The organism is Streptomyces sp. NK08204 (assembly GCF_020400585.1).
In the GTDB taxonomy this organism is placed as follows: Bacteria; Actinomycetota; Actinomycetes; order Streptomycetales; family Streptomycetaceae; genus Streptomyces.
Map to the genome: position 1 here is coordinate 1 of NZ_JAINVF010000029.1, position 95,021 is coordinate 95,021.

At 70.7% G+C, this 95,021-nt stretch carries 74 protein-coding genes and 3 pseudogenes; 49 read left to right on the forward strand and 28 right to left on the reverse strand.

Features of this window, described 5'->3' with window-relative positions; all coding sequences use genetic code 11:
- Positions 1-190: 190 nt before the first annotated feature.
- The 4 genes from K7G59_RS29870 to K7G59_RS29885 form a co-directional block, all read right to left on the reverse strand.
- Positions 191-433, reverse strand: coding sequence for an acyl-CoA carboxylase epsilon subunit (locus tag K7G59_RS29870; protein ID WP_225839679.1), 243 nt, complete (start codon positions 431-433; stop codon positions 191-193).
- 75 nt (positions 434-508) lie between these two features.
- Positions 509-1,144, reverse strand: coding sequence for a ScbR family autoregulator-binding transcription factor (locus tag K7G59_RS29875; protein WP_225839681.1), 636 nt, complete (start codon positions 1,142-1,144; stop codon positions 509-511).
- Positions 1,145-1,420: 276 nt separating this feature from the next.
- A complete protein-coding gene (locus K7G59_RS29880; protein ID WP_225839684.1) occupies positions 1,421-2,659 on the reverse strand; it encodes a cytochrome P450 in 1,239 nt (412 codons plus the stop codon).
- Between the two features lie 162 nt (positions 2,660-2,821).
- Complete coding sequence (locus K7G59_RS29885; protein WP_225839808.1) at positions 2,822-3,532, reverse strand: ScbR family autoregulator-binding transcription factor; 711 nt, start codon at positions 3,530-3,532, stop codon at positions 2,822-2,824.
- Between the two features lie 513 nt (positions 3,533-4,045).
- Here K7G59_RS29885 and K7G59_RS29890 point away from each other — a divergent pair.
- Positions 4,046-5,881: an acyl-CoA dehydrogenase gene (locus K7G59_RS29890; RefSeq protein WP_225839686.1), complete on the forward strand. Its 1,836-nt coding sequence runs from the start codon at positions 4,046-4,048 to the stop codon at positions 5,879-5,881.
- A 140-nt stretch (positions 5,882-6,021) separates the two neighbouring features.
- On the opposite strand, the gene K7G59_RS29895 is transcribed toward K7G59_RS29890, so the two are convergent.
- The 3 genes from K7G59_RS29895 to K7G59_RS29905 are packed head-to-tail and all read right to left on the reverse strand — an operon-like array spanning position 6,022 to position 9,085.
- Complete coding sequence (locus tag K7G59_RS29895; protein ID WP_225839688.1) at positions 6,022-6,417, reverse strand: DUF6009 family protein; 396 nt, start codon at positions 6,415-6,417, stop codon at positions 6,022-6,024.
- On the reverse strand, positions 6,414-7,979 hold the full coding sequence (locus tag K7G59_RS29900; protein WP_225839693.1) for a phage/plasmid primase, P4 family: 1,566 nt from the start codon (positions 7,977-7,979) through the stop codon (positions 6,414-6,416). Before K7G59_RS29900 ends, K7G59_RS29895 begins: the two co-directional genes overlap by 4 nt.
- Positions 7,976-9,085: a bifunctional DNA primase/polymerase gene (locus K7G59_RS29905; RefSeq protein WP_225839694.1), complete on the reverse strand. Its 1,110-nt coding sequence runs from the start codon at positions 9,083-9,085 to the stop codon at positions 7,976-7,978. The genes K7G59_RS29900 and K7G59_RS29905 overlap by 4 nt, the downstream gene beginning before the upstream one ends.
- Positions 9,086-9,688: 603 nt before the next feature.
- Here K7G59_RS29905 and K7G59_RS29910 point away from each other — a divergent pair.
- From K7G59_RS29910 to K7G59_RS29935, 6 genes are all read left to right on the forward strand, one after another.
- On the forward strand, positions 9,689-10,951 hold the full coding sequence (locus tag K7G59_RS29910) for an AAA family ATPase (RefSeq protein WP_225839698.1): 1,263 nt from the start codon (positions 9,689-9,691) through the stop codon (positions 10,949-10,951).
- On the forward strand, positions 10,948-12,102 hold the full coding sequence (locus K7G59_RS29915; protein WP_225839701.1) for a ParB/RepB/Spo0J family partition protein: 1,155 nt from the start codon (positions 10,948-10,950) through the stop codon (positions 12,100-12,102). The genes K7G59_RS29910 and K7G59_RS29915 overlap by 4 nt, the downstream gene beginning before the upstream one ends.
- 638 nt (positions 12,103-12,740) lie before the next feature.
- Entirely contained in the window at positions 12,741-13,193 is a 453-nt protein-coding gene (locus tag K7G59_RS29920; protein ID WP_225839704.1) for a MarR family transcriptional regulator, read from the forward strand.
- Positions 13,194-13,207: 14 nt separating this feature from the next.
- Positions 13,208-13,498 (forward strand): replication initiation protein, RepL2, encoded by a 291-nt coding sequence (locus K7G59_RS29925; RefSeq protein WP_225839810.1) that lies wholly within the window; start codon positions 13,208-13,210, stop codon positions 13,496-13,498.
- 264 nt (positions 13,499-13,762) lie between these two features.
- Entirely contained in the window at positions 13,763-14,146 is a 384-nt protein-coding gene (locus tag K7G59_RS29930; protein WP_225839707.1) for a DUF6009 family protein, read from the forward strand.
- Between the two features lie 268 nt (positions 14,147-14,414).
- On the forward strand, positions 14,415-15,575 hold the full coding sequence (locus tag K7G59_RS29935; protein ID WP_225839709.1) for a tyrosine-protein phosphatase: 1,161 nt from the start codon (positions 14,415-14,417) through the stop codon (positions 15,573-15,575).
- Between the two features lie 188 nt (positions 15,576-15,763).
- Here the strand turns inward: K7G59_RS29935 and K7G59_RS29940 are convergent, their stop codons facing one another.
- Positions 15,764-16,732 (reverse strand): proline dehydrogenase family protein, encoded by a 969-nt coding sequence (locus tag K7G59_RS29940; protein WP_225839710.1) that lies wholly within the window; start codon positions 16,730-16,732, stop codon positions 15,764-15,766.
- A gap of 132 nt (positions 16,733-16,864) precedes the next feature.
- On the opposite strand from K7G59_RS29940, the gene K7G59_RS29945 reads away from it, so the two are divergent.
- On the forward strand, positions 16,865-17,833 hold the full coding sequence (locus K7G59_RS29945; RefSeq protein ID WP_225839711.1) for a GlxA family transcriptional regulator: 969 nt from the start codon (positions 16,865-16,867) through the stop codon (positions 17,831-17,833).
- Here K7G59_RS29945 and K7G59_RS29950 read toward each other — a convergent pair.
- From K7G59_RS29950 to K7G59_RS29975, 6 genes are all read right to left on the reverse strand, one after another.
- Positions 17,799-18,086 carry a hypothetical protein gene (locus K7G59_RS29950; RefSeq protein WP_225839712.1) on the reverse strand — a complete coding sequence of 96 codons (288 nt, stop codon included), beginning with the start codon at positions 18,084-18,086 and terminating at the stop codon, positions 17,799-17,801. The genes K7G59_RS29945 and K7G59_RS29950 overlap by 35 nt on opposite strands.
- 183 nt (positions 18,087-18,269) lie before the next feature.
- Complete coding sequence (locus tag K7G59_RS29955) at positions 18,270-19,109, reverse strand: SAM-dependent methyltransferase (protein WP_225839812.1); 840 nt, start codon at positions 19,107-19,109, stop codon at positions 18,270-18,272.
- Positions 19,109-19,762, reverse strand: coding sequence for a response regulator transcription factor (locus K7G59_RS29960; RefSeq protein WP_225839713.1), 654 nt, complete (start codon positions 19,760-19,762; stop codon positions 19,109-19,111). Before K7G59_RS29960 ends, K7G59_RS29955 begins: the two co-directional genes overlap by 1 nt.
- Positions 19,759-20,376: a sensor histidine kinase gene (locus K7G59_RS29965; RefSeq protein WP_225839714.1), complete on the reverse strand. Its 618-nt coding sequence runs from the start codon at positions 20,374-20,376 to the stop codon at positions 19,759-19,761. The genes K7G59_RS29960 and K7G59_RS29965 overlap by 4 nt, the downstream gene beginning before the upstream one ends.
- Positions 20,373-21,074 (reverse strand): methyltransferase, encoded by a 702-nt coding sequence (locus K7G59_RS29970; protein WP_225839715.1) that lies wholly within the window; start codon positions 21,072-21,074, stop codon positions 20,373-20,375. Before K7G59_RS29970 ends, K7G59_RS29965 begins: the two co-directional genes overlap by 4 nt.
- Positions 21,075-21,089: 15 nt before the next feature.
- Positions 21,090-21,935: an SAM-dependent methyltransferase gene (locus K7G59_RS29975; RefSeq protein WP_225839716.1), complete on the reverse strand. Its 846-nt coding sequence runs from the start codon at positions 21,933-21,935 to the stop codon at positions 21,090-21,092.
- A 249-nt stretch (positions 21,936-22,184) separates the two neighbouring features.
- On the opposite strand from K7G59_RS29975, the gene K7G59_RS29980 reads away from it, so the two are divergent.
- The 14 genes and pseudogenes from K7G59_RS29980 (at position 22,185) to K7G59_RS30045 (ending at position 47,009) form a co-directional block, all read left to right on the forward strand.
- Complete coding sequence (locus tag K7G59_RS29980; protein ID WP_225839720.1) at positions 22,185-22,406, forward strand: acyl carrier protein; 222 nt, start codon at positions 22,185-22,187, stop codon at positions 22,404-22,406.
- Positions 22,403-23,668 carry a beta-ketoacyl synthase gene (locus tag K7G59_RS29985; RefSeq protein WP_225839722.1) on the forward strand — a complete coding sequence of 422 codons (1,266 nt, stop codon included), beginning with the start codon at positions 22,403-22,405 and terminating at the stop codon, positions 23,666-23,668. Before K7G59_RS29980 ends, K7G59_RS29985 begins: the two co-directional genes overlap by 4 nt.
- Positions 23,668-24,891 (forward strand): beta-ketoacyl synthase N-terminal-like domain-containing protein, encoded by a 1,224-nt coding sequence (locus tag K7G59_RS29990; RefSeq protein ID WP_225839724.1) that lies wholly within the window; start codon positions 23,668-23,670, stop codon positions 24,889-24,891. Before K7G59_RS29985 ends, K7G59_RS29990 begins: the two co-directional genes overlap by 1 nt.
- A 610-nt stretch (positions 24,892-25,501) precedes the next feature.
- The gene (locus K7G59_RS29995) at positions 25,502-26,185 is read left to right on the forward strand and encodes a response regulator transcription factor (RefSeq protein ID WP_225839728.1); all 684 of its coding nucleotides are present in this window, start codon (positions 25,502-25,504) and stop codon (positions 26,183-26,185) included.
- A gap of 117 nt (positions 26,186-26,302) precedes the next feature.
- Positions 26,303-27,016, forward strand: coding sequence for a cupin domain-containing protein (locus K7G59_RS30000; RefSeq protein ID WP_225839733.1), 714 nt, complete (start codon positions 26,303-26,305; stop codon positions 27,014-27,016).
- Positions 27,013-27,351 (forward strand): antibiotic biosynthesis monooxygenase, encoded by a 339-nt coding sequence (locus K7G59_RS30005; RefSeq protein WP_225839734.1) that lies wholly within the window; start codon positions 27,013-27,015, stop codon positions 27,349-27,351. Before K7G59_RS30000 ends, K7G59_RS30005 begins: the two co-directional genes overlap by 4 nt.
- Entirely contained in the window at positions 27,348-27,737 is a 390-nt protein-coding gene (locus K7G59_RS30010; RefSeq protein ID WP_225839735.1) for a nuclear transport factor 2 family protein, read from the forward strand. Before K7G59_RS30005 ends, K7G59_RS30010 begins: the two co-directional genes overlap by 4 nt.
- Before the next feature lie 5 nt (positions 27,738-27,742).
- Complete coding sequence (locus K7G59_RS30015) at positions 27,743-28,612, forward strand: MBL fold metallo-hydrolase (protein WP_225839736.1); 870 nt, start codon at positions 27,743-27,745, stop codon at positions 28,610-28,612.
- On the forward strand, positions 28,605-29,051 hold the full coding sequence (locus tag K7G59_RS30020) for an ester cyclase (RefSeq protein ID WP_225839737.1): 447 nt from the start codon (positions 28,605-28,607) through the stop codon (positions 29,049-29,051). The genes K7G59_RS30015 and K7G59_RS30020 overlap by 8 nt, the downstream gene beginning before the upstream one ends.
- 46 nt (positions 29,052-29,097) lie before the next feature.
- Complete coding sequence (locus K7G59_RS30025; protein WP_225839738.1) at positions 29,098-41,280, forward strand: type I polyketide synthase; 12,183 nt, start codon at positions 29,098-29,100, stop codon at positions 41,278-41,280.
- Positions 41,281-41,572: 292 nt separating this feature from the next.
- Positions 41,573-43,579, forward strand: a pseudogene (locus tag K7G59_RS30030) (beta-ketoacyl synthase N-terminal-like domain-containing protein); the annotation flags it as partial.
- A complete protein-coding gene (locus tag K7G59_RS30035) occupies positions 43,576-44,505 on the forward strand; it encodes an AfsA-related hotdog domain-containing protein (protein ID WP_225839740.1) in 930 nt (309 codons plus the stop codon). The pseudogene K7G59_RS30030 and the gene K7G59_RS30035, both read left to right, overlap by 4 nt.
- A gap of 113 nt (positions 44,506-44,618) precedes the next feature.
- Complete coding sequence (locus K7G59_RS30040; protein WP_225839741.1) at positions 44,619-46,247, forward strand: isocitrate lyase/phosphoenolpyruvate mutase family protein; 1,629 nt, start codon at positions 44,619-44,621, stop codon at positions 46,245-46,247.
- Positions 46,248-46,364: 117 nt separating this feature from the next.
- On the forward strand, positions 46,365-47,009 hold the full coding sequence (locus K7G59_RS30045; RefSeq protein ID WP_225839743.1) for a dihydrofolate reductase family protein: 645 nt from the start codon (positions 46,365-46,367) through the stop codon (positions 47,007-47,009).
- 134 nt (positions 47,010-47,143) lie between these two features.
- Here the strand turns inward: K7G59_RS30045 and K7G59_RS30050 are convergent, their stop codons facing one another.
- A complete protein-coding gene (locus K7G59_RS30050) occupies positions 47,144-48,202 on the reverse strand; it encodes a ketoacyl-ACP synthase III family protein (RefSeq protein WP_225839745.1) in 1,059 nt (352 codons plus the stop codon).
- A 404-nt stretch (positions 48,203-48,606) separates the two neighbouring features.
- Between K7G59_RS30050 and K7G59_RS34820 the strand changes: the two genes are divergently transcribed.
- From K7G59_RS34820 to K7G59_RS30065, 4 genes are all read left to right on the forward strand, one after another.
- Positions 48,607-48,738 carry a hypothetical protein gene (locus K7G59_RS34820; RefSeq protein ID WP_263976954.1) on the forward strand — a complete coding sequence of 44 codons (132 nt, stop codon included), beginning with the start codon at positions 48,607-48,609 and terminating at the stop codon, positions 48,736-48,738.
- 100 nt (positions 48,739-48,838) lie between these two features.
- On the forward strand, positions 48,839-49,882 hold the full coding sequence (locus K7G59_RS30055) for a 3-oxoacyl-[acyl-carrier-protein] synthase III C-terminal domain-containing protein (protein ID WP_225839747.1): 1,044 nt from the start codon (positions 48,839-48,841) through the stop codon (positions 49,880-49,882).
- A 201-nt stretch (positions 49,883-50,083) separates the two neighbouring features.
- A complete protein-coding gene (locus tag K7G59_RS30060; protein ID WP_225839749.1) occupies positions 50,084-51,304 on the forward strand; it encodes an NAD(P)/FAD-dependent oxidoreductase in 1,221 nt (406 codons plus the stop codon).
- 21 nt (positions 51,305-51,325) lie between these two features.
- Positions 51,326-52,279 carry a sigma-70 family RNA polymerase sigma factor gene (locus tag K7G59_RS30065; protein ID WP_225839751.1) on the forward strand — a complete coding sequence of 318 codons (954 nt, stop codon included), beginning with the start codon at positions 51,326-51,328 and terminating at the stop codon, positions 52,277-52,279.
- Between the two features lie 308 nt (positions 52,280-52,587).
- On the opposite strand, the gene K7G59_RS30070 is transcribed toward K7G59_RS30065, so the two are convergent.
- The 3 genes from K7G59_RS30070 to K7G59_RS30080 form a co-directional block, all read right to left on the reverse strand.
- Complete coding sequence (locus K7G59_RS30070) at positions 52,588-53,400, reverse strand: LLM class F420-dependent oxidoreductase (protein ID WP_225839752.1); 813 nt, start codon at positions 53,398-53,400, stop codon at positions 52,588-52,590.
- An 18-nt stretch (positions 53,401-53,418) separates the two neighbouring features.
- Positions 53,419-54,597, reverse strand: coding sequence for a cytochrome P450 (locus tag K7G59_RS35125; RefSeq protein WP_225839753.1), 1,179 nt, complete (start codon positions 54,595-54,597; stop codon positions 53,419-53,421).
- Positions 54,598-55,103: 506 nt separating this feature from the next.
- Complete coding sequence (locus K7G59_RS30080) at positions 55,104-55,247, reverse strand: hypothetical protein (protein WP_225839754.1); 144 nt, start codon at positions 55,245-55,247, stop codon at positions 55,104-55,106.
- Positions 55,248-55,495: 248 nt separating this feature from the next.
- Here K7G59_RS30080 and sigJ point away from each other — a divergent pair, with 248 nt between their 5' ends.
- On the forward strand, positions 55,496-56,428 hold the full coding sequence (gene sigJ, locus K7G59_RS30085; RefSeq protein ID WP_225839755.1) for an RNA polymerase sigma factor SigJ: 933 nt from the start codon (positions 55,496-55,498) through the stop codon (positions 56,426-56,428).
- A 675-nt stretch (positions 56,429-57,103) separates the two neighbouring features.
- On the opposite strand, the gene K7G59_RS30090 is transcribed toward sigJ, so the two are convergent.
- A complete protein-coding gene (locus K7G59_RS30090) occupies positions 57,104-58,603 on the reverse strand; it encodes an FAD-dependent monooxygenase (protein WP_225839756.1) in 1,500 nt (499 codons plus the stop codon).
- Between the two features lie 660 nt (positions 58,604-59,263).
- Between K7G59_RS30090 and K7G59_RS30095 the strand changes: the two genes are divergently transcribed.
- The 13 genes from K7G59_RS30095 to K7G59_RS30155 all read left to right on the forward strand — a co-directional run bounded on the left by K7G59_RS30095 (position 59,264) and on the right by K7G59_RS30155 (position 71,780).
- Positions 59,264-59,893, forward strand: a complete 630-nt coding sequence (locus K7G59_RS30095) for an LUD domain-containing protein (protein ID WP_225839757.1) — start codon at positions 59,264-59,266, stop codon at positions 59,891-59,893.
- A 474-nt stretch (positions 59,894-60,367) separates the two neighbouring features.
- Positions 60,368-60,784 carry a hypothetical protein gene (locus K7G59_RS30100; protein ID WP_225839816.1) on the forward strand — a complete coding sequence of 139 codons (417 nt, stop codon included), beginning with the start codon at positions 60,368-60,370 and terminating at the stop codon, positions 60,782-60,784.
- A gap of 153 nt (positions 60,785-60,937) precedes the next feature.
- Positions 60,938-61,714 (forward strand): glucose 1-dehydrogenase, encoded by a 777-nt coding sequence (locus K7G59_RS30105; protein WP_225839758.1) that lies wholly within the window; start codon positions 60,938-60,940, stop codon positions 61,712-61,714.
- A gap of 537 nt (positions 61,715-62,251) precedes the next feature.
- A complete protein-coding gene (locus K7G59_RS30110; RefSeq protein WP_225839759.1) occupies positions 62,252-63,442 on the forward strand; it encodes a ScyD/ScyE family protein in 1,191 nt (396 codons plus the stop codon).
- A 110-nt stretch (positions 63,443-63,552) separates the two neighbouring features.
- On the forward strand, positions 63,553-64,695 hold the full coding sequence (locus K7G59_RS30115; protein WP_225839760.1) for an inositol-3-phosphate synthase: 1,143 nt from the start codon (positions 63,553-63,555) through the stop codon (positions 64,693-64,695).
- Positions 64,692-65,546 (forward strand): SCO3242 family prenyltransferase, encoded by an 855-nt coding sequence (locus K7G59_RS30120; protein WP_225839761.1) that lies wholly within the window; start codon positions 64,692-64,694, stop codon positions 65,544-65,546. The genes K7G59_RS30115 and K7G59_RS30120 overlap by 4 nt, the downstream gene beginning before the upstream one ends.
- Positions 65,543-66,439, forward strand: coding sequence for a sugar phosphate isomerase/epimerase (locus K7G59_RS30125; RefSeq protein ID WP_225839763.1), 897 nt, complete (start codon positions 65,543-65,545; stop codon positions 66,437-66,439). The genes K7G59_RS30120 and K7G59_RS30125 overlap by 4 nt, the downstream gene beginning before the upstream one ends.
- Positions 66,436-67,092: an EboA domain-containing protein gene (locus K7G59_RS30130; protein WP_308295105.1), complete on the forward strand. Its 657-nt coding sequence runs from the start codon at positions 66,436-66,438 to the stop codon at positions 67,090-67,092. The genes K7G59_RS30125 and K7G59_RS30130 overlap by 4 nt, the downstream gene beginning before the upstream one ends.
- Positions 67,092-67,958: a TatD family hydrolase gene (locus K7G59_RS30135; RefSeq protein ID WP_225839765.1), complete on the forward strand. Its 867-nt coding sequence runs from the start codon at positions 67,092-67,094 to the stop codon at positions 67,956-67,958. The genes K7G59_RS30130 and K7G59_RS30135 overlap by 1 nt, the downstream gene beginning before the upstream one ends.
- Positions 67,958-69,127 (forward strand): metabolite traffic protein EboE, encoded by a 1,170-nt coding sequence (eboE, locus tag K7G59_RS30140; RefSeq protein WP_225839766.1) that lies wholly within the window; start codon positions 67,958-67,960, stop codon positions 69,125-69,127. Before K7G59_RS30135 ends, eboE begins: the two co-directional genes overlap by 1 nt.
- The gene (locus tag K7G59_RS30145; protein WP_225839768.1) at positions 69,124-70,527 is read left to right on the forward strand and encodes an alkaline phosphatase family protein; all 1,404 of its coding nucleotides are present in this window, start codon (positions 69,124-69,126) and stop codon (positions 70,525-70,527) included. Before eboE ends, K7G59_RS30145 begins: the two co-directional genes overlap by 4 nt.
- Positions 70,528-70,854: 327 nt before the next feature.
- On the forward strand, positions 70,855-71,064 hold the full coding sequence (locus tag K7G59_RS30150) for a hypothetical protein (protein WP_225839770.1): 210 nt from the start codon (positions 70,855-70,857) through the stop codon (positions 71,062-71,064).
- Positions 71,065-71,111: 47 nt separating this feature from the next.
- Positions 71,112-71,780 (forward strand): restriction endonuclease, encoded by a 669-nt coding sequence (locus tag K7G59_RS30155; protein ID WP_225839772.1) that lies wholly within the window; start codon positions 71,112-71,114, stop codon positions 71,778-71,780.
- A gap of 605 nt (positions 71,781-72,385) precedes the next feature.
- On the opposite strand, the gene K7G59_RS30160 is transcribed toward K7G59_RS30155, so the two are convergent.
- Positions 72,386-72,790 carry a cupin domain-containing protein gene (locus K7G59_RS30160; RefSeq protein ID WP_225839774.1) on the reverse strand — a complete coding sequence of 135 codons (405 nt, stop codon included), beginning with the start codon at positions 72,788-72,790 and terminating at the stop codon, positions 72,386-72,388.
- The gene (locus K7G59_RS30165) at positions 72,787-74,235 is read right to left on the reverse strand and encodes an MFS transporter (RefSeq protein ID WP_225839776.1); all 1,449 of its coding nucleotides are present in this window, start codon (positions 74,233-74,235) and stop codon (positions 72,787-72,789) included. The genes K7G59_RS30160 and K7G59_RS30165 overlap by 4 nt, the downstream gene beginning before the upstream one ends.
- A 58-nt stretch (positions 74,236-74,293) precedes the next feature.
- On the opposite strand from K7G59_RS30165, the gene K7G59_RS30170 reads away from it, so the two are divergent.
- From K7G59_RS30170 to K7G59_RS30200, 7 genes and pseudogenes are all read left to right on the forward strand, one after another.
- Positions 74,294-74,962: a TetR/AcrR family transcriptional regulator gene (locus K7G59_RS30170; protein ID WP_225839778.1), complete on the forward strand. Its 669-nt coding sequence runs from the start codon at positions 74,294-74,296 to the stop codon at positions 74,960-74,962.
- 619 nt (positions 74,963-75,581) lie between these two features.
- A complete protein-coding gene (locus K7G59_RS30175; protein WP_225839780.1) occupies positions 75,582-77,990 on the forward strand; it encodes a beta-N-acetylglucosaminidase domain-containing protein in 2,409 nt (802 codons plus the stop codon).
- A 286-nt stretch (positions 77,991-78,276) separates the two neighbouring features.
- Positions 78,277-81,402: a GH92 family glycosyl hydrolase gene (locus tag K7G59_RS30180; RefSeq protein WP_225839782.1), complete on the forward strand. Its 3,126-nt coding sequence runs from the start codon at positions 78,277-78,279 to the stop codon at positions 81,400-81,402.
- On the forward strand, positions 81,399-81,641 hold the full coding sequence (locus tag K7G59_RS30185; RefSeq protein ID WP_225839784.1) for a hypothetical protein: 243 nt from the start codon (positions 81,399-81,401) through the stop codon (positions 81,639-81,641). Before K7G59_RS30180 ends, K7G59_RS30185 begins: the two co-directional genes overlap by 4 nt.
- 225 nt (positions 81,642-81,866) lie before the next feature.
- Complete coding sequence (locus K7G59_RS30190) at positions 81,867-82,589, forward strand: alpha/beta hydrolase (RefSeq protein WP_225839786.1); 723 nt, start codon at positions 81,867-81,869, stop codon at positions 82,587-82,589.
- 384 nt (positions 82,590-82,973) lie between these two features.
- A pseudogene (locus tag K7G59_RS30195) lies at positions 82,974-83,563 on the forward strand (alpha/beta hydrolase); the annotation flags it as partial.
- A gap of 357 nt (positions 83,564-83,920) precedes the next feature.
- Positions 83,921-85,174 (forward strand): cytochrome P450, encoded by a 1,254-nt coding sequence (locus K7G59_RS30200; RefSeq protein WP_225839789.1) that lies wholly within the window; start codon positions 83,921-83,923, stop codon positions 85,172-85,174.
- Positions 85,175-85,815: 641 nt separating this feature from the next.
- Here K7G59_RS30200 and K7G59_RS30205 read toward each other — a convergent pair.
- Together K7G59_RS30205 and K7G59_RS30210 are read right to left on the reverse strand one after the other, a co-directional pair.
- Positions 85,816-86,124 (reverse strand): hypothetical protein, encoded by a 309-nt coding sequence (locus K7G59_RS30205; protein WP_225839792.1) that lies wholly within the window; start codon positions 86,122-86,124, stop codon positions 85,816-85,818.
- A 28-nt stretch (positions 86,125-86,152) separates the two neighbouring features.
- Positions 86,153-86,488 (reverse strand): hypothetical protein, encoded by a 336-nt coding sequence (locus K7G59_RS30210; RefSeq protein ID WP_308295106.1) that lies wholly within the window; start codon positions 86,486-86,488, stop codon positions 86,153-86,155.
- 564 nt (positions 86,489-87,052) lie between these two features.
- Here K7G59_RS30210 and K7G59_RS30215 point away from each other — a divergent pair.
- Entirely contained in the window at positions 87,053-87,955 is a 903-nt protein-coding gene (locus K7G59_RS30215; protein ID WP_225839795.1) for a hypothetical protein, read from the forward strand.
- Positions 87,956-88,090: 135 nt separating this feature from the next.
- Here K7G59_RS30215 and K7G59_RS30220 read toward each other — a convergent pair whose 3' ends face one another.
- From K7G59_RS30220 to K7G59_RS30235, 4 genes are all read right to left on the reverse strand, one after another.
- Positions 88,091-88,270 carry a DUF6191 domain-containing protein gene (locus K7G59_RS30220; protein ID WP_225839797.1) on the reverse strand — a complete coding sequence of 60 codons (180 nt, stop codon included), beginning with the start codon at positions 88,268-88,270 and terminating at the stop codon, positions 88,091-88,093.
- Positions 88,271-88,459: 189 nt separating this feature from the next.
- Positions 88,460-90,697, reverse strand: a complete 2,238-nt coding sequence (locus tag K7G59_RS30225; protein ID WP_225839799.1) for an FtsX-like permease family protein — start codon at positions 90,695-90,697, stop codon at positions 88,460-88,462.
- Positions 90,694-91,380, reverse strand: coding sequence for an ABC transporter ATP-binding protein (locus K7G59_RS30230; RefSeq protein ID WP_225839801.1), 687 nt, complete (start codon positions 91,378-91,380; stop codon positions 90,694-90,696). Before K7G59_RS30230 ends, K7G59_RS30225 begins: the two co-directional genes overlap by 4 nt.
- Entirely contained in the window at positions 91,377-91,901 is a 525-nt protein-coding gene (locus K7G59_RS30235; RefSeq protein ID WP_225839803.1) for a PadR family transcriptional regulator, read from the reverse strand. The genes K7G59_RS30230 and K7G59_RS30235 overlap by 4 nt, the downstream gene beginning before the upstream one ends.
- A gap of 1,366 nt (positions 91,902-93,267) precedes the next feature.
- Between K7G59_RS30235 and K7G59_RS35450 the strand changes: the two genes are divergently transcribed.
- Positions 93,268-93,453 carry a DUF6193 family natural product biosynthesis protein gene (locus K7G59_RS35450; RefSeq protein WP_225839805.1) on the forward strand — a complete coding sequence of 62 codons (186 nt, stop codon included), beginning with the start codon at positions 93,268-93,270 and terminating at the stop codon, positions 93,451-93,453.
- Positions 93,454-93,511: 58 nt separating this feature from the next.
- Here the strand turns inward: K7G59_RS35450 and K7G59_RS30245 are convergent.
- A pseudogene (locus K7G59_RS30245) lies at positions 93,512-94,186 on the reverse strand (DEAD/DEAH box helicase family protein); the annotation flags it as partial.
- Between the last annotated feature and the right edge of the window lie 835 nt (positions 94,187-95,021).

The window sequence follows — 95,021 nt, forward strand, 5'->3', positions numbered from 1 at the left end:
GCGTACGCGGCTGGCTCCCACCTCCCCCGGAGCCTGGGGTACGGAAAGGTCGTTCACTGTGGTCACGGCGTGTCCCTCCCTCGTGGTCGGCCCGGAGAATCGATACGCCACGCACGAGAAACCGCCTGGGCGGTTCGCGCACGCGGGAGTACGGGCCGTACACAAATCAGTGCCATGGACGCTGGCGGCTCTACCGCCAGTTGTACGGGGAGCGGTAGGCGGCACGCGCCCGCTCAGGGCGCCACTGCGGGACGGCGGGGGTCGGCCCCGCGCCCGCGGCTTCGCCCTGGGCGGCCAGCAACGAGAGCAGCACAAGGGTGACAGCGGCCAGTTCCTCGTTCGTGGCCCGGCCCCGGTCGACCCGGATCACAGCGTGCGCACTGCTCGTCGGGCCGGCTCCCCCGCCGTCGAACCTTCGGTCCGTATCCCCCATGCCGCCTCCTCCATTCGGCAACCGTCCGGCATGGCGCTCAAGAGGAGCTTTCGGCCCGCTGGAAGAGCGCTGGGTTCAGTGCACGCCCTCATGCTGCCGGGCCCCGTGCGTCACCGCCGCCAGGACACGGTCGGGGTACGCCGCCAGCCAGGGCAGGACGAGGGACCAGAACCGCGCCACGCGGTCCACCGAGGGCCACTCCGCGTCCACCATGGAGATCACCTCGAACCCGACCGTGGCCGCGACGATCGCCGTGGTCGCGTCGTCGGCCGAGACGTCCTGCGCCAACTCCCCCGCTTCCTGGGCCTGCAGGACCAGTTCGTGCACGAAGGCGCGCCACCAGCGCAGCATCTCCGCGTCGCTCTTACGGGACGGGTCGCCGCTCAGCTTGAACCCGGCCCGGACCACCGGGTCTTCGGCAGCGGCGACCAGCAGGCCGAACACCGTACGGACCAGCGACTGCAGGGGTGATCCAGCGGTCCTGCGGTTTCCCTCGGCCATCTGCTGCACGGAGTCCGCCGCCGCGGACTCCACCTCCCTGGCCAGGTCGTCCTTGCCTGCGAAGTGGAAGTGCAGGGCACCGGCACTCACCCCGGCCCGTTGGCTGATCACGGAGAGCGAGGCCAGGGCATACCCATCGGCGGCGAACACCTCGGCGGCAGCGCGGATCAGAGTCTGACGCGTCCGCACCGCCCGCTCTTGCTTGGCCATCACGCCTCCTTTACGTGGCCCCGGATCTTAGCAAACCGCACGCTTGGTATGTTTATCAGATCAGAGGCGCCCTTCGGCATGCGTCGCGCGCTCCTCCACCAGACCTCCGCACACACCGGACAACGCCTCAACCTGCCGGAACACGAAAGGACTCCGCCGCCCGGGCCAGGACGGCGGAGTCACGTCGGTCGGTTTGGCCCAGGTGCAACCGGCACGACGGTCTGACTCCGCGGAGGAGCCGCCGGACGGCGGCCTGCACGAGCCGGTCCGGCGGCGTCAGTCCGCCGGGGTCAGGATCACCGGCAGCTCGCGGTGGCTGTTCATCAGGAAGGTCGGCATGGGCTGCAGTTCCTCCGGGGAGCAGGCCAGCCGCATCCGCGGGAAGCGCGCGAACAGCGCGTCGAGGGCCTCGGTCGCCTCCACCTCGGCGAGCGGGGCGCCCATGCAGCGGTGCGTGCCGTACCCGAAGCCGATGCTGCTCTTCTCACGGTCCGTGCGCAGCAGGTCGAAGCGGTCGGCGTGCTCGCCGTAGCGTTCGGGGTCCAGGCCGCTGGCGGAGAAGTTGACGATGATCGGGTCGCCCTTGCGGATCGCCACGCCGTCCAGGTCGATGTCCTCCACGGCGAACCGCATCGGCGCGTAGGCGACGGGGGTGTGCGCCCGCATGGTCTCGGCGCACACGTCCAGCCAGGTCGCCCGGCCCGCTCGGACGTGCTCCAGCTGGTCGGGATGGCGCAGCAGTTCCGCGAGGGCGTTGGTGATCAGGGCCGCGGTGGTGTCCTGCCCACCGGCGACCATGAGGAAGAGGGTGCCGAACAGCTCCTCCTCGCTCAGCCGGTCTCCCTGGTCGCGTGCCTCGATCAGCGAGGAGGTCAGGTCGTCACCGGGCTCGGCCCGTCGCAACGCCACGTGCTCGGCCAGCAGCATGAACGCCTGCATCCGCGCGGCCTCCACCTCCTGGGCGGGGATGCTGGTACTGAAGACCTTGCTCAGCGCCTCGCACAGGGCTTTCGTCTTCTCCCCCTGCGGGATGCCGAACAGTTCGCAGATGACCCGCATGGGCAGCAGCTCGGCGAACAAGGACCGCAGATCGACCGGCGTGCCGGCCGGGGTGGCGGCGAGCTTGCCCACGAGCTCGGCCGTGATCTCGGCGACCCGGGGACGCATTTCCGCGGCCCGGCGCGCGGTGAACGCCCCGTTGACCAGCCGGCGCAGCCGGGCGTGGCTGTCGCCGTAGGCGAACAGCATGTTCTCGTTGGCCACCCACGGATACAGCGGCCAGTCCTCGGTGATCTTCCCCTCGATGAAGGCGGGCCAGTGCCGGCGAGCGTCTCTGGAGACCCTCGGATCGGTCAGCAGCTGCTCGATGTGGCCCTGCTTGAGAACAGCCCAGGCGATGACGCCTCCCGGCAACTCGACCTGCACGGCAGGGCCCCGGGCCCGCAGCATCGCCGATTCGCCCGGCAGGTCGCGCCCCATCGCGTCCAGGGCGTAAGGGCATGAAGTCGTATCCATTGTCGTTCTCCTGGGTCTTGGTCCTGCACACATTGCGTTGCACTGCGCCCAGGGGAGGGGTCCCCCGCCCTCCCCTCCTGGGGCGTGCGGAACACACGCCCCCAACGACTGTTCACTTGTCGTGCTGTGCCATCGTCCCTACGGCCCGGTGCGGCCAGGACGTCAGCCGGTGGTGCCGGCCGCTTCGACAGCCTCGCCGCTCTCGTCGGACTCACTGTCCGCGCGCAGCTTCAGCGCGGCCTCGTACACCCGAGCCCCCCGGTCGGCGGCCGTGTCGAGCTGCATGAGCACCCCCGGGACCGCGACGCTGGCCATCAGGTGCCGGTAGAGGTCCGACACACGCTGCGGCAGGTCGGCATGATTCGTCATGATCTTCGACAGCATTTGTACGCCGGTGAACGCCCCGACGAACATCCGGGCCGCGGCCGTCACATCGACATGGGGCAGCAGCTCCCCGTTCTCCTTGGCCATGCTGAGGAGGTCGATGTCGCGCTGGATCCAGCCGCTCATCGGCACCTGCCGGTCCAGGCCGTCGTTCGGCGCCCCCTGATCCACCGTCAGGCGGATACTGCCCTGCACCACCGGGTCACCCATGGCCAGCATATGGGCGAGCATGAACGCCTCGTCCATGCCGTACTGGAGTATCAGCTCCTGCTCGGGCACGGCGGGAATCGCGGCGAGCTGACCGGACAGGACTGCCTGGGCCAGCTCCTCCTTCGAGGCGAAATGGAAGTACAGGGCACCTTTGGTGACATCGGCGCGGTGGAGGATCTCAGAGATCGTCGCCGCCTCGTATCCCACCTCGGCAAAGACCGCGGCGGCTGCGACAAGGATGGCCCGCCTCGTCCTGATGGCCCGTTCTTGCAACGCCACGGCCCACACACCTCCGCGCCTATCTCCTGTAGAAAAAAAATAAACCGTCAGGTTTGTATTCTGCCACCCCTCCGTCACGCCCTCAACCATCGCCGTGACATTTGTCCCTATATGTCTCCTTTGGTGGTTATAGGCGAGCAATGAAGAGTTGAATTCTGCTTGAAGAAAACCACATGCTCGGTATTTTTTCGCTAGAGCGGCAATATATCCTTCGGGAAGGCCTGGAGCGGCGGGGGACGGAATTGGATATTCCGCTCGTGACCCGCTCGGAACTACTTCGAGAATGAATCGTTTGAGGCTTGCGCTTTGCCCTCTTTTTACTTGATAAGAAAACCGGTAGGTCCGTATCTTTTGGGCTGCACATCTTCGGATCTGCGACAACGGGGAGAGAGGGTCATGGCCCTTCTGACAGTCCGGCCCGGCACGCGTACCGCCGCGCCTGACGACGCGGACGACGGGCCGGGCCCCCGGTCACAGACTTCGCACACGACAGCGCGAGGGATACCGGGGGGAGTGGAAGCGGAAGACGCAGCACCCGCCGGGGAACTGGCACGGCTCCTCTTCGGTCAGGGCGTCGAACGCGAGGAGATCCACGGCAGATGGCGCCGGCTGATCGCCCATGAGACCTTCCGGCACACCCCGGACCGCTCCCCCGCCCAGCAGGCGGCCCAGGCCTACGACTGGCTGCGGCTGCTGAACGACAACCTCGCGGACCCCCTGAGCCTCGCCGGGGACCCTGAGTTGCTGGCGAGCCTGCACGAGTGGGCAGCCATCGTGGACGGCGGCGGGAGCCTGTGCACGGTGGCGAGCATCCACTACAACCTGTTCCTCGGCAGCCTGCTCGACCATGAGGCCGATGCCCGCCGGGACCTGTCCGAGTTCACCTCACTGCGCCGCATCGGCACGTTCCTGTGCACCGAGGTGGACCACGGCAACGACAGTTCGACGCTGGAGACCACCGCCGAGCTGGACCGGGAGACCGGGGAGTTCATCCTCCACACGCCGCATCCGGGCGCGCAGAAGTTCATGCCCAACACCAGCACCACCGGCGGCCCCAAGACCGCCGTGGTCGCCGCCCGGCTCGTCGTGGACGGCCAGGACCAGGGCGTGTTCCTGTTCCTGACCCCGCTGAGCGATGAACGGGGGCTGTTGCCCGGCGTCAAGGTGCGCAGGCTGCCCCTGCGGCAGGGCGCGCCCGTCGACCACTGCGTCACCGCTTTCGACCGGGTACGGCTGCCCCGCGAGGCCCTGCTGGAGGCGGAACACGGCCGGCTCGGCCGCGATGGCACCCTCGCCAGCAACGTGGGCAATCGCCGCAAGCGGTTCCTGCAGTCCATCGGCCGGGTCACCATGGGCAAGCTGTGCATGAGCGGCGCGGCCGTCGGCGCCTCCCGGGCCGCGCTGGCCATCGCCGTCCGCTACGGCCAGCACCGCGAGGTGGGCGGGCCGAAGGCGGGCGAGCGCATCCCGGTCAACAGCCACCGGACCCACCACAGCCGACTGCTCAAGTCCCTGGCCATGGCGTACGCCACGACGTTCCTGCACCGCTCGGCCGTCACCGCCTGGGCCCAGCACACCGAGGAGAACCGCTCGGACGTGGAGCGCCTGGTGGCCGTCACCAAGGGGTGGATCACCTGGCAGGCCCGCTCCATCACCGCCGAGGCCCGCGAACGCTGCGGCGCCCAGGGCCTGTTCGCGGTCAACGCGCTGATCGGGTTCCCCGAGTACGTCGAGGGGACCATCACCGCCGAGGGTGACAACCTGCTGATCTGGTCCAAGGCGGCAGCGGAGCTGCTGTTCGGCCACGAGGCCGCTTCCGGTACGGCCGAGCCGGCCGGGCCGGAAGCGCTGGCCGACCCCAGGTATCTACGCGGGTTGCTCTCCAGGGTCGAGGCCGTCTGGCAGGCACGGGCCCGGGTCGCCCTGCGCCGCGGCCCCTCCAAGGACCCGGTGGCCCGCTGGAACAAGTCGTCCACGGCGGCCATGGAGATGGTCGCCGTGCACGCCCCGCTGCGGGCGGCGGAGGTCTTCATCGAGGCGGCCGAGCGGGCGACGCACCCGGAGGCCCGGAGTCTGCTGGAGAAGCTGTGCGCGCTCTTCCTTCTGGACCAGCTGGCCGGGCGCACCGGTGACCTGCTGGCCGAGGGGCACATGAGCGCCGAGCAGGTCCGCGAGCTGCCGTTCGTCCTGGACGACCTCATGGACGATCTGGCCCCGCACATGACGACCCTGGTCGCCGCCTTCGACCTGCCCGACGAGTACCTGTCGGCCATACCGATCGCCAACAGCGGCAGCGTCAGCCTGGCCGACTACGCGGGCGCCACCGAGTACACGGGCTTCGCGTACTGAGCGCCCTTCCCTCACGGGGCCTCTCCATTACGGCGTAATAGCTCGGACAGCTCGCGGCCCGTCGGCCGCTCCCGGGGGCTATTACGCCGTAATGGCCCCCGCCGGCGCCGGCCGCGTCCTGCGCACGGGGACCGCTTCGCCTACAGCCGCAGGGGCAGTTCCTGCGCCGACGAGGAGCACGTCCCGCCCTCGGAACGTTCCGTCTTGCGTCCTTTGCTGCCCGGGGCGAGCGTCCGCGGGTCGACTGCCTCGGCCGGCGCGCCGGTCGCGTACAGCCCGCCGGGCGCGGTGTCGCGGTCGTGCGGCAGCAGCCAGAACACGCGGCGGCGGAACGTACCGGAGGACCGGGACGGCTTGGCGTGCGGTCCGAGCTGGGCGTAGCCGACCATCCGGCCGTCGCGGTGATAGGCGGGCTTGCCCCGGCGCGTGGGCAGCCGGTCCAGGCTCTGCCGTACGTAGTCCAGCCGGCCGACGTCCTCGAGCCAGACGATCTCGGCCTCGTGGGCGATCTCGGCCTCTTCTATGAGGGCGCTCATGATGTCTCCTCGTCGGCAACCAGTCCGATGCCCGGGTAGTACTTACGCTGGTTGGACAGGATCATGTCCTTCGGAGACGCCAGCCCCACCACTTCACGCACCCGCGCCGCGAAGGCCCGGGACGAGACCGCCGGAGCCCCTTCCTCATTCTGACACCACGTCTTGTAGGCCGCGTAGAGCTGTGTCTGCTCCGCGCGGAAGTCGGGCCCGATCTGGCATGACTCGGAGAGGAATCTGCCGGTGTGGTCCTCGGTCTCCGCGTATGCCGTGGTGGCGATCCGTACCCGCTCCGGTCCGGTGAGGTCCTTGTCCCCTCTCAGGTAGCGGCGGGCGCCCTGGATCAGCCAGTTGAGGATGCCGGGGCCCTCCTCGGTGACGAGGATGTCCGCCAGGTTGTCGATCTTGCGGTCGTCGGAGACCACCCGCTCGAACGGGATGAGCCGCATCCGGCGCCAGAACGCGAAGCCTCCGGTGCCCACTTCGGGCCGGTGGTTGCCCAGCAGCCACAGTTTGTGCGTGGGCTGGAAGCTGAAGAAGTCCTGCCGCATCCGGCGCGCCTTGATACGGTCGCCGCCGGTCAGCAGCTTCACCCTGGCCTCGTCGAACCGGTCCCCCGGCTTGACCTCACTGCACACGATGACCCGCCGCCCGTGCAGCTCGGCCAGGTCGGTGGGGTGGCCTTCGTACGAGCGCGCCATCAGGAAGCCGGGCGGGGCCGCGTCGGCGTAGTCGCCGACGAGCTTCATCAACACGTCCAGCAGCACCGACTTGCCGTTCTTGCCGGATCCGAACAGGAACGGCATCACCTGTCCGCCGACGTCGCCGGTGATGGAGTAGCCCAGCAGCAGCTGCAGAAAGCCGATCATCTCGGCGCCCTCGGGCCCCTCGCCGAAGGTGTCCGTCAAGAACCGGTCCCACAGCGGTGTGGGCACCGGCTCGGGGGCGGCGGTGGTGGAACGCGAATGGAAGTCCTTGTCCGGGTCGGGGCTGCGCACCAGCCCGGTCCGCAGGTCCACGATGCCCGCCGGCGTGCACAGCGCGTACGGGTCGGCGTCCAGCCGTGCCGCGTTGAGGACCATGCCGGGGGCCGCTTTGGCCTGCACGAGCAGGGCGTTGAGGCCGCTGGTGCTCAGCGTGCGGCGCCGGTGCTGCTGGAGGGCCACGGAGGTGTGCACGCCGTTCGGATCCCTGGTGGCGATCGACTCCGCCATGTCGCCCGCGGCCCACAGCACGGTGTCGTCCTCGTCCATCTGCCAGCGGGTGCCGTCCCAGCGGTACCAGCCGAGCCCCGGCACATGCCGGTAGTCGTTGGCGTACAGCTTCACGAACAGCTTGGCGTTGCCGCGGTCGCTGAGGGTGTCGGGCACCAGCCCGTCGGCGGTGGCCTGCCCGTCCCCGCCGTTCGGATCCGACGCACGCACGACGTCGTCCGCCCGCGGCCCGCAGGCCTGCTGGGGCAGCTGGGCCTGCTGCTCGGCCAGGATCCGGGCGGCGATCGCCCGGGGGTCGAAAAGTGTGTCGCCGTCGGTGACTTCCTCGGGCACCTCGTCGTCGGGCGTCATACGGCCCCTCCCGGTCTGAAGGGGCGTGTCCGCCCGGCACTGAGCCCGCTGCGGATGATGGCGCCGCAGCGCCGCTGCTGCCCCGGCCGGGCGTGCTCGGCGGCCTCGGTCAGCACCTGCTCGGCCTCGGCCTCGCTCAACTGCCCGGCGGCGACCAGCCCTCCGGCGGTGTAGGCGGCCCGGTTGAGCTTCTCCGAGAAGGCGGCTCCTTCGGGTACGGCGGCACAGGCGGTCACCTCCACCAGTACGGCGTTCAGGGCACGCCTGGCGGCGGAACCGGCACCCCTGGCCTCGAGGACGGCCTGCCGGGCGCGGGGCGGCACCGGCCGGGGCCGGGGCAGCGCGGCGGGCAGATGCCCGGTGCGTTCGAGCTCGCCGGCCAGCCAGGGGGGCAGCGGAGCGGGTTCACGTCCGGCCTCGAGGGGCTCGTACATGCCCGCCTCGGTGACGGTGCCGGGCGCGACGATGTAGCCGCCGTGTGCCCGTACGTCGACCTGCCAGGCCAGCGAACGGCCGCCGCCCGAGCCGGTGGAGCACTGCCAGCGCTGCCCGCGGGGGGCCCGGTACCAGACGTGCAGCCCGCCCGACGGCGTACGCACGCGCAGGGTGCCCTCGTCGTCCGCGGGGCTGTCCGCGCCGCGCAGAGCGGCCAGTACGGCGATCGTGTGGAAGCCGTTGGCGAGCCCGGTCAGATCGACGGCGGCGGGGATGCTGATGCCCGGCAGCAGCCGGTCCCGTTCGGGCAGTTGGTCCGTGTGGGCGTCGATGTCGATGACGACCAGCCCAGCCGGGCCGCAGGCGACGCCGACGCCGAAGCCGGGGTTGGCGCCCCACCACTGCTCGATCCTGACCGGGTCGAGGGTGGCGGCCCGAAACCCGTGGCACCAGCGCCCGGCGGACGGGCACGCGCACTCCCGGTAACTGTGCCCCGGCTCCCGGCACTCCTCGCAGTTACCCGCGGGCGTCTTGCGCCCGGGCGCCAGCGGGTGCACCGGCCATCCCTGCCCGGCACACCACCGCGCGGTGGCCAGGGCCCGCCCGGGGACGTGCCGCGCGGGATGCGGCTGCCGTGAGTCGCTGCGCGAAACCCACAGCTCACGCACCATGCGCATTCCCCCACCAGCGACCGAAGCGACTCAACGTTTGGGACAGGCTAGCGAACCAGAGGAACTGAAGGGGACACGAGGCGAAGCAAATCAGCTGTGTGTCTCCAGCGATCCACGAGCTACTGAAGCGACCTGACCCCAGCGACTGGAGAAGTTTCAGTCGCTGTCTGAGTAGCTCAACGAACCTGCAGGTCAAAGGGTACGCGCAAGCTGAAACAGCGACTGAAGCGACTCAAGGCCCCTATATATGACGCGCGCACGCGCACGCGCACACGCGCGCTAATGTCTTCATATACCCGAACCTTGAGTCGCTTCGGTCGCTAATCGACCCTCATACCCCGTCTGACCTGTGGTTTTCCTCAGCGACCCAAAGCGACCCACGGAACCTTCGGTCGCTGTTTCTCGGTAGCTGTTCAGTCGCTGCGGCCCGTGAGCCCCCTCCGCGGGCTCACGGAGGTCCCTTCCGAGCGACTCAGACGCAGCGACTGAAGCAACCCTCGGCCGATGCCCGAACGGCCCCTGGAGGGCAGGCCGCTCCCCACAACTTTCCCTAACTAACGTGTCTTGGAAGATTTTGATGACCCGCGTTAGTAAGGTAGCCACATGAGTTCTCCAGCCACCTCCAGCGACCGCGAGAAGGTCGTCTCCAAGCTGCCGGGTCGGCTCCGGCAGGACCTCAAGGTCAGAGCCGCCCAGCACGGGCTCGACATCCAGAGCGCAGTCGAGCAGGGCATCACCGCTTGGTGTGCCCTCGCCTCCGTCCGTGAGGCCGTCGACACCTCGGGCGCCGACTCCTTCTCCACCTTCCTCCCTCACGGCCAGTGGGACGAGTTCAAACGCACCGCGGCCGACCGGGGTGTCTCCCTGATTCAGGGCCTGGCCCAGTCCGTGAAGCTCTGGCTCGACACCAACCCTGCCCCGGACGTCGTACGGCCCGCCGTCACCCGGCGCATCATCGTCTGCAACCAGAAGGGCGGGGTCGGAAAGACCGCCATCACCGCGGGGACCGGCGAGGCGATGGCCGAAGACCCCAACCGGCTCTACCCGGTCCGGGTCGCCAAGCAGCTCGTCGCCGCCCTGCGGGCCGGTGAACAGGCCGATGCCCCGGAACCAGCCGACAACCCGCTGGACATCGAGAACCTCCCCGGCCTCGGCATGCGCGTCCTGCTGGTCGATTTCGACCCGCAGTGCCACCTGACCAACCAACTGGGCGCCGCCCCTCTGCCGATGAACGGCGACAGCCTCACCAACCACATGGCGGGTGACCCGAAGGGCGACCTGCGAGACCTGGTCGTCCCCGTCGACGAGGAAACCTTCAGCGGGCGGTTGCACCTCCTGCCGGGCTGCAACGACGCCTTCCTCCTCGACGTACGCCTGTCCGCCGTGCGGGCCCGGGAAGCCGCGCTGGAGCGCGCCCTTGCCCCGCTCGAGCCCTATTACGACGTAATCATCGTCGACTGCCCTCCCAGCCTCGGCCTGAGCATGGACGCCGCCGCCTATTACGGCCGGCGCCGCAACGGCGAGAAGCCGGGCCAGTCCGGCGCCCTCATCGTCGTCCAGGCCGAGGACAGTTCGGCCGACGCCTACGAGCTGCTCACCACCCAGATCGAGGACCTGCGGGCCGACCTGTCCCTGGAGATCGACTACCTGGGCATCGTCGTCAACCTCTACGACGGCCGCCGTGGTTACATCGCCACCTCCTCCCTGCAGGGCTGGGTGGACATAAAGGATCCGCGTGTCGTGGGCCTCATCGGCGACCTGAAGGAACAAAAAGAAGCCGTTCGCATGAAGCAGCCCCTCCTCTCCTACGCCCCGAAGTCCCAGCAGGCCGTGAGCATGCGCGCCCTCGCCCGGGAGATCTCATGACGAAGAAGGCCGACCAGCTGGGCGCCGGCCGTTTCGGAGCCTCGGCCCGACCCGTCAGCGCCCGCCGCGCCGCCGTGGCAGCAGCCACCGGAGTCCCCACGGACGGAATCGCCCCGCCCACCGAACTCTCGCCCCACCGCATCAGTCCCAACCCCGACAACCCCCGTTCCTCGCTCGGTGACCTCACCGGCCTCGCGGGCAGCCTCGCCACCCATGGCCAGAAGCAGGCCATCACGGTCATGAACCGCGATGCCTACCTGAAGGCGAACCCCGGCCGCGAGGCCGACCTCGAACCGGACACCTATTACGTCGTAATCGACGGCAGCAGCCGTCTGGCCGCAGCCCGGGAAGCCGGACTCGCCACCGTCAAGATCATGGTCAGCGACGACCAGGGCAGCACCTCCGAGGAACTCCTCGAGTCCGCCCTGGTCGCCAACATCCACCGCCAGGACCTCGACGAGCTGGACGAGGCCAGGGCCCTCCAGCGTCTCCTCGCCATCCACGGCAGCCAGACCGCCCTCGCCAAACGCCTCCACCGCTCCCAGGGCTGGGTCTCCCAGCGTCTGGCCCTGCTCAACCTCACCCCGGAACTCCAGTCCCGCATCGGTACGGAGCCGATCGACCTCCTGCGCGCGGTGGGCAACAAGCCGGCCGAACAGCAGGCGAACGTCCTGGAGGACCTGAAGGCCGAACGTGCTCGCAAGGACGCCCAGAAGCAGGCGAGGCAACCCGAGCCCAAACAGGACCCTGAACTCAAGCAGGATCCCGAGCCGCACCGGGCATCCGAGGCCGAGCAGCAGTCGGCATCCGAGGCCGAGCACCATGACGAGTCCGAGCCCCATTACGACGTAATAGAGGAGACTCCCCCACAGCCCCTCTCTCCCCGCCAGGCACCACCTCCCCCGCAGGAGGCACCTGCGGCACACGAGGCCCCGGTTCCTCGAGAAAGCCCGGTCCCCGAACCCCGGTGTGTGGAGTCACCGTCCACCGGCAACCCTCCGAAACTCCCCTACGACGACGGTGCCTTCCTCGCCATGCACCTCATCCGCAAGATGACGGCCACCGAGTTCGACAAGATGCTCCGCATCCTCAACGAGCACCAGCAGCAACGTCTGATCCCCGTCTCCGCCCCTCCAGGCGCCGACAACTGAACACCCGGCACATGGGCCCCTGTCAGCAATGACAGGGGCCCATGTGCGTGGGTCTCCGTGCTTGCCAACCCTGCCCTACCGAGCTACGTGGCTGATGCCGTCCCTGGTTGCCGGAAACACACGCGCGCCTGATCGTCCGGCATCCCCGCCGTCGTGGCGGGCTTTCGTCGGCTGATGTCAAAGGGGGCCGGAACAGGGTGACTCCACGCTTGACGAAGCCCGGGCAGTGCCCAACTGCCCATGCCCAGCCGCCCCTTCCCCGCACCCAGCAACGGCGTGTTTCCACAGCAAGAGAGGGCGCCGCCCCCAAACCCCTTCTGACCTGCGAAAACGCTCCCTCCTGCCAAGATCTGAGGAACTGCCAGGCAGTTCCTCCAGCAGCACAGGGGGTTCCTGGGAACTGGGCACCACGACTACAGGAACGTGGTAAATGGACTTCACGTTCATCAAGGAGGTTCCCTTGAACCGCCTTTGTACGGGTTCACTCGAGCACTCCTCGAGGGCGGCTGGAGAGGTTCAGCGACACGGTTTGCCAGGCAGGGTTCATCGACTTCCTGTTCATGTACGTTAAGTTCATCAGGTCGGCCTGCGAGGGCCGTCTTCATGAACGCACCAGCAACCAGGCACGGAGGCCCCTGTTGGGAACAGCGCGCAGACTGCTGGACGCCGACACCGGTGAGCTGGTCCCTTATGCGCCGTACGCCTTCTCCGGAAGGCACACTCAGGTCGACAAGGCCCGTGTGGAGGCCATCACCGAGAGCAAGGCCTTCACACCCAGCCAGAAGTTCCTCGTTCTGTGGTGGATCGGCGTATCCCCGGAAGGTATGGAGCCACTCAAGGCCACCGGCGCGGACATCGCCAAGCGGGTCGGCATGTCCACCGACGCGGTAGGGAAGATCAACCGGAAGCTGGCCAAGCACCGCATCCTCATCGTGCGCGGCCGTATCGGTAACTACAACTTCTACCGGATCAGCCCTTACATTGCCTTCCACGGAACGGGAATCGAGCAACGGGAAGCCATCAAGACCTGCAACCCGCCGGACATCCCCGGATTCGACGAGACAACCCCGGCCAGGTGGGAGGCCAAGTGAACAACACCAAGGACATGACCCTCCGCCTGCTGGAGCACACGGCCGGTCTGCCCGCGAACCAGCGACTGATCGTGATGCTCTACGCCGCGCACCCCACCGACCGGGCCGGCACCGTCAGCAAGACGGCCGCCGAGCTGGCCGAGGTGCTCGGTATGTCGCCCACGGTGTTCTCCCGCACCCGCCGCCAGGTCGTCGAGGCCGGCTGGCTGGAGGAGTCCGAGCGCCTGGGCCACATCCGCTACTACCGCCTGAGCCCCAAGGCCACCGGTGAGGAGGTCGTCGTACCCCTGCGCCGAGCCACCTGAGCCGACCTGACGGTCCTGGCTGATGAACATCAGGTCAATCAGCCACGACCGTCAGGACGCCTCGTCTGCTCTCACGTCCATCGCTCCGCGCTGCCCCCTATTACGCCGTAATAGGGGGCAGCGCCGTCCCCGGAGCCATTACGGCGTAATAGGGGAGAGGCTGCCCGACGCCGCCGCACCGGTCTTCCGCATCACCAGCCCCCGCCGTACGGCTCGCGTACTATCCGGGCACGGGCTGCTGGGCGACGGCGACGAGGAATCGGCATGAGTTCTCTCATCACTGACGACGAGATCAGTCACGAAACCGAGCTGGTGTGGCTCGAGGACGTCAGCGAGTTCGACTACGTACGGCAGCGCCTGGACCGCCTTCCCACGCGTCGCGGCAAGCCGCCGTACCACGGCGCCGTCCGGGTCGTCGGGTACGCCCTCCTCGGTCCGCAAGCCAAGCCCTCACGCGCCTCGGGGACGTTCCGCCGCCGCGTCTTCTGGCTCCAGCCGCACGACCGCCCCCTCGACCCAGACGGGCTCTACGCCACCGGAGCCCCCGCGGAGGCGGTCGACCCGAGCACCCTCGCCCCCGGCAGCAGGGGCCGCAAGACCGAGCGTTCCGAGGGCGGCCCCCTGTCCTCGGTCAAACTCCCCGGCTGAACCTCCAGGAAGACATGAGGCCGCTTCGAGCCGCCGAGCCGAGCATGAGGCCAAGGGAACCCCGCGCCGCCGGCCCGGCCGGCCCGTCCATTACGCCGTAATGGACGGGCCGACGTACCGCGGCACGTGCGACGGCAGATGGGGGAGAGGGTGGGGGAGAGGGGAGCAGATTGCGATGCCGGATCTGCCGCGGAACGTCCCCGGAATTCCTCCCCTGTTGCGGGGAGGCCGCAACAGGACCCAGGCCTCCACGGACGGGTCACACGTCATGGCTGCCGCTGACACCACCGACCTGCCGCGCGTGGCGGGCACGGACAAGGGGAGGAATCGCATGGGAACGGTCGTGCTGGCGGTCGAGGTGGTCCGCGACGGTACCGGCGTCCTCGACGTGTCCTGGCAGTCGGCAGGCGCAGGCCCGGTGGAACTGGCGGTAGGGCCGACACCCGAGTCGATCGACCATGAGCATCCGGTGGCCCGCGTCGACGGCGCGACGCGGGTGTCGTTGCCCGAGCTGGGGCCCGGTCGGCACTACGTGTCCGTCGCGCCGGTCGACGGAGGAACCGCGGTGCTCGCCGCCGAGCGGGTGGTGCCGCTGGAGGGCGCGAGCAACTTCCGCGACCTGGGCGGTTATCGCACGAAGGACGGCGGCCGTGTCCGCTGGGGCCTGGTCTTCCGCGCGGACGCGCCCGACCAGTTGACCGCCGCCGACGTCGCCGCGGTCGGCCGGCTCGGCCTTCGGGTGGCGTACGACCTGCGCACCGACGACGAACGCGCCAAGGCGCCCTCCGCACTGCCCGCCGAGGTCCGGCGCGAACTGCTCGCCATCGGCGGCGACGCCTCACGCGCGAACCCGCTCGGCGACCTGTTCCGCAGCGGCCGGTTCGACGCCGTCCCGGACGACTTTCTGCACCGGGTCTACCTGGACATGGGGGAGCAGGACGCGCTCGTCTTCGGCCGGGTCCTCACCGGGCTCGCCGTGCCGGACGGCGCACCCGCGCTGATCCACTGCACCGCGGGCAAGGACCGCACCGGTCTGGCGGCTGCGCTGTTGCTGTCGGTGCTCGGCGTGGACGACGCGACGGTGCTGGACGACTACACGCTGAGCAGGCTCTACTTCACCGAACAGCGCATGGCCCGGCTGTTGCCCAGGCTCGCCGAGATGGGCCTGCCTCCCGAGCGCTACCACACGGTGTTCGGCGCGCCTCGTCATGCGATGGAGACCACGCTGGCCAAGTTGCGCGGGCGCTACGGATCGGTGGAGAACTATCTGATCGGACGCGCCGGCGTGGCGCCCCGGACGATCGCGGCGCTGCGGGCGCGGCTCGTGGTGCCGGCGAACGCGTCGGGGCGCGGCGAGTGCGCCGCGCCCCAAGACGATGGTCAGGCGACGACGCCCCGTCAGACGCGGGCCGCCCAGTCGATCCGGTAGTCAAGTCGTCGCTTCGTCGGGCAAGCCCGTGGCTCCTGCTTGATCTCGCCCCGGAGAACAGAAATGATCACGCCTTCGACAGCGAGGCAGCAGCGGCCCGGTCTGTCGTTGCGGTGGATCGGCTCTGGACGCCGGTCAGCTGACGCTTCGCAGGGCGGCGTGTCGAGGCGTGATGACGTGGGGCAGGATCAGGTGGTCAGGTCTGAGGCCGCGTCGACGAGGGCTTGGAGCAGCCGCTGGGGGTCTTCGGCGATGCGGTTGCAGACGTAGAGCCACCATTCCGTGCCGAAGACGATGTACTCCCGGGTGGGGTGACCGCGCTCGGCCATGGCGGTGAGGCGGTCGGGCCCCAGGCCGAGGAGGGTCTCGAACTCCCAAGGGGCCGAATCGTGGCCCTTCCCGCCGAGGTGCTGGTCAATGCGGTTGATCAGATCCCAGTCATGGGTGGCGAAGGAGCATGGATGGCCCGAATCGGCCAGCTGTTCCGCGTACGCAAGATAGGCGGCGGTCAGGGCCGGGGCCTCGCGCCGGTGGGCGATGGCATCAGGTTCGAGGAAGGCGCCCTTGACCAGGCGGATGCGGCCGGGACGGGAAAGCAGCTCCGGCAGGTCGTCTGCGGTGCGATACAGGCGTGCCTGGACGGTGATGCCCACATGGTCGAACTGCTTGCACAGCCTGCGGTGCAGGGCAAGCACCTCGTCGGTACGGTCGGAGCCTTCAGCCGAGATCACCATCTCCCGCCCGGTGTCGGCGGTGGCCTGGGCGATACGGGAGGCGTTGGCAAGGGCAAGCTCGGCGTCGACGGCGAGGCCGATGTGGGACAGGTCGAGGGAGATCGAGCACCCGGGTGGCAGCAGCCGGGCCGCGGAGAGGAACGTGTCGGTTTCCTCCGTGGCTCGCTGCGGGTCGCGGCAGCTCTCGCCCATGTACTCGACGTTCACACGGTGGCCGACGGCCAGGGTCTGCTGCGCCCGGTCCAGGGCGTCGGGCAGTGTTTCACCGGCCACGTACCGCCGCGCAACTTTGCGGGCCAGAGGGCCCAGGACCGGGTCACCTGGGATGCGCCACTTCAGCTCCTCGTCGAGCGCGAGCCCACGCAGGACTTGGGCAGCCTGTGACGAGAGGGCGGCGTTGGCGGCAGGGGTCTGCGTGATCATGCGCTGTGCCTAGCTTTTCGTGGGACGGAGGAACGCCTGCGAGCCTTCCAGACAGGTGTTACCACCTGGGAGTGGCGGAAATGACAGGTAAGCTGAAATTCCTGCCACCGTCGTAAGAGGGATCGGGAACCGATGCTTCATGACGTCGCCGTCCTGGCTCTCCAGGGTGCCCACGCCTTCGAGCTGGGCGTGTTCTGCGAGGTCTTCGGGATTGACCGCAGCGACGACGCGCTGCCCGTGTACGACTTCGCTCTGGTCTCGGCCACCGGCGACAGTGTGCCGACCCGCCACGGCTTCGAGGTGCGGGCCCGTCACGGCCTGGAGCGGCTGGCCTCGGCGGACCTCATCTGCGTCCCGGCCTACGACCCGCGCGTGAGCCAGCCGGACCGCCTGACCGAGGAACTGCGGGCGGCTGTGAAGCGTGGCGCTCGTGTCCTGAGCATCTGCACCGGGGCCTTCCTCCTGGGCGAGGCCGGGCTGCTCGACGAGCGACGCTGTACCACCCACTGGCGCTACACCGACGAACTCGCCCGCCGCCACCCGCGCGCCCACGTCGAGTCGGACGTGCTCTACGTCGACGAGGACCCGGTCATCACCGGCGCCGGGACCGCCGCCGGCGTCGACACCTGCCTGCACCTCATCCGCAAGGAGCACGGCAGCGCCGTCGCCAACGCGATCGCCCGCCGCATGGTCACACCCCCGCACCGCGACGGCGGCCAGCACCAGTACCGCCGACGCCCGCTCCCCCGGGAGGGGACCGGGTCTCTCGCCCCTGTTCTGGCCTGGGTGGAAGCCAACCTCGACCAGGACCTGACCGTCGACGCCATGGCCCACCGTGCCCACCTCTCGCCACGGACCTTCGCCCGACGCTTCAGGCAGGAGACGGGGACCACTCCGCTGCAATGGCTGACCGGACAGCGGGTCCTGCTCGCGCAGCACCACCTGGAGACCACGGACGACCCGGTAACCGCGATCGCCCACCGCACGGGCTTCGGCACCGTCGACAACCTCCGCCACCACTTCGCCCGACACCTCGGCACGACGCCCCAGGCGTACCGGCGCGCGTTCAGAGTCCTGCCCGCCGGCCGACGGTCCGCGTGAACGGAACCAGGCCGGCAAGGTCGTGCCACGCGTCCACCACGGAGACGAGTTCGCCGGTGTCGGTCGCGGGCGGCGTCGTCATCAGCACGTCGACCGCCACGGCGACCTTCTTCGCCGCCTTCCGCGGCTGGGGCAGTGCCTCGAGCTCGGCGTCGTTGCCCATCCCCTCGGCCCTCGCGAGCGGTTCGGTGGCCATCAGCGCGTGCAGCGGATCGAGCGCGTCGTCCACCGTGGCGGTCTCCAGGTGCCGCACGGCCGCCGGCAGCGTGGCGGTCTGCCGGGGGACCCCAGCCGTCTCAGTGTCGGTGCCTTCGGGGTCAGCCCGTATAGGGCCGGCCCGGTTCCGCGCGGCCGGGACCCGTCCGGCGTCGAGCGCGCCGACGGGTCCCAGGCCCCGCACCTCACGGGCGCGGTCCAGCGCGAGTGCATCGTTCGGCTAGTTCCTCTCCCGTCCGGTCGCGCGGGCATGCGCGATCCGTCCGCCGAACAGGTCGGGCAACGATGCGTCGAGCGCGTAGCGCTCCAGGCAGTCCCGCCAGCCGATGTCGGTGACGTTGTCGAACCCGGCCTCGGCCAGTTCGGCGGCGATCTCGGCCGGGGTGAAGAACGACTGCCATGGCTCGCCCATCCGGGCCATCGCCTCGGCCTGCGCGGCGCGCCCGGGCCTGCGGTGCGGCGGCAGCGCGGCGAGCGGCTGGTTGTAGTCGAATACCAGTTCGGCTGGAGCGGGCAACCCCGCCACGAAGCGTGCCGTGTCCAGCAGCGCTTCCCTGGGCAGATAGGGAACCACCCCCAGCAGCAGGAAGAACGCCGGTGCGTGCCGGTCGAATCCGGCCATGGCGAGCCCCGCTTCCGCGGTCTGCTCGGTGAAGTCGACCGGGCAGAACACGACCGTGTCCGGTACCTCGATGCCGGCCCCGGTGAGCTGCCGGCGTTTCCACGCCTGGGTGGCCGGGTGGTCGACCTCGAACACGCGCAGCGCCGGATTCCGGCTCCGGTAGGCGAAGGTGTCCAGGCCGGCGCCGAGGACGACCACCTGTCTGGTGTGCGCGGCGGCGCGCAGCGCGTCCTCGGCCACCCGGTGGCGCAACGCCATGAACAGCCGGACCTCGGCAGGCATGGCGGGCACGCCGGCCGGCTTCGGGGCGTCGTCGATGCCGCTGATGATGCGCGCGGCCAAGGGGTCGGTGAACACACGTGGTGTGTCCGCGACCTGGTGCACGGCGCGGGCGCGCGCCGAACTCAACGCGGTACGGCTGGGCCGGCCCGTCTGCATCACCTTTTGCCTCCTGTGGTCGTCAAGCGCAGCCGCCGGGCGCAGCTGATCAGCTCCGCCCGCCTGCTGACCCCGAGCTTGACCTTGATCGATGCCCGCTGCGCCTCGATGGTGCGTACCGACAGACCGAGTTCGTCGGCGATCTGCTGGTGGGTCAGGCCGTCGGCGATCAGCCCGAGCACCTCGCGTTCCCGTCTGCTGAGCGCGCCGTCCGGATCGGCGGCCCGGTCGAACAACGCCGCGCCGAGTGCCGGATGGAGGTACCGGCCGCCCGCGGCGAGCGCGTCGACCGCGGCGACGAGTTCCTCTGCGGCGGCGTCCTTGGGAAGAAACCCGTGCGCACCGGCGGCAAGCGAGTCCCGTGCGGAGTCCAGGTCGTTGTGCATGGTCAGGATCAGCACCCGGGTGGCCGGCGACACCGCCCGCACGGTGGGCAGGACGCCGAGACTGAGGGTGCCCAGAAAACTCAGGTCGAGCAGCAGCACCGTGGGGCGGTGCCGGTTCACCTGCTCGACAGTGCCGCGCAGGTCCGCCGCCTCGCCGACGATCCGGTAGCGGTCGTCGGCGAGCAGCGTGCGGATGCCGCAGCGCACCACAGGATGGTCGTCGCAGATCAGAATGGTCGGCCGGCACATCGGGTCTGGCGGCGTCATCGCGGGACTTCCCTCTCCGGTACCGGGTCCCTGGGCAGTACGAGGGTGACGAACGTGCCGGTGCGACCGGACCGGACGGCCAGGTGTCCGCCCGCTTTGCGTGCCTGCGCGTCCATGGCGGTCATCCCGAAGTGGGGGCTGGTGGTGGCCGGAGCGAAGCCGTGCCCGTCGTCGTACACCGAGCACACCAGCCGGTCCCGCCACGCGGCCACGTTCACCCAGGCATGCCGCGCGTCACTGTGTCTGGCCGTGTTGTGCAGCGCTTCCCGCACGATCCGGTAGGCCACCAGGTCGTTTCCCGCCCACCTGCCCGGCGGCGCGGTGCGGTTCTCGACGCACATGCGGATACCCGTGGCCGACTGGAGGTGTTCGGCGGTGGCGGCCAGCGCGCTGGGCAGGTCCGGTTGGGGCGGGGCGGGGAGGGCCGAGCCGCTGATCAGGTGGCGGAGGCCGGCGATCTCGTGGTCCAGCAACAGCTTCAGGTCCGCGCCCAGTTCGCGGGGCAGCGGGCCGTCCTCGGCGAGCGCCTTCTCCAGCCGGATCCGGGCGATGGCGAGGGCCTGCAGCACGCCGTCGTGCAGTTGCTGGGCCAGCGGAGGCAACTCGCCGCTCATCGCACCCCCGGAAAGCGTGCGGCGAACAGGCACACCGCACCGAACCGGACCGTCTCGACGTCGGTGAACCGGGCCTGCAGCTGCTCGTTCAGGTCCTCCAGCCGATCGTCGAGGTTGCTGAACACCTCGCTGCGGTTGAGCTTGGCCAGCAGCTTCGTGGAGCGCTTCGTGTGGTGGGGGCCGTCGCCCAGCACGGTGCTGCCGAAGACCCGCGCGCCGCCTCGCAGGAACGGCACGACGTGGTCGAACACCACCGACTTCTGCCGCATCGAACCGGGCAGGCAGTGCAGCAGGAAGTTCATGCCGACCGAGTCGAACCGCGCGGTGCCCAGGGCGAACGGCTTGTACGCGTCACCGACCAGGGTCTGGGGTCGATACCGTCTGATCCGGTGCGCCGCGGTGGCCAGCACCACCTCGTTCAGGTCCAGCAGGGTGATCGACGGGGATTCCGCCGGAAACCGGCAGTTGTCCAGAAACCAGCCGGTGCCGGGTCCGATATCCAGATGGGCCGCGCTGACCTGCCGGTTGTAATGCGTCAGCATTCGCTTGGGCGGACAACGCCACATGAACCGGCTCACCATGCCGAGTACGAATGTGTCGTAGGCGGCGAGCATCGGACGCCGATAGGGCTCGGCGGCGGCCTGAATACGCGCCTCCGTCGGGTTCGGAAGTTCGGTTTGCTCCTGGTTCGATTCCATGTCCCTCGTCCCGGGTCAGTCGCGGGTCGCGGTGATGAACTGGCCGCCGGTCAGCCGGCCGTCGGGCCGTCCGTACCGTGGCCCCAGTTCGCCGCGCTCGGTGATCTGGAGGGTCCAGCCCTGGCCGGCCACCCAGTCCCGCCCCTGCGGGCCGAGGCCGCCGCGGACCATGGTGCTGATCCGGTCCGCTCCGGGCGTGGTCAGCGCGGCGGCCTTGGCCCTCGGGTCCGGCCCCGGCTTGTCCGCATGCTCGAACACCAGCCTGCTGCCCGGCGCGGACAGCCGTCCGACATCGGTGATCACCTTCCGTGCCTGGTCGGCGGTCAGGTAGGGCAGCACGCCCTCGGCGACCCACGCGGTCGGCCTGCCCGGGTCGAAGGTGCTGCCGGCCAGGCGCGCGGCGAAGTCCTCGCGCAGATCGGCGTGGACGGCGGTGCGCGAGCGGGCGGTGGGCCGCGCACCGGCGTCGGCGAGCACCTTGTCCTTGAAGGCGAACACCGACGGCGTGTCCACCTCGAACACGTCCGCGTCCGGCAGCGGCAGCCGGAATGCGCGTGCGTCCAGACCTGCCCCGAGCAGCACCACCTGTGTGACGCCGTCTGCCGCCGCATCGCACACGAATTCGTCGATGAACCGGGTGCGCACCACCCCCCGGGAGTAGAACAGGTCGACCCAGGCGACCAGCGACGGCCACTCGTCCGCCTCGAGCACCGGCTTGGCCGCGTCGACGAACGCCTGGGCGTACGGGTCGTGGAACATCCGGTCCGCGCGGGAGGATTCCATGGCCCTGGCCATCGCCACCGCGACCGCGGTGATCCCGGCGCCGGCCGGTGCCTTTGCCGGTACTGCTGACGCGTCCATTCTCATCTCCTCGTGCCCGGGGAAATCAATTGAAATCAGTGAAGCATCGCGCCCGAAAAAGCGTCAATGGATTCTGTGGGTCGACGATAAACCCATTCGCGAGGATGGGTCGGCCTCATTCTCGGGTATGAGTCGATTTAGTTCTCTTGGCTGAAGATAATGCGGATGATTTCCGCGTAGCCTGAGCTGCGGGTTCGTTGCCTAAATGCGAAGGGAATGACCGTGTCGGCATTCACAATTAACGAGCTAATGGAGATCCTGGTCGTGAAGGCCGGGCTTCCCCGGTCCGCGGTCACCGACGATCCGAGCGCGACGCTGAGCGACGTCGACCTGGACTCGCTGGCGCACCTGCAGGTCAGGGCGGAGATCGAGGACCGCTACGGGATCGAGCTCGGCGAGGAGTACGCGAACGCGAACTTCGGTGAGCTGGTGAGGCTGGTCAACGAGGGACTGAGCGAGCACGCGCGATGAGCGACGAGCGACGCATCGCGGTCACCGGGATCGGTGTGGTCGCGCCCGGTGGCGCCACGCGAAAGGCGTTCTGGCAGCTGCTCACCGACGGGCGCACCGCGACCCGCCGGATCTCGCTGTTCGACCCGGCGCAGTTCCGCTCCCAACTGGCAGCCGAGGTCGACTTCGACCCGCTCGCCGCGGGCCTGACCCGGCAGGAGGTGTTTCGGAACGACCGGTTCGTCCAGTTCGCGTTGGTCGCCGCCGACGAGGCGATGGCCGACGCGGGCCTGGAGCCGGAGGGCGGACTCGACCATGACCGGATGGCGGTGTGCCTGGGCAGCGCGGTCGGCGCGAGCACCCGCCTCGAGGACGAGTACGTGGTGGTCAGCGACGGCGGCCGTGACTGGCTGGTCGACCCGGAGTTCGGCTCGGGCTTCCTCTACCAGGCGTGGGTGCCCAGCAGCCTGGCCGCCGAGGTCGCCTGCCGGTACGGCGCCAACGGCCCGGCCTCGGTGGTCTCCACCGGCTGCACCTCCGGCATCGACGCGATCGGGCAGGCGTACCAGCTGATCCAGGACGACATGGCCGACATCGTCATCGCCGGCGCGAGCGACGCGCCCATCACGCCGATCTCGATCGCCTGCTTCGACGCCATCGGCGCCACCAGCGCCCGCAACGACGACCCCGAACACGCCTCCCGGCCCTTCGACGCGACCCGCGACGGTTTCGTGATGGGCGAGGGATCGGCCGTGCTCATCCTGGAGGAGTACGAGCACGCCCGGCGGCGCGACGCGCACATCTACGCGGAGATCCTCGGCTACGCCAACCGGTGCAACGCCTTCCACATGACCGGGCTGCGTCCGGACGGCGCCGAGATGGCCGTCGCGATCGGCAGCGCGCTGGCCCAGGCACGGCTGGACCCCACCGCCCTGGACTACGTCAACGCGCACGGCTCGGGCACCAAGCAGAACGACCGGCACGAGACCGCCGCGTTCAAGCAGAGCCTCGGCGCACACGCCTACCGGGTGCCGGTCAGCTCGATCAAATCCATGGTCGGGCACTCGCTGGGTGCGATCGGCTCCATCGAGGTGGCCGCGACCGCCCTGGCCATCGAGCACAACGTGGTGCCGCCCACCGCCAACTACGCCCACCCCGACCCCCAGTGCGACCTGGACTACGTGCCCAACACCGCACGCGACCACCGAGTGGACGTCGCACTGTCGGTCGGCAGCGGGTTCGGCGGATTCCAGTCGGCCATCGTCCTGGCCGGGGTGCGCTGATGGCGGCCGTGATCACCGGTCTGGGCGTGGTCGCCCCGACCGGCATCGGCGCGGCCGAGCACTGGCGCGCGACCCTGGCCGGCGAGCTGGCCGTGCGGCCGATCGAGACGTTCGACACCAGCCGCTACGCCACCACACTGGCCGGCCAGGTGCCAGGATTCGACGTCACCGAGCACGTCCCGGACCGGCTGGCCGTCCAGACCGACCGGTGGACCTGGCTGGCGATAGCCGCCGCCCGCATGGCCCTCGACGACGCCGACTACGACCCCCGCGCCCATGATCCGTACGCCACCTCGGTGCTGCTGGGCAGCGGCTCGGGCGGCAACGAGTTCGGCCAACGCGAGATCCAGGCACTGTGGAGCCGGGGCCGCAAGGCGGTCGGCGCGTACCAGTCCATCGCCTGGTTCTACGCCGCGAGCACCGGGCAAGTGGCCATCCACCACGGCACCAAGGGACCGTGCGGGGTACTGGTCTCCGACGCGGCATCCGGCATCGACAGCCTCGGCTGGGCCGACCGGGCGATCCGGCGCGGCACCGGTGCCGTACTGGCCGGCGGCACCGAGGCCCCGATCGCGCCGTACGCGCTGACCTGCCAGATGGACGGTGGTCACCTGTCCACCGCGACCGACCCGAAGGCCGGCTACAAGCCGTTCGACCGGGCGGCCAACGGGCATCTGCCCGGCGAGGGCGGCGCGGTGCTGGTGGTGGAGGACGAAGCCGCGGCACAGGCCCGGTCCGCGCCCGCCGGCTACGGCGTGATCGCCGGCTATGCGGCCACCCAGGACGCGCACCACTACCGGACGGCCGCGCCGGACGGTCGGCAGTACGCACGGGCGATCGGGTTGGCCCTGCAGCGGGCCGGCGTGCACCCGGACGACGTGGACCTGGTGGTGGCCGACGGCGCCGGCCGCCCGGAGGCCGACGCCGCCGAGGCGAGGGCGCTGTGCTCGGTGTTCGGCCCGCACGCGGTGCCGGTCACCGCGCCGCAGGGCCTCGTCGGCCGGCTCCTGGCCGGCGGCTCGGCGCTCAACGTGGCCACGGCACTGCTCGCGATGCGGGCCGGCGTCATCCCGCCGGTGGGCAATCTCGACGACCCCGATCCGGCATACGGCCTCGACCTGGTGCGCGAACCGCGTGAACGCAGACTCGGCACGGTGCTGGTCACCGCGCGCGGACACGGCGGATTCAACAGTGCGTTGGTGCTGCGCACCTGCATCCGGTGACGCACAGCGCGTCTCGTCCGACGAGGACGCCGAACCGACCGGTCACGAGTTCTCGCGCCCCTGACCGGCGGCGGGACCGTGACACGGCGGTGGCCGCGCGGGTACTTCGGATGTGACCGGGAAGCGGGCTCGCGCGGCCTTGTCTCGTCCGGCCTTCCACGGCGCGAGGTGCCGGGCCCTTCGGTGAGTTGTCGGTGCGGGCGTGGCCGCCGCCCGCCGAAGGCCGGCTGCCCGGGGCGCCAGGCGTGGATCCCGCCGAGCACACGGACGCCGGGCTGCGGCAGTGCGCCCAGCCCGCACTCGTCCTTGGCCAGGATGCCGCCGACCGTTTACCCGGCAGCCAAACACCAGGCCAGCGAGCCCCGTTCCGGGCTGTATCGGAAGCACGGCCACTGCCGAAGCTTGCAGGAGTGGCCGTCTAGCACCACGGCGGACAGTGGCAGGGCGCGCCGATACGCGGCGTAGGTTGCTGCGAACCACAAGGGAGCGAGAAATGCCGGTTACGCCACTGTATAGCAGGGGAGCCGACTGCGAGGAATGCCGTCTGCCCGACAGATCCACGGCTGGCTTTATCACTCCCAGAGGTGTTTCGACGGATATTGTGCGTGGTTTGAACGACTTGCTGACGGTCGGAGTTTGCAGTGGCTCCGGTGTGTACCGGGCGGGCATGATGACGGTACTGCGCGGTGTCCCGGGGATCGATGTGGTGGTCGAATTCGACACTGCGGGCTACAGTCCCCGGTTGCTGCGGGACCGACGGCCACGCGTGCTGCTGATGGACCTGGACGGCTTCGACATCGATGATCTGCTGGCCCGGCAGGTGGTGAGCCGGACCACGGAGCAGGCGGTGAAGGTGCTCGCGCTCTCCTCCCACCTGGACCCGGACACCGCGATCAAGGTGCTCCGCGGAGGTGCGGAGGGTTTTCTGCACAAGGACACACCGGTGCGCGGTCTCGTGGACGCGATCCGGGCGGTCGACCGGGGCGGCGCGGCACTGGACCCGCAGGTGGCCGGCGAACTGGTCACCGCACTGCGCTACAGCGGCCCTTCGGAGGCCTCGGTCGGCCTGGGCAGCGGGGTGAAGCTCACCCCGCGGCAACGGCAGATCCTCGGCCTGATCGGCCACGGGCTGACCAATGTGGAGATCGCCGACCAGCTGCAGCTGGGCAGGCCCACGGTGAAGTCGCACATCTCCTCGTTGCTGCGCGCGCTCGACCTGCGTGACAGGACCCAGTTGGCGGTGTACGCGTGCACGCACGGTTTCCGGGCGCACGCTGCAGTGCCCGTAAATTGACGAGCCGTTGCGGATTTCCCGCAACCGGCTGCGGATATTCCGCCGATTTTTCACGGAAGACTTCTGATGCGAAGCGAGATGAGCGTCGAAGATGATTTCCTCATGAGGAATTCGAAGGTGAGCCGAATTCGCGCCGATGACATAGAGCCCTATCGGGCGCGCGGTGGCCAGTTGCGCATGGTGCTCCACCCGGGTTCGGTGGGCAGCCGCTCCGGATACATGGGCACGGCTGTTCTCCAGCCCGGCGAACACGTGGTGGAGCATTTCCACCCGTATTCCGAGGAGTTCCTGTTCGTCGTCAAGGGCGACCTGGTGCTCGAGGTCGAGGGCGAGGACTGGGCACTGGGAGCCGGCGACGGCATCTACGTGCCCATCGGCAAGCGACACCGGCTGCGCAATGCGGGCACGACCGAGTCGCTGACCGTGTACCACATCGGCCCGCTCGCGCCGGACCCGTCACTGGCGCACGTCGACACCGAGGTGCTCGGCGAGACGGACACGGAACAGACCGACGCCGCGGCCGGCACGGCCCGCATCCTGTTCGGCATGACGGTGGCCGAGGAGAAGCGGGAGGCCTTCCTGGCCGCCTACGAAAAGGTCCGGTTCAGCGTCGCCGCGACCCCCGGGCACATTCGCGACCAGATCTGCCAGTCGCCCGACAACCCGGAAAAGTGGCTGATCACCAGCGAATGGACCTCGGTCGCGGACTTCTTCGCCTGGGAGAGGTCCGAGGAGCACAAGGAACTGGTCAAGCCGATGCGGGAGTGCTACTCGGATCCTGAGTTCCGCAGCTTCACCGTGGTCGCCGAGACGAAGGCGGCACAGTCATGAGCACCATCTCCGCCGACGACCGTCTCATGACCTACATCAACGTCTTCCACTGCAAGCCGGAGAACCAGCAGGCGCTGTCCGCCGCGATCCGCAAGGAGACCGACGAGGTCGTCCGGCACATGCCCGGCTTCATCTCGGCCAACCTGCACTGCAGCGTCGACGGTACCCGGGTGACGAACTACGCCCAGTGGAGCGAGCTCTCGGCCTTTCAGGAACACATCCGCAGCGAGGCGGGCCGCGCGCTGATTCTCGAACTGCACAAATACGCCGACGACGTGGACGTGCACGTGTACCAGGTCGACTGGATCGTGTCCGGTGAAGGGGAGCGACCGTGAAAACCGCAAGGGAACTCTGGGAAGCCGTCTACGCGGTGGTCGACGCGGGCAACCCCGCCGGGGTGGACGAGATGTGCCACGCCGACGTGGAGATCCGCACCGCCAGCCAGCGCAAGAGGGGCGCGACCCAGCTCGCCGCGATGTTCGCGCAGCAGCGTGGGCTGTACGGCGAACTGGAAATCGACGTCGACGGGGTCATCGAGTCGGCGGACGGCTCCGCGCTGTCGGTCGAGTTGACGCTGTCCGGCGTGCCCAAGGGCACCGGACAGCGGTTGACCTGGAACGTCGTGGAGACGATCCGGGCCGACGCCGGCCGCATCGTGTCCTGGCACGCCATGCTCGACCGCACCGGCCTGGTCCAGCAGATCCGCGCGCTCCAGGGATGACCGCCATGCCGGTCGCAATACCCGCACGCCGGGAGGTGGAAGTCGCCGACGGCGTGGTCGCGGTGGTGAACGGCGACGGCAGCGCGGGCCTGTCGAACAGCGTGCTGCTGCTCGGCGAGCCGACCACGGTGATCGACACCATGCTGCTGCCGGAGATGGCGGCCGACATCGTGACCGCACTGACCCGCCGGGGCCGCGGCGCCGAACTGGTCGTCAACACGCACATCCACACCGACCACATCGGCGGGAACGTCCTGTTCGACAAGGTGCCGATCATCGCCCATCCGCGCACGGTGACCGGGATGCGCAGGATGATCGGCGAACCCGGCCTGCCCGTACTGCTCGCCAAGGTGATGCCGAGGTTCGCGACGCGCCTGGCGGACTGGGACAGCGTGGCCGCCGAACCGGTCCCACCCGCCGGCATCGAACGCGCGCTGCCCGACGGAGCGCGGGTGCTCGAGTTCACCGACACCCATTCGGCGGCCGACCTCGCGGTGTGGCTGCCTGCCGAACAGGTGCTGATCACCGGCGACCTGTGCTTCGCCGGAGTGACGCCGCTGGCCGTGCACGGCCGGGTCGGCCGCTGGCGGACGGCACTGGACCAGCTGATCGCGCTGCGCCCCAGGGTGGTCCTTCCCGGCCACGGCAGGCCGGCCGGGATCGAGGCGCTGCACGACCTGGCCGACTACTTCGACCGCGTGCTCGCCGCGGCCCGGCTGGCGCACGCCGAACAGCTGCCCGCGGAAACGGTGTGGGCCCGGTTCGATCCGGGCCCGGCGGCGGGCTGGCTCGAACCGGAACGAACTCTCGTGAACATCCAGGTGGCTCTCTGTGAGCTGACCGGAAAACCCTTCCAAGGAGAACATCGTGTCTAACAAGATCATGTGTCGTCGGATCCTGGACGAGGCCTTCTCCCAGGGCAAGACCGAGGTCCTCGACGAGCTGATGACCGAGGACTTCGTCAACCACAACGCGGCTCCCGGAATGGACACCGGCCGCGAGGGCGTCAAGTCGGTGATCCGGGTCGAGCGTGAAGGCTTCCCGGACATGAAGGTCGAGCTGATCCGCGACTTCGAGGACGGCGAGTTCGTCATCCAGCACGTCGAGGTGTCCGGCACGCACAAGGGCCATGTGTTCGGCGCGGCGCCGACCGGCCGCACCATCAGCTGGAACGAGATCCACATCGTGCGGGTCCGCGACGGCCGCGTGAGCGACCACTGGGCCTGCAACGACCTGCACGTCCTGCTGACGAAGCTGGGCAGGATGACGCCGCCCGACACGTCCGCCTTCTCCCAGGCGACCGCCGCTTCCTGACCGGCACCCTGCGTCGTCATTCGGGATTTCGTCGAGGAGATGCATCATGACAGACGGTTTCGCGATCATCGGCATGGCCGCCCGGCTGCCCCGGGCGAACGGACCGGCCGGGTTCTGGCGGCTGCTGCGTTCGGGCACCGACGCGGTCACCGACCCGCCCCCGGACCGGATGATCGCGCGCCGTGGCGCATTCCTCGACGACATCTCCGGATTCGACGCCGGCTTCTTCGGCATCTTCCCGCGGGAGGCCGCCGCCATGGACCCGCACCAGAGGCTGATTCTGGAGTTGGGCTGGGAGGCGCTGGAACACTCCCGGGTGACCGAGACCCGGCTGGCGGGCACGCGGACGGGCGTGTTCGTGTCCGCGCCGGGGGAGAGCACGCCGGCGTCCACGCCCGGCCCTTACACCTTCGCCGGACGACAACGGGCCATGGTGGCCAACCGGTTGTCCCACGCCCTGGGCCTGCAGGGACCGAGCCTCACCGTGGACACCGGGCAGTCCTCCTCGCTGGTCGCGGTGCACCTGGCGGTGCAGTCGCTGCGGACCGGTGAGTGCGACCTGGCCATCGCGGGCGGGGCCAGCCTGATGGTGACCCCGGACGCCCACAGCGGCCTGGCCGAGATGGGCGTGCTGTCCCCGGACGGCCGGTGTCACGTGTTCGACAGCCGGGCCAACGGCTTCGTGCCCGGCGAGGGCGGCGGCCTCGTCGTACTGAAGCGGCTGGCCGACGCGCTGGCCGACGGCGACCGCATCGCCGCGGTCGTCGTCGGCAGCGCGGTGAACAACGACGGCCGCACCGACGGGCTGACGGTGCCCAGCGCCACGGCACAGCAGGCGCTGCTCACGCGGGCGTACGACCAGGCCGGGGTCGACCCCGGTGCGGTCCAGTACGTCGAACTGCACGGAACCGGTACCGCCGTGGGCGACCCGGTCGAGGCGGCCGGCCTCGGTGCCGCGCTGGGCACCGTCCCGACCCGGACGGCACCGCTGCTGGTCGGGTCCGTCAAGACCAACATCGGCCATCTGGAGGCCGCGGCCGGGATCGCCGGCCTGCTCAAGACCGTGCTGAGCCTGCAGAACCGGCAGGTGCCCGCGAGTCTGCACTTCGCGGCGCCCCATCCGGCCATTGCGCTGGCGGAGTTGAACCTCCGGGTGAACACGCAGGCGCGGCCGTGGCCCGCCGGTCCGGCCGTGGCCGGCGTCAGTTCGTTCGGCCTCGGCGGCACGAACTGCCACGTGGTGCTCGCCGAGGCACCACCGCAGCCCCGTCCGCCAGCGCCGTCGGGCCTGCCGGTGGTGCCGTGGGTGCTGTCCGCGAAGACCGGAGACGCCCTGCGCGGGCAGGCCCGACGGCTGCTGGACCAGGCCGCCGGATCCGACCCGGTGGACGTCGGTCTCTCGCTGGCGGCCACCCGGACGCCGTTCCCGGTTCGCGCGGTCGTGTTCGGCCGCACCCAACTCGAACTGGAGTCCGGATTGCGGGAGCTGGCCGACGCGGTCGTACCGGCGGTGGTGGTCGGGTCGGCCGCGGAACCGTTGTCGGTGATGGCACGCGAGTTCGTGGCCGGTGCCGAGGTGGACTGGTCCGCCGTGTTCACCGGCGCCGGCGCGCGCCTGGTGGACCTGCCCACCTACGCGTTCGACCGGCCGGCCACAGATGTCGGCAGGCCGGCCAGCGCGGTGCCCGGGCCGGACGACGACCTGATCAGGGTCGTCCGGACCGAGATCGCCGCCCAGTTGGGTCACCACGATGCCGATGCCGTGCCGCACGAGCGCAGTTTCCAGGATCTCGGCTTCGGCTCGCTCAGCGCGATCGAACTGGCCGAGCGGCTGTCGGCGACGATCGGCAGGCGGGTCGATGCGACCGCGATCTTCGACTATCCGACCCCGGCCGCGCTGGCCGCACACCTGGCCGCACACCTGGGCGACCACGCCGCCGACCACCACGCCGCCGACCACCACCCGGCCGACGCGCTGCCGGCCTCCGGTCCGGCCGACGACCGCCCGCAGCCGGTCGGGACCACGCGGACCGCCGCCGACGCCGCCGCCGACGACGATGACCCGATCGCGATCGTGGGTGTCGGGTGCCGTTATCCCGGTGGTGTCGCGTCGGCGGCCGACCTGTGGGAGGTCGCGGCCGGTGGGCGTGATGTGATCTCTGCGTTTCCCACCGACCGTGGGTGGGATCTGGCGGCGCTCTACGATCCCGACCCGGACCGGGTGGGCACGACGTACGTCCGCGAGGGTGGATTCCTCTACGGCGCGGGGGAGTTCGACGCCGGTTTCTTCGGGGTGTCTCCGCGTGAGGCGTTGTCGATGGATCCGCAGCAGCGGTTGCTGCTGGAGGTGTCGTGGGAGGTGCTGGAGCGGGCGGGTATTGATCCTGGTTCGTTGAAGGGCAGCGCGACAGGCGTCTTCACCGGAGTCATGCACCACGACTACGGCTCCACCGGCGACCGCCCCGAGGAACTGGAGGGCTACGCCGTCACCAGCACGCAGGGCAGCGTCGCCTCCGGTCGCGTCTCGTACACCTTCGGGTTCGAGGGCCCGGCGATGACGGTGGACACGGCGTGCTCGTCGTCGCTGGTGGCGCTGCACCTGGCCGCGCAGGCACTGCGGTCGGGAGAGTGCTCGCTCGCCCTGGCCGGCGGCGTCACCGTCATGGCGACCCCCTGGGTCTTCGTGGAGTTCAGCCGGCAGCGCGGGATGGCGCCCGACGGCCGGAGCAAGGCGTTCTCCGCGGCGGCCGACGGGGCCGGGTGGGGGGAAGGCGTCGGCGTCCTGCTCCTGGAACGGCTCTCGGACGCCCGTCGTCACGGGCATCGGGTGCTGGCGGTGGTGCGTGGCTCGGCGGTCAACCAGGACGGTGCGTCGAACGGGCTGACCGCGCCCAACGGGCCGTCGCAGGAACGGGTGATCCGGGCCGCGCTGGCCAGCGCCGGTCTGACGGCCGCCGACGTCGACGCGGTCGAGGCACACGGCACGGGCACGACGCTGGGTGACCCGATCGAGGCGCAGGCACTGCTCGCGACCTACGGTCAGGAGCGGTCCGGGGAACGGCCGCTGTGGCTGGGGTCGCTGAAGTCGAACATCGGGCACACCCAGGCCGCGGCGGGTGTCGCGGGTGTGATCAAGATGGTGGCGGCGATGCAGCGGGGCGTTGTTCCCGCCACTTTGCACGTCGACGCACCGAGCCCGTACGTGGACTGGTCGTCGGGTGCGGTGGAGCTCGCCACGCGCCGGCGGGAGTGGCCGGAGACGGGAAGACCGCGCCGGGCGGGGGTGTCCTCGTTCGGCATCTCCGGGACCAACGCCCACGTCATCCTCGAACAGGCACCCGCCGATCCGATCGCACCCCAAGGACAGCCACGCTGGCCCGCCGTGCCCTGGGTGCTCTCGGCGAAGACCGAGGACGCGCTGCGCGGCCAGGCACGGCGGTTGCTCGCCCACGTCGCCGAGCACGACGCCACCGAGCACGCCGTTACTGAGCACGACGCCACCGAGCACGACGTCGCCGAGCACGACGCCACCGAGCACGACCTCGCCGGTATCGGCCGATCGCTGGCGACCACGCGCTCCCGGTTCGCGCACCGCGCGGTGGTGATCGGCACGGACTCGGCCGAACTGGCCGCCGGGCTGGAGGCGGTGGCGGCCGGCCGGCCCGCCGCGAACGTGATCCACGGCCAGGCGGAGGACAATCCGGGGAAGACCGTGTTCCTCTTTCCCGGGCACGGCATCCAGTGGCTGGGGATGGCCGCCGGACTGCTCGACTCCGCTCCGGTGTTCGCCGCGCGGATGGCCGACTGCGCGAGGATCATCGACCCGCTGGTGGACTGGTCGCTGCTGGACACGGTCCGGGAGACCACCGACGACTCCTGGCTGGCGCGCGTCGACATCGTGCAGCCCGCGCTGTTCGCGGTGCTGGTGTCGCTGGCCGAACTGTGGCGTTCGCTCGGCGTACGGCCCGACGCCGTGGTCGGTACGTCGCAGGGCGAGATAGCGGCTGCCTGCGTCGCCGGTGCCCTCTCGCTCGACGACGCATGCCGGCTCATCGTGGCCCGGTCGCGGCTGATCGCCGAGCAGCTCCCCGGCGCGATCGTCGCCGTCGGCGCACCGGAAGGCGTGGTGGCGGGGCGGCTGCTGCCCGGCCTGGAGATCGCGGGCGTCAACGGTCCGAACGGTACGACGGTGGCCGGGCCGACGGACACGCTGGCCGAGTTCGTCGCCGGGCTGCGCGAGACCGGAGTGCCGGCCCGGATCGTGACGCCGTTCGCCTCGCACTCCTCGCTCGTCGATCCGCTGGAGGACCGGTTCGCCGACCTGGCCTCGTTCGTCCGGCCCTCCCGCGCCTCCGTGCCGATCTACTCGACGGTGACCGGGGCTGCCGTCGCGGGCGAGGACCTGACAGCCGCGTACTGGTACCAGAACTGCCGGCAGCCGGTGGCCTTCCAGCGGTCCGTCGAGGCCCTGCTCGCCGACGGCTTCACCCACTTCGTCGAGTGCGCCCCGCATCCGGCGCTGGGCATCCACATCGAACAGACCGCCGAGCGGGACGGCCGCGCTGTCGTCGTGGTCGGCTCCCTGCGCCGCGACGAGGGCGGCCCGGCGCGGTTGCTGACCTCCGCCGCACAGCGGTACGTGCGCGGCGGCGAGGTGGTGTGGGACTCGGTGTTCGGCGGCGCCCGCCGCGTGCCGCTGCCCACGTATGCCTTCGACCGCAAGCGGTACTGGCTGGAACCGAAGCCGCACACGGACGTGACCGCGCTGGGCCTGGCCTCCGCGGATCATCCGCTGGTCGGCGCCGTGGCCGAGCTTCCGGACACCGACGCGGCGCTGCTGACCGGACGGCTCTCGCTCGCCACGCACGGCTGGCTGGCCGATCACACGGCCGCAGGCGCGACGCTGCTGCCGGCCACGGCATTCGTCGAACTGGCCCTGCGCGCGGGCGCCGAGGTCGGCCACGGTGTCCTGCGGGAACTGGTGATCCAGAGCCCGCTCGTGCTGCCCGAACAGGGCGGCGTGGCCGTCCGGGTGGTCGCGGACGGCGGCGAGGTCGCGATCCATTCCCGCACCGACGGCGAGTGGACGACGCACGCGCGTGGCGAGCTGGCCGCCGAGGAGACCGCCGACGAGGGGACCGCCGCCCAGGAAACGGCCGGGTCCGTCGAACTGGCTGCTTGGCCACCCGCCGAGGCGACCGCGGTCGACCTGAGCGACGCCTACCAGCGGCTGGCCGAGCGCGGTTACGCCTACGGCCCGGCATTCCGGGGCCTGCGCGCGGTGTGGCGCCGGGGCGACGAGGTGTTCGCCGAGGTCGCGCTTCCCGACGGCACGGATCCGGCCGGGTTCGGCCTGCACCCGGCGCTGCTCGACGCGGCGTTGCACGCGGCCCTGGTCACCGTGGCCGAGCGCGGCGTGGCGCTGCCGTTCTCCTGGACCGGCGTCCGGCTGTTCACGACCGGCGCCACCGCACTGCGGGTGGTGATCACACCGAGCGGGCCGGACGAGATCTCCCTGGCGGCATACGACGACGCCGGCAGGCCGGTGTGCACCGTCGGTTCGGTCGTGCTGCGGCACCTGTCGCGCGAGCAGCAGGCCGCGGTGTCCCGGGCAGGGCGGTCCGCCGCCCACCGTCTGCTGGAGCTGACCTGGCCGCCGCTGGAGCGGCCCCGGACGGCCCCGGTGTCGGTCGCGCACTGGTCCGCCCTGGACCGGACGGCGCCGATCCCGGACGTCGTAGTGCTCGATGGCCCGTTCGTCTCACGCACCCCGTCGGAGCGGTCCGGAGCGGACGTGGTCGCCGAGACACACGCCGCCACCCACCGGGTGCTCGACGTGCTGCAGGACTGGCTCGCCGACGAACGGTCGGCGCACAGCACCCTGCTGATCGTCACCCGCGGCGCGGTACGGCCGGCCGGCGAAGGCGCGCCCGATCCGGCCGCCGCCGCGGTGTGGGGTCTGGTGCGCGCGGCACAGGTCGAAGCTCCCGGCCGGTTCGTGCTGGTGGACACCGACGCGGACACCGACGCGGACGTCGACGTGGCCACCGTCGTGGCGTGCGGCGAACCGCAGGTGATGATCCGGTCCGGCGTGCTGCACGCGGCCCGCCTGGCCCCGGTGCCGCCGACGCCCCTGGGCACGTTCGACCCGACGACTCCCGGTGCGGTCTCCGGTGCGGTCTCCGGGCCGGCTCTCATCACAGGTGGCACGGGTGGACTCGGCTCGGCACTGGCCCGCCACCTGGTGACGCGGCACGGTGTGCGGCATCTGGTGCTCGCCTCGCGCCGGGGACCGGACGCGCCGGGCGCCGGTGAACTGGTCGCCGAGCTGGCCGAGCTGGGGGCGACCGCGCAGGTGGTGCGGTGCGACGTCACCGACCGGGCCGCGCTCGCCCGCCTGGTGACGCCCGAGCTGACCACGGTGATCCACGCGGCCGGGGTGCTCGACGACGGCGTACTCGACTCGCTGACCCCCCACCGGATGGATTCCGTGCTGCGGCCCAAGGCCGACGCCGCCTGGTACCTGCACGAGGCCACCGCCCGAACCGGCGCCACGCTCGTGCTGTTCTCCTCGGTGCTCGGCCTGTGCGGCGGGCCGGGGCAGGCCAACTACGCGGCGGCCAACGCCTTCCTCGACGCGCTGGCCGCCTACCGGCACGATCGCGGGCTGCCCACGCTCTCCATCGGCTGGGGGCTGTGGGACCGCGACACCGGCATGGCCGGTCAGCTGCGCGCGTCGGACATCGTCCGGCTGGAGCGGCGCGGCCTGACGGAACTGCCGGTCGACGCCGGGCTGGCCCTGTTCGACGCCACCCTCGCACAGCACCGGCCGTACGTCGTCGCGATGCCGGTCGACCGCGCGGTGCTCCAGGTCTCCGCCGACCTCGGCGAACTGCCCGCAGTGCTGAGGGACCTGGCGCCGACCCGGCATCAGGCGCCGCCCGCCGCCTCCACGCCCGCGGACCTGCTCACGCTGACCCGGAACGAGACCGCCATCGTCCTGGGGCGCGACGGCGGCGAGCGGATCGATCCGGACCGCAACTTCCGGGAACTGGGCTTCGACTCGCTGCTGGCCGTCGAGCTGCGCAACCGGCTCAGAACAGCCACCGGAATGACGCTGCCCGCGGCCGTGGTCTTCGACTACCCCACGCCTGCCGCACTGGCCGGGTACCTCAGCGACCGGACTACCGGACGCACCGAGCGCACGGACGAGCAGCCGGCGCGCGTGGCGGACGACACCGATCCGATCGTCGTGGTGGGCATGAGCTGCCGGTTCCCCGGCGGAATCGACTCGCCCGCGGACCTGTGGCAAGCCGTGGTCGACCGCAGGGACGCGATCGGTGACTTCCCGACCGACCGCGGCTGGCAGGTGAGCGGCCTCTCCATGCGGCAGGGCGGGTTCCTCGCCGACGCGGGGGCGTTCGACGCCGCGTTCTTCGGCATCAACCCGCACGAGGCCGCCGCGATGGACCCGCAACAGCGGCTGCTGCTCGAAGTGAGCTGGGAAGCGGTGGAGCGCGCCGGCATCGACCCGCAGTCGCTGGCAGGCAGCCGCACCGGTGTGTTCGCCGGAATCATGGCCCAGGAGTACGGCGCGGGCGCCGACGACGCCGCGGCCGGCGTGGAGGGCTACCGGCTGATCGGCAGCCAGGGCAGTGTCGCCTCCGGCCGGGTCGCCTACGCGCTCGGCCTGGAGGGGCCCGCGGTCACCGTGGATACGGCCTGCTCCTCCTCACTGGTCGCGGTGCACCTGGCCGCGCGGTCGCTGCGCTCCGGCGAGTGCGACCTGGCGCTGGTCGGCGCCGCCACCGTGATCGCCACGCCGAGGGTGTTCGTGGAGTTCGCCAAGCAGGGGGGACTGGCCGCCGACGGACGGTGCAAGCCGTTCTCCGCGGCGGCCGACGGAACCGGCTGGAGCGAGGGCGCGGGCGTGCTCGTACTGGAGCGCCTGTCACGGGCCCGGGAGCGCGGGCACCGGGTGCTCGCCGTGGTGCGCGGCAGCGCGGTGAACCAGGACGGCGCCTCCAACGGGCTGACCGCGCCCAACGGTCCGTCCCAGCAACGCGTGATCCGTGCCGCCCTCGCGGGAGCAGGCCTGTCCACCGCGGACGTCGACGTGCTCGAGGCGCACGGCACCGGCACGGTCCTGGGCGATCCCATCGAGGCGGAGGCGATCCTGGCGACCTACGGCCAGGGCCGGCCCGCCGACCGGCCGCTGCTGCTCGGCTCGGTCAAGTCCAACCTCGGGCACACCCAGGCAGCGGCAGGCATGGCCGGCATCATCAAGATGATCGGCGCGCTCACCCACGGCCTGGTGCCGCCGACACTGCACGCCGACCCGCCGACGTCCGCGGTGGACTGGTCGGGCGCAGCCGTCGCGCTGGCGACCGAGCCGGTCGACTGGCCGCACACCGGGCGACCCCGCCGGGCGGGCGTGTCGGCGTTCGGCATCTCCGGCACCAACGCCCACGTGATCCTCGAACAGGCACCCGACCAGCCGGAACCGGCTGCGGCGCAGCGGAACTGGCCGGTGCTGCCGTGGGTACTGTCCGCGCGCACCGGACCGGCGCTGCGCGGCCAGGCCGCCCGCCTGCTGGCCCACGTCCGGTCGAACGAGAACCTCGACCCGGCGGCTGTCGCCTCTGCACTGGTGGCGACCCGGTCGCGGTTCCCGCACCGGGCGGTCATCACCGGCGCGGACCGCGCCGAACTGCTCGACCGGCTGGCGGGGACCGCTCATGCCGGGGCCGCTCATGCCGGGGCCGCTCATGCCGGGTCGGCCGAGCAGACCGAGCCGGGGACCGGACCGGTCGTGTTCCTCTTCCCCGGACACGGCAGCCAGTACGCGACCATGGGCGCGACGCCGTACGCCGAGTTCCCGGAGTTCGCCGCCGCCCTCGACGAGGTGCTCGCCGAACTCGACGCGCACCTGGACCGGCCGATGGCCGACCTGCTCTTCGCCGAGAAGGGCTCGCCGGACGCGGCCGTCCTCCAGGACCAGACCGAGTACACCCAGCCCGCGCTGTTCGCCGTCGAGGTCGCGCTCTACCGGCTGGTCGAATCCTTCGGACTGCGACCGGACTACCTCCTCGGCCACTCCTTCGGCGAACTGGCCGCGGCGCACGTGGCCGGCATCCTGTCCCTGCCCGACGCCGCCAGGCTGATCACCGCGCGCGGCCGTGCCATGGCCGCCCTGCCGCCCGGCAGCATGGTGCAGATCCTGGCGGGCGCCGACGAGATCGAGCCCACCCTGGAGCCCGGTGTGTCGATCGCGGCCCTCAACGCGCCGGACGCCACGGTGATCTCCGGGACGCCGGACGCGGTCGAGCGGGTCGTCGAACGCTGGCGTGCGCGCGGGCGGCGATCGGTCAGGCTCCGTAACCGGTACGCCTTCCACTCGGCCGGACTGGACGGCCTGCTGGGCGAGTTCGCCAAGGTGGCCCGGGAGGTCACCTATCACCCGCCGACGATCCCGATCATGTCCAACGTCACCGGCCGGCCGGCCGCCGAAGGGGACCTGCGCTCGGCCGACTACTGGCTGCGGCACGCCAGGGGGACCGTGCGGTTCCTGCCCTGCGTGAACGCCCTGGCGGAGCTCGGCGCGAGCACCTTCGTCGAGATGGGGCCGGGGCGGGCACTGATCACGCTGGCGGCGCGGAGCTTTCCCACCGAGGTGCCCGCGCTGCCGCTGCTGCGCGGTGACCAGCCCGAACTGGCCACCCTGCTGTCCACGCTCGGCGAACTGTCCGCGCGGGGCCTGCCGGTCGACTGGCGGGCGGTGTTCGGCGAGCCGTCCGGCCCCTTCGCGGAGCTGCCCACCTACGCGTTCGACCGGAGGCACTACTGGCTGCAGCCGCAATCGCCGGTCGCCGCGACGGGCCTGGGATTCGTCGCGGCGGACCACCCCGTCCTGACCGCCCGCATGGAGCTGCCGGACGACGGCACGGTGATCCTGTCCGGCTCGGTCACCCGCAATTCGCCCGGCTGGCTGGCCGACCACGCGGTGGCCGGCACGGTGCTCGCCCCCGGCACCCTCTTTGCCGAACTGGCCCTGCGGGCCTGCACCGACACCCGGGCGAACACACTGCGCGAACTGGTGATCCAGACTCCGCTGGTGCTGCCCGAGCAGGGCCGGCTGACCGTCCAGGTGATCGCCCACCCGACCGGTGAGCTGGTGCTGTCCGCCCGCCCCGACGAGCCGGAGGCACCCTGGGTGGTACACGCCAGGGGTTCGGTGACCACGGCGGACCGGCAAGACCCTCCGCCGCTGACGGTCTGGCCGCCCGCAGGCGCCGTACCGATCGACCCGGACGGGGCCTACGACCGGCTGGCGCAGCAGGGATACGACTACGGCCCGGCCTTCCGCGGACTGCGCGCGATGTGGCGCGACGGCGAGGACGTGCTCGCCGAGATCGCGGCCGACGTCGACACCACCGGCTACGGCCTGCACCCGGCCCTGCTGGACGCGGCGCTGCAGGTGTGGCTGGTGGCCACCGACCGTGGCGGCACCGACGTCCCGTTCGCCTGGGAGAACCTGGTGCTGCACCGCACCGGGGCGGACAGCCTGCGCGTCCGGCTGTCCCCGGCGGGTCCGGACGGCGTGTCGGTCGCGGTGTACGACCGGGCGGGCCGGCCGGTGCTGACCGCCGAATCGGTGCGCCTGCGCCCGATGTCCGCGTCGGCCGGCCGCCTACGAGAACTGGCCTGGACCCCCCTGCCCCCCACACCCGCCGCTGCCGCTGCCTCCGTCTCTGTGCCGCACGACGATGTCACGGTCCTGGACGGCCTTCCCACCGGCGCGGACGTGGTCTCCTCGGTGCATGCGGCGACGCGGACGGTGCTGGGCGCGCTGACCGCGCCGACGACACAGCGGCTGGTGATCGTCACCCGCGGCGCGGTCGCGCTGCCTGGCGAGGACGTGCCGGACCTGGCCGGCGCAGCGGTGTGGGGCCTGGTCCGGTCCGCGCAGGCCGAACAGCCCGGCCGGTTCATCCTGGTGGACACCGACGGCGAACTCGACCTGCCGGCGGTCCTGGCGACGGAGCAGCCGCAACTGGTCATCCGGTCAGGGGTGCCGCACGCGGCCCACCTGGCCACGCTGGCGGAACCCTCGACGGGCGGCTCCCCGTTCGGCCCGGAAAGCAGGGTGCTGATCACCGGTGGCACCGGCGGTCTCGGCGCGCTGATCGCCCGTCACCTCGTGGTGGCGCACGGTGTTCGGCGACTGCTGCTGGTCAGCAGACGCGGTCCGGCCGCGCCCCAAGCACCCGCCCTGCGGGCGGAGCTGGCAGAACTGGGCGCGGCGGTCGAGATCGCCGCCTGCGACGTCAGCGACCGGGCCGCGGTGGCCGACCTGGTGACACCCGATGTGACCGCCGTGGTGCACACGGCCGGCGTACTCGACGACGGGGTGCTGGGATCGCTGACACCGCAGCGGCTGGCAGCGGTACTCGCGGCCAAGGCCGACGCCGCCTGGCACCTGCACGAGGCGACGCGCGGGCTGGACCTGACCGCGTTCGTGCTGTTCGCCTCGGTGGCCGGCACGCTCGGTTCGGCGGGACAGGCCAACTACGCCGCAGCGAACGCCTTCCTGGACGGGCTGGCCGCGCATCGCCAGGCCGGCGGCCTGCCCGCGGTGTCCATCGCCTGGGGACTGTGGGCGGGACAGCGCGGTATGACGGAGCACCTGAGCGAGGCGGATCTGGCGCGGCTGCGCGACCGAGGGCTGGCGGCGATCACCGAGTCCGACGGCCTGGCGATGTTCGACGCCGCCCTGACCGCGCCGCGCGCACAGGTCACCGCGGTGACCCTGCGCGCGCCGGCCCGGCAGAGCCACCAGGACGACGCGGTACGGCTGCGGCACGAACTGGCCGGCCTCGACCAGGACGAGCAGCGCACACGCGTGCTGGACCTGGTGAGCCGCAAGCTGGCGGCGGTGCTCGGCCACCGCGACGGACGGCCGCTCGACACGGACCGCACCTTCCGCGACCTGGGCGTCGACTCGCTCACCGCCATCGAACTGCGCAACGCCCTCGCACCGCTGACCGATGTGCCGCTGCCGGCCACGGCGGTGTTCGACCACCCCACTCCCGCGGCGCTCACCGACCACATACACCGAACCCTCGTCGCGCCGGTGCCGGACGCGCGGCCGAGCCGGAAGGAGCTGATAGACACGATGGACACCGAAGAACTGATCGCGGCAGCGCTGGGCGAGGGCGGCCCGCGATGACCGACCGGATTCCAACGGTACGGATTCCGGTCCCGCGGAACGCGGCCGCGGGCAGCCGGGCCCGGTCCGCGTCGGCCCGGTGGGACCGGGTTCTCATGGCGGCGCTCTGGCAGGGCCTCATCGGGCTGGGCATCTGGTGGATGTCGGTACCGGCCGTCGTGGTCGACGACCACTCGCATGACTGCGGGCGGAGTGACCTGCGATGAGCAAGGACACCGAAGCCAGGCTGGTGAAGGCACTGCGCGAGTCGCTCAAGGAGATCGAGCGACTGCGCCGGAACGGCCGCGGCCCCGCCGACGACGATGACCCGATCGCGATCGTGGGTGTCGGGTGCCGTTATCCCGGTGGTGTCGCGTCGGCGGCCGACCTGTGGGAGGTCGCGGCCGGTGGGCGTGATGTGATCTCTGCGTTTCCCACCGACCGTGGGTGGGATCTGGCGGCGCTCTACGATCCCGACCCGGACCGGGTGGGCACGACGTACGTCCGCGAGGGCGGATTCCTCGACGGTGCCACGGACTTCGACGCCGCCTTCTTCGGCATCGGTCCCGGCGAGGCGGTCGCGATGGATCCGCAGCAGCGGTTGCTGCTCGAAGTGACCTGGGAGGCGCTGGAGAACGCGGGCATCGACCCGCATTCCCTCGCCGGCAGTGCGACCGGAGTGTTCGTCGGCCACATGGCGCAGGAGTACGGGCGCGACATCGAGGAAGCCGGTACGGAGGGGTACCGGTTGACCGGCACGGCAGGCAGCCTGATCACCGGCCGGGTGGCGTACACGCTGGGCCTGGAGGGTCCGGCGGTGACCGTCGACACGGCGTGTTCGTCGTCGTTGGTCGCGGTGCATCTGGCGTGCCGGTCACTGCGGTCGGGGGAGTCGGACCTGGTCCTGGCCGGCGGCGCGACCGTCATGGCGACGCCGCGTGTCTTCCTCGAATTCGCCCGGCAGCGTGGTCTGTCGCCGGATGCGCGGTGCCGGTCGTTCGCGGCGGCGGCGGACGGTACGGCCTGGGCCGAGGGTGTGGGTGTGGTCGTGCTGGAGCGCTTGTCGGACGCGCGTCGGCGTGGGCATGCGGTGCTGGCGCTGGTGCGGGGCAGTGCGGTGAACCAGGACGGTGCGTCGAACGGGTTGACGGCGCCGAACGGTCCGTCGCAGCAGCGGGTGATCAGGTCGGCGCTGTCGGATGCCGGGCTGTCGCCCGGGGATGTGGATGTGGTGGAGGCGCATGGCACGGGGACGGTGCTGGGGGATCCGATCGAGGCGCAGGCGGTGCTGGCGACGTACGGGCAGGAGCGGTCCGGGGACCGGCCGGTGCTGCTGGGGTCGTTGAAGTCGAACATCGGTCATACCCAGGCGGCGGCGGGTGTCGCGGGGATGATCAAGATGGTGGCGGCGATGCAGCGGGGCGTTGTTCCCGCCACTTTGCACGTCGACGCACCGAGCCCGTACGTGGACTGGTCGTCGGGTGCGGTGGAGCTCGCCACGCGCCGGCGGGAGTGGCCGGAGACGGGAAGACCGCGCCGGGCGGGGGTGTCCTCGTTCGGCATCTCCGGGACCAACGCCCACGTCATCCTCGAACAGGCACCGCCGGCGCCCGACCCGCCCCGGCGCCCCATGCCCGCCGTGCCCTGGGTGCTGTCGGCGAAGACCGAGGACGCGCTGGCCGCACAGGCCGCTCGGCTGCTCGTGTGGCTGCAAGGTACGGACACCGACCCGGCGGACGTCGACCCGGCGGACGTCGGATTCACCCTGCTGTCCCGGGCACGGTTCGCCCACCGGGCCGTCGTGCTCGGCACGGACCGGGACGAACTGCTGACGGGGCTGCGCGCCCTCACCGACGCACCGAAGCCGGGCACCGTGACCGGCGTGGTCGGGCAGAGCGCACTACGTGACCTGGCCGACCGGTTCGTGACCGGCGCCGTGGTCGACTGGGCCGAGGTGTTCGCCGGTTCCGGCGCGCGGCGCGTCGACCTGCCCACCTACCCCTTCGCCCGGCAACGCTACTGGTCGGCACGGTCCACGGCGAACGCCGTGCCCGATGCCCCCACCACCGGGCACGCGAGCGACGTCACCGCCGCGGTCCGCACCGCCGTGGGCGACGTACTCGGCGAGCACGGCGCGGTCGGTGACGACGACGACATCGCCGCACACGGCCTGAACTCGCTGTCCGCTGTGGAACTGCGTGGTCGGCTGCAGGCGCTGACCGACACGCGGATCAGCATGGCCGACATCCTCGACAACCCGACGATCCGCTCGCTGGCCAAGCTCTTGGCCGAGCGCTGCCAGTCCCGGAGGCCCCGATGACCACCGACCCCGTTGCAGCCCTCGCCTTCGACCGGTTCGTGCCGCCCATGACGGTGAACCGGCGCTCACCCCGCGAGGTGTTCGTCACCGACCACGCGCGCATCGGCGCGGACGAGTTCGCGATCGCCGTACGCGTGGCGCACGACCACCCCCTGTGGTCCGACCAGCGGGCACACCTACACGACCCGGCAGCCGTGATCGAGGCGTTCCGGCAGGCCTTCGTCGTGGCCCGGCACGAGTATCTCGGAGTCCCACGGGGCACCCCGTCGGCCGTACAACAACTGACGCTGGCCGTGCCGGACCTGGACGCGTTCCGCACCGACGGAAGCACGCCCCTGAAAGGCGTCATCAAGGTGCGCGTCACGCAGACCGACGGCACGTTCGACATCGCGGGCGACTTCGTCGTCGGCTCGGCACGGGCCATGACGCTGTCGTTCGGCAGCATCCTGTTCCCCCGCGAGTCCTACCGGCAGATCCGGGACTACCAGCGGTCCCGTCGGCCCGCGGAGGCAGCCGGCACACCCGACACCAAGCCATTGGACCCCGAGCTGGTCGGCCGGCACGACCCCGGCAACGTGGTGATCGCCCCCGCCACCCGGCCCAACCGCTTCCCCCTGGTGGTGGACCGCACCCACCTGTCCTTCTTCGACCGGGACTACGACCACCTGCCCGCATCGCTGCTCATCGAAGCCATGCGGCAGTCCGCACTGCGCAGCGCGGCGGAGGCGGGACTGCGCACGGGCGAGGCGGCGCTGACCCGGGCCGAGCTTGACTTCGGCATCTTCGTGGAAACGGACGTGCCCGCCGAATGCGTGGTGTCGGCGGTGACCGGACGACCCGGAACGGTGACCGCGTCGGTGGGCATCGATCAGGCCGGCGTCCGCGTCGCGAGCGGAACCCTGGAACTGACCGAACCGAATCCGTGAGCGAACCGGCGAACTCTTCGACGGATCCGTCGCCTGTGGCGGCCGGCTGACCGCCGGTGTACGCACGGACGGTCCGGCAGGCACCGAACTGTTGCGGCCCTAGCGTCGATGCCATGACGTACACGACGCACAAGATCGACCGCTACGCGGACGTACGGGCGGCGCTTGCCGACCCGGCGCTCGTCCCGGTACTGCCGGCCGCGGACGGCGGTCCGGACGCAGCGAGCGTCGCCTGGCTGCGGGCCACCGTGGCCCGCTTCAGTTCCGGGGAGCCCCACAGGCGCCGACGGGCTGTGGTGGAGGACGAACTGTCCCGGCTGGAGCCCGCCGCGCTCTGGCAGGCAGCGGCGGCGGCAGCACCCGAGCAGGAGGTCCGGGTGCGGGTGGTGCGCATCCTCGCGCAAGCTCTCGGGATCCCGGAGGCCGGGGCGGTCGCGGAGGCGGTGACCGTGGTGGCCGGGGCCTACTTCGGGGACCAGGCCAAGGACAAGGAAAAGACCGCCGCGGACGAGGCCGCGGACGAGGCGGTGGCCTGGCTGGTGACCCACCTGACGCCGCCAGGGCATGCCGAGCAGAGCGCCGAGAACGCCGGGACCGCGCTGGAACCGGTCGCCAACCGCATCGGCTTGCTCGTGCAGGCCTGCGAGGCGACGGCCGCACTGGTGGAGGCCGCCTCCGACGGGGACGTTCCGCTGCCCCGGGTGCTCAGGGAGCTTCCGCCGGTAGCGGCCATGCGCCGAGTCGCCGCCCGGCCCACCCGGACAGCCGGCCGGGAAGTCGCCGAAGGCGATCTGGTGCTCCTGGACCTCGCTCGTGCGCATGACACCCACCCCGTGACCCTCACCTTCGGCGCCCCGCCCCGGGTCTGCCCCGGCCGGGCCCACGCCCTCGCCCTGGCCGGCGGCCTGCTCCGGCGCCCGCTGACCGACTTCGCCCGCCTCCACCACCAGGCCACCCCGCTGCTGCTGCCCAACGCCTGGGACCACGCCTCCGCAGCCGCTCTGGCGGCGCAGGGCTTCCAGGCGATCGGCACCACCAGCCTCGGTGTGGCCGCAGCCGCGGGCCTGCCGGACGGGGCGGCGGCCACCGCCGACGCAACCCTGGCACTGGTCCGCCGCCTGGGCCGCAGCTCCTTCCTCCTGACCGTCGACGCCGAAGGGGGCTTCAGCGACGACCCGGAGGAAGTGGCCGAACTGGCCCGAAGGCTGCACGACGCAGGCGCCGCCGGGATCAACCTCGAAGACGGCCGCCCGGACGGCACGCTCGTCCCCGTGGACCTGCACGCCGCGAAGATCTCCGCCGTCAAGGCCGCCGCGCCGCACCTGTTCGTGAACGCCCGCACCGACACCCACTGGCTGGGCCGCCAGCAGGAAGAGACAGCCGCTCGCCTCGCACGGTACGAACAGGCAGGCGCGGACGGCGTCTTCGTACCAGGCCTGTCGGATCCGGACGGCATCGCCGCCCTGACGGCAACCCTCCTCACCCCGCTGAACATCCTGTACACACCGACCGGCCCCACGCTTGCCGACCTGGCCGCGCTCGGCGTACGCCGCATCAGCCTCGGCTCACTGCTCTACCGCACGGCCCTGTCAGCAGCCGTGACCACGGCAACCACCATCCGCGACGGCCGGCCGACAGACATCGCACCCCCTTCCTACGCGGAGGTACAGGCGCTGCGACGGCCCGACGAGAGGGCGCAGCCCGCCTCGCCTGCGCAACGGACCGACCCGGCCGGGGCGTGACGGAACGGCTCCCGACACACGTCACAGGCCGCTGTCGATCCGGCCGCATCCCGTTCGACGTCATGATGTGCGGCGCCCCGCCCCACGATGACGCGACAGGACCTGACGAGGGAAGACGTGGATCAACTGCTGAGAGTCATGAACTTCAACGTCTCGAGTGACGGAATCGGTGCCGGTGAGCACCAGAGCCTCGACAGGCCGTTCGGCCACGACCATCCCGAGAGGCTGTTCGCCTGGGCCGGAGCCACGGCGAGCTGGCCCATGCGCACGGATTCCGGGGGGAGCCGGGGCCTCGACGACTACTTCACGCGAGACTTCGCACGCAACATCGGTGCCGAGATCATGGGCCGCAACAAGTTCGGGCCCCAGCGCGGGCCCTGGCAGGACGACGAGTGGCGCGGCTGGTGGGGTGCCGAGCCCCCGTTCCGCACTCCGGTGTTCGTCATGACCCACCACGAGCGTCCGTCGTTCACGCTCTCCGACACCACGTTCCACTTCGTCGACGGCGACCCGGCCACGGTCCTCGAACGGGCGAGGGAAGCGGCGGAGGGCAAGGACGTCCGACTCGGTGGCGGGGTCACCACCATCCGGCAGTTCCTTGCTGCCGACCTCGTCGACACCCTGCATGTGGCGGTCTCGCCGGTGAAGCTCGGGTCCGGACTGCGGCTGTGGGAGTCCCCTGAGGAGCTTCTCGACCGGTTCCACCTGGAGGTCGTGCCGAGCCCGAGCGGCGTGACGCACCACCTGTTCTGGCGAAGGTGACGTGAGGGCCCACTCGGGGATGTCAGCGCGGAAGTGATGGATCACCGGCCTGCTCGGCTGCTGTGCGGCTCGAGGGCCGCACAGCACCAGGGGGGTGCTCATTCCGTGAGCGCAGGTCCACCGAGTAAACAGGTCTACTCAACCTTGAGGACCACGACGCTCCATTGGAATCCGAGCCCCTCGGCGATCAAGAGAATGACGTCACCGCTGCTGCAACGGTCGTGGTCCACAAGATGTGCGAGGGCGCTGAATTGATCGGCGGCGCCGGTGTGACCTGTCACCGCGGTGTGATCCCATGTGGTGCGGGAAATGGGTATGTTCAGCGGATCGAGGTAATTCCGGTAGAGGAAGGTTTCCCCGATCGCCGGGACGAGTACGTGGGCTACGTCGGCCAGACGGACATGAGCCATGGAAAGCGCAGCGTCGATCGTGGATGTCAGACCGGCTCGGAGGCGGCCCAGAACCACATCAGTGCCCATACGGGTCTGCAGGAATGCGCGAGCGCGTGCGGTGATGTCGACCGGTGTTCGGGTTGAGGGGACATGAGCGTGCAGGCCGCTCAGTGTGGGATCGGTGAGGGTTGCTGCGGAGAGAAGGCGGGCGTACCCGGCATCGCGACTGAGTACCACGGCGGCGGCGCCATCAGCAAATATATAGCCCTGTTCGCAGTTGAAGCGATCTATGTAGGGCTGCCTCCAAAGATCGCCCGCGACGACGAGGGCGGCGCGGTCCTGGGAGGGAAGCAAGCGATGCGCGGCGAGGACGAGGGCGTTGAGACCAGCTGCGCAGCCGCCCGACATTTCGGCTGCGAAGGTACAAGGGGAGTGGACGGTTTCGGCGATTGCCGTGGCCACGTTGTAAAGCGGCGGTCGTGTGAAGGGGAATACGCTGACGAACAGCAGGGTGCCGATATCGGTATTGGGGACGGTTGCGCGGGCGGTGGCCGACAAGGCGGCGGCGGATGCCAGGTCAAGCAGGGTGGTTGATTCCTCCGCGATGGTGACGGCGCTGAGTCCGGTGACCTTGGCGTCCTCCTCCGAAATGAGCCCTTCACGCACAGCGTGAGCGAGGGGTAAAGCGGGCGGAATTTCTGCTGCGGCCGAAGCGATGTAGAGGGCGGACCCCGACGTGAAGTCGACAGCACTGGGGGTCAAGGCCGGGAAGGGAGGCGTTGCCGGAACCGGGGTAGTCATGGTGCCTCCTGGCTGGTTGTGTGTGGTGGACCAGCACGAGCCAGACGCTGCCGTCCGAGAGCGATCGCGGTGGACGCGGAAGCGGGTCGTGGCATTTCCTGAGCTCGCTGCTCGCTGACTGATCGCCGGACGACGTGCTCGTCTCATCAGTACGACAGGGCAATCCACCGGAATGTCAGGCGAGGCGCCTGCAGGTGTGGGACACCTCGGAGCTGTCGACCTGGTGCGGTGTGAGGCCCGTCCGTCCCGACCGGCGCACCAGCGTCTCACCCTTGTCTCCGGTCAACGTCAGCCCGGCCCACCGGTGGTCCCGTACGTGAGGCGAGGCGCCGACCTCACATTCCGGTGCGGTGTCTTGTCGAAGTGGTGAGGGCAGATGCGACCGAGGAGGGTCGGCGACATCCATGACCAACCAGTCCCGGTCAGGACGCGGCCGGCTCGGTCCGGCCTTGAGTGACAAGCACGGCCGCAACCCCCTTGCCGTCCTCCGCGACCTCTTCACCGGTCAGGTCTGTCTGCCGCCCCTCACCGCCTGATCAACGGGCCTGAACATTCGCATCACCGAGCGGTCGGGCAGCACCACCGTGGACCCGGCCGTCCACGTACCCAGCCGTAGCGCCAAGACGGAGGCTCATCATGGCACAGCCCCCCTTTCCGGCTCTGACCCCCAGCGCTACCGACTTCACGGCGGGAGCCGCCCTCTACATCGCTTCAGCGGCGGCCGAACTTCCGCCCGCGTTGCCTGTCGCAGACGCCATTCGCGACGGGAGCTATTCACAGGAAAGCGCCGACATCGCCGGATACAGCGCCGTCACCATCGCGGAGGAATCAAGCACGATCTTCGACCTGGCATCCGCTGCCGCCCTGTCGGCCACCGCTCGGACAACCGTACCGAGCACCGATATCCGCAGCGTGCTGTTCGTCAGCGTATTTCCCTTCACGCACCCGGCCCTTTACAACATACCCGCAGCGATCGCCGAATCCGTCCGCTCTCCTTGCGCCTTCGCCACCCAGCTTTCGAACGCGTCCTGCGCTGCCGGTGTCGATGCCCTCGTCATGGCCGGGCATCGCTTGCTCGTCACCGACGAACGCGCCGCCCTCGTCGTCGCCGGCGATCTCTGGAGGCAGCCCCACATAGATCGCTTCAACTGCAACCCGAATTTCGTATTCGCTGACGGTGCCGCCGCCGTCGTGCTCAGCCGCGACGTCGGGTACGCCCGTCTTCTCTCGGGCGCAACCCTCACCGATCCGACACTGAGCGGCCTGCACGCCGACGTCCCCACAGCCCGCACACCCGTCGACATCACCGCGCGCGCCCGCGCATTCTTTGAGACCCGCATGGACCCCGACGAGGTTCACGCGCGCCTCGAAGCCGCTTTGACATCCACGATCGACGCCGCCCTTTCTCTGGCTGGTGTCAGCATGGACGACGTAGCCTACGCACTCTTGCCGGCCATCGGGAGGACCTTCCTCCAGCGGTATCTCGACATGCTGAAGATTCCCATTTCTCGCACCACGTGGGATTACTACGCGACTACGAGCCACATCGGCCCCGGCGACCAGTTCAGTGCGCTCACGTATCTCATGGACAACGACCGATGCGGCAGCGGTGATGTCATTCTCTTGATCGGCGAGGGAGTAGGGTTTCAATTCAGCGTGGCGGTACTCGAGGTCCAATAGACCTGTCCCTACGGGCGAGCGCGCCGCCGAGGACACCCGCTTCCACGACACCGCCGACGAGGTGAGGCCACCCGCGTCGCGAGCATCCTCGGGCGGCACTCCTGCCGCTCTGTGACCCACGCCACATGTAGTTCCTGTCAGGAATCGGGACGCTGCTCCGCTCAACCCACGCAAGAGCAAGCGAACTGACAGGAGGACCACATGAAGCACCGCATCGTCGTCCTCGGCGCCGGCTATGCCGGAGCCTACGTGGCCGGGAACCTGGCCCGTCGGCTGTCCCCGGCGGACACCGAGATCACCGTGGTCAACGCCGTACCCGACTTCGTCCAGCGGGTGCGGCTGCACCAGTTGGCGGCCGGTCAGGACGTCGAGGCTCCACAGCTCGCCGACGTCTTCGCGGGCACGGGGATACGGCTGCGCGTGGCCCGTGTCACCGCCGTGGACCCCGAGCACCGGCTCGTCGCCGTGGCCGACGCCGACGGCGGCGGGGAGCTCGGCTACGACACGCTTGTCTACGCGCTCGGCAGCCACGGCGGCGTCGACGGCGTCCCCGGTGCGGCTGAGCACGCCTTCGACATCGCCGGCCGGCCGTCGGCGCTGCGGCTGCGCGAGCGCCTGGACGGCCTGGGCGATGGCGGGCGTGTAGTGGTCGTCGGCGACGGGTTGACCGGCATCGAGACCGCCACCGAGGTGGCCGAATCCCGGCCCGGCCTGTCGGTGACGCTGGTCGCCCGCGGTGAGCTGGGCGCCCGGCTCACCGCCGGGGCCCGGGGCCACCTGCGCCGGGCCTGCGACCGGCTGGGAGTCACCGTCCTGGAGCGCACCAGTGTCGAAGCCGTCGAAGCGACGCGGGTGCTGTGCGCCGACGGCACCGCCCTGGCGTCCGACGCAACCGTGTGGACGGCCGGGTTCGCGGTCGGCCCCACCGCCGCCGCCGGCGGACTGGAGGTCACCGAGACTGGTCAGATCGTCGTCGACCGCACCATGCGGTCGGTCTCGCACCCGAACGTCTACGCCATCGGCGACAGCGCCCACGCCATCGGCGACAACGGCCGGTCGCTGCCCATGTCCTGCTCCTCGGCCGGCTGCACCGCCGTACAGGCCATCGAGGCGATCGTGGGACGCCTGACCGGCCGCAAGATCGCGAACACCAAGCTGGTCTACACGTACAACCACATCACCCTCGGGCGGCGGGACGCGATCCTGCAGTTGGTCGACGACGAAGGGCAGGCAAAGCCGAAGTACCTGGGCGGCTGGAAGTCCGCGCGGATCAAGGCGGTCCTCGTCGCGCTCTCCCGGTGGGCCATCTCGTACCCGACCCTGGGCATGCCCAAGCGCAAGCGCCGCCTGGCCGCCGCGACGAACGCGGCGGACGCGACCGCCGAGAAAGCCGTCGCGACCGCCGAGAAAGCGGCCGCGTAGCCGCCTCATAGGGTGATCCGCGTGGACAGCACCGCCACTGACCGCTTCGACACCAGCCGGTTCGAATCCAGCCGCAACCGGCTGGACTCCCTGGCGTACCGGCTGCTGGGTTCCGCCGCCGACGCCGAAGACGCCGTGCAGGACGCGTTTCTGCGCTGGCAGGCCGCCGACCGGCAGCGGATCAAGGCGCCGGAGGCATGGCTGACCAGAGTCGTCACCAACCTGTGCCTCGACCGGCTCCGCTCGGCACAGGCCCGCCGCGAACGCACCGCCGGCGCCTGGCTGCCCGAACCGCTGCTCGACGGCGACCCGATGCTCGGCCCGGCCGACACTTTCGAGCAGCGCGAATCGGTCTCCCTGGCCGTGCTGACTCTCATGGAGTGCCTGTCACCCCTCGAGCGGGCCGTCTACGTCCTGCGCGAAGCGTTCTCCTGCAGCCACGCCGAGATCGCCGAGATCCTCGACATCACCGAGTCCGCAAGCCAGCAGCGCCTCCACCGGGCCCGGCACCGCATCACCGCCGCGCGCCGCAGCGGCGGCGAAGCCGACCCGGCAACAGCCTGCAGAATCGTCCAGGAATTCCTCGCCGCTGCCTCCTCGGGCCGCACCGAACGGCTGGTGGCGCTGCTCACCGACGACGCGACCGCGATCTCCGACGGCCTCGGCCTGACCGAGACACTGCTGCGATTCGACACCGCGCAGGGCATCGCCGCCGTCGCACGGGCCGGCTTCAGACCCACACCCGCGAAACGGCGACTTGCCGGCGGCACACCCGCCATCCACTACGCGCTCGTCAACGGCGCCCCCGCCGTCCTCTTCGTACTCGGCGACCGGGTCATCGGCGCCGTGACGTTCGACATCACAGGCGGCAAGATCGCAACCGTGCGCGGCATCGCCGCCCCCACCCGTCTCACCCGCCTCACCGAAGCTTGGCAGCAGCACGGACCGGACACGCCGCTCCTCGCCCAGTGGTGACCCCGGGGCGATGCAGGCGGACAAAAAAGCCCCGTCAAGGAGATCAAAGCGCGTGGAACCGCACGACCGCCCGATGTCCGGCCCGCTCCGCCCGCTGGGCAGTCCTTCGATGCGCAGTTCGACTTCCTCGCCGAGGCCGGGGTGCCACGCGTCTTCTCGGGCAAGAGTCGTCCCACGAGCACAGACGACTTGGCCGCGGCATCGAACTCGCCGTGCCCGCCGAGGAACTGAACTCCTCGGCGGGATCCTCGCCCGGGCGGGACCGACGCCGGTGGCGGTCGGTCCCGCGGGCCAGGGCCACTCGGCTGTCAGCCCAGCAGCTCGGCCATCCGGTCGAGGCGGCGCAGAGTCTCGTCGCGCGGCTCGGACGGCAGGTTGAACGTGATCTCGTCCACGCCCGCCTCCGTCAGCTCCGCGACGACCTTTGCCTCGGGCGTGGCCGCGTGCACCACGACCGGCACCCGCCGCCCGGCGCGTTCCCGCAGCTCGGCGATGCCGGCGGCGAGTGTCTCGGGGCTCGCGGCGAACGGGAACCAGCCGTCGCCGTACTCCAGCACCCGGTCGAACGTCCCCGGCCCCCAGCCGCCGACCAGCACCGGGATCGGGTGGAGCGGCTTCGGCCAGGAGTACGCAGGGGGAAAGTCCACGTACGTGCCGTGGAACTCGGCCCGCTCATGGGTCCACAGCTCCTTCATCGCCAGGACGCGCTCGCGCATCAGCGCCATCCGGGTGCGCGGGTCGGTGCCGTGGTCGCGCATCTCCTCGCGGTTCCAGCCGGCGCCGATGCCGAGGACGGCGCGGCCACCGGACACGTGGTCCAGCGAGGCCATCTCCTTGGCGAAGATGATCGGGTCGCGCTGCGGGATCAGCGCGATGCCGGTGCCGAGCAGCAGCCGTTCGGTGGCGACGGCGGCGGCGGTGAGCGCCACCACCGGGTCGAACGTGCGGTAGTAGATCGGGGGCAGCTCGCCTCCGCCGGGGAACGGCGTGTTGCGGCTGACCGGGATGTGGGTGTGCTCGGTCACGAACAGCGAGCCGAAGCCGCGTTCCTCCAGCGCCGCCCCGAGCGCGTCGGGCGCGATCCCCTTGTCGGTCACGAACGTCGATACGCCGAACTTCATATGCGTCCACCTCACCCGTCAGCGGAACTTGATCGTGGTGGGCAGCGAGGCGAACCCCCGGATGTTGGTGGTGTAGACGCGGACGACCCGGTCCGGGTCGATCTCGTACTCGCTGATCCGGGCCGCCAGTTCGTCCAGGACGATCCGAGCCTCGAGCCGGGCCAACGGAGCACCGAGGCAGAAGTGCGGGCCGCCCCCGAAGCTGATCGCGCGGTGGGTGTCGCGGTCGAGGTCGTAGCGTTCGGCGTCCGGAAACACCTCGGGGTCGCGGTTCGCTGCCGCGATCAGCAGCAGGACGCGCGCCCCCTGGGGCAGCCGGACGCCGTGCAGGGTCCGGTCCTCGGTGAGCGTGCGGACCATGTACTGGACGGGAGTGTCGTAGCGCAGGGTCTCCTCGACCCAGTCCGTGATCCGCCCCTCGAAGGCACGGGTGCGCTGCTGCGGGTACCGCCACGCCCAGTACCAGGCGTTGCCCAGCAGCCGCAGGCTCGTTTCATAGCCCGCCGTGACCAGCAGACCGAGCAGGGCGATGATCTGCTGGTCGGTCAGCGGCGAGCCGCCGACCGACGCCTGCGCCAGCGTGGTCAGCAGGTCCGTGCCCGGCGTGCGGCGCCGTTCGCCGACCCAGCGCACGTAGTATTCCGCCAGCGCGCTCATCGCCTGGGCGTTCTCGGGCGTGAGGTCCCGGGCGCCAGGCGGGCGGTGGAACGCGAGGTTGATCAGGCGGCGCATCTCGGCCCGGTCGGCGACCGGAACCCCGATCAGCTCCGAGATCACATCCATCGGGACCGTGGCCGCCACATCGGCGATGAAGTCGAACGATTCGCGTTCCAGCGCCGGTTCGAGGTGGGTGCGCACGACGTCACGGATCCGCGGCTCCAGCCCGGCGATGCGCCGCGGGCTGAACACCGCCGACACCAGGGCCCGCGTCTGGGTGTGCACGGGCGGATCCATGGCGTTGAACGACATCACCTTGTGGGCGTCGGGTCCCCAGATGGCGGAATCCAGGAGGGGGCCATTGGAGCTGGAGAACCCTGCCGAGTCGCGTAACGCGGCGTCCACATCCGCATGCCGCGACAACGCCCAGATGTCCAGGTCCTCGTTGTGATAGACGGGCGCCGTCTCCCGGAGCCACGCATACAGCGGATAGGGGTCAACGTTGAGCTGCTCGTCGTAGGGGCTGTACTCCACTGCCACCCTCTGTCGCCTCCACCGTTGTGATGTGTTCGAGAGTTCCTGCGCCGGTGCCGACCGGGTCCGGATCGGTCAGGACCCGGTGGCCTCGCGGAGCAGCAGAGCGGTGCCGCGCCCGGGCAGGGCGCCGCGTTGAGGACGAGCGCGCCGTTGACGGCGCCGGGGTTTCCCATGGACCTTCTTGGCGCGCTCGCTTTCCAGCGGGAGCCCTCGGTGCCCGACCTGAGCACCGCGCTGCGCCGCATCGAGGGCGCAGGCGTAGCCGGGTGGCTGTCTCCCGTCGGCCGAGGCGCCCACGAGGAGCCGGCCCCGGTGACCGCGGCGACGCTGCCCCACGATGACGTCGGGCCTGGCGAGCATCCGCGGATGTCGTCCGTCTGGGTCTTGCGGGCCGTCACCGGGCCGCGTGGCCTGATGACGCGTACCGCCCGCTGTCGTCGATGTCCTCGTCGATGCCGGACAGCCAGAGCCTCTCGCCGGCCCCGGCGGACACGGTGACACCTCGGGAATCAGGTCCCGCGGGCCCGCGCGGCAGCCGCGTCATCGAGGATCTCGACGGCGAAGAGGTCGGCCATCAGCGCGGCGGCCACCCGCTCCAGTCGCTCGGCGGGGGCCAGGTCGGTGAACGGTGTCGCCGACGTCGAGGCGGACATGGTGCCTCCTGGCTGGAGTGCGTGTCAGGTCGTCACGAGCAGGCAGTGCCGTCCGGCGCGACGGCCGGGGACGGAGCGCCGGGTCATGGCTTCTCTTGATCTTCCCAGCTCGCTGGGTGATGTGTTCGTCTCATCAGTACGACAACGCAACCCGCCGGAATGTGAGGTGTGAGACGCCGACCTCACGTTCAGGGGCGTTGCCTTGTCGACATGATGAGGGCAGACGCGACGGAGGAGCTGGTGACACGATGACCACCGAATCGGAGCCGGAGCACGGCCGGTCCGATCCGAGCCTGAGCGTGATCATGAGCGAACGGCGTCAGCTGATCAATCTCGCCTACCGGCTTCTCGGCTCCCTGGCCGATGCCGAGGACGCCGTCCAGGAGACCTACGCCCGGTGGTACGCGATGCCGCGGGACGACCAGGACGCCATCGAATCCCCCGGCGCCTGGCTGACGACGGTGACCAGCCGCATCTGCCTCAACCTGCTCGGCTCGGCGCGGGCTCGGCGCGAGACGTATGTGGGGGAATGGATCCCCGAGCCCCTGCCCGAACGCACGGAGTGGGTCACGGTACGGTCGGGCGGCACGCACATGGATCCGGCCGACCGGGTCACCCTCGACGAGTCGGTCAGCATGGCCTTCCTCGTCGTGCTCGAATCGATGACCCCGGCCGAACGGGTGGCCTTCGTCCTGCACGACGTCTTCCGCTACTCCTTCGCCGAGGTGGCCGAGATCGTGGGCCGGACGCCGGCGGCCTGCCGTCAACTGGCCTCCTCGGCCCGCCGCCGCGTCCGCGCCTCGCGGGCCTCCGTGACCCCGCCGGCCCGGCAGGCCGACATCGTCAGGGAGTTCAAGCAGGTGTGGGAGGCCAAGGACATCGACGGCCTCATCGGCCTGCTCGATCCCAAAGCCACGGTGATCGCCGACGGCGGCGGCCTGGCCGCCACAGTGGACCGGCCGGTCCAGGGAGGCGAGCAGATCGCGCGCGCCTGTGTCGAGCTTGCCGAGCGGGCTCCCTTGACGATCCTGGAGCGTACGGTCAACGGCCAGCCCGGCCTGGTGAGCCAGCAGGGCGGCGTCACGGTGGCGGTGCTGGCCTTCGACGTCGTCGGCGACCGGATCAAGTACATCTGGGCGGTGCTCAACCCCGAGAAACTCCGGACCTGGACCGCGGACTGACCGTACGGCGCCGCCCCGTTCATCAGTACGACAGGACAGCCGGCCAGAACGTGAGGCGAGGCACCGGTCGCGACGGGCTGGGCGCGGTATTACGGGGCGTGGGGTCGTGCCGGTGCGCCGTCTGGCGGACAAGGCGGGACTGACCGCCGCGCTGCCGGCGGCGGCGCGGCGGCGCGGCGGCTTCCACCCGGTGCGCCGGAATCGACGTGACGCGCCAGGCAGCCCTGGTCCTGGGCCACCCCGCCTCCGCGTCCACGCTGTACCGGTACCGGTACCGGTACTGGCCCCCGGTCACCCGATCGAAGAAGGGCTTGCCGAAGCAGCGCCTCGCGGCGGGCGCCGCAACAGCTGGACCTGCGCGCCGGACGTCCCGGCCGGAACAGCCGGCCCACCGTCAGCGGGCCGCCGGTCCCGTCCGGCAGTGTCGGCACGTCCGGCAGCGTCGGCACGTCCGGCTTGGCGCGGCACCGACCGCCTGGGAGACCTGAAAATCTTCCGATCCGCCACAGCACGACGTCTGCCGGCCCGCCCGGGGCATGTCCGCTCCGTCTCGACGTCAGTCGGTGGCGACGGAGCGGACATGCCCCAGGAGAACGATCCTCCGGGCGGTCGTCGTCGTGCGCGTGCCGTGGCGCTCGGTCTCCCGCCGACAGCTCGCGGCGTCCGGGCCGGCGTTCAGTCGAGGGCCAGTGCGTGCGCGGCCGGGGAGAGGTGGTCGACCCGTGGCGGGTCGGCCTCGTCGTAGTGCGACCACCGCCGGATCTCCTGGCAGTCGGGGCGTACGAGCATCGCCCCGCCGGGTTGCAGCCCGAGGGCGTCGGCGGTGCCCTCGTCGAGCATGTGGGCGGTGAGTGGAATCGGCGCGGTGGCGATGGCCCCGGCATCGGTCCAGGGCTGCCCCGCCGGCCCGGCGAGCAGGGTGAGCCCGTCGCCGACCAGGTCGAGGGTGCATACCGGGTCGGCCGGTGCCGAGCCGCCGTCGGGTGCCGGAAGCCAGCGGTGCGCCAGCCGCCCGTTGAGGTCCCACGGCAGGGTCTCGGCGGCGGTAGCGGGCTCGGTGGGCGGTGCGGAGGAGAACTCCACGTTGTGCCTGCCGACCGGGCGGCGCTCGGTCTGGTAGGAGTCGAGCAGGTCGGCCGGTGCCCATCCCCGCAACACCCAGGCAAGCTTCCAGCCAAGGTCGAAGGCGTCCTGGATCGCGGTGTTCATGCCGGTGCCGCCCCGTGGCGTCATCCGGTGGGCCGCGTCGCCGATCAGGAAGCCGCGGCCCTCCCGATACCGCTCGGCGAGCAGGGCGGCGAGCGCGAAGGTGCTGAACCGCTCGATCCGCGGCCGCAGTGCGGCGATGCCCGCGGCGCGGGCCAGCAGCCCGGCCAGTTCGGCTTCTTCGAGGTCGGCCAGCCCGGCCTGGCCCGGTGCGCGTGTCCGCGCGAAGACCCATCGGTCCCCGTGGCCCCGGCGGCTGAGGAAGCCGGCGGCGTCCGGCCGGGTGATCATGTAGATGGCAGGTTTCCGGTCCCCGGCAACGGCGTCGAGCGATGCCCGGAACTGCACCGACTCGTAGTCGCCGAGGTGATCCAGGCCTTCCATGGCGATGCCGAGCTGCTTGCGCACCGTGCTGTACGGGCCGTCCGCGCCGATCACGTAGCGCGCTTCGAGCAGATGGGTGGTCTCGGTCCGAAGGTCCAGCAGGGTGGCCCGGACACCGTTGTCGTCCTGGCGGAGCCCGGTCAGCTCGCATCCCAGCCGTACCGCTGCGGTGGGCATGGTGCGCAGATGGGCGAGCAGAACCGACTCCATGTCGTCCTGCGGTGCCCAGGCCGGCTGGGTCGGGCTGATCACAGCCGCCTCGGCCCGTGTCGGGATGGCCATCGGTAATTCGCTGCCGGTGCCGGCGGTCAGCGACTCGGTCACGTAGGTGTACGCCTCGACATCGCTCGCCTTGGCGCGTATCGCAGCCTCAAGGCCCCATCGGCGCATCAGCTCCATCGTCCGGGTGCTGATCAACATGGCGCGTGACAGGGCCGATGCCTGCGCCCGCTTCTCGACGAGCAGTACGTCGATCCCGTAGCCGGCCAGGGTGATGCCGGCCACCATGCCGGCCGGTCCGGCGCCCACGATGAGCACCTTGACCTGGTCCGGCAGTGATTGCCCCACTTGCCGTGATGCCGTCATGGCGTCTGACGCTAGGCATCGCCGACGTACGCCGTCAAGGCGGCGATAGTCGTCGCCAAGTGAGCGCCAAGTCACCGGCAAGCAGCCGGTGATTGTATGAGAGGACTCATGCCGGGATGGCAAAGGCTCCTTCAAAGGGAATGTAAAAACCGCGGCGGATCTGATGATCGAGACACCAGATGACCGAAAACGCCGTTGATTCCAAGTTCTTCGAGTAGGTCGCCGAAGTCGCCTGCAGGCGCCGCGAAGGGCGAGCAGCCGACCGCGTAGCTCGTGGACCGTGCCCGCGCCGAGCCCGCACCGACCGACGTCGGCCCGGTGGAAGTGCCGGCACCGCGCGACGATCCAAGATCTGCTCCGCCGGGTGGAAGCGGCCGGCCGCGCACCCATGTCACCGACACGGTGGGCACCGCCCCGGACGGCCGAAGCCCAGTCCGCGGACGGAGCAGTTCCAGCCCACACCGAACGCACCAGCCATCTGAAGGCGCCTCGCCTCACATTCCGGCGGGTTGTCCTGTCGTACCTGATGAGGCGAACACATCGTCCGACGAGCAGGAAGCTCAGGAAACACCACCACCAGCCTGTCCGTCCCCCGCGACCAGGCTCGGACGGCACCGCCTGCTCGTGCTGATCCACCACACACAACCAGTCAGGAGCACCATGAACACCCCCGCGACGTCGCCACTGTTCACTGAACCGGCGCCCGCCGAGCGCCTGGAGCGGGTGGCCACCGCGCTGAAGGAGAAGAACTTCGCCGTCGAGATCCTCGATGACGCCGCCGCCGCGCGCAGCCGCGTCAAGGACCTGATTCCCGAGGGCGCCACTGTGTTCACCGGGGCCAGCGAGACCCTCCGACTGTCCGGTATCGATGGCGACCTCAACACCAGCGGGCGGTACGACTCCGTCAAGGCACGAAGCTCCTCCATGGACCGCGCCACCCAACTGACGGAGATCTGGAAGCTGCTCGCCTGCCCCGACGTCATCGTGGGCAGCGTCGCCGCGGTCACCGAGACCGGCTCCCTCGTGGTCGCCTCGGCCAGCGGTAGCCAGCTGGCCGGCTACGCGGGCGCCGCGCAGCGCGTGATCTGGGTCGTCGGAGCGCAGAAGGTGGTGCCCGACCTGAGCACCGCGCTGCGCCGCATCGAAGACCACTGCGTCCCGCTGGAGGACGAGCGCTGCATGCAGGCCTACGGGGTGCCCAGTGCCCTCAACCGCATGCTCGTCCTCAACGCCGAACCGCACCCCGGGCGCGGCACCGTCCTGCTGCTCCGCGAAGCCATCGGATTCTGACGACACCGTGGGTGAGCGCGGCGTCAGTCCGTGCGATCCCGGCCTGGTGAACACCGGCACGAGGGCTTCTCAGCCCAGGCGGGGACCGGTGACCGGTTGGTGGACCAGGCCGGACGGGCGTGCCGGCGTCGCAGGTCCCGGATGCTCGGGCCGAGAAGCCGCTGGAGGAGACGGGGCGGCATGACCGGCGGTCCCGTTCTCCCGCCGACTGCGCTGATGGCCCGTCAGGCGCCCGCGCCCGCGCGCCGTATCCCCGGAGGGTCATGACAAGGTGATGCGGCAGGCGAAGCCGGCGGAGCACCTGCCGGCGGACGGCGCTGTGCGGGTGAAGGTCATGGCGGCCATGGCGATCAGCCGGGCGGGGCACCGGCCGGCCGTGGGGCCCGCCACAGCACTGTTCGGGCGCCCTGCGGTCCCGACGGCGCTGCCGGCAGGACTGCGGGCGGCCCGTGCCGGAGTCGGCGGGTCTGCGCGGTGGACGGCACCACGCTGCTGGTGCCCGACACCGAGGACAACGCTGCGGCGTTCGGCAAGCCCGGCGACGACCGGGGCGCCGGGGCGCTGCCCCCGGACCCGCGCAGCCACCGGCGCGGACCCGCTGCGGGAGACGGGCGACTCATCCCGGTGCAGGTGGTGGAGCAGACCCTGGACCGCGCCCCGCCGACCACGCCCCGCCGACCGCGGCCTCACCGCCCCACCGCCCCACCACCCACCGAAGTCACCGTCCCCGATCCGACCGAGGAACGCGGAATGCCGCAGGTCGTGCACTGTCCAGAGCCGGACGAGGGGCTTCGCGCCGGCGCCGCCCGGAGGCACGGGAACTGGAGCGGCGAGCGGTGGACGCCGTACACCCCACGAGGCGGCGATCCCGGTCGGAGCCGCACGCCATGAGCACGTTCGACCCCGACCGCGTGCCCGGCACCGCCGAGGGCCCGGTCGAGGCCCGGTCGCCTGCGCCGAGCGGTGGACCGAGGCGGGCGCGGTGATGCGCCTGATCCAGCACGTTCCGGTTGATCCACCGTAGGAACACCAGGAGGGACGACCATGTCTGATCTGCAGAACAAAGTAGTGATCGTGACGGGTGGCTCCGGCGGGCTGGGCGCCGCGACGGCCTCCTGCATGGCCCGAGCCGGGGCCAGGGTGGTGCTCACCGGCCGGGACAGCGAGGAAGGCGAGAAGGCCGCCGCCAGAACCGGGGGTGTGTTCCTCCGCCACGACGTGACCAGCGAGGACGACTGGCGGGCCGTGGTGGAAACGACGGTAGACCGCTACGGCCGGGTCGACGGCCTCGTCAACAACGCCGGGATCGACTCCTGGTCACTGATCGAGAACGAGACGCTGGAGCAGTTCGAACGCGTCCTGAAGGTCAACCTGACCGGGGTGTTCCTCGGGCTGAGGGCGGTCATCGCGCCGATGAAGGTGGCCGGCGGCGGCTCGATCGTCAACATCGGCTCCGCCACGGGTATGACCGGGCACCCCATGACCTCGGGGTACGGGGCGTCCAAGTGGGGTGTCCGCGGCCTCACCAAGACGGCGGCGGTGGAGCTGGGCCGCTACCGGATTCGTGTGAACTCCGTTCATCCCGGCCTGGTGCATACCCCGATGACCGAGGCCCACGGTGTGCGGCCCGGCGAGGGCAACTTCCCGCTGGCCCCGCTGGGCCGGGTCGGAGTGCCGGACGAGATCGGCGAGGCGGTGTCCTTCCTCATCTCCGATGCGGCCGCGTACATGACTGGCGCGGATATCGCCGTGGACGGCGGCTGGACGGCCGGGGAGAACACCATGATGCAGTACGCCGACGCCCCCGGCAGCACCACCTGACGCACCGCCACGCCCGTACGGCTCGCGGCCGGCTGAGCGGTGCAGCGTCCGGACGGAGCGGGTGCTGGAGCCGGCCCTGGAGGAGGGGGGATCACCGGTCACCTCGGCTGTGAAGAAAATGGGGCGGTGCGGAGAAGACCGCACGAGCCGCACCTGGCCGAGGTGTACGGTGCGGAGGTCCCGAAGGGGGAGACGCTCACGCCGGGCGCTCACACCCGTCTGCCCCGCCGGCCCGGGGCCACTTCCCCCACGGGGCTGTCCTTGACAACCAAGATCAACCGTTAATATTGACGCACCCGGTCGTACGGCTCTTCCAGCCCCTGACCTGCCTCCCGGCTCGCAGTCGCTGCGCACCGCCAAGTCGGCGCCAACCTGAGCGACAGTCAAGACCAAGCCCCATGATCAATGCTGAGGTGCCAGAACCAGCAGCAGTGGGGCGGGTCATACCGCACCAGTGCGGGCCGGTCCCGGTGAGTTCTGTCGTGAATGCCAGTCATCAGTCGTGGATTCACTTGAACCGGAGGGAATGAGGCCAAGATGCGGCGTCTCAAAACGAGCCGGACGCTTGCCGCCGGTGTGGCGGCAGCAGCAGCGCTCGTCGGCCTGGGAGCCGGACCATCGGGGCAGGCGGCGGAGGCCGCCACCCCATCGCCCAATCTGACCAGTCATCTCACCAGCGACGCGCCGGTCACCATTGTGGCCAGCGGCCTGAACTCGCCCAGGAGCCTGGCGTGGGGACCTCACGGTCACCTCCTGGTCTCCGAGGTCGGAAGCGCCCCGCAGACCTGCATGGGCACCGGCTACGACACCACATGCTACGGCTTCACCGGGTCGGTCGCAGACGTTTCGTCCGGCACGCCCGTACGGATCGCCGAAGGGCTGGCCTCCAACTTCAACGAGGAAGAGGTCGTCGGACCCAACGGCCTGGCCTTCTCCGACGGCTCCGCGTACGTGCTGGAGACGGGCTCGCCCGAGAGCGTCCCGTCCAGCCTGCCCGAGGACCTGCAGGCGCCGCTGAAGAAGCAGTACGGAGGGCTGCTGAAGATCAGCGACGGCCAGGTGTCCGAGGTGGCGAACCCCGGTGCGGCCGACTACCAGTGGACGCTGGAACACAAGATGCCCGCCGACTACCCCCGGGCCAACCCGTACGCGCTCGTCGCGAAGCCGCATGGCGGCTTCTACCTGGTGGACGCCGGCTCGAACACGCTGGACGAGGTCGACCGGGACGGCAACGTCCGGGTCCTCGCATACGTGCCCGGCACCTCGGCCGGCCACGACGCCGTGCCGACCTGCGTCGCCGTCGGCCCGGACGGCGGCGTCTACGTGGGCGGGATCACCGGACACGACAGCTCCGCCACCGACGCCAGCGTGTACCGGTACTCGCCCAAGAGCCACCGCATGACGCTGTGGCAGAGCGGCTTCAGCGCCATCAACGGCTGCGGCTTCGGCGCCAACGGCGACTTCTACGTCACCGAACTCGACACCACCGGCTTCCTGCCGACCGGCGACCCCGACGGCGTGGTCATCCAGATCAACCACCACGACAACTCCCGTACCGTCCTCGGAGAGGGGAAGCTGTTCGCGCCTGCGGGATTCCTCGCGGGCCCCGACGGCTCCATCTACGTGGCGAACAAGACCATGATGTGGCCGGCCTGCACGGACGCGCCGGCCTGCACCTCCTCGTCGGACGTCACGGCCAGTGACGGCGAGATCGTCAAGATCGGCTGATCCCGTCCGGTCGTCCCGCCGCGGGCCGGGCCAGGCATGCCCGGCCCGGCCCGCGGCGGCACCGTCAATCCGCAGGACCCATCCGCTGTGTTCGTGATCGGAGGACATGCGTGCGTGCTGGCATCTGGCTCATCGGCGCCCGAGGATCCGTCGCCACCACCAGCGTGGTCGGAGCGCTCGCGCTGCGTGCCGGTCTGGCCGACCCGGTGGGCTGCGTGACCGCCCACCCCGCGCTGGACGTCTCGGCGCTGCCCGGCCTCGGCGACCTGGTCTTCGGCGGTCACGACGTGACCACGGTCCCGGTGGCCAAGAAGGCCGAGCAACTCGCCGCCGCCGGCATCGTGCCGGCCCGGCTGGTGCAGGCACTGGAGCCGGAACTCGACGAGGTGGAGGCGAACCTGCGGCACGCCCCGACCGGCGCCACCCAGGCCGAGACCGCCACCCTGATCGCCGCTGACATCAAGGCGTTCGCCACGCGGCACGGCCTCGACCGGGTCGTGGTGGTCAACGTGTCCTCCACCGAACCCGCGCCCCCACCCCACCCCGCGCACGCCGACCTCACCGCGCTGACCGCCGCGCTGACCGCCCCGGGCAGGGTGCTGCCGCCCAGCTCGCTGTACGCCTACGCGGCGTTCGACAGCGGCTGCCCGTACGTGGACTTCACCCCCTCCACCGGAGCCCGGCTGCCCGCGCTGGCCCAACTCGCCGCCGAACGCGGCCTGCCCTACGCCGGCCACGACGGCAAGACCGGCGAGACGCTGCTGAAGTCGGTGCTCGCGCCCATGTTCGCGATGCGCAACCTCACGGTCCGCTCCTGGTCGGGAATCAACCTGCTCGGCGGCGGAGACGGCGCCAGCCTGACGAACCCGCAGGCCAACGCCGCCAAGGCGGCCAGCAAGCAGCGGGTGCTGCGCGAGACCCTCGGGTACGAGCCCGACGGCGACACCCGCATCGACTACGTGGCCGACATCGGCGACTTCAAGACGGCGTGGGACCTGGTCACCTTCGAAGGCTTCCTCGGCACCGGCATGTGCCTGCAGTTCACCTGGCAGGGCTGCGACTCCGCCCTTGCAGCCCCGCTCGTCCTCGACCTCGCCCGGATCACCCTGGCAGCGCACGCGGCCGGGCACACGGGGCCGCTGGCGTCGCTCGCGTACTTCTTCAAGGACCCGCTGGGCGACGCCGACCACGCGCTGCACGCCCAGTGGGAGTCGTTACGCACGTACCTGGCCGGACTCGGCGGCGGCCGATGACCACGCCGCGGGACGTCATGGAGCTGGTCCGCGCCCCCGCGGCGCTGTCGGTGCCCGGGGACGCCGTGGCCGGCGCCGCCGCCGCGAGCGCCCTCGGGCCGCGTACCGCCGCCCTGTCCGCGGCCGCGGTCTGCCTGTACTGGGCGGGGATGGCGGCCAACGACTGGGCGGACCGGGACCTGGACGCCGACGAGCGCCCCGACCGGCCGATTCCCTCCGGCCGGGTGACGGCAGGCGCCGCACTGGGCGTCGCGGCCGGGCTCAGCGCGGCCGGCCTCGCACTGGCCGCACTGTCCGGCGGGCGCCGGGCCCTCGCGGTGGCGGTGCCGCTGACCGGCGCGGTGTGGGCCTACGACCTGAAGCTGAAGGACACCGCGGCCGGCCCGGCCGCCATGGCCACCTGCCGCGGACTCGACGTCCTCCTCGGCGCGAGCGCACGCCGGGGCGGCTGGCGGCGCGCGCTCGCGCCGGCGCTCACCGTCGCGGCGCACACGTACACGGTCACCGCCCTCTCCCGCAGGGAAGTGACCGGCGGCAGCCGCCTGTTGCCGGGTGCGACGCTGGTCGGGACCGCCGGGATCGCCCTCGCAGCCTCCGGCCGGGCGCCGCGGCCCGGGCTGGCCCGGTCGCTGGCCGCCTGGTACGCCGCCGGCTACGGGGACGCCCAGGTCCGGGCGCTGGCCACGCCGGACGCCGGCAGCGTACGGGCGGCGGTCGCGGCCGGGATCACCGGTCTGCCGGCGCTGCAAGGAGCGCTCGTCGCGCGCTCCGCGCGGCCCGCCGCCGCTGCGGTGGTGGCCGCCTGCGCACCGCTCGGCCGGGCCCTGGCCAGCCGGGTGTCGCCGACATGAGCGCCTTTGCCGGCACGAGCGTGCGATTCGGCTACGGGACCAACGGGTTCTCCAACCACCGCCTGGAGGACGCGCTCGCCGTCATCGCCGACCTCGGTTACGAAGGCGTCGCGCTCACCCTCGACCACCACCATCTCGACCCGTTCGGACCGGACCTGCCCCGCCGGGTCGAAGCCCTGGCGACACGGCTGGACCGGCTCGGGCTCGGCGTCGTCATCGAAACCGGCGCCCGGTACCTGCTCGACCCGCGGCGCAAGCACGCCCCGACGCTCCTCGACGACGAACCCGCGGCCCGGCTCGACTTCCTGCGGCGGGCCGTCCGCATCGGAGCGGATCTGGGGGCGGAGGCCGTCTCGTTCTGGGCCGGCATACGGCCCCCCGACGTCCCGCAGGACCAGGCGTGGGACCGCCTGGTGCGGGGCTGCGACGAGGTGGTGGCCGCGGCGGACGCCGCGGGTGTGCGGCTGGGTTTCGAACCAGAACCCGGCATGCTGGTGGAGACGATCGACGACTGGTTCACGCTGCGCGGCAGGCTCGGCGCGCCGGGCTGCTTCGGCCTGACGCTCGACATCGGCCACTGCCGCTGCATCGAGTCGCGGCCGGTGGCGGACTGTGTGGCAACGGCCGGTCCTCACCTGGTCAACGTGCAGATCGACGACATGCGGCGGGGTGTGCACGAGCACCTGGAGTTCGGTGCCGGCGAGGTCGACTTCCCGGCCGCGCTGCGCGCCCTCGCCGACGCCGGATACGGCGGGCTGACGGCCGTGGAGCTGCCCCGCCACTCCCATGCCGCACCCGCGGTCGCGCGCGCGTCGCTGGAGTTCCTCACCGCCGCCCGCGCCGCAGCCGAGGCCCTCGCTGCAACCCGTGAAGCCAAGGAGGTCCCGCAGTGACCGGCGGACATCTCGCAGACGTGCTGAAAGACCAAGTCGCCGACCCGGCGTGGCTGCACGACGCCGAGCGGCAGGTGACACAGGACCCCGCCGCGGTCGCCGCGCTGTTCCCCGCCGCGGGCAGGCGATGCGGCCGGGGCCCGCTCACGGACCCCGGCCCCCAGCTGGCGGGCTGGACCGTCGACGACGCGGCCCGCGTCCTGCTGCTGACCGCGCTGCCGCTGCGCGGCGCGGCGCTGGCCCAGCAGGTCGGTGCGCTGTACCGGTACGGCGGCGCGGCCGAGAAGCGCGCGGTGCTCCGCGCCCTGCCCGGCCTGGAGATCGGATCCCTCGCGGTGGACCTGCTCCACGACGCGATCCGCACCAACGACCCGCGGCTGATCGCCGCCGCGGTCGGCCCCTGCGCCCGGCATCTCGACGACGCGATGTGGCGGCAGGCCGTGCTCAAGTGCGTGTTCATGGACATACCGCTGACCGCGGTGGCCGACCTGGAACGGCGTGCCGACGGCGAACTGGCCCGGATGCTGGCCGACCTGGACGACGAACGGCGTGCCGCCGGACGGACCATGCCCGACGATGCGACCGCCCTGCTGGCACTGATCGGCGACCGGACGCCGGCACGGTCCGGCGAGCGCGAGGAGGAGGCAGTCTGATGCGCATCTTCGACCCGCACATCCACATGACCTCACGGACCACCGACGACTACGAGCGCATGGCGGCGGCCGGCGTACGCGCGCTGGTCGAGCCGGCCTTCTGGCTCGGCCAGCCGCGCACGAACGCCGGGTCGTTCATCGACTACTTCGACTCGCTGACCGGCTGGGAGCCGTTCCGCGCCGCCCAGTTCGGCATCCGCCACCACTGCGCCATCGCGCTGAACCCCAAGGAGGCCAACGACCCGCGCTGCCGTGAGGTGCTGGGTGAGCTGCCGCGTTACCTGGCCATGGACGGAGTGGTGGCGGTGGGCGAGGTCGGCTACGACTCGATGACGCCGGAGGAGGACGAGGTGTTCGCGGCCCAGCTCGAGCTGGCCGTCGAGCACGACCTGCCGGTGCTCGTGCACACCCCGCACCGCGACAAGCAGCGCGGTACCCGGCGCACGCTGGACGTACTGAAGGAGTCCGGCATCGAACCCGGACGGGTCGTCATCGACCACCTCAACGAGGTGACCGTGGGCCTGGTCGCCGACAGCGGCTGCTGGATGGGGTTCTCCATCTATCCGGACACCAAGATGTCACCGGACCGTATGGCCGCGGTGCTGCGCGAGTACGGGACGGACCGGATGCTGGTGAACTCCGCCGCCGACTGGGGCCGCAGCGACCCGCTGCTCACCCACGCCACGGGGCAGGCGATGCTGGCCGCCGCGTTCACCGACGACGACGTGGACCGGGTGCTGTGGCACAACCCCGTCGAGTTCTACGGCCAGTCCGGGCGGTTGGAGATCTCCCCGGCGGCATCCGGGGCGGAGCAGGAGCCCGCTTCGGCGTTCGCCGGCAACTCCATCGCCCGCGGAGGCAGCTGATGCGGCTGCGGCACCCCGACGGCCAGACGATCCACCTCGGCTACTGCACCAACGTCCACGCCGGCGAGGAACTGCCGGAGATCGTCGGGCAGCTCGACACGTACGCGGTGACGGCACGCAGGCTCCTGGGTGCCGACCGGCTCGGGGTCGGACTGTGGCTGGCCGCGCCGGTCGCCGCGCAACTCGCCGCCGACCCCGCTGCGGTGGACAGGCTGCGCCGCGACCTCGACGCGCGCGGCCTGGAGGTGGTCACCTGCAACGGCTTCCCCTACCGCGCCTTCCACGCCCCGGTGGTCAAGCACGCCGTGTACCAGCCGGACTGGCTGACCGACGAACGCATGGCCTACACGGTCGACCTGGCCCGGGTGCTGGCCGGACTGCTTCCCGACGACGCCGCCCGCGGCTCGGTGTCCACACTGCCGCTGGCCTGGCGTACGCCCTGGACCGCGCGGCACCGGGCGGCGGCCGGGGGGCGGCTCGCCGAACTGGCGGACCGGCTCCAGGCCGTGCACGCGCGAACCGGGCGGCTGATCCGCGTGGGGTTCGAACCGGAACCCGGGTGCGTGCTGGAATCGACCGAGCAGGTGGCCGAGGGGTTGTCCGGCGTCGACACCCGGTACCTCGGGGTGTGCCTGGACCTGGCCCATCTGGCGTGCGGGTGGGAGGAGCCGGGTGCCGCGCTGGCCCGGCTGGCCGGTGCGGGCCTGCCGGTGGTGAAGGTGCAGGTGTCCGCCGCCCTGGAAGCGGACGATCCGGAACAGGCCGGAACGTCTGCCGCGCTGCGGGGATACGCCGAGCCCCGGTTCCTCCACCAGACCCGGTCCGCCGCCGGGCACGCGGCCGACGATCTGGCCGACGCGCTCGACGCGGGCTTCCCCGGGCCGTGGCGGGTGCACTACCACGTGCCGCTGCACGCCGCCCCCCAGCCACCGCTGCACGCCACGCTGGACGTGCTGCGCGATGCGCTGGCCGTGCTCGTCGGAGGCGACCGGGCGTTGTGCGACCACCTGGAGGTGGAGACGTACACCTGGAACGTGCTCCCGCCGGCCCAGCGTCCCTCCGGTCCCGGCCGACTGGCCGAGGGCATCGCCGCCGAGGTGGCCTTCGCCCGGGACGAACTGCTCGCTCTGGGGCTGCGCGAACGATCTGTGAGGGAGATGATCCATTGAACCGCCGGCCCACCCCCCTTGTCGTGCTCAACGTCGTGGGGCTCACTCCGCGTCTGCTCAAGCACATGCCTCGACTGGCCGCGACCGCCCGCACGGGCTGGCAGGCCCCACTCGCTCCGGTCCTGCCCGCGGTCACCTGCTCGATGCAGGCCACATTGCTGACCGGCGCACCGCCGCGTGAGCACGGCATCGTCGGCAACGGCTGGTACTTCCGCGACCTCGGTGAAGTCCTGCTCTGGCGACAGCACAACGCGCTCGTGGGCGGGGACAAGCTGTGGGACGCGGCCCGCCGGCGTTGGCCCGGGTACACGGTCGCCAACATCTGCTGGTGGTATGCGATGGGGGCGGCCACCGACTGGACGGTGACTCCGCGCCCGGTCTACCACGCTGACGGCCGTAAGGATCCCGACTGCTATACGGACCCGCCGGAGCTGCACGACGAACTCACTGACGCGCTCGGTACCTTTCCGTTGTTCAACTACTGGGGTCCGGGTGCGGGCCTGGCGTCGTCGAGGTGGATATGCCGCGCCGCGCAGCATGTCATGGAGCGTCACGATCCGGATCTGACCCTGGTGTACGTGCCGCACCTCGACTATGACCTGCAGCGGTTCGGTCCGGACGGGCGGCGGGCCGCGTCCGCCGCGGCGCGTCTGGACAGGGTGCTCGGGCCGCTGCTCGATGCGGCGCGTGACCGCGGCGCGACCGTGGTGGTCCTGTCGGAGTACGGCATCACACCGGCGAGGCGTCCGGTCGATGTCAACCGGGCGCTGCGCCGCGAGGGACTGCTGCGGGTGTACACCCAGGCGGGTATGGAGTACCTGGACCCGTGGACGTCGCGGGCGTTCGCCGTCGCCGACCACCAGGTCGCGCATGTCTACGTTCCTGATCCGGCCGACCTGCCCATGGTGCGTAAGGTGTGCGCCGATCTGCCCGGCGTCGCCGAGGTGCTGGGCGAGGAGGACAAGGCGGCATACGGCCTGGACCATCCGCGGGCCGGCGACCTCGTCCTGGTCGCCGAGCCGGAGGCCTGGTTCACCTACTACTACTGGCTGGAGGAGGATCGCGCGCCGGACTTCGCCCGGCTGGTGGAGATCCACCGCAAGCCCGGATACGACCCGGCCGAGCTGTTCTTCGACCCCGCGGCCCCGGGCGCCGCCAGATTCCGGACCGCGGTGGCGCTGGCGCGCAAGAAAGTGGGCCTGCGGTACCTGATCAGCTCGGTCGGCCTGGATGCGGGAGCCGCCGCCGTGCGCGGCACGCACGGCCGGCTGCCCGTCGGTTCGCAGGACAGCCCGGTCCTGCTGTGCTCTGATCCCCGCGGCGCCCGCGAGCGGTACGAGGCAACCGAGGTCAAGGACCTGCTGCTGGATCTCGCGTCGCCGATCGGCGGACAGGTCTGACGTCCTGCCCGGTTCCGGCCGCCGGCAGTGCTCCCACCCGAACGGCACGGGGCGCGCCCGGCGACCCGCCCGGTGCGCCCCGCGCCCTGCCGTGCCCGACCGGCGTTCGGTGCGGACTGCGCCGGCGGCGCGCCGGGGGACCGGTACGTGACCGTGGGCGCCGCCGACTGATCCGCGGCGCGGTATTCGGCCAGGACCGACTGCGTTCATGCCATCCCGCTGCAACCTGCCTCCCCCGTCACGGGGGCGCGGCTACACATGAAAGCCGGGGTGGCTCACTGCCGTCCCGGCATGGTGTTGGCCGCTGACTGGGGGAGGTCTGGACGGTTGCTGACCATCAACGTGGCGGTGCTGCTCGCGGTCATCGTGTTCTTCCGGCTGAGACGGCGTACGCAGGCCCGTAGCCGCTCCGACGAGCAGCTGACCGTCGTCATCTGCCTGGCGCTGGGCGTACTGATCGCGCCTACTCCGACAGGCCAGGGAATCCTGAACATCGTGAGGCAGCTCGCGAATGGTGTCACGCAGGCCAGCCGGTGAGCCCCCGCTCACGCAAGGGCCGGACACCGGCGACCAGGCGCCCGCCGGTGCGGCGGCGTACCCGAGGGCCAGGCAAACGGCGGCAGGGCGCGGATGGCCGACTGATCGGTTCTCTCGTAGCCGTCGCCCTGGTGGTGGTCGTCGTCCACTGGCTGCTGGCCCATTGGTGGGTTCTGGTCGTCCTCGGGACGCTCGCGCTGCTGGCCGGCGGCGGCTGGCTCTACCAGAAGCAACACAGAGCACGGTGGGAAAGGGTCCGCGCGCAGGGCCTCCGGTACGGGCTGGACCAGCTGGACGCCCTGCACCACTCCCGGTTCGAGGAAGCGGTGCGGGACCTGATGCGCCGTGACGGCTGCCAGGACGCGGTCCGTGTCGGGGGCGGCGGGGATCTGGGCGCCGACGTGAAGGCCACCGACCCGCACGGGCGGCGCTGGGTGATCCAGTGCAAACACCGGCGCAACGGCCTGGCCGGCTCCGCCGTTGGAACGCCGGACCTTCAGGTCCTCAACGGCACCGCCCGCCAGGTCCACGGCGCCGACGTCGCGGTGATCGTGACGAACGGCCGGGTGACCGCGCCGGCCACGGCTTTCGCCGAACAGCAGCGGTTACACGTCGTCGACCGTCACACCCTCGGAGTGTGGGCGTCCGGCTCGCGCCCCTTGTGGGAGCTGCTGCGTGCCGTCCCGCCGCCCCGCAGGCCGACCGCGTTCTCCTGAGCAGCTCGCGGCCAAGGCTGCCTCGCCGTTTCTGCAAGGCGCTGTTTCTGGTGGATGCCGGTGCTGATCAGCACGAGGAGGCACGGGGCCCCGAACGGGACGTCAACCTCCGGCGCCTCGTCGTGGTCACCGTCATCGCGGCGGAGATCGCCCTGCCGCCCGCGCTGCTCAGCCCGCAGACGATGCCGTACACGGTCGTCGCCGGCATCGGGATGCACCTGCCTTCACCTGCCTCGAGCCCCGCCGGCTCATCACCTTCTTCGGCCTCACCCTCGGCGCCTACGTCGCCTTCGCCGTCTGATCTTCTCCGTCCCCGGCCCCCGGCGCCGGGGGCGGTTGTACGGTCCGCCGCACCGCCGGCACACGGCTGTGCAGAGCGCGGCGGCCGGGTAGTCGGCCCGAGAGATCTTCGCCACCAGCCGCGGCCGGTGGCAGGTGCAGTCCTCCGCCGTACGACGCCGACGAGCCCCGTCACCGTCCGGGGCCTGGGCCGCCTGGTCAGCGAGCGGCGTTCTCGGCGACCACTCGCTGGACGTTCAGAAGCTGCCCGTCGTCCGGGGGCGAGCCCGGTGGCCCGGCAGCGCGTCTGCCGGGCCACATTCCGCTCAGCGAGTGCCGGTGCGCTTTTCGAGGCGGGTGCCGTGGCGAAGGGTGATCGACATCAGGTCGCTGGGGCCGTCCAACTCCAAGCGGTGCCAGCGCCCGCGGGGGACGATCGCGGCGGTGCCTGCCTGCAACTGCACCATGTCCTCGGCGCCGCCGGTCCTCGCGGGACGGAAGCAGAGGCGGACACCGCCGCTCAGGCAGCACACCGCCTCATCGGCCTCCGGGTGCATCTCCCAGTGGTCGGCATGGACGTCGGCGTCGGTTGCCACGTGGAAGGTTGCGATCTGCCAGGCGCCGCAGTCGCTGCTCGTCATCCGCCGTTCGCCGGCCTGGACATCGCCGTCGGGGTGGATATGCAGAGCTGAGGCGAACAGGTCGATGGGTGAGACGGGCGTCGTCGTCATGACGGCGTTCCTTCCAGTCGGTTCTGTGCAGGGGCGGCAGGCCGCGGCGCAGGTGTTCCGGTCCGGCGGCGGGGCAGCACACCGATTGCCACGACCGCCGCGATCAGGAAGAGGGCGGCAGCGACGGCAAGGCCCAAGGCGTAGCCGTCGTTGAGCGCGGCGGGGTCGGTGGCCGTGCCGGTGCGGTGGGCGGCGAGGGTGGCCAGGGCGGCCAGGCCGATGCAGCCGCCGAGTTGGCGGGAGCTGTTCATGAGGCCCGAGGCCATGCCGGCCTCGCGGGCGGCGACGCCGGTGGTCGCGGCGGCGACGATCGGGGCTATGACCAGCCCGACGCCGACGCCGGTGATGACGCAGGGGCCGAGCACGTCGGTGAGGAAGCCGCCGTCGGGACTGATGAAGGCGAACCAGGCCAGGCCCGCGGCGGCCAGCAGGGCGCCGGGCACCAGGGCCGCACGGGGGGTGCGCGCCGCGGTGACGCGGGTTGCGACGAGGCTGCCCGCGACCAGGCTCGCGCAGAAGGGCAGGAACGCGGCGCCGGTCGCTGCGGCCCCCATGCCCAGAACCTGCTGCAGGTACAGGGACACGAAGTAGAACGCCGCGAACTGCCCGGCCGTGGAGAAGAACACCAGCACGTTGGCGCCGGCGACCCAGCGGCTGCGCAGGAGGCCGAGGCGCAACAGCGGTGCGGGAGCCCTGGATTCGGCGTAGGCGAAGGCGGCCAGGAGCGCGGTGGCAGCGACGAGCATCGCCCACGTGGCCGCAGACCCCCACCCTTGGGCGTCGGTGCGGACGACACCGAGGACCAGCAGTCCGGCTCCGCCGGTGGCCAGGACGGCACCGAGTACGTCCAGCCTCTCACGCCGGGCAGGGCGTGCGTCGGCGGGCGCGCCTGCGGCAACCAGCGCAAGAGCCACCGCCACGATGGGCAGGTTGATCAGCATGACCCAGCGCCAACCCGCGTACTCGGTCAGCAGTCCACCCGCCAGCACGCCCACTGCTCCTCCCACGGCGTTCACCCCGCTCCACACGCCGAGCGCGCGTACGCGCTGTGGGCCCTCGGTGAACGTGGTGGTGAGCAACGCCAGCGTGGCAGGGGTGGCGGCGGCGGCTCCCAGGCCCTGACCGGCGCGGGCGGCGATCAGCTGCCAGGGGGCCTGGGCCAGCCCGCCCGCCAACGAGAACAGCCCGAAGACGGCCAGGCCCAGCGCGAAGAGCCGACGCCGGCCGTACAGGTCGCTTGCGCGGCCTCCCAGCAGCAGGAATCCGCCGAGCGTGAGCGCGTATGCGTGCACCACCCACGACAGGTCGAGCGGTGCGAAACCCAACGCGGTGCGCATCGCGGGCAGGGCGACGTTGACCACCGAAAGGTCAAGGGCTACGGCGAACTGGGCGACGGCCACCGCCGCCAGCACCACACCGGGGTGCCCTCGTAAGTTTTTATACATGTAAGGAAAGTAGCTCGACCGGATCCCCGCTGTCGATGCCTTGAGGGATGATGAGGGCATGCCGCAACCGTCCGCACCGCGCAAGACCCTCGGCCGGCCTCCCCGCATCTCCCGCGAGGAGGTCGTCGACACGGCCCGTCGGATCGTGGACGCGGAAGGCGTGGACCGGCTGACCATGCGGCGGCTGGCCACAGAGATCGGCAGCACCCCGATGGCGCTCTATCACCACGTCCGTAACAAGGAAGAACTGCTCGTCCTGCTGCTGGACGACTACGCGGCCCGGACGCTGCACCGACCCGACATGCCCGCCGAGCCTCGCGAGCGGATCGTCGTTGCCGCTGCCGCGATCCACGAGGCGCTCGCTGCCTGCCCCTGGATCGTGGAGGTGCTGACCGCGGACGACTTGATGTCCGCATCCGCCCTGTGGTTCGTCGAGCAGATCGTCGACGGCCTGGTCGCATGCGGCCTGCCCTCCGAGCGGGCCGTACACGGGTACCGCGCGATCTGGTACTACACCTGCGGAGAGATCGTGGTCCGGACGACTGCGGCCCGGCGGCGCGCAGACGACGACCGTGTCACCTACCGGGAGCGAGTCTTCGCCGATCTAGACCGGAGCGAACTACCCCGCTTGGCACAGGTCGCGGATCACTGGGCGCCCCTGACCGCCGAAGACACCTACCTGGATGGGCTCCGAGCCCTGGTGGACGGCCTTCTCGCCACCCGCTGACGGGGGTCGCCGACGATGTGCGCCTGGCCGCTGACTGGGCACATGCCCGTTGGCCGGGGGCGTCTGCGGTCGCCGTGCGGAGTTGCTGCCTGAGCTGGCGGGCGTTGACGTTCTGGCGGAGGAAGGCGCGCAAGACGCCGGCGCGTCGTTCGACGGCCCGGACGGTCACGGGGGCTCGTTCCCTTGGGGGTGGGCCCACGGCCTCGTACGCCGCATCGACCAATTCGGCCTGTACATGGCCGTCGGCGCGGACCGCCTGCCGGCCCGTTTCGGCGAGGCCTCGCCCTGCGCATGTGTGTCCATGCTGGCCATCTGCCCCCGGCGTTCGCGCAGGCGGCACACCGGCGGGGGGATGGAGGACAGCTGACTCGCTTCCGCCGTATCCCGCACCCCCACCTCCTGGCTGCGTCCGCCCTCCCGGGATTCCCCTCTCCTGGCCGTTTACCAAAAGGGAGTTGGAGCCCTTGGCCGGCTCCTTCCGGGCCGACGGCTCCGACCTATTGACAGCGAGCGGAGATCCACCAGTAGCCTTTTAAGGTCTCGAAGTGGTCTAGACCACAGCCTGGAGGGCTTTGTGAGAAGACGCGGAATCGCCGGAGTGTTAGTCATAGCCGGCTGTATGGCACTCGGAGTTCTTCCACCCGGCACCGGCGCTCAGGCCGCCCCGCGCACGGACGCCGGCACCGCCGCCTCGGCGGGTGCCCCCGCGCTGCCGCCGGTCTCCCCGGCGCCGCAGTCCCTCTCCCGTGCGGGCGAGGATGTGACCGTCACCGGCCGCGTGTTGCTGGTCGTGGACGAACACACGGACGCGGCAGCCCGTGACCGTGCTGTCCGCGAGCTCGAGCGGCACGGCGCCGCACGCGTTGACAACGTTTCCCCGGGCGATGTCCCGCGAGCGTCGACAGGTCTGCTCACGGTCCGGCTGGGACCCGCCGATCGCCCCGACATCGCGGACGCGCTCGGTGACACCCCTGTGCCGAGCCGCGCGGAGGGCTACGCGCTGCGGGTCTCGCAGGGGAAGCCCCAGCCGGAGATCGCACTGGGAGGCGCAGACGCCGTGGGTCAGTTCTACGCCGTACAGACCTTGCGCCAGCTCTTCCAACGAGCCGACGACGGCTGGAAGGTGGCGGGCGCTCAGGTCAGCGACTACCCGTCGATGCCACTGCGGGGCACCATCGAGGGCTTCTACGGCCCGCCGTGGACGGCGGCCGAACGACTGGACCACATGGACTTCCTCGGCGAGATGAAGTCCAACACCTACGTCTACGCGCCGAAGGACGATCCGTACCACCGGGACAAGTGGCGCGAGCCCTACCCGCCGGCCAAGCTGGCCGAACTGCGCGAACTGATCGACCACGCCCGGGCCGATCATGTGCGCTTCACCTTCGCCGTCTCACCTGGCGCCTCCATCTGTTATTCCGACCCCGCCGACACCAAGGCGCTCATCGACAAGATGCAGGCGATGTACGACGCGGGCGTGCGATCGTTCTCGATCCCGCTGGACGACATCAGCTACACCCGCTGGAACTGCCCCGGTGACGCGGAGGAGTTCGGCGCGCCGGGCCGCGGCGCGGCGGCCCGCGCCCAGGTGAGCCTGTTGAACACCGTTCAGCGCGAGTTCGTCGACCGGCGGCCCGGGACCAACCCGCTGCAGATGGTGCCCACGGAGTACGGCGACCTGACCGACACCGCGTACAAGCAGACGGTCCGTGCCACGCTCGACCCCGCGGTGCAGGTGATGTGGACCGGGACGGACGTGGTGCCGCCGGAGATCACCAACGCCCAGGCGTCCAAGGCCGCCGAACTGTTCGGCCGGAAGGTCTTCGTGTGGGACAACTACCCGGTCAACGACTACGCCCGGACCGCCGGGCGGCTGCTGCTCGCGCCGTACGACAAGCGTGAGCCCGGTCTGTCGGACCATCTCAGCGGCATCGTCTCCAACCCGATGAACCAGGAGGCCGCCAGCAAGCTCGCCGTCTTCACGATGTCCGACTTCTCGTGGAACGACCGGGGCTACGACCGGGACCGCTCCGGTCGTCAGGCGGCGCTCTATCTCGCCGCGGGGGACAGCCGCACGGCGGACGCGGTACAGGTGTTCGTCGACCTCAACCACATGGCCCCGACCTTCGGCTCCCAGCCGTGGCAGCCCCAGGCGCCGGTGTTCGGCGCCGAGGTGGAGCGCTTCTGGCAGGAGTGCGGAAGCGACGCCGAGTCGGCGATCAGCGACTTCCGCCCGTCCGTGCGCACGGTCACGCGCGCCCCAGGCATCATCCGGGACGGTGTGCCCGACAAGCTGTTCCTCTCCGACGCCTCCCGCTGGCTGGACGCCACACAGCTGTGGGGGCAGTCGATGGAGCACGGACTGAACACCCTTGCCGCCCTCGATGCCCACAACGCGACCGAGGCGGCGCAGGAGCGCAAGGCCATGGACTCCCTTGCCGCCGCCGCGTCGCAGATCATGGTCGATCCGGCGGAGCAGGGCCAGCACGGCCAGGTGAAGGTCGGCGATCCGTTCATCGAGGACTTCGTCTCGCGCGTGGACAACCTCCACGACGAGTCGATGGGACTGCCGCCCCTGCGCGAGCTCGCCCGCGGAAAGACGGCGACCCAGATCTCCGACTACGACTGGGGCGGGGCGTTCCCCTTCAGCGCCGGCAAGTCCGTGGACGGTGACCTCTCCGACTTCTCCACCACCAGCGGCGGCGAGGCGCAGCCATGGTGGCAGGTCGACCTCGGATCGAGCGCGGACCTCGAAAAGATCAAGATCTACAACCGGACGGACTGCTGCGCGGAGCGGACGAAGGACTACTACGTCCTGGTGTCCGACCAGCCCTTCTCAGGAACGCTCGCGGACCAGCTCGGCAAGCCCGGCGTCTGGAGCCACCACGAGACGGACCAGGCCGCGAGCCCCACCACGATCGCGACCACGGCAAGGGGCCGGTATGTGCGGGTGTGGCTCGCCTGCCCCACCCCCGTCGAGCTGAACATGGCCGAGGTCCAGGTCTACGGACGCGTGCAGGAGGGATGACGGCGTCATCCCCGCACGGGCTCGGTGAGGTGCGGCCGTGTCAGGCCCGCAGGGAGCGCGCGGTTCCGCCCCGATCGTCGCCCCCTCGGACCCCCGCTGACCGGTCCCGAGGAGTGAACGCAGCGGACCGCCTGTTCAGCGCCCAGCCGGTGACGCACTCACACCCCGTCAGAGACCTGCTTGCCATGAGGCTCTGACAACGATGCCACGCCAGCATTCACCCCATCTCATTGGAGGGTTCATGCGATTGCCGAGACCAGCCCGCCTGGTCCGTGTCCTGTCCGCCATGGCCTCTGCGGCCGTCCTGATCACCGGCACGCTGACCACGGCCGCGGTCGCCTCACCCGAGGCAGGGCCGACGTTCCCCGACGATCCGACGGCGTACGTGAACACCTCGATCGGCAACAACGGGGCGGGTACGACGTTCCCCGGAGCGGCGCTCCCCTTCGGGATGGTGCAGAACAGCCCGGACACCCGGCTCAACTCCTACGCCTCGTACGACTACGCGGACCCCGAGATCCTCGGCTTCAGCCAGACGCACCTGTCCGGCGTCGGCTGCCAGACCGCGGGCAACGTCCGGCTGATGCCGGTGCCCGGTGGCTTCCCCGGGACCCGGCCGGACCAGCAGGCGTCCGGCTTCCGCCACGCCGGCGAGCACGCCGAGCCCGGGTACTACAAGGTCGGCCTGGACACCGGGGTGACCGCCGAACTGACGGCGACCGAGCGCACCGGCTGGCACCGGTACACCTTCCCGGCGAACACCTCGCAGCGCACGGTGGTGGTGAACGTCGGCTCGAGCAACGGCTACACCTACGCCGGCCATGTGGACGTCACCGGTGACAGCACCGTCGAGGGCTGGATCACCGGCGGCAACTTCTGCTGGGAGACGGGCAAGGAACGGTACAAGATCTTCTTCAGCGCCGAGTTCGACCGGCCGTTCGACACATTCGGTACCTGGGCGGACGGCGGCGACGTCACCTCGGGCCGCCGGTCGGCGGACATCAGCGGAACGTCGTCGAACGGCTCCCGGGCCGACGGCGGCGCGATGGTCGGGTTCAGCGGCGGCGGCCAGGTCGGCGCGACCGTCGGCGTCTCCTACACCTCGGTGGACGGCGCCCGGCTCAACCGCCGCACCGAGAGCGCGGACCAGACCTTCGACTCCGTCCCGGCCGCAGCGCACCGGGCCTGGGCGCGCCAGCTCGGACGACTGCAGGTGTCCGGCGGCAGCGACGCCGACCTGCGCACCTTCTACTCCTCCCTGTACCGCGCGACGCTCCATCCGTCGGTCGGCTCGGACGTCGACGGCCGGTACATGGGCTTCGACAAGCAAGTGCACCGCAGCGACCGGCCGTACTACCAGATGTTCTCGCTCTGGGACACCTACCGCGCGCAAGCCCAGCTTGTCGCGCTGCTCGAACCGAGACGCGCCACCGACATCGCGAAGTCGCTGCTGCGGGTCTACCAGGACGGCGGCTGGCTGCCACGCTGGGCGCTCGGTCCGAGCGAGACCAACGTGATGAGCGGGGAGGGCCCGACGCCGTTCATCACCTCCCTGTACGCCCGCGGGCTGCTCGACAAGCCCACCGCACAGGCCCTGTTCGACGCGCTGTGGAAGAACGTCACCGAGGTGCCGGCCGATCAGTCGGTCTTCCGGGGCCGCGACGGCAACCCCACCTATATGCGGAACGGATGGGTCGGCTACCAGGACAAGAGCGGCTACACCTGGGGCGACTCCCGTCAGGCGGGCTCCGCGACGCTGGAGTACGCGCTGGCCGACTGCGGTCTGGCCGACATGGCCCAGGGCCTCGGTGAACCGGCCAAGGCCAAGACGCTGCGGGCACGGTGCGCGAACTTCGCAGGCGAATGGGATTTCGGGATGAGCTCCAAGGGGTTCGACGGCTTCCCGCGGGCCCGCACCCCGGAGGGGACCTGGGTCGGCAGCGCTGACCCGGCACAGAGCACCGGCTTCCACGAAGGCACCCCGTGGCAGTACCAGTGGCTCGCGCAGCAGGACGCCCCGGGGCTGTTCGCGCTGATGGGCGGCAAGGACAAGGCCGAGCAGCGACTCGACACCTTCTTCGACATGCCGGGACTGCTCCGCGACCACACGGCAGTGGCCAAGAAGTCCTGGGTCGTCGGGGCGTACGACTACCACAACAATTTCGCCTTCAACCCGAACAACGAGCCCGACCTGCACGCTCCCTGGATGTACGCGTGGACCGACCAGCCGTGGAAGACCTCCGCGGTGCTGCGTGCGGCGCAGCCGCTGTTCACCGACGACGCCTACGGCATGCCCGGCAACGACGACCTCGGCACCTTGTCGTCCTGGCTGATCTGGTCGATGACCGGCATCTACGAGGTGATGCCCGGCTCCGGCGAGTACGTGCTCACGGCGCCGATGTTCGACCGGGTCCGGATCCAACCGGACGGCGGTCGCCCCGTCGACATCGTCGCACCGGGGGCGGACCGGTCGAAGCTGCAATACGTGTCGTCGGTGCGCGTCGGCGACCGAGCCTGGCCCCAGTCGTGGATCTCCCACGGTGATCTGCTGCGCGCCGGCACGATCCGGTTCGCCCTCACCTCCGACCCGGCGAGCACCGACTGGGGCCGTGGCAGCGGCAGTCAGCCGCCCCGCCACGGCACGACGCAGGCCGGTGTCCGGCCGTTCTCCTCGGTGCCCGACGCCAGTCCGGCGCTGCTCGCACCGGGCAAGAGCCTCCAGGCGAGCGTGGGAGCGGTCAATCTCACGGAGTCCCCGGCCAAGGTCGCCTTCCACGCCGCCCCTTCCGACGGCATCACCGTGTCACCGGCTTCGGGCGATCTGACGGTCGACGCCGGCAGCCGGGCCGCCACCCAGGTGACGGTGGCCGCGGACGGCTCCGCCAGACCCGGCCCCCACACCGTCGAAGTCAAGATGACGGACGCGTCCACCGGAGCGCCCCTCGGCAGCACGCTCATCGCCCTGAAGGTCACCTCCCTCTCCTACGGCAGGCCGGCCACGCAGAAGAGCACCGCCTGGGGCGGGGTGGCCTCGCGGGCGGTCGACGGCAACACCGACGGCAACTTCACCGTCGGCTCGGTCACCCACACCGCCGAGGACGGCTCGCCGGAACCCTGGTGGCAGGTCGACCTCGGGGCGTCCAAGGCCATCTCCGACGTCGCGGTGTGGAACCGCAGCGACTGCTGCGTGGACCGCCTGACGGACTACTACGTACTCGTCTCCGACACCCCGTTCACCAGTGACTCGCTCGCCGCGACGCTGGCACAGCCCGGTGTGACCGCCGTCCACCGAACGGACACCGCCGCGACTCCGACAACCGTCCCGCTCGACGCCACCGGACGTTATGTGCGCATCCAGCTCACCACCACCGCGCCCCTGTCGCTCGCCGAGGTCGAGGTGAACCCGCGATGACCACACCGGCACGCACCGCCGACCCGGGATTCGAGTCCGGCACCTTCGACGACGGTACCTTCGACGACGGTCAGCCCCACCACGCCTCCCGCGTCTCCCCCGGCGCCGCCGGACCGGGCCACACGGCGCAGGCCGGGTTCATGACGACGGTCTCGGACCCGGCGCGCCCGGCCCACCACGCGGGCCCATGGCGGCAGCGTCGTCGCAGCCGAACCAGGCCCGGCCCCGACCGTCCCTGACAGGGCTTCACTTCAGGCGAGTGGCTCCGTGGCATCCGGCCACGGAGCCTCCGCGAAACCCGTTGGCGGACCACGGCGACCACTGCTACTTTTCCGGAGGCCGTGCGAGAGAAGGAGGTGGTACCCGTGAACGCAGTATCGACATGGGTGCTCCCCTCCGGGGTCACGGTCGGACGATAGGTCGTCCGGGAGCGCCGTTCCAGAGCACTCCCGAAAGACACGACCATGCGATTCACTTCTGAACAGCGCCTCGACGACGGCGTCCTCGAACGCGAATTCACCCTCGGTGAGATCCCCGGCGTCCTGTGGACGCCCGGATCCGCACCGGCCCCGCTGATCCTGATCGGCCACCCCGGCGGCTTGCACAAGCGACTTCCCCGACTGGTGGCCCGGGCCCGGCACTACGCAGCGCAGTACGGCTTCGCGGTCGCCGCGATCGACGCCCCCGGGTGTGGTGACCGGCCCCGTTCCGCCGCCGACGAGCAGTTCCGCACCGACCTCCACCGGGCGATGCAGGCCGGCGAGCCGGTCGACGAGATCGTCGATGCCTTCGTCGTCCCGCTGGTCGAAAAGGCGGTCCCGGAATGGCGGACCACCCTGGACGCCCTCCTTTCGCTGCCCGAGATCGGCGGCCCGATCGGATACGACGGGATGATCGCCATCGGCATCCGGCTGGCGGTGGCCGAGCCCCGCATTTCGGCCGCCGCCTTCTTCGGCCAGACCTTCGTGCCCGACACCCTGCGGGAGGCGGCCCGGCAGGTCACCATTCCGCTGCAGTTCCTCATGCAGTGGGACGACGAAGGGATGGAACGGCAGCCGGTCCTGGACCTGTTCGACACCTTCGGCAGCAGGGAGAAGACGCTGCACGCCAATCTGGGCGGGCACACCGGTACCCCGTGGTTCGAGGTGGACGACGCGGCCCGGTTCTTCACCCGGCACCTGAAGTGAGGCCGGGCCGTCAGGCAGGCAGGCAGCAGACGGTAGGCGGTGCCGGGGCCGCTCATCAGGTCCCGGCCCTCCTCATGGCGGTGGCCGGCAGATACACAACCGCCCCGATCGCGGCGGCACCGGCCATCGTCGGTACCGGCCGGCCGCCAGCGCCTCCATCAGCCGGACCCACGCCATGAGGCACTCGGCCCCTCCCTTGCGGAGCGCCGGGCAGAAGGCCGCTGTTCCCTGGCGTGAACTGGGCCGCGTCGATCTGGAAGCCGGTGTCCTGACTCAAAGGCTGGAGGGATTCATCGAGTCACTTTTCGACCGCTATGCCTGAACCGCCGTAGCTGGGGTGAACGCCTACGAGCAGGAGTTCTGCGCGGCGGGCCGGAGCGCAGCATCTCGCAGCACGTCGCTGAGATCACACACCGCTTGGTGTCCTCGCGGAGCAGGGAACCGGGCCGCTGGTGCTGCTGGCGCCACCAGCTGCCGGTGCCGGCAGCGGCGGGACACGTGATCACGGGCCATGACTGGGGCGCGGCCGTCGCCGCGAACTCCGCCCCGCTCAGAGCGGAGGCACACGCCGCGCGGCGGGCCCCGCCCCAGTGACGTCTTCGCCCAGATGGGCGGGGACGAGGAGGTCTACGTCGCCTACTTCCAGGAGCCCGGCCGCGCGCAGGCGGGATCGAACCGGATGTACGCGCCTGGCTCGCGGGCTTCTACGCGGCACTGTCCGCCGACACCATGCCCCGACCCGGCGCCCCGGGACCGGTTCCCCGTCGGCCTGCTGCCCGCCTGGCTCAGCGAGCGGGACCTCGATGTCTACGCCGGCAAGTTCGAACGTACCGGCTTCACCGGAGCGCTCAACCGCTACCGGAACATGGACCGCGACTGGGAGGACCGCGCCGCCTTCGACGGCGCCCCCATCATGGCCGTCCCTGTTCATCGGCGGCAGCCCGGACGCTTCCACGACATGGCTGGCCGACGCGACCGTGCTGTCGAAACACTGGTGAACATCCGCGCCACACAAACGGCCTCCACTGGATCGTCGCCGAGACCGACGGCTCCCGCACCCCAGCTGGTCACGATCTACCCGTCCAGCCCGCTCGCGGTGACGCCGCCCCCGAACGACGACCCAGCCTCAAACACCGGCGAGGCCGGGTATGCCAGACCTCGGCTTGGGAAGCGGAAGGAGAGGCTGGAGAAGGCGGACCCCGCCTCCGGAAGTCAGCCGGGCTGGACGGGCGCGAATCCTCGGGCGAGGCACCGGCGGGACGGACTTGTACAACCAGCCTTCGACACCGCACTGTTGCCCGGTATTCATTCATACGGTCAGGAGTCCCGGCTTGTCCTCCCACACCCCCGCTCCCGCGCCCGCCCACGTCGTCGACCCCCTCGGCGGCTGCCCGCACGCTCTCAACGCCGACCTGCGGACCCGGGGACCCGTTGCGGACATCGTCCTGCCCGGCGGGGTGCCCGCAGCGGTCGTCCTGGGGCACGACGCGCTCAAGGAGTTCCTCTCCCACCCCGACGTGGCCAAGGACGCCCGCCACTGCCCGGCCCTGAACGACGGCACGATCCCGGCGGACTGGCCGCTGCGGGTCTTCGCCAACGCCCAGGGCATGCATACCGCCGACGGCGCCGACCACCGCCGGCTGCGCTCCCTCGTCGGCAACGCCTTCACCGCCCGCCAGGTGGAGCGGCTGAGGCCGCGCATCGAGGAGCTGACCACCGGCCTCCTCGACGACCTGGGCCGGGCCGCCGCCGAGGACCCGGACGGCATCGCGGACCTGCGCACCCACGTCGCACTCCCGCTCCCGCTGAGCGTCATCTGCGAGCTGCTCGGCGTGGACCCCGAACACCGCGGCCGACTGCACGACCTCACCTACACGGTGGTCATCGCCACCGACACCACCCCGGCGGAGGTGATGGCCGCCGTACGCGAGCTCGTCGAGCTGCTCGGCACGATCGCGGCCGCCCGCCGGGCCGCCCCCGGCGACGACCTGACCAGCGCCCTGATAGCCGCCCGCGAGGACGACGGCGACCGGCTCAGCGAGGCCGAACTCATCGGCACGATGCGCCTGATGCTGGTCGCCGGCCACGAGACCACCCTCAACCTGATCAGCAATGCCGTACGGGCACTGTGCACCCACCGTGACCAGCTGGCGCTGGTCCTGGAGGGCAAGGCCACCTGGTCGGACGTGGTGGACGAGACGCTGCGCTGGGACGGCCCCGTCAGCTGGTTCCCCTTCCGCTACCCCCTGCGCGACCTGGCCCTCGGCGGCACCGTGATCCCACGGGGCACCCCGGTCCTCGCCGGCTACACCGCCGCGGGGCGCGACGAGGCCTTCCATGGCCCGGACGCCGACCGCTTTGACGTCACCCGGCCCGGCGTTGCCCGGCACCTCTCCTTCGGCCAGGGCGTGCACTACTGCGTGGGCACCCCGCTCGCCCGTCTCGAGGCCACGATCGCCCTGGAACGGCTCTTCACCCGCTTCCCGGAACTCGACCTCGCCGTCCCCGAGGCCGAACTGCCCCGCCAGCGCAGCTTCATCGGCAACAGCGTCGAAGCACTCCCGGTCCGCCCGGTCCGGTGCTGAGGCGCGTCTCCCACTGACCCTTCACCGGTCCGCGGCGGGCGGGGACAGTTCTGTGCTCAGCCAGCCCGGCGCAGCGGGGTCCCGCTACAGGTCTGGAGGCCGCCGGCGGGGGCGGAGGCAGGGTGGTTCTGGACGCGGACCCCGCTGCCGACGGTGGCCCAGCTTCCCGACGCCGCAGTCGTGACGACTCGTGCGCTGCTGACCGCTCGGGAGAACATCACCGACACGGTCGAGGTCAGGGCGATGATGCGTCTCCAGGGTCCGGCGGGTGTCGCTGAGACTTGGGCCGTCAGGCTCTGCTTGCGTGAGGTTGGGCGCGCCCAGGGCGAGACGGTCTGCTGGGTCGCCTTCTGCGCCCGCCCCACCGCTCACACGGTGGGCCATGGACGGTTCGTAACCGTCGGTTTGTCAGGTGAACCCCGAGCCGTCCCTGAAAGTACGCCTGGCTGTTCCAGGACCACCTGGCAGTGCGGCCGCGCCTTCCGGTTCGCCTGGGACGATCCGCTCCGGGAACTTCGGGTGAACCGGCGGAGTTCGTCACCCGAGAACTGGATCACGTCGCGGCCGTTGGGTCGCCGGCCGCGGAAGACGTAGTCCACGACCCGCGTCGCTGCTCCGCGGTGAGCTCGTAGGGGGCCGGGTCAGCCGCGACGCTGTTCGCCCAGCTCGCGGATGGCAGTCGTCCACGCGGTGATCTTGGCGATCATGGTGGCCCGGTCGTGGGCGTCGACCGCGTTCTTCTCGTCTCGGAGGTAGACAACCTTGTTCCACCAGTCGCGCCACTCGTTCTCGTTGGTGGTGTCGTCCGAGAGCCTCACGTAGCGGGCCGACAGCTGGGTGGCGGTCTCGGCGCAGATGTCGTAGCCCGGGGTGCGGCAGGAGTGGGAGCCGGAGAACCTGATCGAGGTCTGGACGCTGCTTGAGGAGGACCAGGAGCGGCTGCCGAACACGTCAGGTGCGATCCAGTTGTGGTTTGCGCTATTGCTGCAGTTCTTCGAGGTGGAGGCCCGGTTCCCGGAGGACATCGGGGAGATCCCGGTGCCAGCGGTGTCGTACGTGGTCCTGCAAGTGAAGGTGCCGCGGAGGAGTGGGCCGCAGGCGGCGTCGGGCCTCCTCCAGCCGCACGTCGTAGTCGGCGAAGAACAAGGCGGGAAGCACCTTGTCCAGCTGGCCTGCGATCCGATGGATCGGTGCCCATGCCGCCGGATCGTCGACCGTGCTGCTGAGATCGGTCATCTGCAACCGTTCCCGCCAGTCCGACAAGCTCGTTGTTTCGTCGCGGGCGAGCTTGATCGTGATCTCTGGCTCTTCCATCCCGGCCCACCCCTTTGAACAGGCGGCTCAACGTTCGAGGGCACAACCTACCGATCGCCGGCTCCGCGAGATCGACCAGCCTTCATCGGGACCGGACACATGCCGTCAGCTCTCGTCGACATTCCCGAGCCGGTTGATCACCAACTGCCTCCGCACCCCATCGACAAACGCTGTTCCTGGAGATGAGCGAACCCCACGGGTTGGCCGGTGTCCTCTTCCTCGACCGTGGCGGCCGCACCCGCCCAGGTGTTGGAAAGGGCGAAGAAGCCTCCGACCACCGCAGCGGCCACGCCGCCGGTCACTATCACACCTGCCTTGCCACCGGGCCCGAGGCCGTCCATCTGCCGGCGATGCGCCGACGCAGAGGCCTTCCCCCGTCGCTGCCTTCCGGCCGTGGGGCGGAAGGCTGAGGATCACCACTCGGAGAGCGGGATGCCGTATCGTCCGGCGTGGCCACCTGACAGGTCGTCCCCTCTGCTCTGCGAACCGGCATTTCGGAGGCTGACCACTATGCACCGTGCGCCAGAGACAGGAGACCAGGCCATCTACGAGGGAACGACAGGCATGGATGAGGGCGCTCCGACAACAGCGCGCCTCCGCGACGTACTGAACCGTGCTGGGCGCGTCGTGATCGCCGAGGGATCTCCTGACGAAGCGGACTCCGCCGGCGTGGCGCGGATCGCGGTGACCGGTGCTGAGATCGCCGACTTGGCCCGACTGCTGGCCCTTGTGGACGGCGGTACCGGCGACCGGTGCCAGTGCAGCGGCTGGCCGACGATCATGGTTCACGACGTCGAGGGCGAGCTGATCGCCTGCTGGACGCTGCACCACCAATCCGGTCTTCGAGGGATCGGTGACTGCGATGCCGACCTGCGAGACGGTCCGGCACTCACCGAGTGGCTGGCGGAGCGAGGCCTGACCAGATCCCGGGAGGTTCAGGCAGGGCTGGCCGTGCAAGAGGCTGAGGAGGACCGGCGTCGGCTGCGTTGGCTCCAGGCCACGCCCGCCGGGCTGCACGACGCGGCCATGGATGTCTCCGACCCGCCGGGACGTGACCTGGAAGCCTGGTCAGGCCGGCTGCGCGACGCCAAGGCCCGGCTCGCCACGCTCGTCCAAGACGGCTATCCCGACGGGATCGAGCGGATCCGCGTCCTGCTGGCATGGGCCGGGGTTCCCGCCAGGGAGTCCACCGGCGGCCTGAAGTGGTACGACATGGCGGTCCAGCAGCAACTGCTCGCCGAGGACCCCGACCTCATCCTCACCGCGCTCGCCGTCCGCCCGCCGAGCCCGGCCCAACTCGACGGCGCGACCCAGCTCTTCGCGTCCCTCGAGTGGACCGGAGCGCACGGCAAGCAGCTGCCCGAGCCGCTGCGGTCGATGCTGATCGAGCACATCCGAGCAGACGGCACCGACCCCATGAGGTTCCTGATGCGCCACGGCTACTACGGTGCCGAGCGATCTGCCTGACCGGGCGCTGCCGGCTGTCGGACAGGTCTCCACCAACTCCTTCGTCGGCACCACCCGCCGTGCTGCAGGTCATCCCCGCCAGCTGGGACTGATGGAGCTCCCCTGGGCGGTGGCGAGGGCGGTAGGTCCTCAAAGTCACTGGGCCGAGTCGGTCGCTTGCGGGCCGATCCTGATGTGGACGATGCCGCTTTCGAGGTCGATCGGCCCGCGGCAGGGATCGCCCTCGCCTTCGTCGTCGCGCGTCCACTCCAGGCGGAGTTGCTCTTCGTGCCTGTGACGGGCGCTCGGAAGGAAGACCTCTTCGAGGCCGTTCACCGGAGGGCACCGGCTTGATCGGGAGGTTCGGGACGCCCGTCACACAGATGGTTTACGTGGATGTGAATCATCAGGGCTCCTGACTTCGGGGCAGGGACATCAACTGTCCCCGAGGCGAGTGAGCTGCGGCGTCTGAGAGTTCTGCTGTGACCCGGACGTTGCGGCGTCCGGGTCACAGCAGGGGGTCCGTCAGCCGTTGCGGGCGGCTTCCGGGCCGGTGATCCGCCGGAGCAGGGGCAGGGTTGAGGCGATGATGGCGAGTGCGGTGGCCAGGCCGAGGGCGACGAGCGCGTAGTACGCCATGCCCGGCGACAGAAGGCCGTAGTGCATCTGTGACTGGAGGAACATGGCTGATGCGGCGAAGCCCGTCCCGATCGCAGTCGCGGCGACCGCGAGCAGCGGCAGCGCGGTCTCCAGGCCGATCACGCGCTGCAGCAGCCGCAGGGGTGCGCCGGTGAGCCGGAGTATCGCGAAGGGGCGCCGGCGGTCCGACAGGCCCGCGACGACGCTCACCGCGAGGCTGCAGCCCGCGATCGGCATGGTGGCCAGGAGTACCACGTCGGCCAACTGCCGCCAGCCGACGAGCTCTTGTTGCAGGTCGGTGCCCCAGTCGCCGACTGCGCGGGTCTCGTAGTGCGGGTAGGCGTTGGTGAGCAGGGTCCGGGTGCGTTCCATGGCCGCCGTCGATCCGTCGGTGGTGACGTAGAGCATCTGGACGGGCAGCTTGGCCGCCTTCGCGGGGGTGATCGCGGCGGCGGGCCACTGCATGCGGCTGCTCGACGTGAGGCTGACGAACGTGTACTGCTGGACGGCCGCGACGCCCGCTCCGGCCGGGCAGTGCCCGGCGACCGGGGTCTGTGCCAGGTCGGAGCAGAGGACCAGGCTGGGCGCCATGGGGGAGGGATCGTGCAGCGTCGCCGGTCCCTTCCCGATCCCGCCGGGGTTGGCGTGGACCACCGCGACGCCACGGAAGCCCGGTGTCGCCCGGATCTCGGTGAGGAGCCGCGTCGGCACAGTCCCGGTCAGCGGCTTGTCGAAGTCGGCGCTGACCTCTACCGCGACCCGGGTCTGCGGGTCGCCGCTCAGCGTTCCCCGGTAGTGGTTGATGGTGCCGATGATGCTCACCGTCGCCGTGGTCACGAACAAAGCCAGGACCAGACCGCTGACCGCGCGGAAGCCGGCCTTCGGGTCGTCCGCGAGGCGGCGCACCGCGATCAGGGTGCCCGGGCGGCTGGTGCGCCGTGCGACCGCCCGGGAGGCGGCCATGGTCAGCCATGGGCCCGCGATCACCAGGCCCAGCATCACCACCAGGAAGCCGGTGAGGTAGGCCGCCACCTGGCCGTTGCTGGTCGGCGGCCGGTGTCCGAGGAAGGCGAAGTACGCGAGTTCGCCGAGGCCTGCCAGCAGCGGGACCAGCCGCCACGCCCGCAGCGGGCGCGGGGTCACTCGGCGGGTCACACCGAGCGGGGAGATGGTGACCCGTCGCAGCGCGAGCCGGGCCGCGATCGCCGCCGCCACGGGCACGCCCAGGGCGACCCCCAGCGCCTGGAGCCCGGTGAGGGTGAGGTCCGCGGTGAAGAAGCGCTGGCCGGTGAACGGGACGGTGGCGACCACTGGGCGCAGCGCGAAGTAGAGGCCGAAGCCGACGGCCGTCCCGGCGACGGCGGCCAGGGTGGACTCGACCGCCGAGATCACGGAGACCTGCCGGGGAGTGGCGCCGACCAGTCGCATCGCGGCGTACCGCTGTTCGCGCGTGGCGGCGGACAGCCGGGTAGCGGTGCCGATGAAGATCAGCACCGGGAAGATCAGTGCACCGGCCACCACGGAGAGGACGAGCGTCATCGCGTCGCCGCGTACGGCGTTGTCCCAGCACTGGCTGTCACAGACGGGCCGGGTACGGGCGATGGTGGTGACCGCTCTGGCCCCTCGGGCGCCTTTGACCTGGTCCGGCGTACGGCCGATGACGGCGATCAGTGAGTCCGGGGAGGACAGCGCGGCGTCGCCGATCGTGCCGGCCAGCCGGCCCGGGAATCGGTCGCCGAGCCGGTCGGCCGGGGTCTCGCGGATCAGCTTTGCCAGTGCGGGGGAGGCGTAGTACTCGCCGGGCGCCGGCAGGTGCTCGAGCCCGGGCGGGACGGGCGAGGTCGAGCCGGTCGCGGCGGTGTCGACCTCGGTGAGCGACTTGCCGTCGTAGTAGTCCCGGTGGCCCCACCACCACAATGGGTCCACCGACGCCTGCTCGGTGCGGCTTGCGGCGCTGGTGTCGAGCCACACCTGCCGTTCGTTCGACCGGTTGACGGCGTTCATGCTGGAAAACGTCGACAGCAGCAGCCCGACGCCGATGGCGACAGCCGCGGCGATCATCATCAGTCTGGCGACGGCCTGCCGACCGCCGCTGGCAGCCAGCCGAAGCGCGAAGGCGATCACGAGGCGATCCGTCCCGCCGGTAGCGGGCTGGCCTTGCCGTCCCGGACGACAATCTCGCGGTCGGCATAGGCGGCGACGCGCGGTTCGTGGGTGACCAGGACGACGGTCGTGCCCTGCTCACGGGCCGCGCCCACCATCAGCTCCATCACCTGCTCGCCGGTCAGCGAGTCCAGGGCGCCGGTCGGCTCGTCGGCGAACAGGACCCGGGGACGGGCCACCAGCCCGCGGGCGAGCGCGACACGCTGCGCCTGACCGCCCGACAACTCGCCGGAGCGGCGCCGCTCCAGTCCGTCCAGGCCGAGCCGGGCGAACCACGGCCGGGCCTCGGCCAGGGCGGCCGCCCGGCTGGTGCCGCTCAGCAGCAGGGGCAAGGCGACGTTCTCCTCGGCGGTCAGCTCCGGGACGAGCTGACCGAACTGGAAGACGAAGCCGAAGATGTCGCGGCGCAGTGCGCTGCGCGCGGCCTCGTTCATGGTGTCGATCCGCCGGCCGTCGAACTGCACCTCGCCCGAGTCGGGAGTGAGGATGCCGGCCAGGCAGTGCAGCAGCGTGGACTTGCCGGAGCCACTCGGGCCCATCACGGCGAGCACCTCGCCGGCGTCCACGGCCAGGCTGGCGCCCCGCAGCGCGGGCGTCTCGCCGAAGGCGAGCACCAGGTCGCGGGCCTCTATCAATGCAGTCACGGCCGCACCTCCTCGGCCAGCGCGTCCAGCCTGGCGGTCGTCAGGTCGATCCAGCGCAGGTCGGCCTCCAGATGGAACAGACCATGGTCGGCGAGCAGGGCGTCGACGAGCGGGCCGGTGCGCCGCAGCGCGGTCAGCTCGCGCATCCGCCGCATGTGGGCGGCGCGCTGCGTGTCGAGGTACTGCTGGGCATTACGGCCGAGCATCAGGGCCAGCACGACCTTGGTGAACAGCACCGACTGCAGATTGGGTTCAGGCGCCACCGGCTCGGTGAGCCAGGTCTCGAACTCCGTCGCGCCCGCCTCGGTGATCACATACCGTTTCCGCTCGGGCCCGTCACCGGGCTCCGCCTCGCCGGCCACGACCTTCCCATCCCGGGCCAACCGACCGAGGGTGGCGTACACCTGACCGTACGGCAGCGGCTTGCCGCGCCCGAACAAGGCGTCATAGTCGCGCTTCAGGTCATAGCCGTGACTCGGCTCCCGCTCAAGCAAGCCCAGCAGGGTCAAAGGAACACTCATGAGCTGACCATACATCGCGCGTATACACCGAGTGTATAAACCGAGTAAATGCTGGGCGGAGACGGCGATCAGAGCACGCTGGGACAGGCTCGTAGTCGAGCGACGGCGACCGGCAGCGGAGCGAAGTCCGCCTCGCGGTACGACCCCCAGCGGCCGCGACCGACTGGGAGTCAGACCCGGGCGGCGAGGACGCCATCGAGCGCCGGACGCCGTCCATCGCCTCGCGCAGCCCAGCCGTAACTTGCGGGCGCGGGCCGCAGTGAGCGGCGGCCCGCGCGGGTCCGTCGACGTCGCCCTGGTCCTGGTCGTGCTCGCCCATGCCCCATCGTCCTCCGCGTCGGCGGGAAGCCCAGATCGCTGGACGCTTCACTCTGATCCCCACCCACCCCTTCCCCTACGGTTAGGAGTGGAAAGTGCTGGTCAGCTCTATGTAGAGGACGCTGCAGACCCATGGAGCCGCGATCGACGCGGTCCTCGCCGGCACCGAACAGATCACCCAAGACAGCCTGGAGGCCGTCCCGCTCGACGTTGCCGCAGACTCCCCCCGTCTGCTGGCCAACGCAAGGGCAAATGGTGACCAGAACGCCTCGCGGCACCACCCCGGTCAGACAGATCCCCATTCAGCCCCGACCCCGAGCCGGCGAGGGACGCACAGCGTCTGGCCACCGCGAACTTCATCAGGCCCAGTTACCTGCGCTCCTACCTGCGCGCCCTCGACTCCCGGAAAGCAGCCCCGTCCTGGGAGAGCCTGGCCGGGGCCACCGGCCGCGATCCAGTCCTCTTGCGGGAGATCCTCGAACGAAAACAGTGCATCCAGTGCGGCGGCCCCTGCCGATCGGACACCACCGCACATCCCGTCGGCGATGTTCCCAGGCCTGCCGCCAGAAGAGCTACCGCAAGCGCCATCCCAAACCGCTGAAAGCCATACGGATCACCAACTGTCAGGGATCCGGCAAGGTGCTCTCCCACCATCGGCAGCCTCGTCAGTCCTGTTCACCGGCTTGCCGCCAAGCCGCCTATCGCACGCGGATGAACGCAGCCTTCTTCCGGAACAAAGATCTACTGCTGGAAGCGCTGTAACCGCTGGGCCTCCGTCAACCGAGGCGTCGATCGTGGTCTGCCACCCCTGCTCAGCCAGCCTGGACATCCCTCCAGGCCTATAACCGGACCGTTGCGTCGTCTGCGGGATGCCGCTCTCCTGGGGTGTTTATGGACAGGTCCGGCTGGCCTGCTCAGGCTCCTGCCGAGCAAGGCGTTGCTACTGGTGCCAGAAGGAGCGGCTCGCTGCATGTGACGAGACGCGGTAGTTGGAACTGGACGGTTGGTGACCTGGTGGTTCGAGTAGTGACGGAGATGATGTGTTGTTATGGACACCACATCTCCGAGTCATGCTCTCGTAGAAGCAGGCTGGCAGCAGGTCCGTGCTGACGGGCGGGTCTGCCCGGAACTGCTCGAGGCGGCCTGCGTCGAACCACACCTGCGCCAGTTGTTTCCATGGACGGGAATGGGAGAACTGCGCTTCAGCCGCTGCACAGAGCAGCATTGGGCATGAGACATTCCTTATATTCAGCCCGCAGCGGACGGCGAATACTGGGTCTCCGGCCCCCTGCGCGGCGAGTCTGTGGGCCCACAGCGACGCTGGCCAGGATGCACGGCGTCGCGGTCAGGTGGTTCCTGAAGTTTGCCAGGATGTGGGCCTTGTCGTGGATCGCCGCCCATGGCCTGCCAAGATCCTCCGTGGTACCGAGGGCCTAATCCAGGATCGCGAGGTCGAAGCGTGCCATCTGCTGGCCGTAAAGGCGCTCTCTGCCTGCCAGAGCGCCTTCCAGCGGCCCGCGGACCTTCCGCTGACCCATTGAGGTCATCGAAGTGCTCGCGGTTCACCAGAGAGGCGTATGTGGCGAACACGACCACGGGCCTGGACCCTAGCCCACAGGGCGAGTTGGATCGGGTTCGTGGTGGTACGCACCCCCAGTTTGTTGAGCACCGGGTCGTTCTCCAGCGAGCACACCGTAACGAGCGGGGCGCGGTGGCTCACCAGGCGCCATGCCTGGGCGGTCTGCATGAGCAGGTCCAGGGTCGGCACGGTGATGAGGATCCGGCCGCCCAGGAGGCAGTCCAGAGCGCACGCGGCAGCGGCGAGCGTATTGCCTGATCCGGTCGGAGACACGATCGTGGCCTCGTGCCCCTTCAGGAGGCACAGAGGATCTTGGGGGAAATTCCACCCACTTCCGGAAACCTGCCTTTTGGTCGACCTGGTGTTCTCGGAGGTGAATCACTGGCATTCAGATGCCTCCCGTTTTCCGATTTGAACGGTGATTCAGATGACGTGCAGAATCTGCACTGAAGGTCTGTTTCCTCGGCACCTGACACCTGGTCAGAGTCCGGCGATGCAACTTCGGTTCACGACGTTTCATTGACCGAGAAGAGCATGGCCGATAGACAAGTGACGCATTAGAATCCCGGCTATGCGTAACGACTTCTGCGAAGTCATGTTCCTTCCGTCTTCTCAGTGTGACCACTGCCGTTCAGCACAGTCGAATCTCCCCCGAAGGGTGTACGTCACGAAGGGGGGAAGTGTTTATCACTGCACGCCAAGCTGCGAGGGTCTCAAAGATGGGCAACGGTACGCCCGTTGGAAAGGCCTGGATATCCACGACGTTGAGTCTGTCCCGCGCAGTGACGTCCAGGCCCGGCTTGGCGCATGCGAAGTATGCCGCCCAGATCTGCCGCCACCTCATCGGTAGGCCTCCAAAAGTAGATGTTCTGTATTTCCTCCAATTCTGATCGGGAGTCGTGATCTTTTCCAGTGTCAATCCGCGCTTAATTTTGAAGCAACGGAAGCTGTATCCGTTCACCCGGACGCGCCCTCACAGCTGTCGGGCCGTCAGGCCCGTCGGTGGCCGCGCGGAGCGTGGCCACCCTGGTGACGCGGAGCGTCACGGGGTGGCTGGAGCGCAGCGGAGGCCACGGCCGGCCCGGGAAGGCCGGCCGTGCTCTTGGAGCGCAGCGGAAGGAGCATCAACCTGCCTGCTTCGCAGGCAGGTTGTGCGGGGAGCGTAGCGAGCCGCTCCGCGCTCACGCGGAGCGTGAGCGCAACCCCCACGCGCAGCGTGGGGG

Coding starts and splice junctions, on each gene's coding strand:
- K7G59_RS35450 (WP_225839805.1), top strand. CDS start 93,268: ATGGACACCACATCTCCGAGTCATGCTCTCGTAGAAGCAGGCTGGCAG.
- K7G59_RS30105 (WP_225839758.1), top strand. CDS start 60,938: ATGTCTGATCTGCAGAACAAAGTAGTGATCGTGACGGGTGGCTCCGGC.
- K7G59_RS30040 (WP_225839741.1), top strand. CDS start 44,619: ATGACGTACACGACGCACAAGATCGACCGCTACGCGGACGTACGGGCG.
- K7G59_RS30215 (WP_225839795.1), top strand. CDS start 87,053: ATGGATGAGGGCGCTCCGACAACAGCGCGCCTCCGCGACGTACTGAAC.
- K7G59_RS29970 (WP_225839715.1), bottom strand. CDS start 21,074: ATGGAATCGAACCAGGAGCAAACCGAACTTCCGAACCCGACGGAGGCG.
- K7G59_RS29975 (WP_225839716.1), bottom strand. CDS start 21,935: ATGGACGCGTCAGCAGTACCGGCAAAGGCACCGGCCGGCGCCGGGATC.
- K7G59_RS30170 (WP_225839778.1), top strand. CDS start 74,294: ATGCCGCAACCGTCCGCACCGCGCAAGACCCTCGGCCGGCCTCCCCGC.
- K7G59_RS29910 (WP_225839698.1), top strand. CDS start 9,689: ATGAGTTCTCCAGCCACCTCCAGCGACCGCGAGAAGGTCGTCTCCAAG.
- K7G59_RS29880 (WP_225839684.1), bottom strand. CDS start 2,659: ATGGATACGACTTCATGCCCTTACGCCCTGGACGCGATGGGGCGCGAC.
- K7G59_RS30070 (WP_225839752.1), bottom strand. CDS start 53,400: ATGAAGTTCGGCGTATCGACGTTCGTGACCGACAAGGGGATCGCGCCC.
- K7G59_RS29930 (WP_225839707.1), top strand. CDS start 13,763: ATGAGTTCTCTCATCACTGACGACGAGATCAGTCACGAAACCGAGCTG.
- K7G59_RS29875 (WP_225839681.1), bottom strand. CDS start 1,144: ATGGCCAAGCAAGAGCGGGCGGTGCGGACGCGTCAGACTCTGATCCGC.
- K7G59_RS30185 (WP_225839784.1), top strand. CDS start 81,399: ATGACCACACCGGCACGCACCGCCGACCCGGGATTCGAGTCCGGCACC.
- K7G59_RS30210 (WP_308295106.1), bottom strand. CDS start 86,488: ATGGAAGAGCCAGAGATCACGATCAAGCTCGCCCGCGACGAAACAACG.
- K7G59_RS30055 (WP_225839747.1), top strand. CDS start 48,839: ATGGCACAGCCCCCCTTTCCGGCTCTGACCCCCAGCGCTACCGACTTC.
- K7G59_RS30135 (WP_225839765.1), top strand. CDS start 67,092: ATGCGCATCTTCGACCCGCACATCCACATGACCTCACGGACCACCGAC.
- K7G59_RS30160 (WP_225839774.1), bottom strand. CDS start 72,790: ATGACGACGACGCCCGTCTCACCCATCGACCTGTTCGCCTCAGCTCTG.
- K7G59_RS30035 (WP_225839740.1), top strand. CDS start 43,576: ATGACCACCGACCCCGTTGCAGCCCTCGCCTTCGACCGGTTCGTGCCG.
- K7G59_RS29965 (WP_225839714.1), bottom strand. CDS start 20,376: ATGAGCGGCGAGTTGCCTCCGCTGGCCCAGCAACTGCACGACGGCGTG.
- K7G59_RS30120 (WP_225839761.1), top strand. CDS start 64,692: ATGACCACGCCGCGGGACGTCATGGAGCTGGTCCGCGCCCCCGCGGCG.
- K7G59_RS29990 (WP_225839724.1), top strand. CDS start 23,668: ATGGCGGCCGTGATCACCGGTCTGGGCGTGGTCGCCCCGACCGGCATC.
- K7G59_RS34820 (WP_263976954.1), top strand. CDS start 48,607: ATGACCAACCAGTCCCGGTCAGGACGCGGCCGGCTCGGTCCGGCCTTG.
- K7G59_RS29935 (WP_225839709.1), top strand. CDS start 14,415: ATGGCTGCCGCTGACACCACCGACCTGCCGCGCGTGGCGGGCACGGAC.
- K7G59_RS29940 (WP_225839710.1), bottom strand. CDS start 16,732: ATGATCACGCAGACCCCTGCCGCCAACGCCGCCCTCTCGTCACAGGCT.
- K7G59_RS30025 (WP_225839738.1), top strand. CDS start 29,098: ATGACAGACGGTTTCGCGATCATCGGCATGGCCGCCCGGCTGCCCCGG.
- K7G59_RS30080 (WP_225839754.1), bottom strand. CDS start 55,247: ATGTCCGCCTCGACGTCGGCGACACCGTTCACCGACCTGGCCCCCGCC.
- K7G59_RS30175 (WP_225839780.1), top strand. CDS start 75,582: ATGGCACTCGGAGTTCTTCCACCCGGCACCGGCGCTCAGGCCGCCCCG.
- sigJ (WP_225839755.1), top strand. CDS start 55,496: ATGACCACCGAATCGGAGCCGGAGCACGGCCGGTCCGATCCGAGCCTG.
- eboE (WP_225839766.1), top strand. CDS start 67,958: ATGCGGCTGCGGCACCCCGACGGCCAGACGATCCACCTCGGCTACTGC.
- K7G59_RS29945 (WP_225839711.1), top strand. CDS start 16,865: ATGCTTCATGACGTCGCCGTCCTGGCTCTCCAGGGTGCCCACGCCTTC.
- K7G59_RS30095 (WP_225839757.1), top strand. CDS start 59,264: ATGAACACCCCCGCGACGTCGCCACTGTTCACTGAACCGGCGCCCGCC.
- K7G59_RS30050 (WP_225839745.1), bottom strand. CDS start 48,202: ATGACTACCCCGGTTCCGGCAACGCCTCCCTTCCCGGCCTTGACCCCC.
- K7G59_RS29925 (WP_225839810.1), top strand. CDS start 13,208: ATGACCCTCCGCCTGCTGGAGCACACGGCCGGTCTGCCCGCGAACCAG.
- K7G59_RS29900 (WP_225839693.1), bottom strand. CDS start 7,979: ATGACGCCCGACGACGAGGTGCCCGAGGAAGTCACCGACGGCGACACA.
- K7G59_RS30060 (WP_225839749.1), top strand. CDS start 50,084: ATGAAGCACCGCATCGTCGTCCTCGGCGCCGGCTATGCCGGAGCCTAC.
- K7G59_RS30180 (WP_225839782.1), top strand. CDS start 78,277: ATGGCCTCTGCGGCCGTCCTGATCACCGGCACGCTGACCACGGCCGCG.
- K7G59_RS30190 (WP_225839786.1), top strand. CDS start 81,867: ATGCGATTCACTTCTGAACAGCGCCTCGACGACGGCGTCCTCGAACGC.
- K7G59_RS30235 (WP_225839803.1), bottom strand. CDS start 91,901: ATGAGTGTTCCTTTGACCCTGCTGGGCTTGCTTGAGCGGGAGCCGAGT.
- K7G59_RS30005 (WP_225839734.1), top strand. CDS start 27,013: ATGAGCACCATCTCCGCCGACGACCGTCTCATGACCTACATCAACGTC.
- K7G59_RS29905 (WP_225839694.1), bottom strand. CDS start 9,085: ATGGTGCGTGAGCTGTGGGTTTCGCGCAGCGACTCACGGCAGCCGCAT.
- K7G59_RS30015 (WP_225839736.1), top strand. CDS start 27,743: ATGCCGGTCGCAATACCCGCACGCCGGGAGGTGGAAGTCGCCGACGGC.
- K7G59_RS29960 (WP_225839713.1), bottom strand. CDS start 19,762: ATGACGCCGCCAGACCCGATGTGCCGGCCGACCATTCTGATCTGCGAC.
- K7G59_RS29985 (WP_225839722.1), top strand. CDS start 22,403: ATGAGCGACGAGCGACGCATCGCGGTCACCGGGATCGGTGTGGTCGCG.
- K7G59_RS29980 (WP_225839720.1), top strand. CDS start 22,185: ATGGAGATCCTGGTCGTGAAGGCCGGGCTTCCCCGGTCCGCGGTCACC.
- K7G59_RS30110 (WP_225839759.1), top strand. CDS start 62,252: ATGCGGCGTCTCAAAACGAGCCGGACGCTTGCCGCCGGTGTGGCGGCA.
- K7G59_RS30125 (WP_225839763.1), top strand. CDS start 65,543: ATGAGCGCCTTTGCCGGCACGAGCGTGCGATTCGGCTACGGGACCAAC.
- K7G59_RS29895 (WP_225839688.1), bottom strand. CDS start 6,417: ATGAGCGCCCTCATAGAAGAGGCCGAGATCGCCCACGAGGCCGAGATC.
- K7G59_RS30165 (WP_225839776.1), bottom strand. CDS start 74,235: ATGTATAAAAACTTACGAGGGCACCCCGGTGTGGTGCTGGCGGCGGTG.
- K7G59_RS29955 (WP_225839812.1), bottom strand. CDS start 19,109: ATGCAGACGGGCCGGCCCAGCCGTACCGCGTTGAGTTCGGCGCGCGCC.
- K7G59_RS29870 (WP_225839679.1), bottom strand. CDS start 433: ATGGGGGATACGGACCGAAGGTTCGACGGCGGGGGAGCCGGCCCGACG.
- K7G59_RS30090 (WP_225839756.1), bottom strand. CDS start 58,603: ATGACGGCATCACGGCAAGTGGGGCAATCACTGCCGGACCAGGTCAAG.
- K7G59_RS29915 (WP_225839701.1), top strand. CDS start 10,948: ATGACGAAGAAGGCCGACCAGCTGGGCGCCGGCCGTTTCGGAGCCTCG.